The 105,642-nt window shown below is 69.1% G+C and carries 88 protein-coding genes and 2 pseudogenes (1 of these 90 running past the window's edge); 68 read left to right on the forward strand and 22 right to left on the reverse strand.

From position 1 onward, the window contains the following. From dapA to miaB, 10 genes are all read left to right on the forward strand, one after another. Positions 1–284 carry the final stretch of a 4-hydroxy-tetrahydrodipicolinate synthase gene (dapA, locus tag ABD893_RS16175; RefSeq protein ID WP_345082716.1) on the forward strand. 625 nt of this gene lie to the left of the window's left edge, so 284 of the gene's 909 nt are visible here — the last part of the coding sequence; its start codon lies off the left edge, out of view; its stop codon occupies positions 282–284. Between the two features lie 50 nt (positions 285–334). After that, positions 335–2,029: a ribonuclease J gene (locus ABD893_RS16180; protein ID WP_345082719.1), complete on the forward strand. Its 1,695-nt coding sequence runs from the start codon at positions 335–337 to the stop codon at positions 2,027–2,029. 257 nt (positions 2,030–2,286) lie between these two features. Further along, entirely contained in the window at positions 2,287–5,214 is a 2,928-nt protein-coding gene (locus ABD893_RS16185) for an FtsK/SpoIIIE family DNA translocase (protein WP_425548391.1), read from the forward strand. Between the two features lie 126 nt (positions 5,215–5,340). Further along, positions 5,341–5,931, forward strand: a complete 591-nt coding sequence (gene pgsA, locus ABD893_RS16190) for a CDP-diacylglycerol--glycerol-3-phosphate 3-phosphatidyltransferase (RefSeq protein ID WP_345082722.1) — start codon at positions 5,341–5,343, stop codon at positions 5,929–5,931. Beyond that, entirely contained in the window at positions 5,928–6,458 is a 531-nt protein-coding gene (locus tag ABD893_RS16195; protein ID WP_345082725.1) for a CinA family protein, read from the forward strand. Before pgsA ends, ABD893_RS16195 begins: the two co-directional genes overlap by 4 nt. A 180-nt stretch (positions 6,459–6,638) precedes the next feature. Further along, the gene (locus ABD893_RS16200) at positions 6,639–6,944 is read left to right on the forward strand and encodes a helix-turn-helix domain-containing protein (RefSeq protein WP_345082728.1); all 306 of its coding nucleotides are present in this window, start codon (positions 6,639–6,641) and stop codon (positions 6,942–6,944) included. Position 6,945: 1 nt separating this feature from the next. Further along, positions 6,946–7,170 carry a DUF3046 domain-containing protein gene (locus ABD893_RS16205; RefSeq protein ID WP_345082730.1) on the forward strand — a complete coding sequence of 75 codons (225 nt, stop codon included), beginning with the start codon at positions 6,946–6,948 and terminating at the stop codon, positions 7,168–7,170. A gap of 253 nt (positions 7,171–7,423) precedes the next feature. After that, on the forward strand, positions 7,424–8,545 hold the full coding sequence (gene recA, locus ABD893_RS16210) for a recombinase RecA (RefSeq protein WP_345082733.1): 1,122 nt from the start codon (positions 7,424–7,426) through the stop codon (positions 8,543–8,545). A 3-nt stretch (positions 8,546–8,548) separates the two neighbouring features. After that, positions 8,549–9,247, forward strand: coding sequence for a regulatory protein RecX (locus ABD893_RS16215; protein ID WP_345082737.1), 699 nt, complete (start codon positions 8,549–8,551; stop codon positions 9,245–9,247). Between the two features lie 188 nt (positions 9,248–9,435). Next, positions 9,436–11,082 (forward strand): tRNA (N6-isopentenyl adenosine(37)-C2)-methylthiotransferase MiaB, encoded by a 1,647-nt coding sequence (gene miaB, locus ABD893_RS16220; protein ID WP_425548392.1) that lies wholly within the window; start codon positions 9,436–9,438, stop codon positions 11,080–11,082. 112 nt (positions 11,083–11,194) lie between these two features. On the opposite strand, the gene ABD893_RS16225 is transcribed toward miaB, so the two are convergent. Next, on the reverse strand, positions 11,195–11,650 hold the full coding sequence (locus ABD893_RS16225; protein ID WP_345082740.1) for a YbjN domain-containing protein: 456 nt from the start codon (positions 11,648–11,650) through the stop codon (positions 11,195–11,197). 204 nt (positions 11,651–11,854) lie between these two features. Between ABD893_RS16225 and miaA the strand changes: the two genes are divergently transcribed. Together miaA and dapF are read left to right on the forward strand one after the other, a co-directional pair. Then, positions 11,855–12,835 carry a tRNA (adenosine(37)-N6)-dimethylallyltransferase MiaA gene (gene miaA / locus ABD893_RS16230; RefSeq protein WP_345082743.1) on the forward strand — a complete coding sequence of 327 codons (981 nt, stop codon included), beginning with the start codon at positions 11,855–11,857 and terminating at the stop codon, positions 12,833–12,835. 9 nt (positions 12,836–12,844) lie between these two features. Continuing rightward, positions 12,845–13,693 carry a diaminopimelate epimerase gene (dapF, locus tag ABD893_RS16235; protein ID WP_345082746.1) on the forward strand — a complete coding sequence of 283 codons (849 nt, stop codon included), beginning with the start codon at positions 12,845–12,847 and terminating at the stop codon, positions 13,691–13,693. Between the two features lie 73 nt (positions 13,694–13,766). Here the strand turns inward: dapF and ABD893_RS16240 are convergent, their stop codons facing one another. After that, positions 13,767–14,384 (reverse strand): class I SAM-dependent methyltransferase, encoded by a 618-nt coding sequence (locus tag ABD893_RS16240; RefSeq protein WP_345082749.1) that lies wholly within the window; start codon positions 14,382–14,384, stop codon positions 13,767–13,769. Between the two features lie 176 nt (positions 14,385–14,560). On the opposite strand from ABD893_RS16240, the gene hflX reads away from it, so the two are divergent. Beyond that, positions 14,561–16,144, forward strand: coding sequence for a GTPase HflX (gene hflX, locus ABD893_RS16245; RefSeq protein WP_345082752.1), 1,584 nt, complete (start codon positions 14,561–14,563; stop codon positions 16,142–16,144). 35 nt (positions 16,145–16,179) lie between these two features. Then, positions 16,180–18,201 (forward strand): ATP-dependent DNA helicase, encoded by a 2,022-nt coding sequence (locus ABD893_RS16250; RefSeq protein ID WP_345082755.1) that lies wholly within the window; start codon positions 16,180–16,182, stop codon positions 18,199–18,201. Positions 18,202–18,223: 22 nt separating this feature from the next. Here the strand turns inward: ABD893_RS16250 and lexA are convergent, their stop codons facing one another. Beyond that, entirely contained in the window at positions 18,224–18,919 is a 696-nt protein-coding gene (lexA, locus tag ABD893_RS16255) for a transcriptional repressor LexA (RefSeq protein WP_345082758.1), read from the reverse strand. A gap of 188 nt (positions 18,920–19,107) precedes the next feature. On the opposite strand from lexA, the gene ABD893_RS16260 reads away from it, so the two are divergent. Next, entirely contained in the window at positions 19,108–19,485 is a 378-nt protein-coding gene (locus tag ABD893_RS16260) for a peptidoglycan-binding protein LysM (protein ID WP_345082760.1), read from the forward strand. A 28-nt stretch (positions 19,486–19,513) separates the two neighbouring features. After that, the gene (nrdR, locus tag ABD893_RS16265; RefSeq protein ID WP_345082763.1) at positions 19,514–19,993 is read left to right on the forward strand and encodes a transcriptional regulator NrdR; all 480 of its coding nucleotides are present in this window, start codon (positions 19,514–19,516) and stop codon (positions 19,991–19,993) included. A gap of 211 nt (positions 19,994–20,204) precedes the next feature. Here the strand turns inward: nrdR and ABD893_RS16270 are convergent, their stop codons facing one another. Further along, positions 20,205–22,448 (reverse strand): HelD family protein, encoded by a 2,244-nt coding sequence (locus ABD893_RS16270; protein ID WP_345082766.1) that lies wholly within the window; start codon positions 22,446–22,448, stop codon positions 20,205–20,207. Between the two features lie 153 nt (positions 22,449–22,601). Here ABD893_RS16270 and ABD893_RS16275 point away from each other — a divergent pair, with 153 nt between their 5' ends. Together ABD893_RS16275 and ABD893_RS16280 are read left to right on the forward strand one after the other, a co-directional pair. Next, entirely contained in the window at positions 22,602–23,576 is a 975-nt protein-coding gene (locus tag ABD893_RS16275) for a proteasome assembly chaperone family protein (protein WP_345082769.1), read from the forward strand. A 419-nt stretch (positions 23,577–23,995) separates the two neighbouring features. Then, positions 23,996–24,199 carry a cold-shock protein gene (locus ABD893_RS16280; RefSeq protein WP_193104230.1) on the forward strand — a complete coding sequence of 68 codons (204 nt, stop codon included), beginning with the start codon at positions 23,996–23,998 and terminating at the stop codon, positions 24,197–24,199. Between the two features lie 139 nt (positions 24,200–24,338). Here the strand turns inward: ABD893_RS16280 and ABD893_RS16285 are convergent, their stop codons facing one another. Beyond that, on the reverse strand, positions 24,339–25,205 hold the full coding sequence (locus ABD893_RS16285) for a spermidine synthase (protein WP_345082774.1): 867 nt from the start codon (positions 25,203–25,205) through the stop codon (positions 24,339–24,341). Positions 25,206–25,359: 154 nt separating this feature from the next. Between ABD893_RS16285 and ABD893_RS16290 the strand changes: the two genes are divergently transcribed. The 22 genes from ABD893_RS16290 (at position 25,360) to ABD893_RS16395 (ending at position 48,816) form a co-directional block, all read left to right on the forward strand. Continuing rightward, on the forward strand, positions 25,360–25,845 hold the full coding sequence (locus tag ABD893_RS16290) for an SAV_6107 family HEPN domain-containing protein (RefSeq protein ID WP_345082777.1): 486 nt from the start codon (positions 25,360–25,362) through the stop codon (positions 25,843–25,845). A gap of 54 nt (positions 25,846–25,899) precedes the next feature. Further along, positions 25,900–27,189, forward strand: a complete 1,290-nt coding sequence (gene dinB / locus ABD893_RS16295; RefSeq protein WP_345082780.1) for a DNA polymerase IV — start codon at positions 25,900–25,902, stop codon at positions 27,187–27,189. A 134-nt stretch (positions 27,190–27,323) separates the two neighbouring features. Continuing rightward, positions 27,324–27,722, forward strand: coding sequence for a DUF3040 domain-containing protein (locus ABD893_RS16300; RefSeq protein ID WP_345082783.1), 399 nt, complete (start codon positions 27,324–27,326; stop codon positions 27,720–27,722). Positions 27,723–28,198: 476 nt separating this feature from the next. Next, positions 28,199–28,630, forward strand: coding sequence for a division/cell wall cluster transcriptional repressor MraZ (gene mraZ / locus ABD893_RS16305; RefSeq protein ID WP_345082786.1), 432 nt, complete (start codon positions 28,199–28,201; stop codon positions 28,628–28,630). 216 nt (positions 28,631–28,846) lie between these two features. Further along, positions 28,847–29,842 (forward strand): 16S rRNA (cytosine(1402)-N(4))-methyltransferase RsmH, encoded by a 996-nt coding sequence (rsmH, locus tag ABD893_RS16310; protein WP_345082789.1) that lies wholly within the window; start codon positions 28,847–28,849, stop codon positions 29,840–29,842. A gap of 1 nt (position 29,843) precedes the next feature. After that, positions 29,844–30,362 (forward strand): cell division protein FtsL, encoded by a 519-nt coding sequence (gene ftsL, locus ABD893_RS16315; RefSeq protein ID WP_345082792.1) that lies wholly within the window; start codon positions 29,844–29,846, stop codon positions 30,360–30,362. A 2-nt stretch (positions 30,363–30,364) separates the two neighbouring features. Next, positions 30,365–32,194 carry a peptidoglycan D,D-transpeptidase FtsI family protein gene (locus ABD893_RS16320; RefSeq protein ID WP_345082795.1) on the forward strand — a complete coding sequence of 610 codons (1,830 nt, stop codon included), beginning with the start codon at positions 30,365–30,367 and terminating at the stop codon, positions 32,192–32,194. Continuing rightward, a complete protein-coding gene (locus ABD893_RS16325; RefSeq protein WP_345082798.1) occupies positions 32,191–33,777 on the forward strand; it encodes a UDP-N-acetylmuramoyl-L-alanyl-D-glutamate--2,6-diaminopimelate ligase in 1,587 nt (528 codons plus the stop codon). The genes ABD893_RS16320 and ABD893_RS16325 overlap by 4 nt, the downstream gene beginning before the upstream one ends. 2 nt (positions 33,778–33,779) lie before the next feature. Then, positions 33,780–35,258, forward strand: coding sequence for a UDP-N-acetylmuramoyl-tripeptide--D-alanyl-D-alanine ligase (locus tag ABD893_RS16330; protein ID WP_345082801.1), 1,479 nt, complete (start codon positions 33,780–33,782; stop codon positions 35,256–35,258). After that, positions 35,255–36,355 (forward strand): phospho-N-acetylmuramoyl-pentapeptide-transferase, encoded by a 1,101-nt coding sequence (gene mraY, locus ABD893_RS16335; protein WP_345082804.1) that lies wholly within the window; start codon positions 35,255–35,257, stop codon positions 36,353–36,355. The genes ABD893_RS16330 and mraY overlap by 4 nt, the downstream gene beginning before the upstream one ends. Beyond that, entirely contained in the window at positions 36,352–37,857 is a 1,506-nt protein-coding gene (gene murD, locus ABD893_RS16340) for a UDP-N-acetylmuramoyl-L-alanine--D-glutamate ligase (RefSeq protein ID WP_345082807.1), read from the forward strand. Before mraY ends, murD begins: the two co-directional genes overlap by 4 nt. Next, entirely contained in the window at positions 37,854–39,440 is a 1,587-nt protein-coding gene (ftsW, locus tag ABD893_RS16345) for a putative lipid II flippase FtsW (RefSeq protein WP_345082810.1), read from the forward strand. Before murD ends, ftsW begins: the two co-directional genes overlap by 4 nt. Further along, entirely contained in the window at positions 39,440–40,528 is a 1,089-nt protein-coding gene (locus tag ABD893_RS16350; protein ID WP_345082813.1) for a UDP-N-acetylglucosamine--N-acetylmuramyl-(pentapeptide) pyrophosphoryl-undecaprenol N-acetylglucosamine transferase, read from the forward strand. The genes ftsW and ABD893_RS16350 overlap by 1 nt, the downstream gene beginning before the upstream one ends. Before the next feature lie 35 nt (positions 40,529–40,563). After that, the gene (murC, locus tag ABD893_RS16355; RefSeq protein WP_345082816.1) at positions 40,564–42,084 is read left to right on the forward strand and encodes a UDP-N-acetylmuramate--L-alanine ligase; all 1,521 of its coding nucleotides are present in this window, start codon (positions 40,564–40,566) and stop codon (positions 42,082–42,084) included. A gap of 377 nt (positions 42,085–42,461) precedes the next feature. Further along, a complete protein-coding gene (locus ABD893_RS16360; protein WP_345082818.1) occupies positions 42,462–43,199 on the forward strand; it encodes a cell division protein FtsQ/DivIB in 738 nt (245 codons plus the stop codon). A 214-nt stretch (positions 43,200–43,413) separates the two neighbouring features. Next, a complete protein-coding gene (gene ftsZ / locus ABD893_RS16365; RefSeq protein WP_345082821.1) occupies positions 43,414–44,736 on the forward strand; it encodes a cell division protein FtsZ in 1,323 nt (440 codons plus the stop codon). Then, on the forward strand, positions 44,733–45,467 hold the full coding sequence (gene pgeF, locus ABD893_RS16370; protein ID WP_345082824.1) for a peptidoglycan editing factor PgeF: 735 nt from the start codon (positions 44,733–44,735) through the stop codon (positions 45,465–45,467). The genes ftsZ and pgeF overlap by 4 nt, the downstream gene beginning before the upstream one ends. Before the next feature lie 235 nt (positions 45,468–45,702). Further along, positions 45,703–46,191 carry a cell division protein SepF gene (locus ABD893_RS16375; RefSeq protein WP_345082827.1) on the forward strand — a complete coding sequence of 163 codons (489 nt, stop codon included), beginning with the start codon at positions 45,703–45,705 and terminating at the stop codon, positions 46,189–46,191. A gap of 9 nt (positions 46,192–46,200) precedes the next feature. Further along, the gene (locus ABD893_RS16380) at positions 46,201–46,491 is read left to right on the forward strand and encodes a YggT family protein (RefSeq protein ID WP_345082829.1); all 291 of its coding nucleotides are present in this window, start codon (positions 46,201–46,203) and stop codon (positions 46,489–46,491) included. Positions 46,492–46,586: 95 nt separating this feature from the next. Continuing rightward, positions 46,587–47,288, forward strand: a complete 702-nt coding sequence (locus ABD893_RS16385) for a DivIVA domain-containing protein (RefSeq protein WP_345082831.1) — start codon at positions 46,587–46,589, stop codon at positions 47,286–47,288. After that, a complete protein-coding gene (lspA, locus tag ABD893_RS16390) occupies positions 47,285–47,893 on the forward strand; it encodes a signal peptidase II (protein ID WP_345082834.1) in 609 nt (202 codons plus the stop codon). The genes ABD893_RS16385 and lspA overlap by 4 nt, the downstream gene beginning before the upstream one ends. Then, positions 47,890–48,816 carry an RluA family pseudouridine synthase gene (locus ABD893_RS16395; protein WP_345082836.1) on the forward strand — a complete coding sequence of 309 codons (927 nt, stop codon included), beginning with the start codon at positions 47,890–47,892 and terminating at the stop codon, positions 48,814–48,816. Before lspA ends, ABD893_RS16395 begins: the two co-directional genes overlap by 4 nt. Here ABD893_RS16395 and ABD893_RS16400 read toward each other — a convergent pair. Then, the gene (locus ABD893_RS16400) at positions 48,752–49,330 is read right to left on the reverse strand and encodes a GNAT family N-acetyltransferase (protein WP_345082839.1); all 579 of its coding nucleotides are present in this window, start codon (positions 49,328–49,330) and stop codon (positions 48,752–48,754) included. The genes ABD893_RS16395 and ABD893_RS16400 overlap by 65 nt on opposite strands. Positions 49,331–49,362: 32 nt before the next feature. On the opposite strand from ABD893_RS16400, the gene ABD893_RS16405 reads away from it, so the two are divergent. The 7 genes from ABD893_RS16405 to ABD893_RS16435 all read left to right on the forward strand — a co-directional run bounded on the left by ABD893_RS16405 (position 49,363) and on the right by ABD893_RS16435 (position 64,540). After that, positions 49,363–50,100, forward strand: a complete 738-nt coding sequence (locus ABD893_RS16405; protein WP_345082842.1) for a hypothetical protein — start codon at positions 49,363–49,365, stop codon at positions 50,098–50,100. 40 nt (positions 50,101–50,140) lie between these two features. Next, the gene (locus ABD893_RS16410) at positions 50,141–51,190 is read left to right on the forward strand and encodes a uroporphyrinogen decarboxylase/cobalamine-independent methonine synthase family protein (protein ID WP_345082845.1); all 1,050 of its coding nucleotides are present in this window, start codon (positions 50,141–50,143) and stop codon (positions 51,188–51,190) included. A 393-nt stretch (positions 51,191–51,583) separates the two neighbouring features. Further along, positions 51,584–55,156: a DNA polymerase III subunit alpha gene (gene dnaE, locus ABD893_RS16415; protein WP_345082849.1), complete on the forward strand. Its 3,573-nt coding sequence runs from the start codon at positions 51,584–51,586 to the stop codon at positions 55,154–55,156. Positions 55,157–55,176: 20 nt separating this feature from the next. Continuing rightward, positions 55,177–55,980, forward strand: coding sequence for an endonuclease/exonuclease/phosphatase family protein (locus ABD893_RS16420; protein WP_345082852.1), 804 nt, complete (start codon positions 55,177–55,179; stop codon positions 55,978–55,980). Positions 55,981–56,166: 186 nt separating this feature from the next. After that, positions 56,167–62,319: an Ig-like domain-containing protein gene (locus ABD893_RS16425; RefSeq protein ID WP_345082855.1), complete on the forward strand. Its 6,153-nt coding sequence runs from the start codon at positions 56,167–56,169 to the stop codon at positions 62,317–62,319. A gap of 41 nt (positions 62,320–62,360) precedes the next feature. Beyond that, positions 62,361–63,602 carry an acyl-CoA dehydrogenase family protein gene (locus ABD893_RS16430; protein WP_345082858.1) on the forward strand — a complete coding sequence of 414 codons (1,242 nt, stop codon included), beginning with the start codon at positions 62,361–62,363 and terminating at the stop codon, positions 63,600–63,602. 8 nt (positions 63,603–63,610) lie between these two features. After that, complete coding sequence (locus ABD893_RS16435) at positions 63,611–64,540, forward strand: epimerase (RefSeq protein ID WP_345082861.1); 930 nt, start codon at positions 63,611–63,613, stop codon at positions 64,538–64,540. On the opposite strand, the gene ABD893_RS16440 is transcribed toward ABD893_RS16435, so the two are convergent. The 5 genes from ABD893_RS16440 to ABD893_RS16460 all read right to left on the reverse strand — a co-directional run bounded on the left by ABD893_RS16440 (position 64,537) and on the right by ABD893_RS16460 (position 70,664). Continuing rightward, a complete protein-coding gene (locus tag ABD893_RS16440) occupies positions 64,537–65,565 on the reverse strand; it encodes an ATP-dependent 6-phosphofructokinase (protein ID WP_345082864.1) in 1,029 nt (342 codons plus the stop codon). The genes ABD893_RS16435 and ABD893_RS16440 overlap by 4 nt on opposite strands. Before the next feature lie 261 nt (positions 65,566–65,826). Further along, entirely contained in the window at positions 65,827–67,419 is a 1,593-nt protein-coding gene (locus ABD893_RS16445; RefSeq protein WP_345082868.1) for a flotillin family protein, read from the reverse strand. A gap of 113 nt (positions 67,420–67,532) precedes the next feature. After that, on the reverse strand, positions 67,533–68,396 hold the full coding sequence (locus ABD893_RS16450; RefSeq protein ID WP_345082870.1) for a carbohydrate ABC transporter permease: 864 nt from the start codon (positions 68,394–68,396) through the stop codon (positions 67,533–67,535). A 7-nt stretch (positions 68,397–68,403) separates the two neighbouring features. Next, positions 68,404–69,324 (reverse strand): carbohydrate ABC transporter permease, encoded by a 921-nt coding sequence (locus ABD893_RS16455; RefSeq protein WP_345082873.1) that lies wholly within the window; start codon positions 69,322–69,324, stop codon positions 68,404–68,406. Further along, positions 69,324–70,664, reverse strand: coding sequence for an ABC transporter substrate-binding protein (locus tag ABD893_RS16460; RefSeq protein WP_345082876.1), 1,341 nt, complete (start codon positions 70,662–70,664; stop codon positions 69,324–69,326). Before ABD893_RS16460 ends, ABD893_RS16455 begins: the two co-directional genes overlap by 1 nt. Before the next feature lie 293 nt (positions 70,665–70,957). Here ABD893_RS16460 and ABD893_RS16465 point away from each other — a divergent pair, with 293 nt between their 5' ends. After that, the gene (locus ABD893_RS16465; RefSeq protein ID WP_425548393.1) at positions 70,958–72,400 is read left to right on the forward strand and encodes an MFS transporter; all 1,443 of its coding nucleotides are present in this window, start codon (positions 70,958–70,960) and stop codon (positions 72,398–72,400) included. On the opposite strand, the gene ABD893_RS16470 is transcribed toward ABD893_RS16465, so the two are convergent. Together ABD893_RS16470 and pgi are read right to left on the reverse strand one after the other, a co-directional pair. Next, positions 72,388–73,188 carry a GH25 family lysozyme gene (locus ABD893_RS16470; RefSeq protein WP_345082879.1) on the reverse strand — a complete coding sequence of 267 codons (801 nt, stop codon included), beginning with the start codon at positions 73,186–73,188 and terminating at the stop codon, positions 72,388–72,390. The genes ABD893_RS16465 and ABD893_RS16470 overlap by 13 nt on opposite strands. Before the next feature lie 10 nt (positions 73,189–73,198). Continuing rightward, positions 73,199–74,896, reverse strand: a complete 1,698-nt coding sequence (gene pgi, locus ABD893_RS16475) for a glucose-6-phosphate isomerase (protein WP_345082882.1) — start codon at positions 74,894–74,896, stop codon at positions 73,199–73,201. Between the two features lie 198 nt (positions 74,897–75,094). On the opposite strand from pgi, the pseudogene ABD893_RS17100 reads away from it, so the two are divergent. From ABD893_RS17100 to ABD893_RS16520, 8 genes and pseudogenes are all read left to right on the forward strand, one after another. After that, positions 75,095–76,763, forward strand: a pseudogene (locus ABD893_RS17100) (peptide ABC transporter substrate-binding protein). A gap of 107 nt (positions 76,764–76,870) precedes the next feature. Then, positions 76,871–77,800: an ABC transporter permease gene (locus ABD893_RS16490; RefSeq protein ID WP_345082887.1), complete on the forward strand. Its 930-nt coding sequence runs from the start codon at positions 76,871–76,873 to the stop codon at positions 77,798–77,800. Next, on the forward strand, positions 77,790–78,743 hold the full coding sequence (locus ABD893_RS16495) for an ABC transporter permease (protein WP_345082890.1): 954 nt from the start codon (positions 77,790–77,792) through the stop codon (positions 78,741–78,743). The genes ABD893_RS16490 and ABD893_RS16495 overlap by 11 nt, the downstream gene beginning before the upstream one ends. Next, positions 78,740–80,641, forward strand: a complete 1,902-nt coding sequence (locus tag ABD893_RS16500) for a dipeptide ABC transporter ATP-binding protein (protein WP_345082893.1) — start codon at positions 78,740–78,742, stop codon at positions 80,639–80,641. Before ABD893_RS16495 ends, ABD893_RS16500 begins: the two co-directional genes overlap by 4 nt. A gap of 105 nt (positions 80,642–80,746) precedes the next feature. Next, entirely contained in the window at positions 80,747–81,721 is a 975-nt protein-coding gene (locus ABD893_RS16505; RefSeq protein ID WP_345082895.1) for a hypothetical protein, read from the forward strand. Positions 81,722–81,815: 94 nt separating this feature from the next. Next, the gene (gene typA / locus ABD893_RS16510) at positions 81,816–83,738 is read left to right on the forward strand and encodes a translational GTPase TypA (protein WP_345082898.1); all 1,923 of its coding nucleotides are present in this window, start codon (positions 81,816–81,818) and stop codon (positions 83,736–83,738) included. A gap of 4 nt (positions 83,739–83,742) precedes the next feature. Then, complete coding sequence (locus ABD893_RS16515) at positions 83,743–84,183, forward strand: hypothetical protein (protein ID WP_345082900.1); 441 nt, start codon at positions 83,743–83,745, stop codon at positions 84,181–84,183. Positions 84,184–84,187: 4 nt separating this feature from the next. Continuing rightward, a complete protein-coding gene (locus ABD893_RS16520; RefSeq protein WP_345082903.1) occupies positions 84,188–84,775 on the forward strand; it encodes a CDP-alcohol phosphatidyltransferase family protein in 588 nt (195 codons plus the stop codon). On the opposite strand, the gene ABD893_RS16525 is transcribed toward ABD893_RS16520, so the two are convergent. Next, positions 84,714–84,986, reverse strand: coding sequence for a putative acetyltransferase (locus ABD893_RS16525; RefSeq protein ID WP_345082906.1), 273 nt, complete (start codon positions 84,984–84,986; stop codon positions 84,714–84,716). The genes ABD893_RS16520 and ABD893_RS16525 overlap by 62 nt on opposite strands. Before the next feature lie 154 nt (positions 84,987–85,140). On the opposite strand from ABD893_RS16525, the gene fdxA reads away from it, so the two are divergent. The 6 genes and pseudogenes from fdxA to pflA all read left to right on the forward strand — a co-directional run bounded on the left by fdxA (position 85,141) and on the right by pflA (position 91,560). Beyond that, the gene (fdxA, locus tag ABD893_RS16530; protein ID WP_345082909.1) at positions 85,141–85,470 is read left to right on the forward strand and encodes a ferredoxin; all 330 of its coding nucleotides are present in this window, start codon (positions 85,141–85,143) and stop codon (positions 85,468–85,470) included. A gap of 3 nt (positions 85,471–85,473) precedes the next feature. Beyond that, on the forward strand, positions 85,474–86,658 hold the full coding sequence (gene dapC / locus ABD893_RS16535) for a succinyldiaminopimelate transaminase (protein WP_345082912.1): 1,185 nt from the start codon (positions 85,474–85,476) through the stop codon (positions 86,656–86,658). A 55-nt stretch (positions 86,659–86,713) separates the two neighbouring features. Then, positions 86,714–88,066 carry a citrate synthase gene (locus tag ABD893_RS16540; protein WP_345082915.1) on the forward strand — a complete coding sequence of 451 codons (1,353 nt, stop codon included), beginning with the start codon at positions 86,714–86,716 and terminating at the stop codon, positions 88,064–88,066. 218 nt (positions 88,067–88,284) lie between these two features. After that, positions 88,285–90,399 carry a pyruvate formate lyase family protein gene (locus tag ABD893_RS16545; RefSeq protein ID WP_345082918.1) on the forward strand — a complete coding sequence of 705 codons (2,115 nt, stop codon included), beginning with the start codon at positions 88,285–88,287 and terminating at the stop codon, positions 90,397–90,399. 122 nt (positions 90,400–90,521) lie between these two features. After that, positions 90,522–90,704: pseudogene (locus ABD893_RS16550) on the forward strand (glycine radical domain-containing protein); the annotation flags it as partial. Positions 90,705–90,708: 4 nt separating this feature from the next. Beyond that, entirely contained in the window at positions 90,709–91,560 is an 852-nt protein-coding gene (gene pflA / locus ABD893_RS16555; protein ID WP_345082923.1) for a pyruvate formate-lyase-activating protein, read from the forward strand. A gap of 26 nt (positions 91,561–91,586) precedes the next feature. Here the strand turns inward: pflA and ABD893_RS16560 are convergent, their stop codons facing one another. The 3 genes from ABD893_RS16560 to ABD893_RS16570 form a co-directional block, all read right to left on the reverse strand. Further along, a complete protein-coding gene (locus tag ABD893_RS16560) occupies positions 91,587–92,537 on the reverse strand; it encodes a hypothetical protein (protein WP_425548396.1) in 951 nt (316 codons plus the stop codon). A 21-nt stretch (positions 92,538–92,558) separates the two neighbouring features. Further along, on the reverse strand, positions 92,559–93,542 hold the full coding sequence (gene dapD / locus ABD893_RS16565; protein WP_345082927.1) for a 2,3,4,5-tetrahydropyridine-2,6-dicarboxylate N-succinyltransferase: 984 nt from the start codon (positions 93,540–93,542) through the stop codon (positions 92,559–92,561). Positions 93,543–93,879: 337 nt separating this feature from the next. Continuing rightward, positions 93,880–94,788 (reverse strand): hypothetical protein, encoded by a 909-nt coding sequence (locus ABD893_RS16570; protein WP_345082930.1) that lies wholly within the window; start codon positions 94,786–94,788, stop codon positions 93,880–93,882. A gap of 90 nt (positions 94,789–94,878) precedes the next feature. On the opposite strand from ABD893_RS16570, the gene ABD893_RS16575 reads away from it, so the two are divergent. The 4 genes from ABD893_RS16575 to ABD893_RS16590 all read left to right on the forward strand — a co-directional run bounded on the left by ABD893_RS16575 (position 94,879) and on the right by ABD893_RS16590 (position 98,989). After that, on the forward strand, positions 94,879–96,654 hold the full coding sequence (locus tag ABD893_RS16575) for an FAD/NAD(P)-binding protein (RefSeq protein ID WP_345082933.1): 1,776 nt from the start codon (positions 94,879–94,881) through the stop codon (positions 96,652–96,654). A 5-nt stretch (positions 96,655–96,659) separates the two neighbouring features. Further along, on the forward strand, positions 96,660–97,763 hold the full coding sequence (gene dapE, locus ABD893_RS16580; RefSeq protein ID WP_345082936.1) for a succinyl-diaminopimelate desuccinylase: 1,104 nt from the start codon (positions 96,660–96,662) through the stop codon (positions 97,761–97,763). Between the two features lie 16 nt (positions 97,764–97,779). Beyond that, positions 97,780–98,532, forward strand: coding sequence for an LOG family protein (locus tag ABD893_RS16585; protein WP_345082939.1), 753 nt, complete (start codon positions 97,780–97,782; stop codon positions 98,530–98,532). A 289-nt stretch (positions 98,533–98,821) separates the two neighbouring features. Then, positions 98,822–98,989: a DUF3117 domain-containing protein gene (locus ABD893_RS16590; RefSeq protein WP_010551467.1), complete on the forward strand. Its 168-nt coding sequence runs from the start codon at positions 98,822–98,824 to the stop codon at positions 98,987–98,989. Positions 98,990–99,058: 69 nt separating this feature from the next. On the opposite strand, the gene ABD893_RS16595 is transcribed toward ABD893_RS16590, so the two are convergent. Beyond that, positions 99,059–99,712, reverse strand: coding sequence for an O-methyltransferase (locus ABD893_RS16595; RefSeq protein ID WP_345082945.1), 654 nt, complete (start codon positions 99,710–99,712; stop codon positions 99,059–99,061). 129 nt (positions 99,713–99,841) lie between these two features. Between ABD893_RS16595 and ABD893_RS16600 the strand changes: the two genes are divergently transcribed. Continuing rightward, positions 99,842–100,255, forward strand: coding sequence for a twin-arginine translocase TatA/TatE family subunit (locus tag ABD893_RS16600; protein ID WP_345082948.1), 414 nt, complete (start codon positions 99,842–99,844; stop codon positions 100,253–100,255). Positions 100,256–100,276: 21 nt separating this feature from the next. On the opposite strand, the gene ABD893_RS16605 is transcribed toward ABD893_RS16600, so the two are convergent. The 4 genes from ABD893_RS16605 to ABD893_RS16620 form a co-directional block, all read right to left on the reverse strand. Then, the gene (locus ABD893_RS16605; protein WP_345082998.1) at positions 100,277–101,380 is read right to left on the reverse strand and encodes a P-loop NTPase; all 1,104 of its coding nucleotides are present in this window, start codon (positions 101,378–101,380) and stop codon (positions 100,277–100,279) included. A 131-nt stretch (positions 101,381–101,511) separates the two neighbouring features. Then, the gene (locus ABD893_RS16610; RefSeq protein ID WP_345082951.1) at positions 101,512–102,114 is read right to left on the reverse strand and encodes a DUF1003 domain-containing protein; all 603 of its coding nucleotides are present in this window, start codon (positions 102,112–102,114) and stop codon (positions 101,512–101,514) included. Positions 102,115–102,116: 2 nt separating this feature from the next. After that, the gene (locus ABD893_RS16615) at positions 102,117–103,466 is read right to left on the reverse strand and encodes a magnesium transporter MgtE N-terminal domain-containing protein (protein WP_345082954.1); all 1,350 of its coding nucleotides are present in this window, start codon (positions 103,464–103,466) and stop codon (positions 102,117–102,119) included. Continuing rightward, complete coding sequence (locus ABD893_RS16620) at positions 103,463–104,953, reverse strand: aminopeptidase P family protein (RefSeq protein WP_345083001.1); 1,491 nt, start codon at positions 104,951–104,953, stop codon at positions 103,463–103,465. The genes ABD893_RS16615 and ABD893_RS16620 overlap by 4 nt, the downstream gene beginning before the upstream one ends. 97 nt (positions 104,954–105,050) lie before the next feature. Between ABD893_RS16620 and ABD893_RS16625 the strand changes: the two genes are divergently transcribed. Continuing rightward, positions 105,051–105,620 (forward strand): PHP domain-containing protein, encoded by a 570-nt coding sequence (locus ABD893_RS16625; RefSeq protein ID WP_345082957.1) that lies wholly within the window; start codon positions 105,051–105,053, stop codon positions 105,618–105,620. Positions 105,621–105,642: the final 22 nt, after the last annotated feature.

Genomic DNA, 105,642 nt, shown 5'->3' on the forward strand with positions numbered 1-105,642 from the left:
CCGGAATGGTGTCGGTCGTCGGCCAGGTCGCCGGCGACCTCGAGCGGGAGATGGTCGAGGCCGTAGACCGGGACGACCTGCCCGCCGCACGCGAGGCGCACCGTGCGCTGGTCCCGGTGGTCGAGGCGATCATGAATCACATGCCAGGGGCAGTGGCCGCCAAGGCAGCACTCCATCTGCAGGGGGTGCTGCCGCACGCCGTGATGCGCGGACCGCATGTCTCGGCCGATACCGACCAGCTGCGCATGCTCTCGGATGCTCTGGACGTCGCCGGACTGCTCTGAGCAGTCACGCCTCATACTGACCCACTCCTTCGACCCGCGCGGAGCTGCCGATGTCCACTGCCTTCTCCGAGCGGCTCGAGCTGCCGCCAGCGCTCGAGCCGGGGACGCTGCGGATCATCCCGCTCGGCGGACTCGGTGACGTGGGCCGGAATATGACCGTCCTGGAGTTCGACGGCCGCCTGCTGATCGTCGATTGCGGGGTGCTCTTCCCCGAGGACTCCCAGCCCGGCGTCGACCTGATCCTCCCGGACTTCGATCTGATCGCTGATCGCCTCGAGGACGTCGAGGCGATCATCCTCACCCACGGCCACGAGGACCACATCGGCGCCGTGCCCTACCTGCTGCGACTCCGGCCAGATATCCCCCTGGTGGGAAGCCGGCTCACGCTCGCCTTCCTCGAGGCGAAGCTCAAGGAGCACAGGATCCGTCCCGTCACCACCGTGGTGGCGGAAGGGCAGCAGCTGGAGCTCGGCCCCTTCGACTGCGGGTTCATCGCGGTGAACCACTCCATCCCGGATGCCCTCGCGGTGCATGTGAGCACCCCGGCGGGGACGGTGCTGCACACCGGAGACTTCAAGATGGACCAGCTGCCGCTGGACGGCAGGATCACCGATATGCGCGCCTTCGCCCGGCTGGGCGAAGCCGGCGTGGATCTGTTCATGACCGACTCCACCAACGCAGAGGTCCCCGGATTCACGGTCGGCGAGCAGGAGATCGGCCCCGTCCTCGAGGCGATCTTCGCCCGGGCCCGGCAGAAGATCGTGGTCGCCTCCTTCTCCAGCCATGTCCACCGGGTCCAGCAGGTGCTCAACGCCGCCGTGAACAACGGACGCAAGGTCGCCTTCGTCGGCCGTTCCATGGTGCGGAACATGGGCATCGCCACCGAGCTGGGCTACCTGCAGGTCCCGCCGGACACCGTCATCGATGCGAAACAGATCGGCAGCCTCCCCGACGAGCAGGTGGTGCTGATGTGCACCGGCAGCCAAGGGGAGCCGAGGGCGGCGCTGGGACGGATCGCGAAGGGCGAGCATCAGGTGAGCGTGGGCACCGGGGACATCGTCATCCTCGCCTCGTCCCTCATCCCCGGCAACGAGAATTCCGTGTACCGCGTGGTCAACGGGCTGATGGCGCTCGGCGCCGAGGTGGTCCACAAGGGCTCCGCCACGGTCCATACCTCAGGGCATGCAAGCGCCGGCGAGCTGCTGTACTGCTACAACATCGTGCGGCCCAAGAACGTGATGCCGATCCACGGCGAGGTGCGCCACCTGATCGCGAACGGGAAGATCGCCGAGTCCACCGGAGTCCCGCGCGAGCGGATCGTGCTCGCCCAGGACGGCCACGTCATCGACCTGGTGGATGGGATCGCCACCACTGTCGGCGCGATGCCGAACGGGTATACCTATGTGGACGGAGGGAGCGTCGGCGGGATCTCCGAGGACGATCTCGAAGACCGCCGCACCCTCGGGGGCGAGGGCTTCATCTCCCTGTTCGCCGTGGTGAGCGCCGAGACCGGTGCCTTGATCGTGGGGCCCGAGATCCATATCCGCGGAATGGCCGAGGACCACGGCGTGTTCGAGGAGATCCGCCCGGAGCTCGTCGCGGCGCTCGAGAAGGCAGTCGCCGAGCAGGCCGAGCACAGGGACACCTACCGGCTGCAGCAGGTGATGCGCCGCGTGGTGGGCCGCTATCTCTCCCGACGGCTGCGGCGCCGTCCGATGATCCTCCCGGTGGTCATCGAGTCCTGATCGACGTGCTGTGAGGGACGAACGGCAGGAGATAGGACAGAAGGGCGCGAGTCCTGATCGACGTGCTGTGAGGGACGAACGGCAGGAGATAGGACAGAAGGGCGCGAGTCCTGATCGACGTGCTGTGAGGGACGAACGGCAGGAGATCGGACAATGTGGCGAGAGTACTGATCCTGTCAGGGCCGACACTGCCGGTGTGACGAGGCCGGGCGCCCGCCTCCCGGGCACGGGGCGACGAGGAATGTAGCATCGGACCCATGGCGACACGTACGTCTTCCCCCGCACGTGCGTCGAAAGGCTCCTCTCGGACCGCTGCTGCCGGAACCTCGCGCACCACCGGATCCGGGGCGAACGATCCCTCGACGCTCCCTCTGCCGGCACGCGCAGTGCGCTCCGGCTATCTCGCGATCGCTCGCATGGTCGGCGGAATGATCCGCTCGATCGGCGTGCAGCGATGGGAGGTCGCCCCAGAGCAGCGACGGGACGGCTACGCGCTGTTCCTTCTGCTCATCGCGGTCCTGGTCGCCGTCGTCGAATGGTGGCAGTCGGCGGGTCCGGTGCTCGGCGCCGTGCACACCGTGGTGGCAGGCACCTTCGGGATCTCCTCGATGGTGATCCCGCTGCTGGCGGCCGGCTGGTCGGTGCGCATGTTCCGCCGCCCGGATCAGGTGCGTGCCAACACCCGCATCGTGCTCGGCATCGCGATCCTGCTCACCGCGATCTCGGCGATCGCCTCGGTCTCGGCGCGGCTGCCCGCTCCAGCCGACGGCATCGATGCGCTGGCCCGCGGGGGTGGGGTCCTCGGCTTCCTGGCTGCAGCCCCGCTTGAGGCACTGTTGCCGCCGATCGCGGTGGTGGTCTTCCACTCGATCCTGATCGCCTTCGGGATCCTGGTGCTCACCGCCACTCCGGTCGAATCGATCCCCTCGCGCGTGCGTGACGTCTACGACGTCGCCGTGGGTCGCAGCGAGGAGGAGGATGAGGAGCGAGTCGCCTTCGGGCTGCGTCCCCGTCGCGTGGATCCTGCGCTGCGTGAGCAGGCGACCGAAGCTCAGGCCACAGGCCGGCCCCGCCGCCGCAGCCGCCGGGAGAAGGCGGAAGCGGCCGCACGCGATCATGAGAGCTTCGGCTATGACGGCGACGAGGCCTTCGAACAAGGAGTCGACGAGGACGCCGCGACCGCGGCGACCACGAAGAAGAAGAGCCGTCGCACGGCTCCGCGCCGCGGAGCCCCCGCGGAGGCGGCGGATGTCTACGACGTCATCGAGGACGAGAACCACCGCGCCAAGACCTTCCCGGGCAAGGGTGCCTCCGGCACCGATGCCACGACTCCGCTCCCCGCTGCTGCGGCCGCCGCAGGCGCCTCCCAGCCCGCGCCGACCAAGGCCATGCCGACCAAGTCCGCGCCCGCCAAGGCCGCGCCGGAGGAGAAGGCGGAGCTGGTTCCGCCACCGATGGGGGACCTGCCCCGTGCCGGCGAGCAGCTGGAGCTCGCGGGAGACATCGTCTACACGCTCCCGGATTCCTCCTTCCTGCTGGAGGGGCCGCCGCACAAGACCCGCTCCGAGGCGAATGATGCGGTCGTCGCCGCGCTCGGAGAGGTCTTCGAGCAGTTCAACGTCAATGCAGAGGTGGTCGGCTTCTCGCGGGGCCCCACAGTCACCCGCTACGAGGTCGAACTGGCACCGGGCACCAAGGTCGAGAAGGTCACGGCCCTGGACAAGAACATCTCCTACGCCGTGGCCAGCGCCGACGTGCGCATCCTCTCGCCGATCCCCGGCAAGAAGGCCATCGGCATCGAGATCCCCAACACCGACCGCGAGACGGTCGCACTGGGTGACGTGCTGCGCAGCTCGGTGGCGCGCCGCAACGAGCATCCGCTGGTGATGGGAGTGGGCAAGGACGTCGAGGGCGGCTATGTGGTCGCGAACCTCGCCAAGATGCCCCACCTGCTCGTCGCCGGGGCCACCGGTGCCGGCAAGTCCAGCTTCGTGAACTCCATGATCACGTCGATACTGATGCGCTCCACGCCGGAGGAGGTGCGGATGGTGCTGGTGGACCCCAAGCGTGTCGAGCTCACCATCTACGAGGGCATCCCGCACCTGATCACCCCGATCATCACCAATCCCAAGAAGGCCGCCGAGGCCCTCGAATGGGTCGTCAAGGAGATGGACGCCCGCTACGACGACCTCGCAGCCTTCGGCTACAAGCACCTCGACGACTTCAACAAGGCCGTCCGGGCCGGAGAGGTGAAGCTGCCCGCCGGCAGCGAGCGCCGCCTCGCCCCGTACCCCTACCTGCTGGTGGTGGTGGACGAGCTCGCGGACCTGATGATGGTCGCTCCGCGTGATGTCGAGGCCTCGATCCAGCGCATCACGCAGCTCGCGCGTGCCGCCGGGATCCACCTGATCCTGGCCACACAGCGCCCTTCGGTCGATGTCGTCACCGGCATCATCAAGGCCAATGTGCCCAGCCGCCTGGCGTTCGCGACCTCCTCGCTGCAGGATTCCCGGGTCATCCTGGACTCCGTCGGCGCTGAGAAGCTGATCGGTCAGGGCGACGCCCTGTTCCACCCGATGGGCAAGGCCAAGCCGATGCGTGTGCAGGGCGCCTGGGTCAACGAGTCCGAGATCCACAAGGTCGTCGACCACGTCAAGACCCAGATGAAGCCCAACTATCGCGAGGATGTCCAGGTCGTCGTGGCCAAGAAGCAGGTCGACGACGACATCGGTGACGATCTCGACGTGCTGCTGCAGGCGACGGAGCTCGTGGTCACCACCCAGTTCGGCTCCACCTCGATGCTGCAGCGCAAGCTGCGGGTGGGCTTCGCGAAGGCGGGGCGGCTGATGGACCTGCTCGAGTCCCGCGAGATCGTGGGCCCCTCCGAGGGATCCAAGGCCCGCGACGTGCTGATCCACCCCGACGAGCTCGGCACCGCCATCGCCCGCATCCGCGGTGAGGACGTCCCCGCCGGAGGCGAGGATGAGCCCTATGGCGCCGATCAGGCCGTCGACCTCGAGCAAGGGGAGTCGGAGCCGGTCTCCGCCGATTCCGCGAGCGAGGGCGGGGAGGATCGCTATGCGAGCGACCCGCTGGCCGATGATGGCTCCGAACCGGCGATCGACTACTACGACGACGGAGACGAGGAGCAGAGCGAGGACGTATGGAGCCTCACCGGCCGGTGAGACCGGCGATCGCCTCCCCGCACCGTCCCACTGTCTGCTCGTGCCTCTCGCCTCACCCGCCCGTGCCCAGCCCACTGCCCCGCCGGTATCGATGATCCGGAACCCGCCCCACAGCCAGGAGCCCAGATGACCACCCCTCGCACCGAAGAGGTCCCGCTCTGGAATATCGCCAACATCCTCACCATGGTGAGGTGCGCGATGGTCCCGCTGCTGGTGGTGCTCGCGATCCTGTACGCGGAGTCAGTGCCCGGCAGGCTGCTGGTCGCCGGCGTGTTCGTGATCGCGATGATCACGGACTTCGCGGACGGCTATCTCGCCCGCAGCCGGAACCTGATCACCGACTTCGGCAAGATCATGGACCCGATCGCCGACAAGGCGATGACCGGGGCCGCGCTGATCATGCTCTCGATATGGGAGTACGTGCCGTGGTGGATGACGATCCTGATCCTGGTGCGCGAGTTCGGCATCACGATCATGCGCTTCACGATCCTCAAGTACGGGGCGCTGCCGGCGAACATGGCCGGCAAGGCCAAGACGATGGTCCAGACCATCGCCATCACCTTCTGCCTGATCCCCTTCGAGCTGTGGTGGACTCCGGCACGCTGGATCGGCCTCGCGCTGGTGCTCCTGGCCGTGGTGCTGACCGTCTGGTCCGGCCTGGTCAACCTCAAAGATGGTCTGCGGCTGCGTCGTGAGGCCCTGGCCGGGAACGTATGAGCACCCTGCACGACGCAGCGCTCCCGGTCGACCCGGCCGCCCTCATCGCTCGCGCCTCCGCACGGGGTTGGTGGATCGCGACTGCCGAATCCCTGACCGCTGGAGCGTTGGTGGCGCGGCTGGTGGACGTTCCCGGCGCGAGTGCGACGATCGCTGGGGGAGCGGCCTGCTACTCCTATGAGGCCAAGACCCGCGTGCTCGGGGTCGACGCCGAGCTGCTCGCCACGACCGGTGCGGTGACCGCAGACGTCGCCACCGCGATGGCGGAGGGGGCGCTCAGCCTGTACGGCGCCGACCTCGCGATCTCCACGACCGGGGTCGCCGGCCCCGGCCCCGACGCGAGAGGGGTTGCGGAGGGCACCGTGTTCCTCGGCCTCGCCCGCCGCGGCAGGAGGACATCGACCCGTGAACTCCGTCTCAGCGGTGGGAGGGCCCAGATCCGCGCCCGCACCGTGGATGCCGCGCTTCAGCTGCTGGATGAGGCGCTCGCTGAGCAGCAGCCGCCCAGCTCAGCCCCTGGGCGCTGAGCGATCCTCCCCACCGTCTCGCCGTGCACACCCTCCAGCGAACGTTCGGGCGTGTCCCACTACACTCTGGGGAACAGTTTCTCGGGTGTCGGCGTTGTGCCTTCTGTGATGACATCGACGTATCGAATTCCTGAAGTGCACCACCAGTTCACCCACAGCCAGAGGAAAGGAGGCAGGTCCATGATTCTGTTCCGCCAGGAGCTTGGTGACGTGCTGCGCGACGCGCGCCGTACCCAGGGCCGCACGCTCCGGCAGGTGTCCTCCGACGCACGCGTGTCGCTGGGCTACCTCAGCGAGATCGAGCGCGGTCAGAAGGAGGCCTCCAGCGAGCTGCTGGTCTCTGTGACCGACGCGCTGGGTCTCCCGTTGTCCTACGTGCTGCACGAGGTGTCCGAGAGGATCGCGGTCGTCGAGCGGGTCACGATCCCCGATACCGTCCCCGAAGGCCTTGTCGACGGCACCAAGCCGTTGGTCGGCGCTCGCTGAGGTGCGCCGCAGCGAGTTCACGGAGCTGGCCGACCATGTGTTCGGGTCGGCGCTCGCGCGCATCTACACCCAGGACCTCGTGCTCGAGGAGATCGGCGGCCTGACCGCCGAGCAGGCCCTCGAGCACGGGGTCTCCGTGCGTTCCGTGTGGACTGCGCTGTGCGACGCCATGGACGTCCCCGACTCCGAGCGCTGGGAGATCCCCCTCGTGCAGCGGCGCCGCTGAGCCCGCGGGCGTTCACTCGTGTTCCTCGCGCGACACGTCGTACGACACGCCACGATCTGGTTCGCGTTCGAACGTCTGTTCGGTAGTGTGTGCCTCGACGGTCCTCCCAGCACCGCTCCGCACTGACCTCTCCTCCCCAGAGCCCCTCCATCCACAGGGTTCAGGGCCGGCGGTCATCTGTCGGGGTCGGCGCCTAGTGTGGCCGCACTGGTCACCGCGTCGGTACTCCCGGCCCTCAGGAAGGAACAAGCACATGGCTGCACCGAAGTCAGCATCCAAGCCCCAGGTCACGAGGTCGTCCGCGAAGGATCGCAGCTCCTCGCTCGACAGCGCGCTCGCCCAGATCGATCGCCAGTTCGGCAAGGGCTCGATCATGCGCCTGGGTGACGACACCCGCCCGCCGGTCGAGGTCATCCCCACCGGTTCGGTGGCGCTGGACGCAGCACTGGGCATCGGCGGTCTGCCCCGCGGGCGCATCGTGGAGATCTACGGCCCGGAATCCTCCGGCAAGACCACGCTCGCCCTCCACGCCGTGGCCAATGCGCAGCGCAACGGCGGCATCGCCGCCTTCATCGATGCCGAGCATGCGATGGATCCGGAGTACGCGAAGAAGCTCGGCGTCGATACCGACGCACTGCTGGTCTCCCAGCCCGACACCGGCGAGCAGGCGCTTGAGATCACCGACATGCTGATCCGCTCCGGCGCACTGGACGTCGTGGTCATCGACTCGGTCGCCGCACTGGTGCCCAAGGCTGAGATCGAAGGCGAGATGGGTGACTCCCACGTCGGCCTGCAGGCCCGCCTGATGTCGCAGGCGCTGCGCAAGCTCACCGGCGCGCTCTCCGCCTCAGGCACCACGGCGATCTTCATCAACCAGCTGCGCGAGAAGATCGGCGTGTTCTTCGGAAGCCCGGAGACCACCACCGGTGGTAAGGCGCTCAAGTTCTACGCCTCGGTGCGCATGGACATCCGCCGTATCGAAACTCTGAAGACGGGTACCGACGCCGTGGGCAACCGCACCCGCGTCAAGGTCGTCAAGAACAAGATGGCGCCGCCCTTCAAGCAGGCCGAGTTCGACATCCTCTACGGCGAAGGGATCTCCCGCGAGGGTGGCCTGATCGACCTCGGTGTCGAGCACGGCTTGGTCCGCAAGTCCGGCGCCTGGTTCACCTATGAAGGCGATCAGCTGGGACAGGGCAAGGAGAACTCCCGCCAGTTCCTCAAGGACAATCCGGATCTGGCCGCGGAGATCGAGGAGAAGATCCTCCGGACCCTCGGAGTGGGCAAGTACGCCGCGGAGCCCGAGGCAGTGGTGAGCGAGGAGCCCCTCGGCGAGGATGAGTTCCTCGACGAGGACGTCCCCGCCACGATCTGATCGATGGCACCTCAGCATGCAGGCGGCGGCGCCGATGACCACCTGGTCGTCGGCGCCGCCGCTGTCGACCCGGAAAGCTCACGGCCGAGGCCGTCCCCGGAGGCACGGACCCGCGTCCGGCTGACCGAGCGCACCCAGGAGATCCTGGACCGCCCCCGCCCGGCGGCGGATCCAGAGCGCGCTGAGCGGGAAAAAGCGGTGGTCCACGAATGCCGTTACCTGATGAGGTTGCTGTCCACGCGCCGGCGCTCGGCAGGCGAGATGCGGGAGCGCCTCACCCAGCGGGAGGTCCCGGGAGCGATCGCGCATGAGGCGATGGCCCGCATCGACCGTGCAGGCCTGATCGATGACGCCGCCTTCGCTCATGAATGGATCCGGCAGCGGAGGGAGCTGCGGAATCTCGGCGACGAGGCACTGCGCCGCGAGCTGGAGAAGAAGCGGGTGGACCCGGAGCTCATCGGCGCGGCCCTGAGCTTCGGTCAGGATGCCAGCGACGAAGAGCTGCGCTGTCGGGATCTGGTGCGGTCCAGGATCGGATCCCGGGATCGGGAGCAGCTGCGCACCGAACGCGATGGTGCCCACCGCCGCCGACTGTCACGACGACTGGATGCCCTGCTCACCCGGAAGGGGTACCCGGGCAGCCTCGCGATCCACGTGATTTCCGGGGAGCTCCGCGCCGCCGCACAGGGACAGTCGGACTGAACCGGACAGCCCGGCCAGAACAGGATCGTCGACTGCATTCCCTTCCCGGCGGTGCCACCACCCTTCAACTGGGTGCCGCCACGGCATTGTGAGCTTCCTCCATCTGTGGTGAGCCCGCAGGTCACCGCCGATATCGCGGCACGGCGCTGATGCCGTGCGGCGAGCGGGCGACGTACCCTGGCACCACTATGTCCCTCAGCTCCCACACCCCGACCCTCGATCTGCACTCCGCCGGACCCGCTGGCCACGCAGGACCCGCTGGCCTCGCCGGGCGTGCCGGAACCGCGGCCGGCCGCGGCACCTACCAGGTACGCACCTTCGGCTGTCAGATGAACGTCCACGATTCCGAGCGCCTCACCGGAATGCTCGAGGACTCCGGATACATCGCAGCCCCGGAGGGCGCCGACGCGCGCCGCGGCGAGGTCGATGTGATCGTCTTCAACACCTGCGCTGTGCGCGAGAACGCGGACAAGAAGCTCTACGGCACCCTGGGCTCGCTGCGCCCGGGCAAGGACGCCAACCCCGGCATGCAGATCGCCGTCGGCGGCTGCCTCGCCCAGAAGGACCGCGAGGCGATCGTCGAGCGTGCTCCCTGGGTCGATGTCGTCTTCGGCACCCACAACATCGGCTCGCTCCCGGTGCTGCTGGACCGGTCCCGGCACAATGCCGAGGCGCAGGTGGAGATCCTCGAGTCGCTCGAGGTGTTCCCCTCTACCCTGCCCACTCGGCGCGAATCCGCCTACGCCGCCTGGGTCTCGATCTCCGTGGGCTGCAACAACACCTGCACCTTCTGCATCGTGCCCTCGCTGCGTGGCAAGGAGAAGGATCGCCGGCCGGGAGAGATCCTCGCCGAGATGCGCGACGTGGTCGACACCGGCGCCCTCGAGGTCACCCTGCTGGGACAGAACGTGAACTCCTACGGCGTCGAGATCGGAGACCGCGGTGCCTTCGCCAAGCTGCTGCGCGCCTGCGGAGAGATCGAGGGGCTGGAGCGGGTGCGCTTCACCTCCCCGCACCCGGCGATGTTCACCGACGACGTGATCGAAGCGATGGCGGAGACCCCCAACGTGATGCCGCAGCTGCATATGCCGCTGCAGTCCGGCAGCGATGACGTGCTGCGCCGGATGAAACGGTCGTATCGCAGCAGGAAGTTCCTCGGCATCCTGGAGAAGGTCAGAGACCGCATCCCGGAGGCGGCGATCACCACGGACATCATCGTCGGCTTCCCCGGCGAGACCGAGGACGACTTCCAGCGCACGCTCGAGGTCGTGGAGGCCTCCCGCTTCTCGAATGCGTACACCTTCCAGTACTCCATCCGCCCCGGTACCCCGGCGGCCACCATGGACGACCAGATCCCGAAGGAGGTCGTCCAGGAACGATTCGAGCGGCTGACCGCGCTCCAGGACCGGATCGCCCACAGGGAGAACCAGAAGCTCCAGGGGAGCACCGTCGAGATCCTGGTGGCCGAGGGGGAGGGCGGCCGCGATGCACAGACCCAGCGGCTCTCCGGCCGGGCCCGCGACCACCGACTGGTCCACTTCTCGCTGCCCGAGGAGATCACGGACGCGGAGCGTCCCCGTCCGGGGGATCTGGTCACGGCGGCGGTGACCCATGCTGCTCCGTACTACCTCATCGCAGACAGCGCGCTGGCTCTCGGAGTCTCGGACGGCGGTGCCCCGGCATCGGAGCACTTCTCCGTGCGGCGCACCCGCTCGGGAGATGCCTGGGAGGCGGGCGTGCAGGGCCACGATGCTGGCAGCTCGTGCGGGACTGGCGGCGGCGCGACGGCGAGCGGTCCTGTCACGCTCGGAATGCCGGGACTTCGGCGCGGGTGAGCGCCGCGGCCTGAGCACAGCGATCGGGGCGGGCCGCGCGGCCAGATGACGATGGCCGGCACCCAGGGGTGCCGGCCATCGTCATCGGTGCCGGCAGCGAATCGACGACGCGTCAGCTGTCGAGGTCGTCGAGCTCGGGGCCGAGACGCTCCTCGAGGCTATGGAAGAACGCGATCACGGTGCTCAGTCCGCACTTGATCGCGTTATCGATCTGGGCATCCAGGGCCCCGACACGAAAATCGGCGGCGAGCTCGCCGTAGACCCCGAGCAGGCCCTCCGACTCGCGGCGCACATAGACCTTGGGCCAGATCCGGTTCATGTTCCACTCGTTGCAGAGCTTGATCATCTCGACCTTGCGGGAGACATCCACGGAGTGGCTCCACCGGCCGCGGGTCTGCAGCACGCCGTGCTCGTCACCGGAGATCATGAACTGGAATCTGTAGTCGTCGAAACGGGCCCGCACGATGTCGGGATGTTCATCATCTTCGACATAGGCATAGCCATAGCGGGTGAGGCTGTCCTCGACCCGTGACAGGGACAGGGGCGCCATACCTTCGGCAGAGTCCATGTCCGTATGAACAGGGGACTCGTTCGGTGCAGTCACTTCCAACCTCGAGCGTTCGACGTAGGGATCAGGGTGATCCGTGGTCCCGGATCGCGGATCACCCTACTCCCTCCCCATGGGAAGAGCTCGACTGGCGGTGGTGATCCCGCTGACCCTCATCGCGGGGCGTTGAGGGGGTCAGTGCTGCACGCCGATAGTGTGCCCCCCATGGATGCCCTCGCCGCTCAGCACGGGACCGCTGCGGCGGCTTCGCGCGCCCCCCTGATCGCCGTCGTCGGCGCCACCGCCACCGGCAAGTCCGATCTCGCGATCGCTCTCGCAGAGCGGCTGGACGGGGAGATCATCAACGCCGACGCGCTGCAGCTCTATCGTGGGATGGATATCGGCACCGCGAAGGTCACCGCGCAGGAGCGGCGCGGGATCCCGCACCACCTCCTGGATGTTCTGGAGGTGACCCAGGAGGCGAGCGTGTCCACCTACCAGCGCGAGGCGCGTGCGGCCATCGCGGCGATCCGCGGTCGCGGGAGGGTACCGATCCTGGTGGGAGGCTCAGGACTGTATGTGCGCGCAACCCTGGACGACATCGACTTCCCACCGACCGATCCAGAGGTCCGCGGCCGGCTCGAGGAGCGCGCCGCCCTGGTGGGGCCGGAGGCTCTGCATCGTGAGCTCGCGGGAACCGACCCGGATGCGGCCCGGACGATCGGACCTCACGACACCCGCCGGATCGTGAGGGCGCTCGAGGTCGGGGAGCTCACCGGGCGTCCCTTCGCCGCATTCCTGCCGCGTGCTCGCTACGTCGATCCCAGCACGATCCAGCTCGGTCTGCACAGGGAGCGCTCCCTGCTGCACGAGCGGATCGCCGCCCGGGTGGAGCGGATGATCGAGCTCGGGCTCCTGGAGGAGATCCGCGGCCTGCGCGAGCTGGGCCTGGAGCAGGGTCTGACCGCTCGCCGGGCCATCGGCTACGCCCAGGGGCTCGCCGTGCTGGAGGAGACCATGCGCTGCCCGGAGGCGATCGAGGCAACGATCGCTGGCACCCGGCGACTGGTGCGCAAGCAGGACACGTGGTTCCGACGCGACCAGCGAGTGCACTGGCTCGATGCCGAGCTCGGAACAGACCTGGTCGAGCATGCCCTGCGGCAGATCGAGTCTGCCGTTGCAGCAACGTCGGATCCCCGGTCGTAGGCTCGGGGCATGAACGAACGCATCAGCTTCACCAAGGGGCACGGGACCGAGAACGACTTCGTTGTGCTGGATGATCCCGAGGGTGCGCTGGAGCTCGATGGCGCCGCTGTCGCGGCGCTCGCCGACCGTCGGGCCGGCCTCGGCGGCGACGGCGTGATCCGCGCCGTCCGCTCCCGCAGCGCCGGTATCGAGGTCCCCGCCGACGCTCCTGAATGGTTCATGGACTATCGCAATGCGGACGGCTCGATCGCCGAGATGTGCGGCAACGGAGTTCGGGTACTGGCCGCCCATCTCCAGCGTGCCGGGCATATCCGCGAAGACCGCTTCGCGATCCTGACCCGCGCCGGGGCGCGCACGGTGGAGATCCTCCACCGTCCCGCCACCCCGGGTGCGCCGTGGAGCGTCCGAGTGGGCATGGGAACCTCGCGGATCGCTGACGGGAACCGCATCGTCGAGATCGCGGGGCAACGCCTCGAGGTGACGGATGTCGATATGGGCAATCCGCACGCCGTCGCCTTCCTCCCCGCCGAGGTAGCGCTCGAGCAGCTGGACCTCAGCCACCGGCCCGTGCTGGACCCCGAGCCAGCAGCCGGTGCCAACATCGAACTGGTCAGCGAGCGTGGCTCACGCCACGTCGTGATGCGGGTCCACGAACGCGGAGTGGGGGAGACGCGCTCCTGCGGGACCGGTGTCGCTGCGGTCGCCGTCGCCGCAGCCCACCGCGCTGGCGATGAGTCAGGCGAACCCTGGACCGTGGACGTCCCCGGCGGGCGCCTGCAGGTGGGCTGGACCGCGGACGGCGAAGTCACCCTCACCGGCCCTGCCCAGCTGGTGGCTGACGGGACCACGCTGATCTGACGGGCTGAGTCACCCGCACTCGAGCACCGTGCGCGATCCCGAGCATCTCGTTCCGGGAGCCCGGTGGCCGACCTCAGTCCGTCGTCGGCCCGATCTCGAGGATTCTGAAGCCCTTCGCGCTCGCGACTTTGGCGACAGCACGGTCCGGCAGCTGCTCTCCGAGCCAGCGCGCCAGCGGGTCAGCGCCCAGGTTCTTGCCGACCACGAGCGCGGCCGTGCCCTGGGGGCGCAGCCGCCCCGTCCACTCCAGCAGCAGCGTCCGCAGCGCCGGTTTGCCGATGCGGATCGGCGGGTTCGACCAGATCACATCCACGGCGAGATCCTCCGGGATCTCGTCCGGAGAGATCACCCGCACGTTGTCCAGCCCGGCGCGACGTGCGTTCTCGATGGTCAGCTCGCGAGCGCGCTCGCTGACGTCGACTGCCCACACCTGCGCGTCAGGGTGTCGAAGCGCGGCTGTCAGCGCGATCGGTCCCCATCCGCAGCCGAGGTCCAGGATCGTGGCACCAGAGGGGGGCTGTGTGACCTCATCGAGCCGGCCCAGCAGCACCGCAGTGGCCTTGTCCAGGCCGTGGCCGCTGAAGACCGCACTGCTCGAGACCAGGTCCAGCTCACGACCGGCCAGGCGCACAGGCAGCGGGAAGCGACGATCTGGGGCCGCAGGGGAAGGGGTGAAGTAGTGCTCGTCCACCCCTGCAGGATACGGAGCAGAAGGGGAAGAGCCGAGCAGAAGCCCGCAGATGCGTCATGAGCCACGGTCGTGCCTGCTCCGCCCTGCGCAAAATCACTCGACCGCGGAGTGCGGACGTGGGACTCTGGGGGCAACGCAGTTCCCCGACGTCCCCGACATCAAGGAGTACCCCGACCGTGCCCATCGCCTTCCATCCCGAACCCGACTCCGACACCGACGTCGACGGGACCAGCACGGGGAGGGCCGGGACCGCAGAGCACTCGGACAGTGCGGAGGGCCCCGCAGAGACCGCCGCGGAGGCGTCGACCCGTGCCCGTGACGCCCTCACCGAACGAATCCTCTCGCGCTCGAACAGCTCTGCCTCCTCCGTCACCTACAGCTCGGACGTCGATGGCGAGCAGTACGACCTCGCAGACCGTCAGGCGCTGCGACGCGTCGCAGGTCTCTCCACCGAGCTGGAGGACGTCACCGAGGTCGAGTATCGACAGCTGCGCCTGGAGCGGGTGGTCCTCGCCGGGCTCTACACCTCAGGCAACACCGAAGAGGCGGAGGTCAGCCTGCTGGAGCTGGCAGCGCTCGCCGAGACCGCCGGTTCCGAGGTGCTCGACGGCGTCCTGCAGCGCCGTGCGCATCCCGACCCGGCGACCTTCCTGGGCAAGGGCAAGGCCGCGGAGCTGGCAGAACTGGTCGCCACCCACGGTGCCGACACCGTGATCACCGACGGTGAGCTCGGGCCCGGCCAGCGCCGTGCGCTCGAGGACATCGTCAAGGTGAAGGTCATCGACCGCACCGCACTGATCCTGGACATCTTCGCCCAGCATGCCAAGTCCCGCGAGGGCAAGGCGCAGGTCGAGCTGGCGCAGCTGGAATACCTGCTGCCGCGTCTGCGCGGCTGGGGCGAATCGATGTCTCGGCAGGCTGGTGGCCAGGTGGGTGGCGCAGGCGCCGGCATGGGCTCGCGCGGCCCGGGTGAGACGAAGATCGAGCTGGACCGACGCCGCATCCGCGACCGCATGGCGAAGCTGCGCCGCGAGATCAAGGCGATGGCACCGGGGCGCGCCGCCCAGCGGGCCGATCGCGCACGCCACCGGGTGCCGGCGGTCGCCATCGCCGGCTACACGAACGCCGGCAAGTCCTCTCTGCTGAACCGCCTCACCGGAGCGGGGGCGCTGGTCGAGAACGCACTGTTCGCGACCCTGGACCCGACGGTGCGGCGCGCGAGCACCCCGGACGGTCGTGAGTTCACCTACGCCGACACGGTCGGTTTCGTCCGGCACCTGCCCACGCAGCTGATCGAGGCCTTCCGCTCCACTCTCGAGGAGGTCGGAGGTTCGGACCTGCTGCTCCATGTGGTCGATGCCTCGCATCCGGATCCTGAGGGGCAGATCACGGCGGTGCGCACCGTGCTCGGAGAGATCGAGGGCTTCGACGTCCCCGAGATCGTGGTGCTGAACAAGGCCGATGTCGCGGAACCGGAGACCATCGCGCGATTGCGCAGCCAGGTGGGGGCGAGCATCGTCGTCTCCGCCCGTACCGGGATGGGCATGGAAGAGCTGCGTGAGCTGATCGCGGAGCGACTGCCCCGTCCCGCGGTCGAGGTCGATCTGGTGGTGCCCTATTCCCGTGGTGATCTCCTCTCCCGAGTCCACTCCACCGGTGAGGTCCTGGCCGAGGAGCATCTGATGGAGGGCACCCGCCTCCACGCCCGCATGGACGAGGCGCTCGCCGCAGAACTCCGGGGTGTGTCGGGCGGAGCCTGAGACGGCTGGAGCCAGGACGCGGATACGCTGGGCTGATGACCGCCGCCACCGACCATCCCGCGTCCCCCGCGGCTGGTGAGATCCCCCTGTCCACGTTGATGGACGCCGCTGTGACAGCGATCGGCGGAGCACCTCGTCCCGGCCAGCAGGCGATGGCGGAGTCGGTGGATCTGGCGATGTCCGGTGGCCGCCATCTGCTGGTGCAGGCGGGCACAGGCACCGGCAAGTCGCTCGCCTATCTGGTGCCTGCTCTGCGCCATGCGCTGGTCAGCGGTCGTCCGGTCGTGATCTCCACCGCGACGATCGCTCTGCAGACCCAGATCGTGCGCAAGGACCTCCCACGCCTGGTCGAGGCGGTGGCACCGCACCTGCCGCGCACGCCCACCTACGCGCTGCTCAAAGGCAGGGCGAACTACCTGTGCAAGCACAAGATCGCCGGTGGCTACCCGGTCGACGTGGAGCCCGGGGCGCTGTTCGCCGAAGCCTCCACGGATCCTGCCCGCACCGGAGGCGAGCGCCTCGGTGAGCAGGTGCGGCGCCTGCGGGAGTGGTCCGAGGAGACGGACAGCGGAGACCGGGACTCGCTCGAGGATGCCGTTTCCGACCGTGCCTGGCGCCAGGTCTCGGTGACCGGCAACCAGTGCATCGGCAGCAGCTGCCCGATGTTCGAGGACTGCTTCGCCGAGCGCAGCCGCGAGCTCGCGCGGGAGGTCGACATCGTGGTGACCAACCACGCGCTGCTCGCGATCGACGCTTTCGACAACCACGGCATCATCCCGGATCACGACGTGGTCGTCTTCGACGAGGCGCACGACCTCTCCGCCCGGGTGACCAGCGCAGTCACCGATGTGCTCACCCCTGGCATGCTGCGCGGCACAGTGCGGGACCTGCGCGGCCTGGGCGTGGCCGGTACTGCCCTGGACGACGCCTCCGAAGAGCTGCGTGAGGCTCTCGAGCTCTCTCCCGATGGACGCGTGATCGGCGACCTCCCGGCCCGGCTCGCCGACGCGGTCACCCAGCTCCGCGTCGAGGCCCGCACCGCCCACTCGGATGCGAAGGATGCCGGGGACGAGACCTCCGCCGGTGCCCGCAAGACAGTGCGCGCGAACCTGCAGGAGATCATCGACGTCTGCGAACGGGTCGCCGCCCCCGATGAGGACGACGTGGTCTCGATCGCGCACTCCCAGGCGACCGGCCGCTCAAGCATCCAGGTGGCTCCGCTGAGCGTCGCAGGAGCGATGCGCGGGGCGATCCTCGAAGACCGCACCGCAGTGCTCACCTCCGCCACCCTGGCCCTCGGGGGCCGCTTCGAGTCCGCTGCCGGGGAGGTCGGACTGGCCCGAGCAGCCCGCATGGAGCCGACGGAGCTCCCGCCGAGAGAGGACGCGAGCGCCTGGGCCGCGCTCGATGTGGGCAGTCCGTTCGAGTACCGCCGCCAGGGAATCCTCTACACCGCTCGTCACCTCCCGCAGCCGGGACGGGAGGGTCCTGCCCCTGCGATGCTGGACCACCTCACGGAGCTGGTCGAGGCCTCCCAGGGCGGTGCGCTGTGCCTGTTCTCCTCGCGACGGGGTGCTGAGCTCGCCGCCGAGCACGTGCGCGCCCGGTTGGACCTGACCATTGCGGTGCAGGGGGAGGACTCGATGGCGAATCTGGTGCGCACCTTCCGTGAGGAGGAGAACGCGAGCCTGTTCGGAACCCTCACCCTGTGGCAGGGCGTCGACGTGTCCGGCCGTTCGCTGCGGCTGGTCACCATCGACCGGATCCCCTTCCCGCGGCCTGATGATCCGCTCACTGCTGCACGCCAGGAGCGGATCGGGCAACGCGGCGGGAACGGCTTCATGGCGGTCTCTGCCCAGCATGCAGCCCTGCTGCTGGCCCAGGGATCGGGACGGCTGATCCGCTCCACAGCGGACCGCGGGATGGTCGCCGTGCTGGACCCACGGCTCTCCACCGCTCGTTACGGCGGCTATCTGCGGGAATCGATGCCCCCGCTATGGCCCACCTCGGACCCCGAAGTCGCACTCAGCGCTCTGCGCCGACTCTCCGAGAGCTGACGCACAGCTCGCCCGCGCGGTCTCAGATCGCGCGCAGCACCGCCACGATCTTCCCCAGGATCTCGGCATGATCGCCGAGGATCGGCGCGAAGGCCGGATTGTGAGGCATCAGCCAGACGTGATCGTCGCGCTGCACGAACGTCTTGACCGTGGCCTCGCCGTCGATCATCGCCGCGACGATCTCGCCCTTCTCCGCGGTGTTCTGTGAGCGCACCACCACCCAGTCCCCATCACAGATGGCGGCGTCGATCATCGAGTCCCCGATCACCTGGAGCAGGAAGAGATCGCCGTCGCCCACCAGGCGCTGGGGGAGGGTGAAGACATCCTCGATCTGCTCCTCGGCGGTGATCGGCACACCGGCGGCGATCCGCCCGACCAGAGGCACTGTCACCGAATTCGGGCTGAGCTCGGGCGCAGACAGGGGGGCAGGCGCATCGTCGGCCTCCGGCATCACGACCTCCATCGCCCGCGGACGCTTGGGGTCGCGACGCAGGAAGCCCTTGCGCTCGAGGGACTGCAGCTGATGCGCCACCGACGAGGACGAGGTCAGCCCCACCGCGTCACCGATCTCGCGCATGGTGGGCGGATAGCCGTGAGAGGCGACCGCTGCGTTGATCGTCTCCAGGATCAGCCGCTGCCGCCGAGAGAGCCCCTCGGTGCGCTCGTCGGCGGGGGCCTCGCCGCGGGACCGGATCGGCTTGGGGGTGCTCGGCGTCATCGTGAGGCCTCCTGGCGTCGTCTGTCGGACCCTCGCGGTTCCGTATGTGGTGTGACCCAGCGTAGGGCGGCACGAGGCAGAAGCCAAACATGTGTTCGATGTTTCTCTTGCGTGTCGCCGGGATGCCGGGTTAGAGTCGCACATACATTCGATCGAACAGGAGTTCGGATATGCATACTGGAACCGTCATGGTCCTCCCTCTTCCGCCGCAGCACGAGCAGCGCGCCGAAGGTGCAGCTCGAGCACGCGTTCGACTCGTGCCCACCCGGCGGGGACGAGTGCTCCTCACCGGTCTCGCGTTCCTGTTGGGGCTGCTCGTGGCCGCCGCCGTGCTCTTGACGGTGGATCTGCCTGCGGCACTGGCCGGAACCGAGTCCCAGCGGCCCGTGACCATCACCGTCGAGGCGGGGGACACCCTCTGGGGCTATGCGGACGAGTTCGCTCCGGAGAGCATGGATGAGCAGGAGTTCGTCGCTGAGGTGCGCACCCTCAACCATCTGCCCACCGGCCGTGTGACTGCAGGCCAGCAGATCGAGCTGCCGGATTCGGGAGATACGAGCCGCTGAGCGGATCCGATGCCGGTATCCTGGGTGGATGCATTGCCCGTTCTGTCGTCACTCCGATTCACGCGTCGTGGACTCGCGCACGTCCGATGACGGTGCGACGATCCGTCGGCGCCGCCAGTGTCCCAACTGCTCCAGGCGTTTCTCCACCTCGGAGACCGCGTCGCTGTCGGTGCTCAAGCGCTCTGGGGTCAGTGAGCCGTTCAGCCGGGTGAAGGTGATCTCGGGGGTGCGAAAGGCGTGCCAGGGGCGCCCGGTCAGCGATGACCAGCTGGCCATGCTCGCCCAGCGCGTCGAGGAGAACATCCGTTCGAGCGGGCTCGCAGAGATCGATGCTCATCAGGTGGGCCTGTCGATCCTGCAGCCGCTTCAGGAGCTCGACGTCGTCGCCTATCTCCGCTTTGCGAGCGTGTACCAGGCATTCGACTCGCTGGAGGACTTCGAAGCCGCCATTGCACGTCTCCGTGCGGAAGGACTGCATGGCGCGGGCATCGAGGAGACCTCAGCCTGAGCTGCCCCCGGTGGGGTCTCTGAGCTCCCGCGGCCCTCAGATAGTGCGGGAATCGTAGATTTTGTGGATCTGGTGCGTGAGCATCGGATCCTGTGCTTAAGATATCCCTCGTGCGCTCTTGCAGTGCACACCTGATCGGCGGTCGTGGAGGGGAAGCCACGGCCGCCGATCCTTTTCGTGTGAGGGCCTGCGGGGTGCGGGTGAGTGGTGCTCAGCCGGCCATGCCGGCAGGGAGCTCGCGGGCATGGACCACGCCGAGATGCTGGGTGGATCGGCTCATCGCGACGTAGAGGTCCCCGGCGCCATGTGCGTCGATCAGCTCAGCGGGCTCCACCAGCACAACAGCATCGAACTCGAGTCCCTTGGCGTCCTGTGCCGACATCACGGCGATCTCATCATCCACGCCTGCGGATCCCACGCCCACCTTGGGCATGCCGCTGCGGGAACGCAGCTCGGTCGCGATCGCAGAGATGCGCTCGGCGGCGACGATCACCGCGAGGCGTCCCAGTCGCTCCTCATAGACGGCTGCCACCGCATCGCCGGTCCGAGCGGTCAATGCAGATTCCTCGGTGCGCTCGATCCGGGGAGCGCGGTCTCCCTCGCGCACGGAGCTCACCTCGGTCACCGGCAGGTCGTGCGCACGGGCCATCGCCACCGCTCGATCCATGATCAGGCTCGGGGTGCGGTAGTTGACCGTGAGGTGCTCGATCTGCAGGCGGTCCTGGATGTAGGGCGAGAGCGCGGCCGACCAGGAGTCGGTGCCGCCGGCGGAGGAGGTCTGTGCGACGTCCCCGACCACCGTGAACGACTTCGTGGGTGCGCGCCTCATGAGCGCACGCCAGCTCATGGGGGAGTGCTCCTGGGCTTCGTCGACCACGACATGCCCATAGGTCCAGCTGCGCTCCGAGGAGGCCCGCTCGGCGAGCGTCCGCCCATCTCTCACCTGGCTGACCTGGTCTGCCAGGTCCTCAGCTCGGACGATCCCGGAGGAGTCGAAGCTCTCGATGACCTTGCGGGCGTAGTCGACATCGGCCTTGCGGCGTTCGGCGTCATCGCGAGCCCGCGCCTCGGCCGGTGCGGAGTCCTCTCCGAGCAGCTCCGCGACCTCGTCGAGCAGTGGGACGTCCTCGACGGTCCAGGGCGCGTCCTTGGGGCGCACCAGAAGCTCCACCTGATCTGCCAGGCTGCGTGGTGCGACCTCCCGCAGGCGTTCTGGGCGGGAGAACAGGATCCGCAGGAATCCCTGCGGCGTGTAGGGGAGCCAGGCGAGGTTCAGCTGGCGCTTGATCTCGGGGTCGTTGCGGAGATCTGCGAGCAGGTCCGCACGGTCCTCGGGCACCACCGTGTGCCCCTGGCTGCGCAGCGACTTCTCGTACTTGTCCACGAGCCGGTCCATCGCCGCGCGCACGAAGACGGCGCGCGCGGAGTTATGCGGTTTGTGACTGGCTCGAGCCTCCCGGCGGGCGGCGCGGATCACTTCTCGGGTCAGGGTGAGGGGGGTGCCGTCGATCCGCAGCCGGACGTCCGCCTGCGGAACCACCTGACGCTGCTTGACCGCCCGGGAGAGCAGCTCTGCCATCGCGATATCGCCCTTGAGCCGCGCGACCTCGTCTCCGTCATGCAGGAAGGTCTCCACGCCGGGGAACAGCTCACCGGGGGTGAGCATCACGACCCCGGACTCGCCCAGGCTCGGCAGCACGCGCTCGATATAGCGCAGGAACCCGGGAGTCGGCGCCATGATCAGCACGCCCGTGTGCTCGAGGCGGCGACGGTGGGTGTACAGCAGATAGGCGGCGCGGTGCAGTGCGACCGCTGTCTTGCCGGTGCCAGGTCCACCCTGGACCACCATCACGCCGCGATTCTCGGAGCGGATGATCCGGTCCTGCTCGCCCTGGATGGTCGCGACGATGTCACCCATGCGTCCGGTGCGCTTCCCGGAGACTGCAGCCAGCAGCGCGCCCTCACCCTGGAGCACCACATCGTGGTGAGGGGCATCGAGGACGGACTGGTCCAGGACGTCATCCTCGAGGCCGATCACGGAGCGACCGCGATTGATCAGGTGCCGGCGCAGCCGCACCTCGAGTCGCTCCGCGCTGGTAGCCCGGTAGAAGGCGGACGCAGCCGGTGCGCGCCAGTCCACCAGCAGCTGTTCCCGCTCCGGGGTGAACAGTCCGATGCGGCCGATGTAGTGGCGGGCGGCGTCGTCCATGTCCAGTCGCCCGAAGACCACGCTGCGCGCGACCGAGCGCAGCAGCGCGAGACGGTCTTCGTAGAGCGCCATGAACGAGTCCCGTTCGGACCGGTTCTGGTGGGTCGAGGCGTGCTGCGACCCCTGGATCTGATTCAGGTTCCGCTCGACCTGGACCATCAGCTCGTCGAGCCGTGCGTAGAGCCGGTCCGCGTACGCCTGCTCCCGCGCGATCTCCCGTGCGATCTGTTCCTCAGCGTCGTCCACAGCACTGCCTTTCCGCCATTGCGTCCGGATGCCGCGCCATCCCCGGGCGGACCCCGGGTCGGCAAAGCACGGTGGTCCATTATGGTGGACGGGCCTGGGTGCGCGTGCCATCAGGTCACCGACATCCAGACGGCCGCGAAGGAGGAGTCTGCGATGCGCGACCCCCGTGATCTCTACCGCTTCGAAGCCACTGAAGTGCTGGAGGCCGTTCCGCGATCGGGCCTCACCCTGGTCCACGCACTCCCGGGGATGGTGGATGCAGGCAACGCCTGCCGCATCGCGGCGACCTACCTGCGTGACGAGCTGCGCCACCTGCGGCTGGTGTCCTTCGATACGGACGAGCTGCTGGACTATCGAGGTGCTCGTCCGCGCGCGACCTTCGACGGCACCTCCTACGTGGATGTCGAGCTCCCCGAGCTGACCCTGTCGCTGATGTATGACGAGCGTGATCGGCCGTTCCTCTTCCTCGACGGCCCGGAGCCGGATCTGCAGTGGCGTCGGCTGTCCGAGGCGCTGATCGACCTCGTCGAGTTCTTCGATGTGGAGCGGGTCGTGGGCATGCAAGCGGTGCCGATGGCGGTCCCGCACACTCGGCCCATCGGGCTGTTCGCCCATGCGAATGACCCCGCACTGCTGGGCAGGCCGAACACGCGTCCCACCCCCGCGCCCGGCACCGCTCCGGAGAGCGGGGACGAGGAGCCCGGCGAGCTGATCCTGCCGGCCGCGTTCAGCGCTCTGCTGGAGCACCGATTGGGTCGGGCAGGTCATCCCGCGATGGGCTACGCCGCTCAGGTCCCGCACTACCTCACGCGTACCGACTTCCCCGCTGGTGCGCTGGCGCTGCTGCGCCGGGTCAGCGAGGCGGCGGAGCTCGAACTGCCGCTGGTGCATCTCGGCGACCTCACCGATGCAGCGACCGTCGCCCTGCAGGGGACACTCGCCCAGAACACCGAGGTGCGTCAGATCGTCGGCGCGCTCGAAGAGCAGTACGACGCGATGAGCGAGAGTGACCAGTCGCCGCTCGCGACGACGATGGATCTCCCGACGGCTGAGGAGATCGGTGAGCATTTCGAGCGTTTCCTCGCCGACCATGACGGGAACTCCCCGGACGAGCCCTTCTCCGGCTGAGTCCTTCTCCGGCTGAGCCTCGCTCCGACTGAGCTCTTCTCGGACTGGGCTCTTCTCCGGCTGAGCCTCGCTCCGCCTGAATCCCCCGCCGACGGAGCGTTTCTGCGCCTGATTCCCCTCCGACTGCGCGTTTCTGCGCCGGGAGATCAGCCGCGGCGCCTGGCGATACGCCGCCAGCCGCCCCAGTTCGTTATGTCTTCGTGATCACCTCTTTGCTCAGCCCGTGTGAACCGGGCCACGGTCATGACAGAATGGCGACGTTGCGGTGATGCAGGTCCAGCAGGACAGTCCGACGACGGTGCTTCGGCACAGCAGTACGGCATGCACCAATGCGCCACCCGCTCCGGCGGGGGACGGCGTCACGTGGCACTGCGGTCGCGTCGTGCGATCGTTGAAGGACGACACAGAAGGTGACAGGTATGGCACAGGGCTCGGTCAAGTGGTTCAACGCCGAAAAGGGCTTCGGATTCATCGAGATCGACGGAGGCGGCGCTGACGTCTTCGTTCATCACAGCAAGATCGACATGGACGGCTACCGCGCGCTCGACGAAGGTCAGCGCGTCGAGTTCGAGGTCACCCAGGGAGATAAGGGCCCGCAGGCCGAGCAGGTCCGCCCGGTCTGACCGACGGCGTCCCCGCTAATCTCACGAACCGGGCAGGAGCTTCACGCTCCTGCCCGGTTCGTCGTCGTGCGGGGTATTCGTGTGGGGGTATTCGTGCGAGGTTCCGGCTCGCGAGCACGAGCCGGTGCCCTTGTGCGTGTCAGGCCGCGCCGAGCACCCGTCCCGCCCGAGCAAGAGCCTCGACCTGCGCCGTGCGCGCCAGGCGCACCGAGACCGCATCGGAGCGCAGATCCCGGTCTATGGCATCCGGCAGCGGTCGACGTGAGGCGAGCAGCACGCAGTTCCCGCGCCGCTTGCCCGAGAGGTGCGCCGGCTCGGCGATGACGCCGACATACGGGAACACGGCGGACAGAGTGGCGACCTCATCGGCCATCAGCCCCGTTCCGGGCGGGGCGGCGCAGTTGGCCAGATAGATGCCGCCATCGCGCAGCACCCGATCCGCATGCTCGGCGGCCTGGACGGTGACGAGCTCCGGTGGCGTGAGCGAGCCGGCGAACACATCTCGCACCAGCACGTCGAAGCGGTCCTCCCGCCAGGAGGCCAGAGCGCTGAGAGCATCTTCGGTCCGCACCCGCAGCTGCGGCGAGCGGGGGAGATCGAACCAGATCCGGACCTGCTGCGCGAGCAGCTCATCGATCTCCGCCACGATCTGGCGCGAGCGCGGATGGCGCGCGGCGATCGCCCGCGGGAGAGAGCAGCCGCCGCCTCCGAGGTGCGCGAGCTGGATCGCCGGCCCGGCCCCGGCAGCGCCGCTGTTCTCGAGGCCCCCGCTCGCAAAGCCCTCGAGATGACGGTCGATCACCAGCAGCATCCACCGCATGTACTCGAAGACCAGATGCTCCGGATCCGGGTGGAGGTGCGAGGAAGGGACCCCGTTGACGTCCAGCAGCACCGACCCGTCGTTCTCCAGAGTCAGCCGGGCGGAGCCGGTGGAGATGGGGATCAGGGTATCGAGCGGACCGAGCTGCTCGAAGGCAGCACGGCGCGGTCGGTCACGGCGGGACATCCTCCCACTCTAGGAGATCCCCGATCCTTCCTCCCCAGGACCGGGTGATCCACAGCGATGCCGGTGCGGCGTCATTCGTCACACCCCACCTCTAGCGTTCTCGGTATCAGGGCGACCCAGGAACCGCCCACCCCGCACCAGGAGGAGGAGCCCGATGACACCGACGACATCCCGCCGCCGAGGAGCCGCCGTCCTCTCCGTCAGCGCCCCCTCCTTCCGGCTCCGTCTGGCTCGGCTCGACCAGGACCAGGCGGATCTCGAACGCGCACGCGATCTGCTGGAGCAGGCCCGAGCGGCGGTGCAGGAAGATCCGCGGGAAGCGTTCGAGCTCGCCCATCGCGCCGCCCTGCGTGGTGCGGGGGTGCTGGTGGCGCGAGCCAACCGGGAACGCCGGCGCCCGCTGCCGCTGAACGTGTGGACCGCGCTCGAGAGGCTCGGCAAGGAGGATGCCGAACGCGCGGAGAGTCTGGCCCCCCTGGTGTCGGAGCGGAAGCGGCTGGACCGGAACCCTTCTGCGCTGCCGGACCCCGACCTGTTGGAGCTTCACCTCGAGGGCACCGCCGCCCACCTGGCGCAGATCTCCCAGCGGCTGCTCGATGACTTTCCGGCGCACATCACCGATCTCACCGCCGCAGGCTGAGGAGCGTGGCAGAGGCCTCCGCCCCGGTACAGTGCGAGCACGAGGGAGGTGCTGATGAACCTGCGCGCCGCGGTGGGTCCCGATCGGGAGATCCCGGGGATCCTGCACCTGGACATGGATGCCTTCTTCGCCTCTGTCGAGGTGCGGGACGATCCGAGCCTGAGGGGGCTTCCCGTAGTCGTCGGTGGGGCGGGAGCCCGAGGCGTGGTGGCCGCCGCGAGCTATCCCGCGCGTACCCGGGGGATCCGCTCGGCGATGCCGATGGCCTCTGCACGGCGCCTCGCTCCCGACCTCGTCATCGTTCCACCCCGGATCGACCTCTACCGCGAGATCTCCACCCAGGTGATGGACCTGCTGGGCACCGTCGTCGCGGATATCGAGCAGATCAGCGTCGACGAAGCGTTCCTCGATGTGCGCGGAGCACGTCGCCTCTTCGGCGAGCCGGAACAGATCGCGGAGCTGCTGCGAGGAAAGATCCGGGACGAGCTCGGACTGCCCAGCTCGGTGGGTGGCTCCGTCTCCCGGGCGGTCGCGAAGATCGCCTCGGCCCAGGCGAAGCCCGATGGGATGCTCATCGTCCCCGCCAGCCGTACCGCGGCCTTCCTCTCTCCGCTGCCGGTGTCGGTGATCTCGGGGATCGGGCCCAAGGCGCAGGCCGCGCTCGAGCGCATCGGGGTGCGAACCGTAGGGCAGCTCAGAGATATTCCATCCAGCACCCTCACCCGGGCGCTCGGACCACGGGCACGAGAAGTGGCCGCCCTGGCTGACGGCAGCGACCGCACGGGACTCGGCCACCGCACCCGGGACCGGTCACTGGGCACCGAGCGCACCTGGGACACGGACCTCACCGACGCCCAGGAGGTGCGCAAGCGCATCACACAGATGGCGGACGATGTCGCGCGGCAAGTCCGGCGCGGAGGGTTCGTCGCCCGCACGGTGGTGCTCAAGCTCCGCGCCCCCGATGGCACCACCATCACGCGCTCCTCGACCTTCGACCTGCCCACCGCCAGCGGGGAACGGCTGCGGGAGCAGGTGGTCACCCTGTGGGAGCGCGAGCGCGACGCCCTGCCGCGGATCCGGCTGGCAGGGGTGCGAGCCACCCACCTCGAGCCGGCCGCCGGTGTCCCGATGCAGGCGGAGCTGTCCGCGCGGCCTGCCGGATGGCACGATCTCGAGGCGGCGATGGACCAGGCGGTAGAGCGTTTCGGCGCGCACAGCCTCAGCCGCGGCTCGACTCTCGGGCCCTCGGCACATGGGGCGCAGCGTGCGGCACCGGGAGCCGATGCTGCGCAGGACATGCCCGCTCCGCGCAGTCCGGAAGAGACCTCTGGGAGCCTGTTCTGAGACCTTCGGCAGGGAATGTTCCCATAACCCAGGAACACGCTCTAAACTGGGGAGACCGCCGATGAGGGCAATGCCTTCTCACACGGTGAACGGTGCGCCGACCGGCGCGAGAGGACGGGACAAGGAGCGGGATCATGCCGCTGTCTGAACACGAGCAGAAGATGCTCGACGAGATGGAGCGTCAGCTTTTCGCTGACGATCCGCGTCTCGCGCGAGCTTTCGCGCCGAAATCGCCGCCGCGCCGCAGCGGGCGTCGGATTCTTATCGGCCTGGGGGCAGTCGTCGTCGGCCTGGGAGTGCTGGTGCTCGCCGTCAGCCTGCCGGCTGTCTGGCTGGGCGTGATCGCCTTCATCGGCATGCTGACCGGGGCGGTCTATGCAGTCACCGCTCCCGGTGGCTCGTCCGAAGGTGACAGCTCGCCGGGCAATGGAGGCGGGGGCGCTGGCCCGGCCACCTCCGGCGGCGATGGGACCTTCATGCGCAAGATGGAGGAGCGCTGGGAGAAGCGCGCGGGGGACGACCCCCGCCTCTGACCTCTCTCCGCCACAGCACGGCAGCGCCGTGCTCGCAGCATCCGATGCCCCGGCTCTCAGGAGCCGGGGCATCGTCGTCTGCAGAGACAGGCCTCGACACCCCGGACCTGTCGGTCGGGCAGCCACTGGCGATGCTCTCCGCCCCATTCCCCACACCGCTCCACCTTCGCCCTCCCCTTCCCTCCACCTGACCCCACGGCCACGCCCTAGAACGGGTCGGGGCGCTTTGACCTGCCCTTTTGCTGCGGCAGGCGCTCGGGGCCCCAGCGGGCGCGCTGCCAGGGGCCTGCCCAGGACGCGCCGGACGGGAAATTCCCCCCACCTCACTCCACGCCCCTGACCTGCAGTCTTTGCGCTCCAGATAGGGAGACCTCCCGCATATGTGGCATCTGGTGGGGGGTAGTGGGGTAAAGTGGAGCGTGTGGGAAGGAGATGGGTTCTGGATCGTGAGGCTCGGTGAGTGAAGGAGGGCGCTGATGTTCCTCGGCACCTTCACGCCCAAGCTGGACGAGAAAGGGCGCCTGATCTTTCCTGCGAAGTTCCGGGACGAGCTCGCTTCGGGGCTGGTCATGACTCGTGGACAGGAGCACTGCATCGCCGTGTACCCGCTCATGGAGTTCCGCCAGAAGCTGGAGGAGGCCCGTCGGGTCCCCACCACCGATCAGCGCACCCGCGACTACCTGCGCGTGCTGCTGTCCGGCGCAGAGGACGTCATCCCGGACAAGCAGGGCCGCATCACCATTCCGGGCCACCTCCGCACCTACGCGGATCTGGACCGGGAATGCGCCGTCATCGGCGCGCTCGACCGACTTGAGATCTGGTCGCTCCCGGCCTGGGACGCCTATCTCGCGCAGAAGGAGCAGGGCTTCGCGGAGACCTCCGAAGAGGTGATCCCCGGCCTGTTCTGAGTTCGACCCGAAAGATCTCCGTCCTGTGAGACCTCTCGTCGTTCCCGCCCCGACGCAACTTCCCCGGTGGCGGGTCGGGAACGACGAGGAATCTGGCAGGACGGCACCGCGAACAGGACGCGGGGACGACCGGCTCGAACGCCACGGAGGATCCGCAGGGATCCCACCAGCACGAACAGCACGAACAGCACGAACACGACCCAGGGGAGAGGTGACATGGACGAGACGCAGCACGACCTGCCGGCAGAAGAACGGCACGTCCCCGTCCTGCTCGCCACCTCGGTCGAGCTCCTCACCCCGGCGCTCCAGGAGCCCGGCTCGGTGTACGTCGATGCCACGCTCGGCATGGCAGGCCATGCCACCGCCGTCCTCCAGGCCGCTCCGCACGCCCGCCTCGTCGGCATCGATCGCGATACCCAGGCGCTTGAGCTCGCACGGCGCCGGCTGGATCGCGAAGGAGTCGGAGACCGAGCCACGCTCGTCCACGCCACCTACGACGAGATCCCCGCGGTGCTCGAGGAGCTGGGACTGCCCGGCGCACATGGCGTGATGATGGACCTGGGCCTGTCGAGCTTCCAGATCGACACCACCGACCGCGGCTTCTCCTACTCGGTCGACGCCCCGCTGGACATGCGGATGGACACCGACTCGGACGGGCCGACGGCCGCAGACCTGCTGCGCGACCTGCCCGAGGCCGAGATCGCCCGCATCCTCCACGACCTCGGCGACGAACGCTTCGCCAAGCGGATCGCCCGGCGCATCGTCGAGCAGCGACAGACCGCTCCGCTGACCCGCAGCGGCGAACTCGTCGAGCTGCTGGACCGAGCGATCCCCGGTGCCTCCAAGGCCAGCGGCGGCCATCCCGCCAAGCGCACCTTCCAGGCGCTGCGCATCGCGGTCAACGAGGAGCTCGAGATCCTCGCCTCCGCGATCGAATCGGCGCTGGACTGCCTCCATGTCGGTGGCCGCATCGTCGTGGAGTCCTATCACTCCGGTGAGGACCGTCTGGTCAAGACCGCCTTCGCGCGTCGTACCCGATCCTCGGCTCCTCCCGGACTGCCGGTGGAGCTCGAGGAGCACAAGCCCTCTTTCACTCCGATCGTGCGCGGTGCCCTGCAAGCAGATGACGCCGAGCGCGGCAGCAATTCCCGCGCCGCCTCCGTCCGCCTCCGCGCCCTGACCCGTACCCGACCTGCTAAGAGAGCACACTGAGATGGCAAGCACCACAGCCGTTCATGCGCCCGCGATCCGTCCGGTCCGCGGAGCGAAGCAGGCCGCCGCCCCACGGCCTCGTCTCACGGTCGTCGCGGCGCCCAAGGCCGCCGGCAGCTCGATGCCGTTCACGATGCTGTGCACGCTGATCGTCGCTGCGACGCTCGCGGCGCTGCTCTACCTCAACATTCAGATGTCGGACGCGAGCTACGAGATCAACCGGCTCCAGGGCCAGTCGCAGCGGCTGAGCGAGGAGAGCCAGTCCCTCGCCGAGTCCAACGAACGCCTGGGCACACCCCAGGAGCTCGAGCGCCAGGCGCGCGAGATCGGCATGGTCCCGGTGTCGGATCCGGCATATATCGACCTCGACACGGGCCAGATCATCGGTGAGACGTCCCCGACAGCGCAGACTGAGGCCAACCCTGAGCTCGCAGTGGTGCCCGCCAAGGTCGCCGTGCCGCCTGCTCAGATCTACGACCAGCCCGACGCCTATCACGGCATGGGCAACGAAGGGGCCTGAGGATGACGTCACCGCGCAGGAACGGCAGGAAGAACACCCCCCGCTCCGCGGCGGGCCCCCGTCGTCCCCGATCCGGTGGCACCCTGCGGGTTCGGCTCCCGGAGGCCCGGCTCGGTGAGCCCTCCACCCGTCATCGCCTGCTGGTGTGCCTGATCATGGTCGCGGTGCTCGCGCTGTCCGGACGGCTGGTGTGGGTGCAGGGCCTCGATGCGAGCGCCCGCGCCGAAGAGGCGGTCGCCCAGCGCACCGTCACCCGCACCATCCCCGCCCTGCGCGGAGAGATCACCGATCGCAACGGCACTGTCCTGGCCAGTTCGGTGCAGCGCTATGACCTGTGGGTCAACCAGATGCAGGTCGACGAGTACCTCGCCACGTCCAAGACCGCCGAGGTGACCGGGATCGACGCCGCCGCCGCGGCGCTCGCCCCGGTGCTCGGCTGGACCGTGGAGGAGACCGAGGAGGCGCTCACCGGCGACGCCGGCTTCTCCTACCTGCAGAAGAATGTCGAGCCCGAGGTGCGGGACGCGGCCATGTCCCTGCGGATCCCGGGGATCGGGGCAGACCCGGTCGCTGATCGGATCTATCCGGCCGGTTCCGTCGGCGGCAACGTCCTGGGCTGGGTCGGCGCGGACGGCACCGCATTGGGCGGCACCGAACTCTCCTTCGATGAGGAGCTGCGGGGCACCGACGGCAAGACCACCTACGAACGGGGAGCCCAGGGGCAGATCATCCCCACCGGGAAGCAGGAGACCACCCCTGCCGTCGACGGCAGCGACGTGGTGCTCACGATCGACCGGGACCTGCAGTGGAAAGCCCAGCAGATCGTGGCAGGTGCTGTCGAGCAGTGGGGCGGCACCGGCGGCAGCGCTGTGGTCTACAACGCGAAGACCGGCGAGGTGCTCTCACTCGCCGAGTACCCCAGCTACGACCCGAACTCGACCCGTGAGGACGACTTCCTCGGCAACCGCTCGATCTCCAACGTCTTCGAACCGGGCTCCACGGGCAAGCTGTTCACGCTCGCGGCCGCCATCGAAGAAGGGACCGTCACGCCTGAGACGCAGTACGAGATCCCCTACGAGCAGTGGTTCGACGGCCACCGGGTCAAGGACTCGCACCAGCACCCTGATCAGCAGCTGACCCTCGCTGGCGTGCTCAAGAACAGTTCCAACGTCGGCACCGTGCAGATCTCCGAGACCCTCACCCCCGAGGTCCGCTACGACTACCTCAAGGCCTTCGGTCTGGGGGAGAAGACGGGCGTCGAGCTGCCCGGCGAGTCGGCGGGCCTCGTCCATCCCGCATCGGAGTGGACCGGCCGCACCCGGTACACGACCGCCTTCGGGCAGGGGTACAGCGTCAACGCCCTGCAGATGGTGTCCGCCGTGGGCACTTTCGCCAATGACGGGGTGCGCGTCCAGCCCTCGCTGATCGCCGGTACCAAGCAGGCTGACGGTACGGTGCGCCCGCTCGGTGAGCCGGAGAGCACCCGGGTCGTCTCCAGCGAGACCGCCGACACCATGCAGCAGCTGATGGACAACTCCGTCGACGATGAGAACTCGAGCGCTGCGGTGCCCGGCTACGCCGTCGCAGGAAAGACCGGCACCGCTCAGGTCGGCGACAGCACCTACACCGCCTCCTTCATCGGCTTCGCCCCCGCGGATGACCCGGAGATCGTGGTCGGCGTGTTCGTCTTCGGCCTGAACACCTTCATCTCCGGCAACAAGGCCGCCGCCCCCGCCTTCTCGGAGCTGACCACCTTCGCCCTCCAGAACCAGGGCATCGCCCCGACCGGAGTCGCCGGCCGCGAGCTCGAGAACGAGTGGGGAGAGCAGTGATCCCACCGGCAGAGACCGTCCCCGAGCCCGCCCGTCCGCGCCATCCCCTCGGCGTGAGCGCGGCAGACCTGGCCCATGCGCTCCACGCCCCGGTGCCCGAGCGCGACCTGACACTGCACGGGGTGACCCTCGACTCGCGTGCCGTCGAGGCAGGGGACCTCTGGTGCGCCCTGCCCGGTGCCAACGCCCACGGCGCCGAATTCGCTCCTCAGGCCGCGCGCTCGGGAGCTGCGATGGCGCTCACCGATGCTGCCGGTCGGGACCGCTGCGAGGCCGCGGGACTGCCGGCCCTGGTGGTCGAGGATCCCCGTGCCGCCACCGCCATCGCTGCCGCACTGGTCCAGGGGCGTCCCGCGGCGAAGCTCGCCACCGTCGGCGTGACCGGGACCAACGGGAAGACATCGATCACGACGGCGATCACCCGCACGCTGCTCGCACTCGGGGTACCGGCCGGTGCGATCGGCACCAGTGGCACCAGCTACCGCGATGGACAGGGCGCGGACCACGAGATCGCGACCGTCCGCACGACGCCCGAGGCGCCGGAGCTGCACGGTCTGCTGGCGCGCATGGTCGAGGACGAGGTCGCGGTGGTCTCGATGGAGGTCTCCAGCCATGCCCTGGTGCTGCACCGCGCCGACGAGGTGATCTATGACGTCGCCTGCTTCACCAATCTCACGCAGGACCATCTCGACTTCCACGGCACCATGGAGCACTACTACGAGGCCAAGCGCACCCTGTTCACCCCGGCCCACGCTCGTCACGGGATCGTCTGCGTGGACGATGCCTGGGGCCAGCGGCTCGCCCGGGAATCCGAGATCCCGGTGATCACGTACACGACCCGACCGGAGATCGACGCGGACCACCGCGCGAGGGACATCCGCTCCGACGGCTATGGCTCCACCTTCATCGTCGACGGGCCCGATGGTGCCCGGCAGCTGCATGCCGCGCTGCCGGGGCGCCACTATGTCGCCAACACCCTGGCGACCGATCTCCTGCTGACGGCACTGGGGCACACCGGCACTGACGTCGCGCGGGCGCTCGGCGAAGCCGGCACAGTCCCCGGCCGGATGGAGTCCGTGAGCGGCGACGGTCCCGTCCGCGGAGTCGTGGACTACTCCCACACCCCGGATGCACTGCAGCAGGCACTCGACACGCTGCGGGGGATCCCCGGCACCGGGCGGCTGCTGGTCGTGATGGGAGCCGGAGGCGACCGTGATCGGACCAAGCGTCCCCAGATGGGCGAGATCGCCGCCCACCTCGCGGACGTGGTGATCGTCACGGATGACAATCCCCGTACCGAGGATCCGGCCGCGATCCGCCGCGAGGTGCTCCAGGGCATCCCCGTGACCACGAACGCGCAGGTCCACGAGGTGGATGGGCGCGGAGAGGCAATTGCTCTGGCAGCTTCGCTCGCGGACGTGTCCGACACCATCCTCGTCGCCGGCAAGGGAGCCGAGACTGGACAGCAGATCGGCGGTATCGTCCAGCCGTTCGATGATCGCCTCCGACTGCGGGATGCACTGCGAAGTGCAGAGACACTGCGCGGAGGCGCCGACGCCGACCACATGGATGAAGGACGCTGAGCATGCTCCAGATCACGGCACGGGACCTCGCCGCACTGACAGACGGCACCCTCGTGGGAGGCGCCACGGGTGATGAGCTGATCACCGGCACCGCACAGATCGACTCTCGGCAGGTGGCGGCCGGAGATCTCTTCACCGCCTTCCGCGGCGAGCATGTGGACGGTCACGACTATCTCGACGCCGCTCAGCGCGCCGGCGCAGCGCTCGCGCTCGTGACCGAGGACCGCGGGCTGCCCGCAGTGCTGGTGCATGACGTGCAGTCCGCACTCACCGTGCTCGCCCACGCTCAGCTCGAGCGGGCCCGCGAGGAGAATCCGGAACTGGTGGTCCTCGCGGTCACCGGCAGCGCAGGCAAGACCGGGACCAAGGATCTGCTGGGCACGATCCTCTCTGCGCACGGACCCACCGTGGCGCCCGCCGGCAGCTTCAACAACGAGCTCGGGCTGCCGCTGACCGTGCTCCGGGTGACCTCTGAGACCCGCTACCTGGTGCTCGAGATGGGTGCACGCGGGATCGGTCATATCGCTGAGCTCACTGCGATCGCGCGCCCCGACATCGCACTGGTCCTCAACGTCGGCTCCGCACATATCGGCGAGTTCGGCAGCGTCAACGCGATCGCCCAGGCCAAGGGTGAGCTGGTCGAAGCGCTCGCCCCGAACGGTCGCGCCATCCTCAACGCCGAGGACCGACTGGTCCTCGCCATGGCCGAGCGCTCTGCTGCACCGGTGGTCAGCTGGGGATTCACCACCGGAGACGTGCGCGGCGCGGACCTCACCCTGGATCAGCGAGCCCGCGTGCGCTTCGACCTGGTGGTTCCCGACGGGCTGACCACGCTGCATGGGGAGCCCGTCGCCGCTGGTCGTTATGGAGTGCACCCGGACCTGCTCGGCGAGCACCAGGGCGCGAATGTGCTCGCGGCGCTCACCGCCGCGCTGTCCGCCGGGGTCGACCCCGCCACGGCCGCAGCGGCTCTCGAAGGCGCCACCCTCGCCTCCGGCCAGCGGATGCAGGTGCTCGAAGCCGCCGGCGTCCTGGTCATCGACGACGCCTACAACGCCAACCCCGACTCCATGCGACAGGCGCTCAAGACCCTTGCCCATCTCGGCCGCAGCCACCGCACCATCGCTGTGCTCGGCGAGATGCTCGAGCTGGGCGGGGACAGCGTGCGACTGCACGACGAGATCGGCCGGCTCGTCGTGCGCCTGAACATCGGGCAGCTGTACGCGATCGGCGATGGCGCGGCACCGATCCACCACGGCGCGAGCCTCGAGGGCAGCTTCGGCGGCGAGTCCGAATTCCTCGACACCGTCGATGAGGCGGTCGCTGTGCTAGAACGTACGGTGCAGCCGGGCGACGTCGTGCTGCTGAAGTCCTCGCGTGATGCGGGACTGCGAAAGATCGCCGCGCCCCTCATCGAGTGCCTCTCCCGGCGCGGCGACCACCTCGAGGTCGGCCCGACGCAGAACGGAGACGACCAGTGATCGCGATCATCATCTCCGGTGCCATCGCCGGAGCCCTCTCCATCTTCGGCACTCCGCTGTTCATCAAGGTGCTCCAGCGCCGCGGATATGGCCAGTTCGTCCGCGACGACGGCCCCACCTCCCACGCCACCAAGCGCGGCACCCCCACCATGGGCGGGGTCGCGATCATCCTGGCGGTGCTGGTCGCCTACTTCCTCACCCACCTGGTGCTCTGGACCGCACCCAGCGTCTCGGTGCTGCTGGTGCTCTTCCTCGCCGTGGGCCTCGGGGTGGTCGGCTTCCTCGACGACTACCTGAAGATCTCCCAGCAGGACAGCACCGGCCTGCGGCCGCGCTACAAGCTGCTCGGGCAGTTCGTGGTCGCCACCGCGTTCGCAGTGATGGCACTGCTGTTCCCGGACGAGAACGGAGCCACCCCGGCCTCGTCCCATATCTCCTTCGTGCGCGACATCCCCTGGCTGGACCTCGCGTTCATGGGCAGCGTGGTCGGCTTCCTGCTCTTCGCCATCTGGGCGAACTTCCTGGTCGCCGCCTGGTCCAACGGCGTGAACCTCACCGATGGGCTCGATGGCTTGGCCAGCGGCGCAACGATCATCTTCACCGGTGCCTACCTGATCATCAGCTTCTGGCAGTGGCGTCAGGTCTGCAACGTCGACCTCGACGCCGGGGGAGTGGTCCACTGCTACGAGGCCCGTGACCCGTTGGACACCGCAGTGCTCTGCGCAGCGATCATCGGCGCCTGCGTCGGCTTCCTGTGGTGGAACACCTCGCCCGCCAAGATCTTCATGGGCGACACCGGATCCCTCGCCCTCGGCGGCGCGATCGCGGGCCTCACGATCGTCTCCCGCACCGAGGTCCTCGGCGCGATCATCGGCGGCCTGTTCGTGATCATCTCGCTGTCGGTCATCATCCAGGTCACCAGCTTCAAACTCACCGGCAAGCGAGTGTTCCGGATGGCCCCGCTGCAGCATCACTTCGAGCTCAAGGGCTGGAACGAGGTCACCATCGTGGTGCGCTTCTGGATCGTGGCCGGGATCCTCGCGGGACTGGGCCTGGGCATCTTCTACCTCGACGCCCTACCCAGGCTCACCTCATGACCAGCGGCGCCAGCATCCCGTTGCTGGAACGGTCCTGGCCGGGCCTGGACGTCAGCGGGCTGCGGATCCTGGTGACCGGATTCGGCGTCTCCGGCTATGCGATCGCCGATCAGACCATGCAGCGCGGCGCCCACGTGCTCGTGGTCGACGGCACCGACACCCCGGAGCTGCGCGAACGCGCGCAGATCCTCGAGGTGCTCGGGGTGCAGTTCCGCCTGGGCCAGGAGCACACGCTCGAGCTGCCCCAGGGCGCCAAGATCGATCTGGTCGTCACCTCCCCGGGCTGGCGCCCGGAGCAGCCGCTGCTGGCCGCGGCACAGGCTGCCGGGATCCCGGTGTGGAGTGAGATCGAGCTGGCCCGCCGCATGCAGGCCGCCGACGGCCCCGCCTGGCTCGGCATCACCGGCACCAACGGCAAGACCACCACCGTCACGATGCTCGAATCGATCCTCCAGCATGCCGGTCTGCGCGCCGTCGCCTGCGGCAATGTCGGGCTGCCGGTGATCGAGGCGGCGCTGGACCCCGAGGGGTTCGACGTGCTCGCCCTCGAGCTCTCCAGCTTCCAGCTCCACTGGACCGAGCACCTGGACTGCGAAGCCGCGGTGGTGCTGAACATCAGCCCTGATCACCTCGACTGGCACGGCGGCGCTGATGCCTACGCCGCAGCCAAGGGACGGATCTTCGAGGGCGTGCGCACCGCATGCGTGTACAACACCGCAGATTCGGCCACCCTGCATCTTGTCGAGGAAGCGGATGTTCTCGACGGCGCACGCGCCGTGGGCCTCACGCTCGGGCCCCCCGCCGTCTCCGAACTGGGCGTGATCGATGGCGTGCTGGTGGACCGTGCCTTCCTCGCCGAACGCCGCCACTCCGCGATAGAGCTCGCCACCCTCGCCGATCTCGCTCATCTGGGCCCGCAGGGCGCAGGACCCCATCTCGTGCTCGACGCCCTGGCCGCCGCGGCTCTCGCGCGCGCACACGGGGTCGAACCCCTCGCAGTGCGAGACGGTCTGCGCGCCTTCCGCATGGGCAGCCACCGCGCCCAGCATCTCGTCACCATCGACGGGATCAGCTTCGTCGACGACACCAAGGCGACCAACCCGGCGGCGGCCGCCGCGTCTCTGCGCTCCGCCGAGCGCGTGGTCTGGCTCGCCGGGGGTGACACCAAGGGCGCTGATCTGGACGCACTGATCGCCGGCGCGCGCGACCGCCTGGTCGGTGTGGTGCTGCTCGGCGCCGATGACGCACCGTTCACCGCCGCCCTGTCGCGACACGCTCCCGAGATCCCCGTCCGACGCATCGATCCGGGCGACACTGGCGATGTCGCCGGGCGCTCCCGGATGATGGACGACGCGGTGCAGGCTGCTCGCGCCCTCGCCTCGGCGGGGGACGTGGTGCTGCTGGCTCCTGCGGCCGCCTCCATCGACCAGTTCCGTGACTACGCGGAGCGGGGGGATCTGTTCGCGGCGGCTGTGACCCGACTGCCAGGAGAGCGCGCATGACCATGGAGGAGACCCGACGGGAATCCCGCGGGGATGCCCGCCGCTCCGTTGGCGTGGTGCGGCCCGATGAGGACCACCCGCTGGGGAACATCAGTGGCCGTGTCCGTGATGGGGTCGGCACCTGGCTGAAGTCACCGGCGCTGGACTTCTACGGACTCATCGTGGTCGGCGCGCTGCTGATCAGCGTGGGCCTGGTGATGGTGCTGTCCTCCAGCTCGGTCGGAAACATCTCCCGCGGCGACTCGGGCTTCGCCGGGCTGCTGCGCCAGGGCACCTTCGCCGGGATGGGCCTGGTGGGCCTGATCATCGCGGCGCTGCTGCCACCGGGCTTCTATCGCAAGGCCGCCTGGATCCTGTTCGCGCTCGGGCTCCTGCTGCAGTGCCTGGTGCACGTCCCCGGCCTCGGCGTCGAGGTGTACGGCAACCGCAACTGGATCCAGATCGGCTCCCAACGGCTCCAGCCCTCGGAGTTCCTCAAGCTCGCGCTCGCTGTCTGGATCGGCGCTGTGCTGGCGATGAAGCGGCCGCTGCTGCACAAGCCCTTCCACCTGTTCATCCCGCTCGCACCGGGTGTCGCTGCAGCGCTCGGGCTGGTGGTGCTCGGGCACGACCTCGGCACCACCTTGGTGATGGCCATGCTGGTCGCCGGCGCCGTCTGGGTCGCCGGAGTCCCGCGACGCTGGTTCCTGGCCGCCGGGGTCGCCGGGCTGATCGGGGTCGTCGCGCTCACGATCACCAGCGGCAACCGCATGGCGCGCATCAACAACTGGATCCATGGCACCTGCCCGGGCGACTCCTGCCTCCAATCGGATCAGGGCCTGATGGGGCTGGCCGAGGGTGGATGGTGGGGCGTCGGCCTCGGGCAGTCCCGCCAGAAGTGGGGACGGCTGCCAGCTGCCGAGGACGACTACATCTTCGCGATCCTTGGCGAGGAGCTCGGCCTGATCGGCACCCTCGGCGTGGTGCTGCTGTTCACCGTCCTCGCCCTGCTGATGTTCCGCATGATCACTCGCCTGGATGACCACTTCATGCAGATCACCGTGGCCGGCATCAGCGCCTGGCTGCTCGGACAGGCCTTCGTGAACATGATGGTCGTCACCGGGCTGCTGCCCGTGATCGGGGTCCCGCTGCCGTTCATCTCCTCGGGTGGCTCCGCCCTGCTCGCCTCCATGATCGCTCTGGGGATGCTGATCTCCTTCGCCCGGCGCGAGCCCGGCGCCGAGGAGGCGATCGGGGCCCGGCTCAGCTCGGTGCGCCGATCGATCAGCGTGCTGCCCGCGCCACGCGAGCGCGCTGTGGCAGGTGCCCCCACCCCGGCACGCAGCTCCTCCCGGTCGCCGCGGAAGGCTGCCCAGCGCGGCGCGTCAGGGAAGAGTGCGAGCTCCGCCAGGTCGGCCACGACCTCCACCTCCGCCAAGCCCGCCCAGCGCGCCGGCGCCGCGACGAGCCCGAAGCCCGCGACGAGCCCGAAGTCCACGAAGAGCCCGACGGCCTCGAAGCGCTCGTCCACCGCGCAGCGCTCGTCCACCTCCCGCTCGCGGCGCTCGGGCCGCGGTTCCGCCCCCTCCTCCCGGAAGTCCTGATGCCCACCTCCACGCCCCGCATCCTGCTGGCCGGGGGTGGCAGCGCCGGGCACGTGTCCCCGCTGCTGGCCACCGCCGCGCAGATCACCCACAGCTGCCCGGAGGCCGAGGTGATCGTGCTCGGCACCCAGGAGGGGCTCGAGGCCGATCTGGTGCCCGCGGCCGGCTATGAGCTGGTCACCATCGACAAGGTGCCCTTCCCGCGCCGCCCGAACGGGGATGCGCTGCGTTTTCCGGGCCGATTCGGCGCGACCCTGCGCAGTGTCCGCACCCTGCTGCGCGAGCGGGAGATCGACGTGGTGGCAGGATTCGGCGGCTATGTCTGCCCGCCCGCCTATCTCGCCGCCGCCTCGCTGCGTCGCCCGCTGGTGGTCCATGAGGCGAACCGTCGGCCCGGCCTGGCCAATCGGCTCGGAGCCCGTCGCGCCGCTGCCGTGCTCACCGCCTTCGAGGGCTCGAGCCTGCCCGGCGCCCGGCGCATCGGAATGCCGATGCGGGAGGGCATCGCCCATCTCGACCGCGCCGCTCGCCGTGAGCAGGCCGTGCGCGGCTTCGGGCTGGACCCCGCCCGCCCCGTGCTGCTGGCCACCGGCGGCTCCCTCGGGGCTCTGCGCCTGAACACGGCGGTGGCCGAGGCCGCCGCCGCCTTCATCGAGAACGGGGCGCAGATCCTGCACGTCACCGGTCGAGGCAAGGCCGGGGGCATGCCCGAGCTGGAGGGCTACGAGGTGGTCGAGTACGTCGGTGCGATGGAGGACGCCTACGCCGCCGCGGATCTCGCCCTGACCCGTTCCGGAGCCGGGACGGTCTGCGAGCTCACCGCCGTCGGCCTGCCCGCAGTGCTGGTGCCGCTGCCCATCGGCAATGGCGAGCAGGCGCTGAACGGCGAGCAGGTGGTCGCCGCGGGCGGCGCCCTGATGATCGCCGACGGAGAGCTCGATGCGGCCTCTCTGCGCGAGCAGGTGCTGCCGCTGCTGCGCGATCAGGACCGGCTGTCGGCGATGGCTGAGGCCTCCCGCGCCTTCGGCATCACCGACGCCGCCGAGGTGATGGCCGACGTGGTGACCGGGGTCGCACGCCGAGCCTGACCCAGGCAGCCCGGCGAGCGGATTACGGTGGCCCCATGACTTCAGGCCTCGAGCACGCCCCTTCCCCGCAGGTGATGCCCCGCACGATTCTGCGTGCCGGGGAGGTCATCACCCAGTCGGACTGGCCCACCGATCTCGAGGTGCGCTCGGTGCATGTGGTGCGCATCGGTGGGGCGGGCATGAGCGCTGTCGCCCGCCTCGCGCTCGAGACCGGGCTCGAGGTCAGCGGCTCCGACTCCCAGGACGGCCAGTTCATCGCCCCGTTGCGGGAGGCCGGCGCCCGCATCGGCATCGGCTTCGACGCCTCCCTGCTCGCCGCGAGCCTCGACCTGGTGATCGTCTCCACCGCAGTGCGGGCCGACAACCCCGAGGTGCTGGCAGCCCGGGAGCGCGGGATCCCCGTCATCCACCGCGCCGCCGCCCTGGCCGGACTGCTCCGGGACCGTGACCTGGTCGCCGTCGCCGGCACCCACGGCAAGACGACCACCACCGGAATGGCGGTGTCTGCGCTGCGCGGCGCGGGAGTCGACCCGGCCTGGGCGCTCGGGGCGGCCGTTCCGGATCTCGGCCGCAACGCTGGTCTCGGCGCATCGCCGTCGGCACCCTCCCCGAGCACGGGCCTCGCGGTCGTCGAGGCGGATGAGTCCGACGGCTCCTTCCTCGCCTTCGCCCCGCGCTCCCTGGTGGTCACCAACCTCGAGCCCGACCATCTCGACTTCCACGGCGACGCCGCCACCCTCACCGCGGCCTTCGACGCCCTCACCGCGCAGCTCGTCCCCGGTGGCACGCTCGTGGTGTGCGCCGATGATCCGGGCGCCCTTGCGCTCGGCGAGCGGGCCCGGGCCCGTGGCGTCGCCGTCGTGCATTACGGCACCGCTGCGGAGGCTGAGTGGGCGCTGCGGGAGGAGCGCAGCGGGCCCCGCGGGGCCGAGGTCGAGATCGACACTCCCCACGGTCCGCTGACCATCCAGCTGGCGGTGACCGGCCACCACAACGTCCTTAACGCCCTCGGGGCCCTCGCCGCCACCGCAGCGGCCGCGCCCGATGCCGCCGTGGACGCACTCGCCGCGGGACTCGCGACCTTCACCGGGGCCTCGCGCCGCTTCGATGTGGCCGGGACCGCCGGGGGAGTGACCGTCGTCGACGACTACGCGCATCATCCCCGCGAGGTCGCCGCGACCATCGCCGCCGCTCGCGGCATCGTCGCCTCGCAGTCGGGTCCCGGCCGTGTGCTCGTCGTGTTCCAGCCCCACCTGTTCTCGCGCACCCGTGATTTCGCGATCGACTTCGCCGCCGCGCTCTCGGCCGCCGACCACGCCTGGGTGCTGCCCGTCTTCGCCGCTCGCGAGGATCCTGACCCCACGGTCGATGCGCGGACCATCACCGATCTCGCCGCCGCGTCCGTCATGGCGATCTCCGCCGGAACGGAGCTCACCGACCAGGTGGTCGCCGAGGCGCAGCCCGGTGACCTGCTGCTCATGCTCGGAGCCGGTGACATCGTGGAGATCACGCCCGCACTGATGACCGCTCTGCGCGACCGCGAGAACCGCAGCTGATGGCCCGCCGCCCTCACGCCCCGAAGCCGCGGCAGGACGCTCGGCGCCCCCGCCCCACCCCGACGCCGACGCCGCGACAGGGCGCGTCCGCCCCGTCGTCCACGACCCCGTCGGCGCCGCCTGCGCGTTCGGCACGGCCTGATCGCTCGGCACCGCCCGCTCGCTCAGCACGCCCCGCTCGTTCCGCACCGCCTGAACCCTCTGCCCCGTCTGCGCGCTCCGCGCCGTCCGCTCCTCAGGCGCACTCCGGCCCGTCGCCGTCGCCGGCTCCCCGTGGCCGCACCGTCGGCCGCTCCCAGCCCTCCGCGCTGCGCTCCGCGGAATCCTCCGCACCGGCTGCGGGCTCGCCCACGGCAGGGGCGGAGAGCGGCGGGCGGGTGGTGCAGGCCTCCGAACGCTTCCGAGAGCTGGTGGCCGGCAGGCCCTGGCGGCGGCGCCGTCGCGCGATCCTCGCCGGTGTGCTGATCACCGTGCTGGTGCTGGTCGCCGCCGGAGTCACGGCGATCTTCCTGCCCGCGCTGCAGGTGCAGAGCATCACGGTCGAGGGCGCCGGCTACGTGGCCGAGCAGGAGGTCCGCGAGGCAACCTCCGCGCGCGCCGACGGCAGCATGCTGCTGCTGGCCACCGGGGCGATCGCCGAGGACGTCTCCGCGATACCCGGTGTCGAGTCGGCCGAGGTCGAGCGGATCTGGCCGGATGGCGTGCGGGTGCGGATCACCGAGGCCGCCCCGGTCGGACTGCTCACGAAGGCCGACGGCACCACGGCTGTGGTCGATGCCGGCGGTCAGGAGCTGCCGCCCGCCGCGGGCGAGGGAGCCTCGCTGGTCCCGCTCGTCGTCGCCGGAGGGTCGGCGGATCCCGAGGGCGCGGCCGCGGCGATGACCGATGTCATGGCGGGGATGCCCGAGCCTCTGCGCGGAGCCGTGCAGGAGGTCACCGCGTCCAGCCAGAGCGACGTGACGGTGGTGCTCTCCCTCGAGGACGGCGGCACCAAGACCGTCGTCTGGGGAGATGCCCGCGACGCGGAGCTCAAGGCCGAGGTGGTCCAGGCGCTGCTCGGCCAGCCGGGCACCGTCATCGATGTCTCCTCGCCGGTGGCTCCGGTCACCCGGTGACGGAATTCGAGGCTGTGGCGGTGATCTCGCCCGCCCTCGAGGGACGACACGCGCACGTGGTGTTTGCGCGCAGGTGATTGCGTCCCTAGCGTCAGAGGAAAGGAGAAGCGCCCCGAAGTCCTAACCTCAACTCGAGGTCTAGGGTTTTGGAAGTCCACGACCAGGTGCGACGCAGGCCCCCTCCTCGGATGAACGACAAGAGCAAGGACCAATTGTGGCCGGAACCCAGATCTCACTCGCAGTCATCAAGGTCGTCGGCGTCGGCGGCGGAGGTGTCAACGCCGTCAACCGCATGATCGAGTCCGGCCTCAAGGGCGTCGAATTCATCGCGATCAACACCGACGCCCAGGCACTTCTGATGTCCGATGCGGATGTCAAGCTCGACGTCGGCAAGGAGATCACCCGCGGCCTCGGCGCCGGCGCCGATCCCGAGGTGGGCAAGCGTGCCGCCGAGGACCACGCGGAGGAGATCGAAGAGGTCCTCCGCGGGGCCGACATGGTCTTCGTGACCGCCGGCGAAGGCGGCGGCACCGGCACCGGCGGCGCGCCCGTCGTGGCGAAGATCGCCCGCAGCCTCGGCGCCCTCACCATCGGTGTGGTCACCCGCCCGTTCACCTTCGAGGGCCGTCGCCGCTCGACCCAGGCCGAGTCCGGCATCGCCGCACTGCAGGCCGAGGTCGACACCCTCATCGTGATCCCCAACGACCGCCTGCTGTCCATCGCGGACAAGCAGGTCTCGATGCTCGACGCCTTCAAGAGCGCGGACACGGTCCTTCTGAACGGTGTCCAGGGCATCACCGACCTGATCACCACCCCGGGTCTGATCAACCTGGACTTCGCCGACGTCAAGTCCGTCATGCAGGGCGCCGGCAGCGCCCTGATGGGCATCGGTTCGGCACGCGGTGAGGACCGCGCCCTGCAGGCCGCCGAGCTCGCAGTCTCCAGCCCGCTGCTCGAAGCCTCGATCGACGGCGCCTACGGCGTGCTGCTCTCCATCCAGGGTGGCAGCGACCTCGGCCTCTACGAGGTCTCGGAAGCCGCACGCCTGGTCCAGGAGGCCGCTCACCCCGACGCCAACATCATCTTCGGCTCCGTCATCGACGATGCCCTGGGCGACGAGGTCCGCGTGACCGTGATCGCGGCCGGCTTCGAGGGCGGCGGTCCGGCGCAGCGTCAGGACGTCACCCCGCAGCAGCGCCCCGCCCCCCGTGCCGAGCAGCCGCGCGCCGAGCAGCCCCGCGCCGCGGCGCAGCGTCCTCCCCTCCAGGAGCAGCGTGCTGCTGCCGGAGCGGCCGGCTCCGGCGCTCCCGGTGCCTGGGGTCTGCCGCAGCAGGCCTTCTCCCCGTCGCGGCAGAGTGCGACCGAGCCCGAGACCGAGGTCCTCGACGCCGCTGACACCGAGGACGGGCAGTATGCGCAGCAGGAGCGGACCGCTCCCCAGCCCGCGCCCCGGGCTCCCGAGCAGGCGCGCCCCCCGCACATCGAGGAGCCGCCGGCGGACGACGACGATCTCGATCTGCCGTCCTTCCTCAAGTGACCTCAGCACTTCCTGCACGGGCCTCGCGACTTCGCGGGGCCCGTGCCCTGTTCACGGGGCGTGAAGGCGGGGTCAGCACGGGGGAGCACGCCGGGCTGAACCTCGCCCGCCATGTCGGGGACGAGGAGCACGCCGTCACCCGCAATCGGGAGCTGCTCGAGGCAGAGCTCGGAGTGCCGCTGGTCTTCGTGAACCAGGTGCATTCCGCAGAGGTCCATGCGCTGCCCCCGACGGGGATGGCGCCGGTGGTCACCGCTGACGCCCTGGTCACCGATCGCCGGGACGTGGCGCTCGCGATCATGGTCGCCGACTGCCTGCCGGTGCTGCTGAGCGATCCCGTCTCCGGCACGATCGCGGCCGCCCATGCCGGGCGTGCGGGCCTGCTGGGCGGGGTGCTGCAGCGCACCCTCGAGGTGATGGCGGAGTTCGGGGCACGACCTGCGGATCTCACGGCCAGCATCGGACCCGCGATCTGCGGAGCCTGCTACGAGGTGCCCGCGGCGATGCGGGAGGAAGCGGCGCAGCAGCTCCCCGCCACCCGGGCATCCACCTCCTGGGGAACACCGTCCCTGGACCTGCGAGCCGGTGCGGTCGCGGTGCTCTCCGCGGCGGGCATCCCGCGCGACGCCATCGACACGGACCACCCCTGCACCCTCGAAGAGGAACGCTTCTACTCCTATCGCCGCCAGGCCCGCACCGGGCGCTTCGCCGGCGTCCTGCGCCACGTGTGAGGTACAGCCCGGTGGGTGGGAGCCGAGTCGGTCCGGTCAGGGGGGGGGAGCGCGCGAGGCCTGTGAGGGAGTGATGTGTGGAACTCCCGCACGGCCAGACATGCGCACGACACGCCGGGCGCCTCCCTGCGTCGAGGAAATCGCTGCGGTAGTTTCAACGGGTAAGGGCTCCCGCGCACTCCCCGTGCTTCCCTGGGGCCCAGGTCAGCGTGAACAACAGACTGGGAGATCTGCGATGGGAACCTGGCGCAACGCCATGGTCGCACTCGGCCTCGCCAACGAGGTCGATGACGAGTACTACGAGGACGAACGGCTCCGCCATGACGAGGTCGCCGCACCGTCCCGCCGCACCGAGCGTGGCCCCGAGGCCGCACCAGAACGGGAGGCCCAGGTGACCCCGATCCGTCAGCATTCGAACATGGTGGCCATGGCCCCGGCAGTGGAGGAGTCGATGCACCGCATCACCACGATCCATCCGCGGTCCTACAACGACGCCAAGGCGATCGGCGAGTCGTTCCGTGACGGTGTCCCCGTCATCATGAACCTCTCCGATATGCCCGACGGCGACGCCAAGCGCATGGTCGACTTCTCGGCCGGTCTGGTCTTCGGCCTGCGCGGCACCATCGAGCGCGTGACCTCCAAGGTGTTCCTGCTCTCCCCGGAGTTCGTCCAGGTCGACGGGGACGCCTCGGCCGACGAGGGCAGCTTCTACAACCAGAGCTGAGCGGTTTCCATGCAGATCGTTGCAGGAGTGCTGTACCTCGCAGTGCTGGTCTATCTGCTCCTGCTGATCACCCGTCTGGTGCTCGAGTGGATCCAGTCCTATGCGAGGGAGTATCGGCCTTCGGGGCTGGTTCTTGTTCTGTTCGAGATCGTCTACACGCTGACCGATCCTCCCGTGCTGGGGCTGCGGCGCCTGATCCCGCCTCTGCGGATCGGTGCGGTGGCTCTCGACCTCAGCCTGATGATCCTCCTGGTCCTCGGATGGATCCTGCTGCGGGTGCTCGGCGGATTGGCGATGTGAGGAGACTCCGGTCCAGGAACCTCGGCACTATCCGCTAGGCTTGAGCGCGTCGCGCCCACCGCGCATCTGATTTCCGCACTAAGAAAAGGTGACCCATGGCTCTGATGCCCGAAGACCTACAGAATCAGCGGTTCACGCCGGTCCGGTTCTCGGAGGGCTACGACATGGACGAGGTCGACAACTTCCTCGACAACGACGTGGAACCCCGCCTCAAGGAGCTCCTGGCTGAGAATGATCGCCTGAAGAAGGAGCTCGAAGAGGCTCACAACCGCATTGCTGAGCTCGAGTCCGGCGCAGGTGCGGCGGCTCCCGTCGCTGATGTGTCCGCGACCGGCGAGACCGACGCGATCATCGACACCACGCCCGTCAGCGCTGCGGACGACGCAGAGCTCGATGCCACCGCGTCGCAGCCCGTCGTCGAGGATGAGCCCGTCGTCGAGCAGCCTGCCCCCGTGGCGGCGCCCGCACCGGAGTCGCCCGATCAGTCCGCCGCCGGCATCATCGCCCTGGCGAACCGTCTGCACGACGAGTACGTCAAGAACGGCGAGGACGAGCGCGATCGTCTGATCGGCGAGGCCAACGACGAGCACATGCGCATCGTCGGCGACGCCGAGGAGAAGTCCCGCACCACGCTCGCCGAGCTCGAGACCAAGAAGGCCGAGCTCGACAAGACCATCGAGGGTCTGCGCAACTTCGAGCGCGACTACCGCAACCGTCTGCGCAACTACCTCGAGAACCAGCTCAGCGATCTCGACAGCAGTGAGACGCAGGACAAGCAGGCGAACTTCGGTCTGTGAACGCCCCTGCTTCCACGCCGACGAGCGCCGGGCCCACGGGGTCCGGCGCTCGTCGCCGTCTGAGCCGAGGAACTGTCCTCGGCACCATCGCCGTGATTGCCGCGGTCCTGGCCGTGATCGACCAGATCACGAAGAACTGGGCGGTGGAGAATCTGCCGCTGCTGGATCCTCAGCCGTTCCTCGGTGAGGTCCTCCAGCTGACCCTGCTGTACAACAGCGGGGCAGCCTGGGGGATGGGAGCGGAGATCACTCCGGTGGTCACCTGCCTGCAGATCGCGATCGTGATCGGCGTGATCGTCTTCGCGCTCAAGGCGGTCCGCTCGCCCTGGTACACCGCGGCTCTCGGCCTCATCATGGGCGGTGCGCTGGGCAACATCCATGATCGGCTGCTGCGCGATCCGGGCCCTTTCCACGGCGCTGTCGTCGACTTCCTCGAACTGCCCAACTGGCCCGTGTTCAACGTGGCCGATATGGCCGTGGTGGGCGGCGCGATCCTGATCGTGGCGCTGGGCCTGTTCGGGGTCGACTCGGATCCGGCGCACGCTGACGCCGCTGATGCGGCCGCCGAGGCTGCTGCCGACGACACTGCGCCGGAGAAGCCATGAGTGCCTCCCGCACGCTGATGGTGCCCGAAGGGCTCGCCGGGGAACGGATCGACGTCGGCATCTCCCGGATGCTGGGCCTCTCCCGCACCCGCGCCGCGGAACTGGTCAGCAACGGCGGTGTCCTGGTCGACGGGCAGGTCCCGGCCCGCTCCACCCGGCTCGAGCCCGGCACGATGGTCTACGTCGAGCTGCCGGACGAGAAGCCCGCCGTGGAGGTCCGGCCCCAGATCGCCGAGGGCATGAGCCTGATCCACCAGGATGACGACATCGTGGTGATCGACAAGCCTGTCGGCGTCGCCGCGCACCCGAGCGCCGGTTGGTCCGGTCCCACGGTGCTGGGTCATCTGGCCGCCGCAGGCGTGGGCATCCGCACCACCGGTGACGCGGAGCGGCAGGGCATCGTGAGCCGCCTGGACGTGGGCACCAGCGGGCTGATGGTGGTCGCCCGCACCGAGCGCGCCTACACCACGCTGAAGGACGCCTTCCGTGCCCGCGAGGTCGGGAAGATCTATCACGCGGTCTGCCAGGGCACTCCGGAGCAGCCGTCGGGCACCATCGAGGCCGCCATCGGGCGCTCCCCGCAGCACGACTATAAGTTCGCGGTGCGCAGCGACGGCAAGCACTCGGTGACCCATTACGAGACGCTCGAAGCCCTGCAGGGCGCGACTCTGCTGAAGGTGGGCCTGGAGACGGGGCGCACCCATCAGATCCGGGTGCACATGGCAGCGCTGCATCATCCGCTGGTGGGTGACCCGATGTACGGCGCGGATCCTCGGCTCGCGGAGCAGGTGGGCCTGATCCGCCAATGGCTGCACGCGATGGAGCTGACCTTCGTCCACCCCGCCACCGGCGAGGAGGTCACCTTCGCCTCGCAGTACCCGGCAGATCTGCAGGCGGCGCTGGAGGCACTGCGGGGGCACTGAGCAGGGCATGCTCCGGGCGGGTGATCCGGAACTGCTCGTAGCTCCCGGTCACCCCGCGGAACACCTCCTGCTCCCCGCTGCCGGTGCTCCGCATCCCGATCCGTTGCAGGATCCGCAGCGATGCCGCATTCGCGGGCAAAGCCTCCGCCCACACCGACTCCAGGCCCAGCATCTCGAACGCGTGGGTGAGGGCCGCCTCTGCGACCGCGGTGCCGAGCCCCTGCCCCCAGCAGGAACTGGGACCGATCGCATAGCCGAGCTCGCGCTGCTCCGATCCTTCGCCGTGCAGATCGACATAGCCGATCAGCACCCGGTCCCGTTCGGCGCCCAGGCGCAGCAGCCCGGGCGGCGGGGAGCTGACCAAGCTGCGCCAGAAGCTGCGCAGCTCGGAATCGGGGAGGCCGGGCGTCCATCCGGCGTGCTCGACGAAGCGAGGGTCCTGCCCCCAGGAGGCGACGGTCGGGACATCATCCTCGCGCAGCGGGCGCAGGCGGATCACAGCGGTGGCGGGCACGCGCACAGTCTGGCAGGCGGTAGCGTCGAAGCATGAACGATGAGCAGACCTCCCGTGCGCTGACGCCCTCCCGAGAGGCGGCGCTGGACCGTGCCGACTTCCCCTTCCTGCGGGTCGCCCGCCGGCTGGGCATCAATCCCGCTGGCGCCGAGGCCATCTTGCGCGATGGCGATCAGGCCCGCGCGGCAGTGGCCGAGGCGGTGCGCACCTATCTCGCGGCGGACGACGACCGCCGTGCAGGTAAGGCTCCGTCGACGCCGATCGCGCTGGATCCGGACTTCCCGACCGGGGTGGGGATGGCGCTGGTCGGCGCCGCGGTGCTGTGGGAAGCCCGCGATCTGGTCCCGCAGGTGGCCCTCCGGGTCGCCAAGGACCAGTACGAGGACGGAGCCGACGAACTGGCGGCGAGCTACATCGCCCTGGTGCAGGAATCCGTGGACCCGGGGGAGGATTCCCACGATGACGCCGTGGCCTGGGCGGCGCAGTCGCTGCTGGTCTCTGTGCTGCAGCGCTCGGGCAGCCCGGCCCAGGCCGAGGAGGTCGCCCGTGACCTCGTCGCCCATGCGATCCCGATCGAGCTGTGGCGTGATGATGACCCGACGCTGCCGGATGATTCGATGGCCTGGCACGGTGGTGCTTTCGTCGGTGGCATCCCGCCGCGCCGCGATGAGCGCTCGCTCAGCTTCGAGGACGTCCACGACTACCTGGACTCCCTGCTCCAGGACACCAGGCGGGAGCAGCAGGCGGAGGGTGAAGGCGCCGGGAGCTGAGTGGTCGGCGCAGATGCATCCCGCTCCGTAGGCTGTCCCCATGACCGAACCTCAGGGCGCCCTCCTCACGGGCAGCGTGAACTTCGATGATGCCGAGAAGACGATGCGCACGGTGGCAGAGATCCTCGGCCGCCACGTGCGCCGGATCCCCGACGGGGAGGTCGGGACACGATTCCACTGGATCATGTTCCAGCCAGACGTTCTCGGCCAGGCCGAAGGCATCGAACGCGTCGGAGAGCAGCCGATCCCCTTCGGGGCCGGCATCGATGCGCGGCCGCTGCGCCTTGCCGACGGCGTAGAGCCCGCCAGGATCGCGCTGCCGCCGCTCGGCTATGCCGCCGCAGCGAGAGAGTCCTACCCGATCTTCGCCCGGCTGCGCGAACAGGGAGTGATCGCGCCAGGGACCCGCTTCCAGGTCTCCCTGCCCACCCCGATCGCGGTGATCTCCTCCTTCTTCACCGGTGCGGACAGGGCCGCGATCGAACCGGTCTACACCGCCGCGCTGCTTCACGAGCTCGAGGAGATCCTCGAGGCGATCCCGCACGAGGACCTCGCGATCCAGTGGGACGTGGCCAGCGAGCTCGGCATCCTCGAGGGCGCCTCCGGCTATGGCAGCCCCATGGAGGGCTGGTGGAGCGGTGACCTGCTGGCCGGCATCGTGACCCGCCTCGCGGCACTGGTGGATGCGGTGCCGCTGGACATCGAGGTCGGGGTGCATCTCTGCTACGGCGACGCGGGGGAGCGGCACTTCGCCGAGCCGCGCGATGCCGCCACCCTGGTCCAGCTCGCCGACGCCCTGGTGGACAGCGCCGCCCGGCAGCTGACCTGGCTGCATCTGCCGGTCCCCATCGAGCGGGACGACGCGGCATACTTCGCCCCGCTCGCTCAGCTGCCACGACTCGATGAGCTGTACCTCGGGCTGGTGCACCGCGAGGATGGCGCCGAGGGAGCGCAGCGGCGCATCGCTGCAGCCTCCACCGCGCTGACACAGCCCTTCGGGGTGGCCACCGAGTGCGGGATCGGCCGTGCCCCGGAGGGCACCACCGAGGGGATCCTGCGCACCCACGCGGAGGTCGCCGCTCCCTGGTGAGTCCGCGGGGAGAACTCGCGAAGAGAGCAGCCGCTGCGGATGCTGCTGGACCGGTTGCCCGTCGGCAGAATGTCGTAGGGCGTTCGTAGCGTCAAGGCATGATCACCTCGAGCGAGACCCACGGCGATGAGCCGGGGTCGAGCGATTGCGCCGAGGCTGCGCAGGGGACTTTCTCGACGATCTGTTCCACTGTCTGGAAGATTTCGTCGAGGAACTCGTCGACGGGCGCTCCCACTGCGGTACATGCGCCGCCACCGCCCGCAGGCCCGTGACTGCGTGCGCTCGGCCAGCCCGCCCAGGTGCCAGATCGGGAGACACGCCGTACGCGCCGGGTGACCTCTCCGACCTCCTCCTGGCCCCCTCGCTCGTGGGCTCCACGGCTACTCTGGGGGTATGGCTTCCGCGGACTCTGATGACTTCGTGCACCTGCATGTGCACACCGATTACTCCCTGCTGGACGGCGCTGCGAAGATCGACAAACTCGTCGCCGAGACGAAGCGTCAAGGGCAGAGCGCGGTGGCGATCACCGATCACGGCTACCTGTTCGGCGCCTACGAGTTCTACAAGGCCGCGACCGATGCCGGTGTGAAGCCGATCATCGGCGTCGAGGCGTATGTGACCCCGGGGACCAGCCGTCACGACCGCACCCGCCAGCAGTGGGGCACCAAGGAGCAGCAGGCCGCCGGCGATGATGTCTCGGCCCGCGGTGCCTACACCCACATGACCCTGCTGTCGAAGTCGACGCCGGGCATGCACAACCTCTTCCGGCTCGCCTCCGAGGCGTCGCTGGATGGCCAGATGGGCAAGTGGCCACGCATGGACCGCGAGATACTCTCGAAGTACTCCGAGGGCCTGATCGCGACCACCGGCTGCCCCTCCGGCGAGGTCCAGACCCGCCTGCGCCTGGGCCAGTTCGACGAGGCGGTCAAGGCCGCCGGCGAGTTCCAGGACATGTTCGGGAAGGACAGCTACTTCATCGAGCTGATGGACCACGGGCTGGACATCGAGAAGCGGGTCACCAAGGACCTGCTGGAGGTGGGCAAGGCGATCGGCGCCCCGCTGGTGGCCACCAACGACCTCCACTACGTCACCGAGGACGATGCGCAGATCCAGGATGTGCTCCTGTGCATCAACTCCGGATCGCGGCTGAACGACCCCAACCGCTTCAAGTTCGGCGGCTCCGGCTACTTCCTGAAGTCCGCGCGGCAGATGCGCGAGCTGTTCCGCGAGTTCCCCGAGGCGTGCGACAACACCCTCACCATCGCCGAGATGTGCGAGGTCGAGTTCCGCACCACCGACGAGGGCGCGAACTACATGCCGCACTTCCCCACCCCTCCCGGGGAGGACGAGGAGTCCTGGTTCGTCAAGGAGATCCAGCGGGGCCTGGAGTACCGCTATCCCTCCGGCATCCCCGACGAGGTCCAGCAGCGCGCCGACTACGAGGTCTCCGTCATCCTGCAGATGGGCTTCCCCGGCTACTTCCTGGTGGTCTCGGACTACATCAAGTGGGCCAAGGAACAGGGCATCCGCGTGGGCCCGGGCCGAGGCTCCGGCGCCGGCTCGATGGTCGCCTACGCGATGCGCATCACCGACCTCGACCCGCTCGAGCACGGACTGCTCTTCGAGCGGTTCCTGAACCCCGACCGCGTGTCGATGCCTGACTTCGACGTCGACTTCGATGATCGCCGCCGCGGCGAGGTCATCGAGTACGTCGAGCGGAAGTACGGCGATGACCGCATCGCCCAGGTCATCACCTACGGCGTGATGAAGACGAAGAACTCGCTCAAGGACGCCGCCCGCGTGCTCGACTATCCCTTCGCGATGGGCGACAAGCTCACCAAGTCCCTGCCGCCCACGGTGATGGGCAAGGACATCTCGGTCAACGGGATCTTCAACCCGGAGGACAAGCGCTACGCCGAGGCCGGGGAGTTCCGTCGCATGCACGACGAGGACCCCGACGTCCAGAAGGTCGTCGAGGTCGCCAGGGGCGTCGAGGGCCTGACGCGCGGCTGGGGCGTGCACGCCTGCGCCGTGATCATGTCCAGCCACCCGCTGAAGGACATCGTCCCCATGATGCGCCGCCCCTCGGACGGCCAGATCATCACCCAGTTCGAGTACCCCACGCTCGAGACCCTCGGCCTTCTGAAGATGGACTTCCTGGGGCTGCGGAACCTCACCGTGCTCTCCGACGCCGTCGCGAACATGGAGCGCAACGGCAAGGTCCCGCCGGATCTGGAGACTCTGCCCTTCGACGATCAGAAGACCTACGAGCTGCTGCAGAAGGGAGACACGCTCGGCGTGTTCCAGCTGGACGGCTCCGGCATGCGCACTCTGCTGCGCCAGATGAAGCCTGACCAGTTCGGGGACATCACCGCCGTCTCGGCGCTCTACCGCCCGGGCCCGATGGGCATGAACTCCCATACCAACTACGCGCTGCGCAAGAACGGGCTGCAGGAGATCACCCCGATCCACCCGGAGCTCGAGGAGCCGCTCTCAGAGATCCTCGGCGAGACCTACGGCGTGCTGGTCTACCAGGAGCAGGTCATGCAGACGGCGCAGAAGGTCGCCGGCTACTCGCTCGGTCAGGCCGACATCCTCCGCCGCGCCATGGGCAAGAAGAAGAAGTCGGAGCTGGACAAGCAGTTCGCCTCCTTCGAAGCCGGCATGCAGGACAACGGGTACTCCAAGGCCGCGGTGACGGCACTGTGGGAGACCCTCATGCCCTTCGCCGACTATGCCTTCAACAAGTCGCACTCCGCCGCCTACGGCGTGGTCTCCTACTGGACCGGCTACCTCAAGGCGAACCACCCCACCGAGTACATGGCCGCGCTGCTCACCTCCACCCAGGAGAACCGCGACCGGCTGGGCCTGTACCTGGGCGACTGCCGCCAGCGCGGCATCACCGTGCTCCCGCCCGATGTGAACGCCTCCGATCTGTACTTCTCCGCCGTCGGGGAGGACATCCGCTTCGGACTCTCGGCGATCCGCAACGTCGGCGCGCATGTGGTCGAGGAGATCATCAAGACCCGCCAGGAGAAGGGCGCCTTCACCTCCTTCACCGACTTCCTGGACAAGGTGCCGCTGTCGGTGTGCAACAAGCGCACCATCGAGTCGCTCATCAAGGGCGGCGCCTTCGACGAGCTCGGTGCGAACCGTCGCTCCCTGGTGCTGATCCACGAGGACGCCGTGGACTCCGTGGTCGATGTGAAGCGCAAGGAAGCCCAGGGCCAGTACGACCTGTTCGCCGACGTGTTCGGCGGCGGCGGAGGGGACGACGCCGATATGGCCACCGGCTCCGCCGCGACCATCACGATCCCGGACCTGCCGGAGTGGGACCGCAAGGAGAAGCTCGCCTTCGAACGGAACATGCTGGGCCTGTACGTCTCAGACCACCCGCTGTACGGGCTCGAGCACGTCATCGCCCAGAACTCCTCAACCTCGATCAGTGCGCTCGCCGATGACGGCGCGGTCGAGGACGGCGCCATGGTCACCATCGCGGGGCTCATCACGACCCTGCAGCGCAAGACCACCAAGAAGGGCGACATGTGGGCGATCGCCACCGTCGAGGACCTCGAGGGCTCGATCGACTGCCTGATGTTCCCCTCCACCTATATGACCGTCGCCGGGGAGCTCGCCGAGGACCTCATCGTCTCGATGAAGGGACGGGTGGACACCTCCAAGGGGATGCCGGAGCTGCGGGTGATGGAGATGTCCATCCCTGAGACCGGGGGAGGGGCCGACGGACCCGTGGTCATCGCCCTGCCGGCCACCCGCGCCACCGAGCGTGTGGTCAGCGAGCTGCGCGGGGTGCTGGAGGACAATCCCGGCGCCAGCGAGGTGCGGCTGCGCCTGCAGGAGCCCGGCCGGACCACCCTGATGCAGCTGGACAAGCGGCTCTCGGTGAACCCCTCCGCCGCGCTGTACGCCTCGCTGAAGACGCTGCTGGGACCCAGCTGCCTGCAGTGAGGCGAGGGGCAGGTGACGCGGTGAGCACGTGGCGGGTGGCGACCTACAACATCCGCCACGGGCTCGGCGACGACGGCCGAGTGGATCTTGCACGCACCGCCCGGGAGATCGCGGCGCTCGACGCGGACGTGATCGGCCTGCAGGAGGTGGACCAGCGATTCGGTCCCCGCTCCGGGCATGAGGACCAGGCGGCACGCCTCGGCGAGCTGCTGGGAATGCAGGTCTGCTTCGGTGCCGCCCTCGAACTCCCGCCCGCCACCGTGGGGACGCCGCACCGTCGCTACGGGCTCGCGCTCCTGACCCGCTACCAGATCCTCTCCCACGCCGTGCACCTGCTGGCCGCCCACCCGGGCTGCGAGCCACCGATGGAGACCCGCGGCGTGCTCCACGCGCGGGTCCGCGGGCCGGGGAACCAGGAGCTCGACGTCCTGGTGACCCACCTCGACAACGCCAGCCGCGCGCACCGCACCGCTCAGGTGCAGGGCATAGTGCGCCTCGCCGAGGATCTCGACGGGCCAGCGCTGCTGATGGGGGACATGAACGCCGACCCTTCCGCGTCTGAGCTGGCCGCGCTCGCCGCCACCGGCTGGAGAGACGTGGCCGTCCAGCAGAAGAGCTGGCGCTCGCCGGTGCGCGCGCGGCTCGATGCCGTCATGACGCGGCTGCGCAGGATGAGGCTCGCGACCCATCCTGCGCGTCTCCCCGTGCGGCGCATCGACTCGCTCTGGGCACGTGGCGAGATCGAGGCTGGCGCCGTCATCGTGGAGGCCCGAGGGTCCTCGGACCATCGGGCCGTGGTCGCGACGGTGAGCTTGCCCCGCTGAGTGGTGGGGGAGACCCGACGGGCAGCGAGGCGCGGTGCTGAGGAGCCGGCGCAGGTGCGTCGACGCCGAGCATGACGGTCAGCGCTGCTCCACCGGCACGAGCGGGCGATAGGATGTGACGGCCGCAGGCAGGCGTCCGGACGGGGGGCCGCCGGGGATGACCTGCGGCGGGGGAGGAATACCGCAGTGAGCGCCAGGGCCGCAGCCGCACGTCGACGCCGCATCACTGCTGCCTCGAGCGCGGTGATCACCCTGCTCGCCCTCGTGCTCACAGCCTTCGCGCTGCGCTATCCCGGACTGCAGTCCTCCGACATCGACGTCTCCAACGGCGGAGTCTGGATCACCAACAGCTCCGAGGGGGCCGTCGGCCGCTTGAACGTCGATGCCGAGGAGCTGGACGCCCGCCTCTCGCTGACCGGGGACGACCTTGACATCGTGCAGTCGGGATACGTCGTCCTCGCCGCCGGGGGCCGTGGTTACAGCGTCCTGAACACCGCCTCCGTGCTGCGGGGTGGCGTGGTCGAGCTGCCGCCGGATTCCGCCCTCGCACTCGGCGGGGACCGGGTCGCGATCGCCGCGGCAGACGGCAGGGTCTGGATCCTGACCCCGGAGCAGGCCGCCGCCTTCACCCCGAGCGGGGTCGAGCCCGTGCACGAGGCCGGGGGCTCCGCCATCCAGGTCACCGTCACCACCTCCGGCACCGTGTTCGTGCTCGATGGCGACCAGCTGCTCACCTTCCCGCGCAGTGTGGACACCGCGAAGCCCGAGACGCGGGATCCGGTCACCCTCAGCGGCATCTCCACGAAGGAGGGCTCGGTCGCCCTCACCGCGGTCGGAGAGCAGCCGGTGGTGCTGGACCGGGAGCAGAGGCTGCTGCACCTCGGCACCCCGGCGCGCACCGTCGACCTCACTTCCAGCGGAGTCACCGACGCGAGCGGCGTCGCCCTCCAGCAACCCGGCGAGGACTCCGACCAGGTGCTGCTCGCGACCACGGACTCGCTGCTCCAGGTCCCGCTGGACGGCGGCACGCCCGTCGCGCATCCTGCGGGCGGGACCGGCACCCCGGCCGCTCCCGCACAGGTCGGCGGCTGCGCTTACGGCGCCTGGAACGGCTCGCTGCGCTATCTCCGCCTCTGCGAGGGGGCGGAGCCGGTCTCGGAGGTGGTGCCGGAGGCGACGGCCTCCGCCGAGCTGGTGCTGCGGGTCAACCGCGACCTGGTGGTCCTCAACGATCACATCGGCGGTCTCTCCTGGATGATCCGGGATGACATGACCATGGTCGATGACTGGGTGATCACGCAGGACATCCAGCAGAACGACGAAGAGAAGGAGATCGAGACCGTCACCTCCACCATCACCGACGTCGAAGCGGACCGCGACCAGGAGAACCGCCCTCCGACCGCCAATGACGACGACTACGGGGTGCGCCCCGGGGCGAACGTGGTGCTGCCGGTGACCCGCAACGACACCGACCCCGATGGCGACGTGCTGCTCGCTGAGCTCAGCGGCGAACAGCCCGGCATCGGTGCCGTCACCCCCATCCGCGGTGGCACGCAGCTCCAGATCGCGGTCGACGACTCCGCGAGCGGTACCTCCAGCTTCACCTACCAGGTGGAGGACGGCCGCGGCGGCACGGACACTGCGACCGTCACCCTCACGGTGCACACGCCGTCGCAGAACACCGCCCCGGTTCCCGCCGATCAGGTCATCCCCCGAGTGCAGGTGCTCTCGGGCAGCACCGTCACGTTGAACGTGCTGCCGTACTGGGAGGATCAGGAGGGCGATGCCTTCTATCTCGCCGATGCCAGCATCGCCCCGGAGGATCTTGTCAGCTTCCGCGCCGACGGCACCGTCACGATCGACGATGCCGGACTGGTGGTCGGAGCCAAGCAGGTCACCCTCACCTTCCGTGATGAGCACGGCATGACCTCTGAGGACGTCCTCGAGGTGGAGGCGGTGACCGATCCGGAGCTCGCACCGATCACCACCACGGATCATGTGCAGGTCGTCGCCGGCCGGTCGGCGACCTTCGCGCCCTTGGCCAATGACATCAATCCCGCCGGCGGCTCGCTCGAGCTCACCCACGTCGACGAGGTCGAGGGGCTCGAGACCGATGCGGATCTTGTCACCGGTTCCGTGAGCGTCAGCGGGGCCGAGGGGACCTACTACGCCGGCTACACGGTCTCCGCTCCAGCGGCCAGCTCGCGTGGTCTGATCCGGATCGACGTGGTCCCCCCGGGCCGCGATGCGATGCTGCCGATCGCCGTGGATGACATGGGGCTGGTCACCACCGGTGGCGACTCTCTGCTGGATCCGCTGGAGAACGACGTGGACCCGACCGGCGGGGTGCTCGTGCTGGGCTCGGTGACAGTTCCCGAAGGCAGCGGGCTGAAGGCGACCGTGGTGGGCCACCACCTGGTACGGGTCGAGGCATCCCCCGGGGCGGAGGTTACCGAGGAGCCGGTGCCGCTGACCTACGAGGTCGCCAATTCGACCGGCAGCTCCACCGGCACCCTCCGCGTGATGCTCGCCCGCACCGACACCCAGTTCGCCAACCCCGTCGGCGCCCCGGACGAGGCCGTGGTGCGTGCCGGCGACATGGTCCTGGTCGACGTGCTCGACAACGACCTCTCTCCCACGAACTCGGACCTGCACCTCGGCGATCTCACCGGGACTGAGGGTTCCGAGAGTCTCGGCCATGCCGAGCCCCACGACCAGCAGATCCGATTCTCCGCGGCCCCCGACGCGAGCGGCGAGGCGACCCTCACCTATGAGGTGGTGGACGATACCGGGCGCAGTGGTGCGGCCCGGCTGACCGTGCGGATCGTCCCCGCCGATGCCTCCAATGCTCCGCCCCGCCCGAAGAACCTGGTCGCCCGAGCCGTGGCGGGTGCCCCGGTGCGGATCCTGGTCTCCACCACCGACATCGACCCCGACGGCGACTCGGTGATGCTGATGGGCGTCTCGGCGCCCGCCCCCGAGCTCGGCGAGGTCACCAGCGCCACCGGCCAATGGATCGAATATGTGCCCTTCGAGGGATCGGTGGGCACCGACCGCTTCCGCTACCAGGTCATGGACCGCTTCGGTGCCGTGGGCACCGCCGAGGTGCTCGTCGGCATCGCCGCCCCGTCGGCGCAGAACCAGCCGCCGTACGCGGTGGATGATGTGATCGATGTCCGGCCCGAGCGCGAGGTCCAGGTCCCCGTGCTCGAGAACGACTCCGATCCCGAGGGGGACACCCTGGCGCTGGTGCATGAGGCTGTCATCTCCACCACCGGCCTCGAGGTGGTCCCACCGGCTGAGGGGGAGCGCATTGACCAGCTCACGGTGGTGACGCCTGCCGAGGCAGGGACCCACCCGGTGCTCTACGAGATCTCTGATGGGCAGCTCAGCAGCGCCGCCGCCCTCACCGTGAAGGTGGATCCGAATGCGCCGCTGCGGGCACCGGTCGCGACCGATGATTTCGTGGACCCCGGAGACGTCCTGGACCCGGCGATGAGCGAGATCAAGGTCGACCTGCTGGCGAACGACCGCGATCCGGACGGCAGCGTCAACGACCTCGAGGTCGAGCTGGTCGGCGGCGACGGCAGCGAGGGTGGCCAGGACGCTGTGGTGAACGAGTCAGGAGTCCTGACCCTGGTGCCCACCGCGGAGCAGCAGCGGCTGCGCTACACCATCACCGACGTCGACGGGCAGTCCTCCACCGGCTATGTCTGGGTGCCCGGCACCGCGATGATCGCCCCGGTGTGGGCCGGCGGCACCCTCGAGGTGGTCGCGGGCAGCGAGCTCAGCATCGATCTGAGCGACCCCCTGCTGGTGAGGGTGCGCCCCGGTGCAGCCGGCGCACAGATCCTCGACCCGGCCACGGTCAGCGCAGAGCACACCGATGGAAGCCAGCTCGTCGCGGACCAGAGCACCCTGCTCTACCGGCCCGCCGCGGACTACGCTGGTCGAGATTCGATCTCCCTCGAAGTCTCCGACGGGCAGGCCGGCGACGCCACCGCCGCGACCGGCCAGCTGGTGATCCCCATCGACGTGCTGCCGGGGGACACGAACCTCCCACCCACCTTCCGCGGCGCATCGCTCGAGCTCGAGCAGGGCGGGTCCGCGACCACCTTCGACCTGACCACCGCCGCTGAGGACCCGGACGGGGACGACCTCCAGTTCGCGCTCGGCGAGGCAGAGCTTCCCACCGGGGTGAGCGTCGATGTCGACGGGAGCACCCTCACCGCCAGCGCCTCAGCAGAGGCGGTGCGCGGAGACATCGCCGAGTTTTCGGTCACGGTGACCGATGGCAGCACCGACCCGGTGCCTGCTGTCTTCCAGGTCCTCGTCGGCGGGAGCAAGCGGCCGCTGCCCGCCGCCGTGCTCGACAACGCAGAGATCGACGCCGGCAGCACAGCCTCCCTGCCGGTGCTGGCCAATGACTCCAATCCCTTCCCCAGTGATCCGCTCAGCCTGGTCTCGGCGCAGCTGATCAACGGAGAGGGGGCGGTCGACGTCAGCGGCGAGGAGGTGGTGATCACCCCGGACGCAGACTTCTCCGGAGTGCTCAGTGCGTCCTACACCGTGGAGGACACGACCGGGGACCCGGAGCGTCGGGTCAGCGGTGAGATCCTCGCGACCGTGCGCGGCAAGCCTGCCGCACCGTCGGTCCCACGGATCGGCCAGGTCGGGGACGGGAGCGTCGAACTGGTGTTCACCGCTGGGGATGACAACGGCGCCCCGATCACCGGGTACACCGTCACCTCGGCTACCGGCCCGGCGGTGACCCAGGAGTGCCCCTCGACCTCCTGCACCCTGACCGGCCTTGCCAACGGCAGCGAATACACCTTCCAGGTCACCGCGCACAACGAGGTCGGGGACTCACCGATCTCGGCGCCCTCGGCCCCGGCCACCCCGGACGTGCGGCCGGAGACGCCCGCAGCGCCCGCCGTCACCCGCGGCGATGGTGCGCTCACGGTGGACTGGCGTGCACCGGAGAACAAGGGCTCCGCCCTCCAGGAGTACACGCTCCAGAAGCAGGTCAGCAAGAGCGGGGAGCTCAAGGAACGCACCGTGGAGGCTGCGACTACGCAGGTGCTCTGGGAGCCTCTGCGCAACGGAGAGGTCCACCGCTTCCGGGTGCGTGCCAGCAACCTCTCCGAGGAGCCCTCGGACTGGTCCGCCTGGTCATCCCCGGAGCACCCGGCGGGTGTGCCCAAGCAGCTGCCGGGGAAGGTCACCGCCGAACGGATCAACGATCCGCTGGGCGGAGGGATCAAGGTCAGCTGGCCCGCGGCGGATGACGACACCGCCAACGGCGAGGATGTCACCTCCTATATCGTCACCGGCTCGGACGGGACCAGCGAGAACGCGGACGCAGATGCCACCTCGCACACCTTCCGCGGCCTGGATCCCAACAGCGGCTTCAGCTTCACCGTGACCGCCGTGAACTCGGTGGGCCGCGGTGCGGTCTCCGCCTCCTCGAACGAGGTGGTGCCCTTCGCGGTGCCCGAGGCCCCCACCCAGGTCACCGCGACCCTGCCCAGCGAGGGGGAGGGGGAGGGGCCGAACGGCACCGCCGCGGTGTCCTGGAAATACGCCGAGGACAACGGGACCCCGATCAAGGAGTACGTGATCCGCTGGGACGGTGGCTCGAAGACGGTCGACGGTGGGATCGAGGCGGTGCTGATCAGTGGTCTGGACAACGGCACCGCATATCGCTTCACCGTGCAGGCCCGCAACCGCTTCACGGGCGGGGAGAGCGCACCTTCCGCCCCGTCGGCTTCCGTCACCCCGTACACCAGGCCCGGCGCGCCGGTCATCAGATCCGACGACTCCGGATTCATCTGCCATTCGCCGGGGAACTGCCGGATCGCGGTCTACTTCACCAGACCGGTGGATTCCGGAGGCGTCCCGTTCAAGCACGTCGTCGTCGAGCCGAAGAACCTGTCCTGCAATCGGACAGTGGTGAGCTCATCGAACATGAACACCACCTGCGAACCCGCCGAAGCGACCACCTACACCGTCACGGCCTATTCGGTGAACGAGAAGGGCCTGAGGAGCGAGAGCAGCTCCCACACCTTCACCACCCCCGCCTGGGGCGATGTCCCGTACGAACCGATCAGCATCGGGATCGAGAAAGGCGCCCCCTTCCAGACCGGGGACAGGATCACGCCTCAGCCCACGGACTTCGGGGCAGTCGACTACGAATGGCGCAGCACCGAGAAGTACGCCTGGACCTCGACCGGAGGCACCGGTGCCTTCACGCTGCCCTACGATCCCACGGGTGAGGTGCAGTTCTTCATCCGGGGAGTGGACGCGGAGGGGAAGTACAGCGCGCTCGCCGTCGTCTGACGGGGCAGACGCACTCAGCGCGGGTGCTCTAGCGTGGGGTCATGAACGCCTCCGAGATCCCCGACGCCGCAGACCCCGCTCTCGCCTCCGACACCTTCCTGCCGGACGCGCTGCTGGGCACCTTGCGCGAACGCGCGGTGACCCATGACCGGGAGAACACCTTCCCCGAGGACGACCTCGCGGATCTACGGGCCCGGGGCTACCTTCGCCTGCTGGTGCCCACCGAGCTCGGCGGGCTCGGTGCCTCCCTGCTGCAGGCCTCACGGATCCAGCGCCGCCTGGCCCAGGCGGCACCGGCCACGGCCCTGTCGATGAACATGCATCTCGTGGTCACCGGTGCGGCGCTGCATGCTCATCAGCTCGGCGTGGAGTCCGTGCGCACCATCCTCGAGGACGCTGCTGCGGAGAAGCTGTTCGCCTTCGGGATCTCCGAGCCCGGCAACGACGCGATGCTCTTCGACTCCTCCACCTTCGCCGAGCAGCAGCCGGGCGGCGGCTTCCACCTCACCGGCACCAAGATCTTCACCTCCCTCGCCCCGGTCTGGGAACGGCTGGTGGTGCATGGCCGCATCGCCGAGGCCCCCGAAGCAGATCCGCAGCTCGTCTTCGGAGTGATCGAGCGCAGCGAGGCGGTCCAGGTGCTCGATGACTGGGACACCCACGGCATGCGCGCTTCCCAGTCCCGCACCACCGAGCTCCATGCGGTACCGCTTGCGCCGGACCGGGTGCTGACCACCACCCCCGTCGGCCCGAACCCGGACCCCTTCGTGAGGGGGATCTTCGGTGCCTTCGAGCTGCTGATCGCCTCGGTGTACACCGGCATCGCCGAACGCGCGATCACCGTGGGCGCCCAGATCGCGACCACCCGCCGCAACGCCACCAAGGGCATCGTCCACGCCGATGACCCCGACATCCGCTGGCGCCTGGCCGACGCTGCGATCGGCGTGGACGGCGTGATCCTGCAGATCGAGAAGGTGATGGCAGATCTCGATGCCCTGGGAACGGGGCAGCAGGGCCCGGGACTCACCGACCACGGCCCGCGCTGGTTCCTGCATTTCTCTGGCGTGAAATCCCGCGCCACCGAGACGGCGATCCGGGCAGTGGACCAGGTGCTGAGGGCCAGCGGCGGGGCGCAGTACTTCCGCCGCAACGAGCTCGAGCGCCTCTCCCGTGACGTGCGGGCCGGCATGTACCACCCCTCCGACGAGGAATCCGTGCACGCCTCCTACGCGAAATCCCTGCTGGGCGAGATCGGCGCTGACCGCTCGTCCCAGCAGAACTGAGCGGCACGATGCGCATCGTCATCGCCGGCGGTTCCGGCACTCTGGGCCGCGCGCTGAGCACGACGCTCGTGAAGCGTGGCCACGACGTGGTGATCCTGACCCGTTCGCCGCGCCCAGGTCCACCTGATCAGCATCGCGGGGTGCGTGATGTGCTCTGGGACGCACGGACCGTGGGCCCGTGGAAGAGCGAGCTGGATGCGCCGGGAACCGCGGTGGTCAATCTGGCGGGCAGGCTCGTGGACGCCCGGCCCACGCCGGAGAACATCGCCGACCTCACCCGCTCCCGGGTCGAGGCGACCATCGCGCTGGTCGAGGCCTCCCGTCAGCTCGAACACCCACTGGAGCACTGGGTCCAGGCCTCCACGACAGCGATCTGGTCCGATGCCGGCGAGCAGCGACTGGACGAGACGAGCACTGTGCCTGTCGGCCTGCCGCAGATGACCGGAGTCGCGGAGCGGTGGGAGCACGCTCTGGACGGCGCGCGCTGCGATCACCAGGTGGTGCTGCGCACCGGCATCGTGCTGGAGGCAGGGACCCCGGCTCTCGATCGACTGCTGCTGCTGGCCCGCTGGGGCCTCGGCGGGGCGGTGGGTACCGGACGGCAATGGGTGAGCTGGATCCACGTCGAGGACTGGGTGCGGATCGTGCTCGCGTCACTCGGACTCGAACAGCCGGGGCTGCCCGCCGGGATCGTCATCGCCTCTGCCCCGCACCCGGTGCAGAACGCCGAGCTGATGCGCACCCTGCGCCGAGCCGTCGGCCGGCCGTTCGGCCTCCCCACCCCGGCGCCGCTGCTGCGGCTGGGCGCGGCGCTGCTGCGCACCGACCCCGCACTGGGGCTCACCGGACGCCACGCCACGTCGCGCGTGCTGGACGACGTCGGCTTCCAGTTCCGGTACCCCCACCTCGAGGATGCTGTGGCGGCGCTCCTGCGCTAGCCGAACAGCACCTCGGCTTCGCGCCAGCGGGGCTCCGGCACCCGCTTGACGCTGTCGATCGCCTCGGTGAGCGGGACGTTCACGATCTCGGTGCCGCGCAGCGCGACCATCCGACCGAAGCCGCCCTCGTGGACCAGATCCACGGCAGCGGTGCCGAGCCGGGTGGCGAGCACCCGGTCATAGCCGGTCGGCTCGCCGCCGCGCTGGATATGGCCCAGCACTGTGGCTCGGGACTCGATGCCGAGCCGCTCTTCGATCAGCGGGGCCAGCACCTCGGCCACCCCGCCGAAGCGCGGCCGCCCGAACTCGTCGAGGTCGTATTTCATGAAGTCCTCAGGGGCATCCCGGGGGACGAATCCCTCCGCGACCACCACCAGCGGGGCTCGGCCACGGTCGAAGGCTGACTTCACATGCGCGCAGATCTCGTCGAGGGACAGGGGGAACTCCGGCAGGCAGATCACGTGCGCTCCCGCGGCCATCCCCGAGTGCAGGGCGATCCAGCCCACGCTGCGCCCCATCACCTCGGCGACCATGCAGCGATGGTGGGAGTCCCCGGTCACGCGCAGCCGGTCCAACGACTCGGTGGCGATCTCCACCGCCGTGTTGAAGCCGAAGGTGTAGTCGGTCGCGTCGAGGTCGTTGTCGACGGTCTTCGGCACCCCGACCACCGGGATGCCTGCCTCGAAGAGCCGGTTCGCGGTGAACAGGGTGCCATCGCCGCCGATCGCGATGATCGCGTCCATGTCATTCTCGTCCAGATGGCGGCGCACGAGCTCGGCGCCGTCCTCGCCGTCGGCGAAGGGGTTGGAACGCGAGGTCCCCAGGATGGTCCCGCCGATGCGCCCGATGCCGCGCACCCGCCGGCGGGGGAGCGTCATCCACTCGTTCTCGATCACGCCCCGCCAGCCGTCCTTGAACCCGATGAACTCGTCCTCGAAGTACTTGTCGCCCTTGATCACCGCGCCGCGGATGACGGCGTTCAGGCCGGGGCAGTCGCCGCCGGAGGTCAGGATTCCGATTTTCATGGGGGAGGGCCTCTTCTTGACTCGCGTGGGGCGGCGAACGGTGCGTACCGTCTCGCCAGATGGCTCCACCCTAGAGCTCCTCGAGGCGGCAGAGGAAGGACTACCGGCCTGCTGAGACCCCGGGAAACCTGCTGGTGAACAGCAGGTTGCGGAGCAGGGAGCTTCCCGGACAGCTAAGCGCCCGGAGCTGCCCGGACAGCAGAGCGCCCCGACCCCTCCGCGTGGAGGGACCGGGGCGCTCAGGAGAATCGCTCCGACGAATCAGGCCTTGCTGTCGGAGCCGGCGTCGGCGTCAGAGCCGGAGCCGGACTCAGCGTCGGTGCCAGCAGCGGCCGACGGGACGGTGCGCGAGGCGCCCTCCGTGTGCTCAGCCTGCTCACGCACCACGCGACCGCCGTCGGCGGCGCGCTTGAGGGTGTCCTGGAAGTCGACCCCGGTGGTGGACTTGACCATGTCGAGCACCTGGGCGAGGCCCACCGAGATGTTCTGTCCGATCTTCGCCTCGCCGTCGGTGGAGAACACCGACAGGTTGGAGATGTTCGAGTACGGGGCTGCCAGCTCGTTCGCGACGGCAGGCAGGACCTCGAGCACCTGGTTGAGCACCGCGGCGTCGTTGAACTGCTTGTAGGCCTCGGCGCGAGCACGAGTGGTCTCCGCCTCGGCGTCGCCCTTGGCGCGGATTGCCGCACCCTCGGCCTCGCCCTTGGCACGCAGGGCGTCGGCCTCTGCCTGGCCTTCGAGCCGAACAGCCTCGGCGTCCTTGGAGCGACGCTGCAGCTCGACCTCGGCCTCGGCGCGGCCGCGGGCCTCGATGGCGTGGGCTTCGGCGTCCGCGGTGACCTTGCGGGACTCGGCGCGGTTGCGCTCGTCGGTCAGCTGGGCCTCCGACTCGGCGATGCGCGTGTACTTCTTGGAGTCCGCATCCTGCTGCTCGGCGTAGCGCTTGGCCTCGGCCGGCTTGTGAACCTCGGCGACCAGCTGCTTCTCGCGCAGGTCGTTGTTGCGGACCGCGATCATCTCTTCCTGCTCGATGATCCGCTGCTGCTGGGCAGCACGGGCGAGCGGACCGGACGCATCGGCGACGGCCTGCCGAGCGTCGGTCTCCTCCTTGATCTCCGCATTGCGGAGGTCGAAGGCCTGCTTGGACTCGGCCTCCTGCTGGAGGTTGAGGTTGCTGGCCTGGGTCGACTCGCGGTTCGCGTCCGATTCGGCGATCGCGGCACGCTTGGCGACCAGTGCTGCCTCCGGGCGTCCCCAGTCCCGCAGGTAGGAGCCGTCATCCTCGATGGCGGAGATCTGGAAGGTGTCGATGACCAGACCCTGGTTGTTCATCGAATGCTCGGACTCGGCCTGCACCTGGGAGGCGAAGGACGCACGGTCACGGATGATCTGCTCGACGCTCAGGGTGCCGACCACAGCGCGCAGGGTGCCGGAGAGGATCTCCTGGGTGTAGTGGTCGATCTGCTGCTGCTGGTCGAGGAAGCGCTGCGAAGCCTTGCGGACGTCGTCGATGTTGCCACCGACCTTGACCTGCGCCACCCCGCGCAGGCGCAGGAAGATGCCGTTCATCGAGTAGCCGTCGACCTCGACCGGGATCTGGCGCGAGCTCAGGCTCAGCACGAAGGCACGGTCGAAGATCGGGCGCACGATCGCGCGGCCGCCGATGATCACCCGAGCACTGCCGGATTCGAGATCGATGTCGCCGGTGGGGCTGGTCTTCGCGTTGCGGCCGGTGATGATCAGCGCCTCGTTGGGCGCCGCGATCCGGTAGCTGCGTATCAGGATGATCAGTGCGATCAGCAGGACGACCGCCACGACGACGATGACGCCGACGACGGGTACGAACAGTTCCATGAGTCCCCCTCAGGTAAGTACAGGCTTGCCGCGAGCATTCTTCCATTGAAACCGTGTTCCCGCAGGCACGTCTCGGGAGCGGAGATGCTCTCGTGATCTCCGCACCCGGGAGGTCATTTCATGCCGGAGGCGGCGATCCCCTGGACGATCTGCTTCTGGAAGACTAGGAAGCAGATCAGCACGGGAATCATCGAGACCACCGAGATTGCGAGCACCAGGTTGAAGGGCACGACCTCCTGACTGGCGAATCGTTGCAGCGCCACCGGCAGGGTGCGGGTGGCCTCATTGGTGACCACCAGGGGCCACAGGAAGTCGTTCCACCGCCACAGCACCGAGAAGATCGCCAGTACCGCGAGGGCCGGCTTGCACAGCGGCAGCACCACCCGCCAGAAGATCCCGAACTCGCGTGCTCCGTCCACCCTGGCAGAGTCGATGAGCTCGTCGGGGATCGTGAGCATGTACTGGCGCAGCAGGAACACTCCGGTGGGGGTGGCGATGGCTGGCAGGATCACGCCCCACAGCGAGTTCGTCAGTCCCAGAGACGCGGTCACCTGGTAGACGGGGATGAGGATGACCTGCAGGGGCACCATGATCGTCGCGAGCGTGACCAGGAACAGCAGGTCCCGGCCTCGGAAGTTGTATCGCGAGAGCGCGTAGGCGGCCATCGAGTTGACCGCGAGGGTCAGGATGGTCGTGACGACCACCACGATCACGCTGTTGGTGAGATACCGCAGCATGTCGAAGCCGGTGAGCGCCTCGACGTAGTTCTCCGGATGCCACTGCTGTGGCAGCAGCGTGGGCGGGCGCTGGGCGAGCTCCGAGGGGCTCTTGAAGGAGCCGAGCACCGTCCACAGCAGCGGGATCAGCACCAGCAGCGCGAGCGCGGTGAGATTGACGGTGCGCACCACGTCTCGGGGACGCACCCGGGTACGGGAGGTCGAGGTCCAGGTGGTGGGTTTGGCAGAGGTTGTGTTCATGATCGGATCACACCGCTTCCGCGCGTCGGCCCAGCAACCAGTTGAGCACCGTGAAGCCCATGACCACCGCGAACAGCACCACGGAGCCGGCTGCCGCCATCCCGTACTGCATCTGGGGGCCGAAGGCGTTGTCGTAGACGTACTGCACCAGCAGGGTCGTGGCGCCCACCGGCCCGCCGCCGGTGAGGTTGTAGATGACGTCGAAGGCCTGGAAGCCGTGGATCGTGGACAGGATCAGCACCACCATCGTGGTCGGGGCCAGCATCGGCCAGGTGATGTGCTGGAACTGGCGTGTCGGGCTGGCGCCGTCCAGGCTCGCGGCCTCGTAGAGGTTGGGGTCGATCGACTGCAGACCCGCCAGCAGAATCATCGTGTAGAAGCCGACGTTGACCCACAGGCTCACGGCGACCACGCTCAGCAGCGCGAGGTTCGGATCGACCAGCCATGGGACCTGCCCGATGCCGATCGCCTCGAGGGCGGCGTTGACCAGGCCGCCGTTCCGCTCCAGCAGCCATCGCCAGACGATGCCCACCACCACCGGGCTCAGCAGCACTGGCAGGAAGAACACCGAACGGAAGAAGGACTTGCCGATCTTCTGAGCGTTGAGCTGCACCGAGAGCAGCACGGAGATGATCACCGAGAGCCCCACGAAGGCGATCACGAAGAGGATCGTGTTGAACATCGCCTGGAAGAAGTCGTCGTCCGCGAAGATCCGCTCGTAGTTGCCCAGGCCCGCCCATTCGAAAGTGCGGCCGTTGCGGGAGCTGTACAGCGAGATGTTCAGACCGCTGAAGGCGGGATAGATCGTGAACAGGCCGAAGATGACCATGTTCGGCAGCAGGAACAGATAGGGAGCCGCCCGCAGCGACCACGGCACCCGCCGGCGCCGGGGGCTCCGGACGGGCGCGGGTGCCGTGGTCACGGACATCAGGCCTGCTCCACGATCGAGTCGATCGAGGTGCGCAGATCCTCCATCGCGGTGGCGAGATCCTTGTTCCCAGCGATGACCTCGGCGAACTCAGAGATGAACTCCTGCGCCGCGGCATCGAAGTTCGGGTCATAGCAGGCGGCGTAGGCCTCGGCCGGGGTCTCGCCGAGGTCGGTGACGAACACTCCCATCTCCTCGTTGCGCACCGGATACTCGACCCCGGACTCGGTGAGATCGGCGCGGGTGGGCATGAACGCCGAGGCGGTGATGAACGCTTCCTGCGACTCAGTCGAGTTCATGAACTGCAGGAACGTCGCAGCCAGCTGGTTCTCCGGGCCGGCGGTGAAACCGACCATGAATTTTCCTCCGGGGAACCCGCCGCCGGCGACCTGGGTGGGGTTGGGCATAGTCGCCCAGCCGAACTCCGCATTCGCGTCGAACTGGGCGACCTGCCAGTTGCCCGAGAGGTAGACCGGGGTCTGCTGGGCCAGGAACACCTCGTTGGCGCCCTGGTACTTGGCCCCCGAGTCGAGCCAGAAGTCGGCGGGGGAGGTCCCGGCCTCGATCATGTCCACCAGCGGCTGCAGAGCGGTGGCCGCCGCAGCCGGGTCCAGCGAGCTGGTGCCGTCCTGGACCAGGTAGGTGCCGCCCTGGGACAGGAGCGTGGACAGCCGGTGTCCGGACTTGTCCATCGCGAAGGCGAACTCGGTGCCGGTGGCCTCCTGCACCTGGGTGGCAAGGTCGACCATCTCCTCCCAGGTCCAGGCCTCCGGCAGGGCGACGCCGGCCTGCTCGAACAGGTCCGTGTTCACGAAGGGGCCGTTCTGGGTGAGGTCCGAGGCGATGGCCTGGATCTTGCCATCGGCGTCGGTCATCCCCACCTGGACCCCCTCGGTGAACTCCGAGAGGTAGTCCGCGCCGAGGTAGTCGTCCAGCAGCAGCAGATCGCCGGCGAAGGGTGCTGTGGCGGCGACGCGGGCGACATCCGGGGCCTGATCGCCGGAGAGGCGGGCCTGCAGGGTGGTGGTGATGTCGGAGAAGGGCACGATCTCGAGCTCGACGGTGACGTCGTACTCCGTCTCGAACTGTGCAATCAGGTCACGGGTCGCCTGCTCGTCGGGCCCGTCGGTGAAGTAGAGATAGCTGAGAGTCTTGCCGGCGAACTCGGCGGTGTCCTGCTCCGCGACCGGAGCGGCGTCCTCGGCTCCGCCGCCACTGCCGCCGGAGCCGCCGGGATTGCAGGCGGCCAAGGCAGTTGCGGCGAGCGCGGCAGTGCCGCCGAGCGCGACGGTTCGACGGGTGGGGGTGAAGTTCGTACGGGAGACAGAGTGGCGTGACATGCGCGGTCCTCCTTGACAGCGACGACATTCCCTCCCACATCGGAGGGGCGGCCGCAGCAGCAGCCGACGCCCACATGGTCGATGTGTTTCCGCAGGATGTACGAAGGTTGCCGTCGGTTGCCGGGTGCGTTGCCGGACCGTGATGAGACCGCGTTCAGGAAAGCGCTGCACGTCGTTCCGGGATGACCTCCTGGTGGCCGGTCGGTGAATTCCGGACCTCGCACGGTTCACCACGCGCCGCGCCCCGCGCCATCGTCCGTCTCAAAGTGTGGCAACAAGGTCCGAATAGCGGAATGCGAGGTCTAGGGTCGCTCGTCGTGAATACTGCTCTGCCCTCGTCTCCCCCCGCTGCTCCGGCACCCGGCTCGGCACCGGCCGGCGCCCCGGCGAACACCCGCGGGCGCGTCATCACCGCCTCCATGGTCGGCACGACGATCGAGTTCTTCGACTTCTACGCCTACGCGACCGCGGCATCCCTGGTGTTCCCGGCCCTGTTCTTCCCCACGCAGAGCCCCGCGAACCAGCTGCTGAGCTCCTTCGCCGTCTTCGGCGTCGCCTTCGTGGCCCGTCCGCTCGGCTCCCTGATCTTCGGGCACTTCGGAGACCGAGTCGGCCGGAAGACCACCCTCGTGGCCAGCCTTCTCGTGATGGGGATCGCGACTTTCCTCATCGGAGTCCTGCCCACCGCCTCGACCCCGGGCTTCACCGTGCTCGCCCCGGCGCTCCTGGTGCTGCTGCGCTTCTGCCAGGGCATCGGCCTGGGCGGGGAGTGGTCCGGCGCGGCGCTGCTCGCGACCGAGAACGCCCCGCCCGGCAAGCGCGCCCTCTACGGCACCTTCCCGCAGCTCGGTGCCCCCATCGGATTCATCCTCTCGAACCTGCTGTTCGTGGCCCTCAGCCTGCAGCTGACCGAGGCGCAGTTCATGAGTTGGGGATGGCGGCTGCCGTTCCTGCTCTCCGCAGCCCTCGTCATCGTGGGCCTCTGGGTGCGGCTGAAGCTCATGGAGAGCCCCGCCTTCCAGAAGGTCATCGACGAGCAGCGGGTCGCCGCCGTGCCGATCGCCCGCGTGTTCCGCACCGCCTGGAAGCCGCTCGTCCTCGCCACCATCGCCATGGTCGCCACCTATGTGCTCTTCTACCTGATGACCGCGTTCCTCATGGTCGTCGGCACCACGGCGGCCGATGAGGAGACCGCTCGCGCCGCTGCGGAGGTCGCCGGCAAGCCCTTCGACGCGGCGAGCTTCGCGCCCGGTCTCGGCTATGACCGCCCGGAGTTCCTCACCATGCTGATCATCGGGGTCGTGTTCTTCGGCATCTTCACCCTGGTCTCCGGCCCGCTCGCGGACCGCCTCGGACGCCGGAAGCTGCTGCTGGCGGTCACCGCCGGGATCGGCATCTTCGGATTCCTCATCGAGCCGATGGTGCAGGCCGGGACGGTGGGCGTGATGGCCACCCTGATCCTCGGCTTCACCCTGATGGGCCTGACCTTTGGCCCGATGGCGGCGTTCCTGCCGGAGATGTTCGCGGCGGACGTCCGCTACACCGGCAGCGCCGTCAGCTACAACATGGCCTCGGTGATCGGAGCGGCCCCCGCGCCCTACGCGATGATCGCGCTATGGCAGCTGCTGGACGGGCCGCTGTGGCTGGTGGGCGGCTACCTGACCCTCGCCGCGATCATCACGGCCGTCGCGCTGCTGATCGGCAAGGAGACCCGCGAGGTCGACTACCTGGCCTGAGTCTGATCCGTCGGCTCCACCGAGGCGAGTGCGGCGAGCTCGGCACGAGAGCCGGTGAAGACATTCATGTCGACGTAGCGCTCCTCGCCGTCGTAGCCATCACGATGGTCCCGGTGGGAGTACTGCCAGAAGGTCCAGCCGCGGCCGTCGTTCAGATCGGGCGGCAGCACCACGGAGCGGATCCAGATCGGGGAGTCCGGGTAGGCGCCTGCGATGTAGAGGTCGTAGGCGTCGGCCGTGGTGTAGATGACCGGCGGGACGCCGTAGTGCTCGGTGAGCTCCTCGAGCAGCGGAGCAAGAATGGTGTCCACCGCCTCCCGTGAGGGCGGATCCTCGAAATAGTCACCATAGAACTCGATGTCCACCGCGATCGGCAGAGTGCCGTCGCCGCCCACGGTGTCGATCACGTGCTGGGCCTGCGAGCGCCCGGAGCTCTCGAAGCTCACGAAGTGGTAGGCGCCCACGAAGAGGCCGGTATCGCGGGCGTGCTCCCAGTTCTGTGTGAACTGCTCGTCCACGTACGAGGAGCCCTCCGTCGCCTTGATGTAGGCGAAGTCCAGGTCGTCGCCCGCGAAGGTCGGCCAGTCGATCTCCCCCTGGTAGGAGGAGACATCGGCGCCCCGGACCTCATAGCCGTGCGCGAAGATCCGGCCCGGCCAGACCACGCCGGTCGCCACCAGCACCGCGAGCGCCGACGCCACGGCGGCAAGAGGGAGGAGGACGCTGCGCAGCAGCGCGGAGCGGGAGAGGCGTCGTGCTCTCCCGCTCCGCGCAGATCCGGTCGTCATGTGTCCTCGATCAGCCCTGCTGGCGCTGCTCGCGGTAGTAGCGGATCAGTCCGGCGGTCGAGGCGTCCTCGGCGGAGATCGCCTGCTCGTCTCCGGCGACGGCCGGAGCGAGGCCCTGGGCGAGCTGCTTGCCGAGCTCCACACCCCACTGGTCGAAGGAGTTGAGGCCCCAGACCACGCCCTGCACGAAGGTGATGTGCTCGTACAGTGCGATCAGCTGGCCCAGCACGGACGGCGTGAGCTTCGGGGCCATGATCGATGTGGTCGGGCGGTCGCCGGAGAACTCGCGGGCCGCGACCAGCGGGCCCTCGGTGCCCTCGGCGCGCACCTCTTCGGCGCTCTTGCCGAAGGCCAGCGCCTTGGTCTGCGCGAAGAAGTTCGCCAGGAACAGCTCGTGCACATCCTGCTCGCCATCGACCAGCGCATGGTTCGGGGTCGCGAAGGCGATGAAGTCCGCCGGGATCAGCCGGGTGCCCTGATGGATCAGCTGGTAGAAGGCGTGCTGGCCGTTAGTGCCGGGCTCGCCCCAGAAGACCTCGCCGGTCTCGGTGGTGGCGAGCGAGCCGTCCCAGCGCACGGACTTGCCGTTGGACTCCATGGTCAGCTGCTGGAGGTAGGCGGGGAAGCGGTGCAGGTACTGGGAGTAGGGGAGCACCGCGTGAGTCTCGGCCTCCAGGAAGTTCACATTCCACACGTTCACCAGGCCCATCAGCAGCGGCACGTTCTGCTCCGCCGGGGCGGCGGCGAAGTGCTCGTCCATCGCGTGGAAGCCGGCCAGCAGCTCCTCGAAGGTATCCGGACCCAGCACCGTCGCGAGCACCGTGCCGATCGCGGAGTCCACCGAGTAGCGCCCGCCCACCCAGTCCCAGAACCCGAAGGCGTTCTCGGGATCGATGCCGAAGGCCTCGACCTTGTCCAGCGCGGTGGAGACGGCGACGAAGTGCTTGGCGACAGCCTCCTGCTCCTGCTCGGCGGTGAGCCCTGCGTTCTCCCGCAGGCCGCCCAGCAGCCACTGCCGCACCAGGCGCGCATTGGTGAGGGTCTCCTGGGTGGTGAAGGTCTTCGAGGCGACGATGACCAGGGTGGTCTCGGGATCGAGGTCCTGAGTGCTGGCGAAGGCGTCGGTGGGGTCGATGTTCGAGATGAACCGGGCCTCCAGACCCTCCTGGGCGAGCGGCTTCAGCGCTTCGTAGACCATCACCGGGCCGAGGTCGCTGCCGCCGATCCCGATGTTGACGACGGTCTCGATGCGCTTGCCGGTCACACCGGTCCATTCCCCGGAGCGCACCTTGTCCGCGAAGTCGTAGACCCGGTGCAGGGTGCCGCGCACGTCCTCGTCGATGTTCTGCCCGTCCACCTGGAGGGAGGGGGAGGAGCCGGCCGGGCGGCGCAGGGCAGTGTGCAGCACGGCGCGGTCCTCGGTGGTGTTGATGTGGGCGCCGGCGAACATCGCATCGCGGCGCTCCTCGACGCCGACCTCGCGCGCGAGCTGCAGCAGCAGGTCCATGGTCGTGGAGGTGAGGAGGTTCTTGGAGAGGTCGACGTGAAGCTCGGCCGCGTCGTGCGTGAAGCGCTCGGCGCGCCGGGGATCGGTGTCGAACCATTCGCGCAGCGAGCCCTCGAGCTCGAGGTTGTGCGCCTCGAGCTCGGCCCAGGCGTCGGTGGAGGTGGGGTCGATGGGGGCAGCAGGTGAGGTAGGAGCAGTCATACAGCCATTGAACACTGCCAACGGTGTTCCTGCAGAGCACCTGCCGGGTGTTCCCATAGGCATGGACAGATGATTGAAACATCTCCGAGACCGAAGTGTTACCAGCACATGGAATGCAGTTGACATTCGCTGGTGCACACTTGTTAGGGCCGCACATGGATGTGCGGTCCACGCTCTAGAGCCTTCACAGGAGTTTTCATGGCCATCTCGCGCCGATCAATGATGCTGGGCACCGCTGCGAGCGGTGCCGCCGCCCTGACCCTCGCCGCCTGCGGGAGCGACGAAGCTGGCAGCGGTGGAAGCGATGGGGGGAGCGGCGCCGGCGGTGGTACCGGCGAGCCGATCTACGCCAACACCACGGAGCCCGAGAACCCGTTGATCCCGACCAACACCGGCGAGGTCGGTGGCGGTCGCATCATCGTGATGCTCTTCGCCGGGCTCGTCTACTACACGGCCGACGGCACCGCCGAGAACGATCTCGCGGAGTCCATCGAGACCGAGGACAATCAGAACTGGACGATTAAGATCCGAGAGGGCCTGACCTACTCGGACGGCTCCACCCCGGTCACCGCGCAGGACTTCGTGAACGCCTGGAACTACGGCGCTAACGCCGCCAACGCGCAGCTCGGCCAGTACTTCTTCGAACCGATCGAGGGCTACGCCGACCTCTCCGCCGAAGGCGTGGCCGCTGACGCCACGCTGTCCGGCCTCGAGGTCGTCGATGAGCAGACCTTCACCGTCCGTCTGGTCTCAGCGCAGTCGGACTTCTCGACCCGCCTGGGCTACTCCGCGTACATGCCGCTGCCGCCCACCGCCTTCGACGATATCGAGGCATATGGCGAGGCGCCTCTGGCCAACGGTCCCTACAAGCTCGATTCCTGGACCCACGACCAGGAGCTGGTGCTGGTGCCCAACGAGTCCTACGACGGGCCCCGAGCCGCGAAGAACTCGGGTCTGAACTTCACGGTCTACCAGGATCCCGAGACGATGTACCTCGACCTCCAGTCGGACAACGTCGACGTGGTCGACCAGCTGCCGGGCTCGGCGCTGGCGACCTTCGAGACTGACCTCGGCGAGCGTGCGGTCAATGCTCCCGGCGCCGTCTTCCAGTCGATCACCCTGCCGGGCTACGACCCGAACTTCGAGGGCGAGGCCGGACCGCTGCGCCGTCAGGCACTCTCGCGGGCGATCGATCGCCAGTCGATCTGCGACAACCTGTTCTTCGGCACCCGCACCCCGCACCCCGGCCACCGACTTCGTCTCCCCGGTGATCCCCGGCGGCGGCGCGACCGACCTCCCCGGTGCGGAGGTCCTCCAGTTCGACGAGGCCGAGGCCACGCGGCTCTGGGCCGAAGCCGAGGCGATCACGCCCTTCAAGGGCCCGCTGACCCTCGCCTACAACGCGGACGGCCCGCACGCCGACTGGGTCGAGGCCGTCTGCAACTCGCTGGCGAACGTGCTGGGGATCGAGGCGAAGCCGACCCCCTTCCCCGCCTTCGGCGAGATGCGTGAGCAGATCCGTGCCCGTGACCTCATGGGCACCTGGCGCTCCGGGTGGCAGGCCGACTACCCCTCGGCCTACAACTTCCTCGGTCCGCTCTACAGCACCGCGGCTGCCGACGGAAAGGGCTCCAACGACGGCGACTACAAGAACCCCGAGTTCGATCAGCTGCTCTCCGACGGTCTCGCCGCGGCGAGCGAGGACGAGGCGATCGCCCTGTGGAAGGAGGCCGAGGCGCTGCTGATCCGCGACCTGCCGGTCCTTCCGCTCTGGTACCAGAACACCATCGGCGGCTACTCCACCCTGGTCTCCAATGTGGAGTTCGGTTGGGACACCGTGCCGCTGTACCACGAGATCACCAAGTGATCCGCTGATCCACCGCGCAGCAGCGGGAACCGGCCTGGTCCGGTTCCCGCTGTTGCGCGCCCGGCATCGCCGGGCCACCTCGTCCCGACTGACGAAAGAGAACCTCTGTGCTCTGGTACATCGCGCGGCGGCTGCTGCAGATGATCCCCGTCTTCCTCGGCGCCACCCTGATCGTCTACCTGATGGCGTTCTACACCTCGGGTGACCCGATCCTCGCCCTGGCCGGGGACAAGCCCATCTCCCCGGCGGTCGAGCAGCAGCTGCGCGAGCAGTACAACCTGGACAAGCACGTCCTGGTCCAGTGGCTGATCTATCTCGGCAACGTGCTGACCTTCGACCTCGGCGTCGGCTTCAACGGTCGCCCGTTGTTCGACCAGATCGTCGCGGCCTTCCCGACCACTTTCCGGCTCGCGATCATCGCCGTGATCGTCGAGACGGTCTTCGGCGTCGTCGCCGGCGTGATCTCGGGCCTGCGCAAGGGCAAGCTGATCGACACCACGCTGCTGATGGTCTCCCTGCTGCTCATCGCGACGCCGACCTTCGTGCTCGGCTTCCTGGCGCAGTTCGTCTTCGGGCTGCAGCTGGGGATCTCTCCGATCAACGTCGGCCGGGACCCGTCCTGGGTGAACCTCCTGCTGCCCGGCTTTGTGCTGGGCGGTGTCTCCTTCGCCTACGTGCTGCGGCTGACCCGCACCTCGATCGCGGAGGCCGCGGGCGCCGACCACGTGCGCACCGCGACGGCGAAGGGTCTCTCCCGCGGCGGCGTGGTCTCCAAGCACATCCTGCGCAACTCGCTGATCCCCGTGGTCACCTTCATCGGTGCGGACCTGGGCGCGCTCATGGGCGGCGCGATCGTCACTGAGCGCGTGTTCAACGTCCCCGGCATCGGAACGCTGCTGTTCAGCTCGATCAATGCCGGCGAGGCCCCGATGATCGTCACGCTCGTGACGCTGCTGGTGATCATCTTCCTGCTGTCCAATCTCGTCGTGGACCTGCTCTACGGCGTGCTCGACCCGAGGATCCGTTATGCCAAGTGACGCCGCCCCCACCCGCCCCCGGTCGGAGCACTGGGTCGCACCGCTGGACGAGACTCCGCTGCAGGAAGTCGATGCGGCCGACACCACCGGCACGCCGCGCTCCCTGTGGAGCGAGGCGCTCCACAGCCTGATCCGCAACCCCGTGTTCGTGATCTCCGCGCTGCTGATCCTGTTCGTGCTGTTCGTCGCGGCCTTCCCCCAGGTGTTCACCAGCCAGGACCCGCGCTTCGGAGACCTGAGCCGCGCGAACCAGGCGCCTGGCGGGGAGCATCCCTTCGGCACCTCGCGCCAGGGCTACGACATCATGGCGCGCACCTTCTGGGGCGCTCGCACCTCGGTGATCATCGGGTTCTTCGCGATGATCGGCTCGACCCTCATCGGCGGGACGATCGGCGCGCTCGCCGGGTATATCGGCGGCTGGTTCGACGAAGTGATCTCCCGTATCACCGACATCTTCTTCGCGGTCCCCTTGATCCTCGGTGCCATCGTGGTCGCCACCCGACTGGGGGAGATGAACCTCTGGACGGTGATCGCCGTGCTCAGCGTCTTCGGCTGGACCAATATCGCCCGCATCATGCGCGGTGCGGTGATCTCGACCAAGAGCCAGGACTTCGTCACCTCCTCCGTGGCACTCGGAGCCTCGAGCCCGACCGTTCTGCTCAAGCACGTGATCCCCAACGCGATCGCTCCCGTGATCGTCACCGCGACCGTGAACCTCGGCGTCTTCATCGTCGCCGAGGCGACGCTGTCGTTCCTCGGAGTGGGCCTGCCCACCAGCGCGGTCTCCTGGGGTGGCGACATCTCCGATGCCCGCGACGCGCTGCGCACGCAGCCGTCGATGCTGTTCTACCCTTCCGTGGCACTCGCGATCACGGTGCTGAGCTTCATCATGCTCGGCGACGCCGTGCGCGATGCCCTGGACCCGAAGGCGAGGAAGCGATGACCACGACCTCCATGACCCCCTCCGCGGCGGGGGCTCCCGCCCGCCGTGACCAGCCGCTGCTGGAGATCCGTGATCTCGAGATCACCTTCTCCACCTCCAACGGCCCGGTGAAGGGCGTGCGCAGCGCAAGCCTCGAGGTGTATCCGGGGGAGACGGTCGCGATCGTCGGCGAGTCCGGGTCAGGCAAGTCCACGACCGCCATGGCGATCGCACACCTGCTGGCCGAGAACGGCACGATCACCGGCGGGCAGATCCTCTTCGAGGGGCGCGACATCACGCACATCTCCGAGAAGGAGATCCGTGTGCTGCGCGGCGACCAGGTGGGCCTGGTCCCACAGGACCCGATGAGCAACCTCAACCCGATGTGGAAGGTGGGTTCCCAGATCCGGGAGACCCTCGTCGCCAACGGGATCGCCAAGGGAGCCGACGCCAAGAAGCGCACGGTCGAGCTGCTCGAGGAGGCGGGGCTCTCCGATGCCGCCCGTCGCGCCGAGCAGTACCCGCATGAATTCTCCGGTGGTATGAAGCAGCGCGCTCTGATCGCGATGGGCCTTGCGGCACGGCCGAAGCTCCTGGTGGCCGATGAGCCCACCAGCGCGCTGGACGTCACCGTGCAGCAGCAGATCCTCGATCACCTCGACTCCCTCACCGCGGAGCTGGGTGTGGCCGTGCTGCTGATCACCCACGACCTGGGCCTCGCCGCGGAGCGTGCTCAGCATCTGGTGGTCATGTACAAGGGCCGGGTCGTCGAGACCGGGCCCGCGCTCGAGCTGCTGCAGAACCCTCAGCATCCCTACACCAAGCGGCTCATCGGCGCGGCACCCTCCCTCGCCTCCCGGCGGCTGGTCTCCGGAGCGGAGCGCGCTGAGATCCGCGAGCGAGCGCAGGAGCATGCCCAGACCGTCGCCGCGCCGTCAGTGCAGGCCAAGGCTCCGGTCACGCCCGTAGAAGCCCAGGGTCCGGAGTTCGGCTACGGGGAGGTCGACTCGGATGCCGTGATCCAGGTCCAGAAGCTCACCAAGTCGTTCCCCATCCGTGGCAGCGTGCCGTGGCGCTTCACGCCGTTCCTCGCGGTGGATGACGTCTCCTTCCAGATCGAGCGCGGCACCACCACCGCGATCGTCGGGGAGTCGGGCTCCGGCAAGTCCACCGTCGCGCAGATGGTGCTCAAGCTGCTCGAGCCCACGTCGGGGCGGGTCCTCTTCGAGGGCAAGGACGTCACCACCTACCGGGGTCGGGAGCTGAAGTCGTTGCGCCGCCGGGTGCAGCCGATCTTCCAGAATCCCTACGGCACCCTGGACCCGGTGTACTCGATCTTCCGCACCATCGAGGAACCCCTGCGCCTGCACGGCATCGGGGATGCGAAGAGCAGGGAGGCGAAGGTGCGGGATCTGCTGGACAAGGTCGCACTGCCCTCGGCGATGATGCGCCGCTATCCCAACGAGCTCTCGGGCGGCCAGCGTCAGCGCGTCGCGATCGCCCGCGCTCTCGCCCTGGATCCGGAGGTCGTGATCTGCGACGAGGCGGTCTCCGCACTCGACGTGCTGGTCCAGGCCCAGGTGCTCGAACTGCTCAACGATCTGCAGGCCGAACTCGGCCTGTCCTACCTCTTCATCACCCACGACCTCGCCGTGGTGCGGCAGATCGCGGACAACACGCTGGTCATGGAGAAGGGCAAGGTCGTCGAGCAGGGCACTACGGACGAGGTGTTCCACTCTCCGCAGCAGGACTACACCAAGCGCCTGCTCGCGGCGATCCCGGGCCGCTCCATCCCGCTCGCGGGCTCGGAGACGATCGACGTGGAAGTGGCTGAGGTTGAGGCCGATGACGAGCAGGCCGACGGACCCCGGATCGACGAGGGCCCGATCGACCCCTTCGCGAGCGCCGGGCACGTCTGAGCAGAGCGGGCGGGCCGCGGACGACGGCGAGCCGGTATAACTGTCAGAACACACGCTGACGGGGAGGGGAGCCGAGCGACGTGGCCGGTGGTTCGAAGGTGACGGATGGGGGATGACAAGGGATCGCTCGACCCCGATCGCTCGACCGGGGACACGGCGGACGGCCACGCCGACGACACCGATGAGGCGATCGCCCGCGAGGCCGAGCGGGCGCGCGCCAGTCGCGCCGCCGGCGGCGGGGCGAAGGAAGGGAACCCGCCCCTGACCCGCTCGGAGGAGCGCGACGCACGGACGCGGCGGGCCGGGCTCGGGGCCTGGTCATATACGCCCAGCTACAAGACCTCTCACCACATGCCCGGAGGGTTCCTGGGCAGTCTCGTCCTTGATCTCGGGTTCCATCTGCTCTGGCCCGTGCTGGTGCGGTGGATGAGCTTCCGGCGGGCGGCCGGGATCGTGGCCGGGGCTGGAGTCGGAATGCTGTGCGGAGCCCTAGTGCTCCCGCGCCTCGCCTTCCCCGAGAGCCGGACGACGGACGGCGACCTGGTCGGTGCGCTGCTCAAGGGAGAGGTCGTCGCGATCACGCTGGCCGTCCTGGTGCTCGGATTCGGCGGGATGTTCATCGGCCTGTTCGCCTCGCAGGCTCGCGCGCAGCGGGCAGAGGCGACGCTGGCTGCGGAACGGCGAGAGCAGGACACCGAGTCTCGGACCGAGCTGCCGCAGGAGGATCGGCCGACCATGGCGCCAGCGAAGGTGACGGCGCCCCGCCGCGCCAGCGGGCCGCGCAGGGTGCGGAGCCGCCAGCACCTGCTCGGCCGTGCCCTCCTGATCGCGGATCCGGTCGCCGTGGCGATCACCTGGTTCTTCCTCGCCACCCTGCTCACCGGACAGTTCTTCTACTCACCGGGAATCACGGTCAGGTCGTATGTCGCGGGGGAGACTCCGTCGTCGTACTTCTCTGAGCCCCTGGTCGGATTCCTGGCGATCGGGGTGGTGTTGGTGATCCCGCTGGCCCTGGCTCTGGGTGCGATGGCGTCGAACGTCTCATCCCCAACCCCTGGCGGGCGGGCTGCGGGCGGATAGACTCGCCTGGGCCCTGGAGCGGGTCGCACCTGGGGTGCGGCCGGGCGCTGCTCGGTCTTCGACCCACCGCGCAACCCGAAACGAGCTTCCGCGTATGACTCTCCAGCACCGTACCGACCTGCGAAACGTCGCCATCGTCGCCCACGTCGACCACGGCAAGACCACCCTGGTCGACGCCATGCTCACCCAGGGTGGCGCGTTCAGCGACCATGACAAGCACGGCGAACGGGCGATGGACTCGGGCGAGCTCGAGCGCGAGAAGGGCATCACCATCCTCGCCAAGAACACGGCGATCCGGTACACCGGGCCGTCCGCTGCGGAGATCGGCGAGCATGATGGCATCACCATCAACGTCATCGACACCCCCGGCCACGCCGACTTCGGCGGCGAGGTGGAGCGCGGCCTGTCCATGGTCGACGGCGTCGTGCTCCTGGTGGACTCCTCCGAGGGCCCCCTCCCGCAGACTCGCTTCGTGCTGCGCAAGGCGCTCGCCGCGAAGCTCCCCGTGATCCTCGTGGTCAACAAGGTGGACCGCCCCGACGCTCGCATCGACGAGGTCGTCGGCGAAGCCACCGACCTGCTGCTGGGGCTGGCCTCCGACCTCTCCGAGGAGATGGACGACATTGATCTCGATGCCGTCCTCGACGTGCCCGTCGTCTACGCCTCGGGCAAGTCCGGCCGCGCCTCGCTCACCAAGCCCGCCGACGGCACCCTCCCCGAGGAGGAGGACGTCGAGGCGCTGTTCAAGACCATCCTCGAGCAGATCCCGGCGCCGGCCTATGACGACGAGGTGCCGCTGCAGGCGCACGTCACCAACCTCGACGCCTCCCCGTTCCTGGGCCGGCTCGCGCTGCTGCGCATCAAGAACGGTGAGCTCGCCAAGGGCCAGCAGGTCACCTGGTGCGTCCAGGACGGCACCACCAAGCAGGTCAAGATCACCGAGCTGCTGGAGACCAAGGGCCTCACCCGCGTGCCGATGACCCGCACCGCCCGCCCCGGTGACATCGTCGCCGTCGCCGGCATCCCCGAGATCATGATCGGTGAGACCCTCGCCGATCTGAACGATCCCCGCCCGCTGCCGCTGATCACCATCGATGACCCGGCGATCTCGATGACCATCGGCATCAACACCTCCCCGCTGGCGGGCAAGAACGGCAAGGGCCACAAGCTCACCGCCCGCCAGGTCAAGGACCGTCTGGACGCCGAGCTGGTCGGCAACGTGTCCCTCAAGGTGCTGCCCACCGAGCGCCCGGACGCCTGGGAGGTGCAGGGCCGCGGAGAGCTCGCGCTGTCGATCCTGGTCGAGCAGATGCGCCGTGAGGGCTTCGAGCTCACCGTCGGTAAGCCGAAGGTGCTCACCCGCGAGATCGACGGCAAGGTCCATGAGCCGGTCGAGCGGATGACCATCGACGTGCCCGACGAGTACCTCGGCACCGTCACCCAGCTGATGGCGTCCCGCAAGGGCCGCATGGAGACCATGAGCAACCACGGCTCCGGCTGGGTGCGCATGGAGTTCGTGGTGCCCTCGCGCGGCCTCATCGGCTTCCGCACCCGGTTCATGACCGAGACCCGCGGCAACGGCATCGCCGCCTCCTACAACGACGGCTATGAGCCGTGGATGGGGAACATCGAGTTCCGCTCGACCGGTTCCCTGGTCGCGGATCGTCCCGGCTCCGTCACGCCGTTCGCGATGATCAACCTCCAGGAGCGCGGCTCGTTCTTCGTCGAGCCCACCTCCGAGGTGTACACCGGCCAGATCGTCGGCGAGAACTCTCGCAACGAGGACATGGACGTGAACATCACGAAGGAGAAGAAGCTGACGAACATGCGTGCTGCGTCGTCGGACTCCTTCGAGAACCTGGTGCCGCCGCGCCGCCTCACCCTCGAGGAGTCCCTCGAGTTCTCCGCAGATGACGAGTGCGTCGAGGTCACCCCTGAGGTCGTCCGCATCCGCAAGGTCATCCTCGATCCGAACGAGCGTCGTCGTGCGACCTCGAAGGCCAAGTCGGGAAAGTGACCTGGTGACGATCGAGCAGCAGCCGGTGCGGCGAGTGGACACCACCTCGCTCGCCGCCCGGCTCGCCCAGGCCGCGATGGCTGTGGTGCTCACGATCGTCTCGGTGTTGCTGATGATCACCACCCACCGGGTGGAGCTCTCGGTGCTCGGGCTCGACCTGCCTGCCGGTCTGGTGTTCGGCGCGGCGTTCCAGGTGGTCGCCTGCGTCTTCCTGTGGGCGTCGACCGGGTCCCGGCTCCCGCTGCTGGTGCTCGGCTGCCTGTGGGGCGTGCTGGCGATGCCGTTCCTGGGGGAGGGCGTGGGCGGTGGCATCCTGATGCCGGCGATGCTGGGCACGGAGCCCCAGTACTCCGGCTGGGTCGTCCAGGGCCTCGGTCTGCTGATCCCGTTCCTGATCGCGGGCCTGATCACCCTGGTGCGCAGGTCCCGTTCCAGGGCACGGTGAGCCGATGACTGCTCCGACGCGTTCTCGCCCGGACTGGGCGACGATCCCCAACCTCGTCACCCTGGTGCGCTTCGTGCTGCTGGCGCCGGTGTGCCTGCTGCTGCTGGACGGGCCCGACACCCTCGCGGTGGTGCTGCTGCTGGTGTGGGCCTCGACCGACTGGATCGATGGGATGCTGGCGCGCGCGCTGGATCAGACCAGCCGCACCGGCGCGATCATCGACCCGATCGCCGACCGGCTGGGGCTGGTGGGGATCGTCCTCAGCCTCGCGGTCGCCGACCTCCTGCCCTGGGCCGCGCTGGCCATCATCCTGGTCGTCGACGTGGCGATGGTCGTGCTCGCCACGGGGGCGGCCCTGGGCGGCCGGATCTCCGTCTCCTGGCTCGGCAAGATCCGCACCTTCGCGCTGATGGGCTCGGTGTTCCTGCTGGTCGCGGCGGCCGCCTGGGCGCCGTCGCTGGTGCCTGCCGCGCAGGTGCTGTTCTGGATCGGGGTCGCGCTGCACACGGCCTCCGGAATCGACTACATCCTCAGGGCGCGGCGGGCCCCCGCCGTCGCACCGGAGGTGGTGGAACCTCCTTCGCCGCGATGATCAGCGCCCGCGGCACCGTCATCTCGCCACGCTTGGTCATCACCTGCACCGACTGCTCGTCGGCGGAGAGGATCGTCCCCAGCGCATCGCTCATCGACTCTCCGTGCGGGGAGGCTTCCCGGTCGATCACATAGCGCAGCACCACCCGGCGCCCGTCCTGGAGGAAGGGCGCCCACCCGGCGCGGACCCGCTCGCCCTCATGCTCAGTCATCGTTCGAGGCTATCCGCTTCCGCGGCCTGGGGCAGGGCGGGCTCCGACGCCGGATGTGCATCCCGTCACCTCCGCGACCCGGCGCCCTCTGGCAGGGCCTGCAGCGGGGACGGGATGACAGAATGAGGACGTCTCCGACGGAAGGAAGCCGCTCATGACGTACGTCATCGCTCTGCCCTGTGTCGACGTCAAGGATCGTGCCTGCGTCGATGAGTGCCCCGTGGACTGCATCTATGAAGGCAACCGGATGCTGTACATCCAGCCCGACGAGTGCGTGGACTGCGGAGCCTGCGAGCCCGTCTGCCCCGTCGAGGCGATCTACTACGAGGACGACACCCCGGACCAGTGGGCCGAGTACTACAAGGCGAACGTCGACTTCTTCGACGATCTCGGCGCTCCCGGCGGTGCGGCGAAGATGGGCGTGATCGACAAGGATCACCCGATCATCGAAGCCCTCCCGCTGCAGCCGAACCCCCTGGCCTGAGCCGTGACGGCTCCCTCTGCCACCCCTGGGCCCTCCGCGGCTTCCGCTCGACGCGGTCTCGCCGCGCGCCTGCCCGAGTTCCCCTGGGATGCGCTCATCCCGGCGAAGCAGCGCGCCGCCTCCCACCCGGAGGGCATCGTCGACCTCTCTGTCGGCACCCCCGTCGATCCGACGCCCTCCTCGGTGCAGCAGGCTCTCGCGGCCGCTACGGACAGTCCCGGCTATCCGACCACGATCGGCACCCCCGTCCTGCGGGAGGCGATCGTGGAGTTCGTGCACCGGCATCGTGGGGCCCCCGCCTCGCTCGGCGTCGACGGCGTGCTGCCCACCGTCGGCTCCAAGGAGCTGGTGGCGCACCTGCCCTTCCAGCTCGGCATCGGCCCCGGGGAGGTGGTGGCGTTCCCGCGCATCGCCTATCCCACCTACGACATGGGCGCTCGGTTCGTCGGCGCTGAGTCGCTGCCGTTGGACCTGGCCGCCCTCGCGGCCCACGGTGATGCGGCGCTGCCGGAGCCGGACGCCGCCGCACGGATCCGCCTGCTGTGGCTGAACTCGCCCTCGAACCCCACCGGTGAAGTGCTGGACGTCGCCCAGCTGGCGTCGATCGTCACCTGGGCGCGGGAGCGCGGGATCGTGATCGCCTCCGACGAGTGCTATGCGCTGCTGCCCTGGACCGTGGACGAGGTGCCCTCGGTGCTGGACCCGCGAGTGAACGGCGGTTCGCTGGACGGGCTGCTGTGCGTGTATTCGCTGTCCAAGCAGTCCAACCTCGCCGGCTACCGGGCAGCCTTCGTGGCGGGAGACCCAGACCTGGTGGGCGAGCTGGTCGCGGTACGGAAGCAGGCCGGGATGATGCTTCCCGGCCCGCTCCAGACCGCGATGGTCACCGCCCTCGGCGACGACCAGGCCCCGGCAGCCCAGCGTGAGATCTATCGCGCCCGGCGCGCGCTGCTGGAGCCCGCGCTGGTGGCCGCCGGGGGCACGATCCACGGTTCCCAGGCAGGCCTGTACCTCTGGACCACCTTCGGTGAGGACTCGATGACCAGTGTCGAGCGCCTCGCAGACAGCGGTGTGCTGGTGGCCCCCGGGATGTTCTATGGTGATGGTGGCGGGACTTTCGTCCGGGTCGCCCTCACCGCGACCGACGAGCGGATCGCTGCCGCCGCCCGGCGCCTCGAGCGCCTCTGACACCTCTGGCGCCTTCGCGCGCCATACCGATCCGACCACGCACAACGGAGAGCCCATGGATCACACGACGACGTCCGCTCAGCTCAGCCTGGGGGAGAAGACCCTCGACCTCCCGCTCGTCCCCGCAGTGGAGGGGAACTCCGGCATCGCGATCGGCCCCCTGCGCAAGGAGACCGGCGAGGTCACTTACGCCCCCGGCTTCATGAACACCGCCAACGCCAAGTCCTCGATCACCTACATCGACGGCGACGAGGGGATCCTGCGGTACCGCGGCTACCCGATCGAGCAGCTCGCGGAGAAGTCCAGCTACCTCGAGGTCTCCTACCTGCTGATCAACGGCGAGCTGCCCACCAAGGGCCAGCTCGACAACTTCGAGGCGCAGGTCGAGCACCGCACCCTGCTCGACGAGCGCTTCAAGCGCATGTTCGACAACTTCCCGCGCGACGCCCACCCGATGGCCGTGCTCCAGGCGGGGACCTCGGCGCTGTCGACCTTCTACCAGGACTCCCTGGATCCCTTCGACGAGGAGCAGGTGCGGATCTCCGCCGTGCGGCTGCTCGCGAAGATGCCCACGATGGCTGCCTATGCGCACCGCATCGCTCAGGGACACGCGTTGCTCTACCCCGACAACCGCCTCTCGCTGATCGAGAACTTCCTGCGCCTGACCTTCGGGTTCCCGGTGGAGGACTACATCGCGGATCCCGTCGTGGTGCGCGCGATGGAGCAGCTGCTGATCCTGCATGCCGACCATGAGCAGAACTGCTCGACCTCCGCGGTGCGCCTCGTCGGCTCCGCCCAGGCGAACCTGTTCACTTCGGTCTCCGCCGGGATCGGCGCGCTCTCGGGCCCCGCTCACGGCGGCGCGAACGCCGCGGTGATGGACATGCTCGACCAGATCCAGGCCGAGAACATGGATCCGCGCGACTTCATGGAGAAGGTGAAGCGCAAGGAGGACGGCATCCGCCTGATGGGCTTCGGCCACCGGGTGTACAAGAACTACGATCCCCGCGCCCGCCTCGTCAAGAAGATCGCGGACAACGTCCTCGAGCGCCTCGGCGTCCACGACTCGCGCCTCGAGCTCGCGATGCAGCTCGAGGAGATCGCGCTGAAGGACGACTACTTCGTCGAGCGCAAGCTCTACCCGAACGTCGACTTCTACACGGGCCTGATCTACAAGGCGATCGGCTTCCCGACGGAGATGTTCACCGTCCTGTTCGCCATCGGCCGCCTGCCGGGCTGGATCGCCCAGTGGGAGGAGATGGTCCACGACCCGGAGACCAAGATCGGTCGCCCGCGACAGATCTACACCGGCCATCCCGAGCGGAACTACACGGTGATGGAGGATCGGACCGGCACCAGCGAGCTGCGCCTGGCCGCCCTCCGGTCCGACATCGAGAAGCGCAGCTGATCCCCCACCTCAGCGGCCCCCGACGGAGAGCCCCCCGCTTCTGAGCCACACGCACCTGAGCGCCCTGACCGCGCGCGCCTCCCTGTGAGGAGCGTCGCTGGTCAGGGCGTTCTCGTCGGGACCTTCCGCCCGCTCACGCTGCGTTCCTCGCCCTAGCCTGAGGACATCAGCGAAGGGCCCGCAGCGTCGACGTCCTTCCGCCCAGCGAGGAGGACCCGATGACCACTGCCACCACCGATCGCCCCGGCACCGAGGCTGCAGGCCGGGACGCCTGGGACGGCTTCGCGCCCGGTCCCTGGCAGGAACAGATCGAGGTGCGCGACTTCATCCAGCGCAACTACACGCCCTACGGCGGGGACGCCTCGTTCCTGGCCGGCCCCACCGAGAAGACGCTGAGGGTCTGGGATCATCTCGAGACCCACTATCTCTCCGAGGAGCGCCGCCGCCGCGTCTTCGATGTCGACACGCACACCCCCGCGGATGTCGACGCCTTCCCGGCCGGCTACATCAGCGAGGACGACGACGTCATCGTCGGCCTGCAGACCGATGTGCCGCTCAAGCGCGCGATGATGCCCAGCGGCGGCTGGCGGATGGTGGAGACCGCCATCAAGGAGGCGGGCAAGGAGGTCGACGAGGACGTCAAGAAGATCTTCACCCAGTACCGCAAGACCCACAACGATGCCGTCTTCGACATCTACACCCCGCGGATCCGCGCGGCTCGCTCGAGCCACATCATCACCGGGCTGCCGGACTCCTACGGCCGCGGCCGCATCATCGGCGACTACCGCCGTCTGGCACTGTACGGCGCCGACTTCCTGATCGCCGACAAGAAGCGCGCCAAGGATGCGGTCGCCGATCAGCCCTTCTCCGAGCACTGGGCCCGCTACCGCGAGGAGCACTCCGAGCAGATCAAGGCGCTGGCGAAGCTGGTCCGGCTGGGTGACTCCTACGGCCTGGACCTCCGCCGCCCCGCCGCGACCGCGCAGGAAGCCGTGCAGTGGACCTATATGGCCTATCTCGCCGCGGTGAAGAGCCAGGACGGCGCGGCGATGTCCATCGGCCGCCTCTCGGCCTTCCTCGACGTGTACATCGAGCGCGACCTCGCCGCCGGCAGGATCACCGAATCCCAGGCTCAGGAGTACATCGATGCGCTCGTGAGCAAGCTGCGCATCGTCCGCTTCCTGCGCACCATCGACTACGACCAGATCTTCTCGGGAGATCCCTACTGGGCGACCTGGTCCGATGCCGGATTCTCCGCCGACGGCCGCGCCCAGGTCACCAAGACCTCGTTCCGGCTGCTGCAGACCCTGCGGAACCTCGGCGCCGCGCCCGAACCGAACATCACCATCTTCTGGGACCCCGAGCTGCCGACCGGCTACAAGGAGTTCTGCTCGGCGATCTCGATCGAGACCTCCTCGATCCAGTACGAGTCCGATGAGCAGATCCGTGAGCGCTGGGGTGATGATGCGGCGATCGCCTGCTGCGTCTCGCCGATGGAGGTCGGCAAGCAGATGCAGTTCTTCGGCGCCCGGGTCAACGCCGGCAAGGCCCTGCTCTACGCCATCAACGGCGGCCGCGACGAGGTCTCCGGACAGCAGATCACCACCGAGGGCGAGTTCGCACCGATCATCGGGGACGGACCGCTGGACTTCGACGAGGTCTGGAACCGGTACGAGCAGATGCTCGACTGGGTGGTCGGCACCTACGTCGAGGCGCTGAACATCATCCATTACAGCCATGACCGGTACGCCTACGAGGCGATGGAGATGGCGCTGCACGACAGCGAGATCGTGCGCACCATGGGATGCGGCATCGCCGGGCTCTCGATCGTCGCGGATTCCCTCTCGGCGATCAAGCACGCGACGGTCACCCCGCTGCGCGACGAGACCGGGCTGGTGGTCGACTATGTCACCGAGGGCGACTTCCCCCGCTACGGCAACGACGACGATCGCGCCGACGACATCGCCGCCACGATCGTGCACACGGTGATGCAGAAGATCACCGCGATCCCCATGTACCGCGACGCGATCCCCACCCAGTCGGTGCTGACCATCACCTCGAACGTCGTCTACGGCAAGGCGACGGGGTCGTTCCCCTCCGGCCACCGGGCCGGCACCCCCTTCTCGCCCGGAGCCAACCCCGAGAACGGGGCCGATACCCACGGGATGGTCGCCTCGATGCTGAGCGTCGGCAAGCTCGACTACCACGATGCCCTCGATGGGATCTCGCTGACCAGCACCATCACCCCGCAGGGCCTTGGTCGCACCAAGGACGAGCAGGTCACGAACCTGGTCGGAATCCTCGACGCGGGCTTCGTGATGGACGAGCAGTGACCAGCCGAGCCGACCGGACCGCCGCACCCCACCAGGAGACAGACATGACCGCCCGCCCCGTCACGACCTATGCCGAACGTCTGGCATCGATGAAGGCCAACCGTTCGCAGAACCGCATGGAATCCGGCCTGTTCCACGCGAACATCAACGTGCTCAACAAGGACACCCTGATCGAGGCGATGGAGAGGCCGGAGGACTTTCCGAACCTCACGGTGAGGGTCTCCGGCTATGCGGTCAACTTCGTCAAGCTCACGCGCGAGCAGCAGCTGGACGTCCTGGACCGCACCTTCCACCAGGACGCCTGAGGCGATGGAGCAGAGCGCCGACCTGCTGGGCGCACCCGCCCGGAACCGGCGCAGCGGCGCGGGGATCGAGGGCATGGCCGAGGTCGAGCTCGGACGCTCCGAGCGGCTGGCCGCGGTCCGGGAGGGGAGAGTCGCCTCGCTCCACTCCTGGGAGCTGGTCACCGCGGTGGACGGTCCGGGCACCCGGCTGACCCTCTTCTTCGCCGGCTGCCCGCTGCGCTGCGTGTACTGCCACAACCCCGACACGATGGAGATGCGCCGCGGGCAGGATGTGGGGATCGAGGAGATCGTGCGCCGCGTCCGCCGCTACCGTCGCGTGTTCGCCGCCTCCGGGGGAGGGATCACCCTCTCCGGGGGAGAGGTGCTGATGCAGCCCGCCTTCGCCGGCAAGGTGCTGCGCGCGGCGCAGGAGATGGGCGTCCACACCGCGATCGACACCTCCGGCTACCTGGGCGCGGTCGCATCTGATGCCTTCCTGGACGATGTCGACCTGGTGCTGCTGGACGTGAAGTCCGGCAGCGAGGAGTCCTACCAGGCGCTCACCGGCCGCGCCCTGCAGCCGACCATCGACTTCGGCGACCGGCTCGCCCGCCGCGGCATCCCGATCTGGCTCCGCTTCGTGGTGGTGCCCGGCTGGACCGACGACGAGGAGAACGTCGAGCGGGTCGCGGACATCGTGGAGCGCTGGAAGCACGTGGTCGAGCGGGTCGAGGTGCTGCCCTTCCACAACATGGGCCAGGACAAGTGGGACACGCTGGGGATGGAGTACAAGCTGCGCGACGCCCTGCCACCCTCGAAGGAGGTCATGCAGCGGGTGCGGGACCAGTTCCGCGACCGCGGCCTCGTGGTGCACTGAGCTGATCCGAGGCCTGCGTCTTCCCGTCAGCGTCCGCTGACCAGCACCACCACGCGGTCGGTCGCGCCGCCGTCGATTGTGCCCCAGCTCGCCGCCTCGTCGCCGCGCAGCGAGCGATCCCAGACGCGACCCTGGTAGGACACCTGGACCACGCCGTCGTCGGCCGCACGGGCGACGGCCCAGTTCGCGAGCGCCCAGCCGAGCGCCCCGTCGCCTCCCGGATCGATCACCAGCGCGGTCGCTCCGGCGTCCTCCGACAGCTGCGGCGCAGTGCTCGCGGCGGAGTCGAGCGTCGCGGTGAGTCGCCCGGACTCGGTGGCGCGGGGGAACTGGCGCTCGAGCTCCTCGCGGACCTGCTCGGGGGAGACGGTGGAGCCGACGGAGTCGAGCGTGCACACGAGGTTCGCGCCGCTCTGCCCCGTCAGCGCCGAGGCGTAGAGCCGGCCCTCGGTCTCGTGGTCGCGATACGCCTCGGGATGGCCCGAGCGCTGGACCCGCTGGGCGACGTCGTTGATATCGGCGCCCTGATAGTCCGGGATCGTCTCCAGCACGTCATAGAAGGCATTGGTGGAGTAGATCGGATCCATGATCTCCGCCTCGCTGCCCCAGCCCTGCGAGGGCCGCTGCTGGAACAGTCCCAGCGAGTCACGGTCCCCGTAGTCGATATTCCGCAGCTGCGACTCCTGAAAGGCGGTCGCCAGTGCGATCGACGCCGCCCGCGGCGGCAGTTGCCGGTCCACAGCGGTGGCGCTGATCAGCGCCGCGTTCGCGGCCCGCTCGGTGCTGTAGCGGTGGCTGGTGCCGAGGCCCGCGGCCACGCAGGTGCCCTCATGGGCGGGGGAGCCGTAGCGCTGCAGCGCCACATAGCTTCCGCCCGCGATCCCTGCGAAGACCAGCACCATCACCAGCGGGATCGCGAGATGGCGGGCGAAGGAGCGGCTGCGTCCCGGTGCTCGCCGCCCGTCACGTGTCGCCATCATGAGTGCCCCTGCCCGGTGTCAGTTCGAGTGCAGAACGGCGTTGAGCTCGACGGTCTGGCCCTTCCGGGCCACCGCCTGCACCGCGCCGGTCAGCGAGTTCCGACGGAAGAGCAGATTCGGCACGCCGGAGAGGTCCCGGGCCTTGACCACATGCGCCCCCTCGGATGCAGCGCCCGCCTCGCCGATGAGTTCCACCTTGGTGCCGGAGGTGATGTACAGCCCCGCCTCGACCACGCAGTCATCACCGAGCGCGATGCCCACCCCGGCCTCGGCACCGACGAGGGAGCGACGGCCGATGCTCACGCGTTCGGTGCCACCACCGGAGAGAGTGCCCATGGTGGAGGCGCCGCCGCCCACGTCGGAGCCATCTCCCACGACGACCCCCTGGGAGATGCGGCCCTCGATCATCGAGGTGCCGAGCGTGCCGGCGTTGAAGTTCACGAAGCCCTCGTGCATCACGGTGGTGCCCTCGGCCAGATGCGCACCCAGCCGCACCCGGTCCGCGTCAGCGATGCGGACGCCGGTGGGCAGCACGTAGTCGACCATGCGCGGGAACTTGTCGACGCTGAACACGGTGGGGGTGCGGCCTGCAGAGATCAGGCGCAGGCGCGTCTCCTCGAAGCCGGGCATGGCGCAGGGCCCCTCGGAGGTCCATGCCACGTTGGTGAGCGTGCCGAAGAGCCCGTCGAGGTTCTGGGCGTTGGGCCGGACCAGGCGGTGGGAGAGCAGGTGCAGGCGCAGGTAGGCGTCGGCGGCGTCAGCCGGGGCGGCGGCGAGCTCGATCGCGCGCACCACGACCTGCTGGGTGGTGCCGCGCACCTCGTCGGTGCGCGCTGCGGAGCTCAGCTGGGCGTGCAGCGGATCGCTCACGGGATCCTCGGGTGCCTCACCCAGCTGCGGGGCCGGGTACCAGACATCCAGCGTCGAGCCGTCGGTGGCGAGGGTGGCGAGGCCGAGGCCCCAGGCGTGGGTGGCGGGGGAGGGCGTCGGCGGCGTAGTCACGGGGAGAGTTTATGGCCGTCTCCGGCAGGGAGCTGGGAGCCCTCGGCGTGTGGACGCTCACCTACCATCGTGAACAGCTCCCGGACATCCTGGGCGCTGCCCTCGGAGTCGGGATCTGCGGGACGATCCGCCCCGCTCTGGTCGCGGTTCAGCGCGTTGTAGTCCCGAGTCCCGTCCTGAGCTTCTCCTCCGGCGGGCGCTGAGAGGGTGGAGACGGCGTGGCCCGAGGGGGAGGGGTGGCGAGCCGGTCCGTGAAGCTCCTGCTCGCGAGGCGGAGCTGGCCGCGCACCTCTTCCGTACCGGGCTCCAACACCTCCGCTGAGGGGCGCCTCGCTGTTCAGAGTGCTGGCGGCTCCTCCACCAGCGGTGCCGTCCCTACCCACTCCGCTGCCCGCGCGCGGCGGGCCACCTTCAGCAGTCGGCGGTGACGCAGGTAGATCGTGAACACCGCTGCGACCAACGAGACCACGCCGCCACCGAGCACCCAGGGCGCATAGTCGCCCAGTCCCTGCTCGTCACCGAGCATGAGGGTGATCAGCAGGATCGCTGCCCCGGCGACGATCGCCAGGACGCCGGCGCCGACCAGGAGAGCCGGCCCCAGGGCCTGCACGAGTGCGGGTCCGGCGGACTCTCCCTGCAGCGGGCGGCGCAGCGGCAGCCCACGACCGAGCTGACCGGGCCGGGAGACCGCCCAGTCCAGCAGGATCCGATCGCGCCGCCAGGTCGCGATCTTCCCGACGATCGCGGCGAGCAGCGCGGCGACCACGAGCGTCACCAGCAGTGGCAGCGCCTGCTCCGGGATGCGACCCGAGACCCCAGGCCCCTCTGCGCGGATGCTCAGCACCACCGTGGTCACGAAGCACCCCAGCACCACCAGCAGCAGCACCCCTTCCACCAGTCGCAGCGGCAGCTGCCGCGCATCCTGCTCGGCCTGAGCCGCGGAGTCGAGCTCATCAGTGACCGGATCTGCGCCCTCCTCGAGCACCACCCGGCGCTCATCGGCCAGATGCTGGACGAACTCCTCGGTGTGGTGGCCGGCGCGCAGGGACGGCGCGTACTGCGCCCGCTGCGCCGCGGTGAGCCAGGCCGTCATCACCAGCGCATCAGCCGAGGCGCGCTCCTCGGGCAGCAGGTCGGCGTTGACGACCGCCCGGAGCCTCGCGGCCTGACGCCCACCGAACAGACCGCTGGGTGCGGCCGCCTCGGAACGCGGCAGGTGTCTCGGCGGCGGTGCGGGAGTAGACATGGCGACATGGTCCCAGATCCGCGTCCCCGCAGGGGCCGCGTCGGCGGGAAGTCGTCAAGAAGCAAGGGCTGATCGCGCCATACTGGAGCGATGACCGCAGCCACCGATCCCGTCCGCACCGTCGCTGTCATCGGTGCGGGGCCTCGGGGCACGGCGATCATCGAACGCCTGGTCGCGGCCTCCACCAGCTCTGACTGGCAGGGGCCGCTCACGGTGCATCTGATCGACCCGCAGGTGGGGCGCGGCGGGGCCGTCTGGCGACTTGACCAGTCCGAGGTGCTGCTGATGAACACCACCACCTGCCAGACCACGATGTACCCCGACGAGTCCTGCCACGCGGTGCTCCCCACCTCCCGCCACGAGACCCTCGCCGATCACCTGGCCGGCGAGGGCCTCGCGCCCACCGACTTCGCCTCCCGCGCAGCCCACGGTCGTTACCTGGCACATGTGCTCGAGACGGCGAGAGTCGATGCCGATCCCGCCCGGCTGCGGATCGTCGAGCACGCCGCTGAGGCGGTCGATGTCACGGGGGAGGGAGACGGGCCCCAGCGGGTGCGGCTGTCCGACGGGCGCGTGCTGCGCGCCGATGCGGTCGCCCTCGCGCTCGGGCATCTGCCCACCGCGCTCGGCCCCCGCTCGCAGCAGCTGGCCGACGCCGCTGAGCGTCACGGCCTGGTCCATCTCGGCCCCGCGAACCCGCTCGAGGTGGACTACACCTCCCTGCTGGGACGCGAGACCGTTGCCGTCCAGGGCATGGGTCTGAACTTCTATGACGCGATCGGGATGCTCACCGCAGCCGCTGGTGGCCGTTTCGAGCCGGATACCTCCGCGCCGTCGGGCCTGCGCTACCTGCCCGGCGGCGGCGAGCCGCGGCTGGTGGTCGGCTCGCGCTCCGGCATGGTCTACCGGCCAAAGCCCGATCTCGGGGACCAGATGCCGGAGCCCTATCTTCCCGAGGTGCTCACGGGGGAGCGGGTGCTCGAGCTCGCAGTGCGCGCGGCGGGAGTGGACCACGAGCGTGAGGTGATGCCGCTGATGTTCGCCGAGCTGCGCCGAGCACTGCGCCGCGGCGGGTTCCCTGAGCTCGCTCATGACGAGGTGCTGCTCCCGCTGCTGTTCCCCTTCGGCCGACGCGGCGGAGAGAGCCCGCATCCCCCGCGCAGCACTCGGGAGGTGCTGGAGGAGGCGCTGCGCGCTGCGGCCGAGCCCGACCCCGCCTGGGTGCTGATCTACCGGGTGCTGATCTCCCTGCGGATCCAGGTCAACCGCCTCACCGACCTCGGCGCCTACACCACCGAGTCCGTGCGGCAGGACATCGACGGCCATCTGCGCAACGCCTTCGCCTCGTGGGCCTCGGGCCCGCCGGTGCTGAGGGCCCGGCAGGTGCTCGCCCTGGCAGAGGCCGGACTGCTGGAGTTCACCGGTCCGCGCATGCACCTGGACATCGACGACGAGGCGGGCCGCTTCGCCGTGCACGGCACCGAGGACGAGGGCGAGGCCATACTGTGCGATGGGGTGCTCGAGGCGCACCTGCCGCCGGTGGACCTGCCCGCTTACCGCAGCGCCCTGCTGGGCGCCTGGCGGGAGCGAGGAGAGGCGCAGAAGGACTCCTGGGCCTCCCGCGGCACTCGGCGCCGGATGCTCACCGGTTCGATCGCCGTGGACGGCCTGTACGCGCCGATCGGGGTGGACGGCACCGTCTACGAGCGCAGGCTCCTGGTGGGCGTCCCCGTGAGCACGGCGCAGCCGGGCTCTTCGATCTCCGCCGAGCCCGGTACCGGTGCCCAGCTGCTGCGCCACGCCGAGGCGATCGCGCTGCGGCTGGCCCGGGCCGGAGGAGCGCTCGCCGACGACATGGCACGATGACCGCTATGAACAACCAGGCCGCACCTGCCCTCGATCCCCGAGCCGACATCGCCCGCCTCACGACCGCGATCGTCGACATCGAATCCGTCTCCGGGAACGAGCAGGCGCTCGCCGATGCCGTCGAGCAGGCGCTGCGCGTGCACGCCCCGCACCTCGAGGTGCTGCGCGATGGGGACACCGTCATCGCCCGCACCCACCGGGGCCTGCCCCAGCGGGTGCTGCTGGCCGGCCACCTCGACACCGTCCCCCTCGCAGACAACCTCCCCTCGACCCGCCGGGTCCGTGAGGGCCGCGAGGAGCTGGTGGGGCGCGGAACCTGCGATATGAAGGGCGGGGTCGCGGTGTTCCTCAAGCTCGCCGTCGAGGCCGCCACCGCCCCCGTGGATCTCACCTGGATCTTCTACGACCACGAAGAGGTCGCCGCAGCGGACAACTCCCTCACCAGGATCGCCGCCGAGCATCCCGATTACCTCGAGGCGGACTTCGCGATCCTCGGCGAACCGACCTCGGCCGGGGTCGAGGGCGGCTGCAAGGGCACCATGAAGCTCGAGGTGACTGCCCGCGGCATCGCCGCCCACTCCGCCCGGGACTGGGTGGGCGAGAACGCCATCCACCATCTCGCCCCCGTGCTCGAACGCCTCGCCGCCTACGAGGCACGACGCGCCGTGATCGATGGCCTCGAATACCGCGAATGCCTCAACGCCGTCTCGATCAGCGGCGGCATCGCGGGCAACGTGATCCCGGATCGGGCCAGCGCCGTGCTGAACTACCGCTTCGCCCCGGACACGTCCGTCGAGCAGGCCGAGGCGCATGTGCGCGAGGTCCTCGCTGGCCTGGAACTGGAGATCGTGGTGGTCGATGCGGCAGGGGGTGCGCTGCCCGGACTGGACAACGATGCGGCGCGGGGATTTCTCGCGGCCCTCGGAGAAGGCGTGTCGCTCGCGGCGAAGCAGGGCTGGACCGACGTCGCCCGCTTCTCCGCTCTCGGCACCCCGGCGGTGAACTTCGGCCCCGGTGACCCGCTGCTCGCCCACACCGATGACGAGCACGTGCCGCTGCAGGATCTCGAGGCGGCACTGGTGGGCCTGCGCCGGTTCCTCGCAGCGTGAGCGCTACGCTCGCTTCATGACGCCTGAGGAACGAGAGCAACACCGCAAGGGCCCCATCACGCTGCGCGGCTCCCAACGACCGGAACGGACCACCGACCAGCGACTGCTCGAGGAGGGTGGCAACGGCCAATGGGTCCACTCCGACCCCTGGCGGGTCATGCGGATCCAGTCCGAGTTCGTCGAGGGCTTCGGGGCGCTGGCCGAGCTCGGCCCCGCCATCTCCATCTTCGGCTCCGCCCGGCTCGGCGAGGACAGCCCCTACTACCAGTGCGCGGTCGAGGTCGCGAAGGGCATCGTCGAGCTGGGCTATGCGGTGATCACGGGCGGCGGCCCCGGAATCATGGAAGCGGGGAACAGGGGCGCGAAGGAAGCCGGAGGCGTCTCCGTGGGGCTCGGCATCGAGCTGCCCTTCGAGACCGGCCTGAACGAATATGTGGATCTCGGGGTCGACTTCCGGTACTTCTTCGCCCGCAAGACGATGTTCGTGAAGTACTCCAGCGGCTTCGTGGTGATGCCGGGAGGGTTCGGCACCTTCGATGAGCTGTTCGAGGCGCTGTGCCTCATGCAGACCCACAAGGTCGACCTGTTCCCCGTGGTCCTGGTGGGCCGCTCCTACTGGCAGGGCCTGCTGGACTGGCTGCGCACGGCCGTGGCGGAGGGCGGGATGATCAATGCCGCCGACATCGACCTGATGCGTGTGGTGGACACTCCCGAGGAAGCGCTCGAGGTGCTGCGCGAGGCGGCCGAGAAGGCCCCCATCACGTCATGAGCACCCCCGGTCGACGTGCTGCGAGGGACGAGCGGGAGGAGATCGACTCATGAGTGCTGTGAGCCCGATCGTGCTGCTCCTGCTGCTCGTCGCGGTGCTGGTGGGAGTGCTCATGGTGGGGGTCGCGACGGGCCGGATCGGGGACGGAATCGACCTCCCTGCGAGGCCTCGGCGGACCCGGCGTGCGAAGAGGTCCCGAGACCTGAGATAATAGCCACCGTACGCGCATTGCCCGAGGCCCCGTCCGGGGGAGCCATGCAAGGGCAGTGACACACCAAGGAGGCACGCGATGGCTGCTATGAAGCCGCGCACCGGGGACGGTCCGCTCGAAGTCGTGGAAGAGGGACGCAGCATCATCATGCGGGTCCCGCTCGAGGGGGGCGGCCGGTTGGTCGTCGAGATCGCCGCGTCGGAAGCCGTGGAGCTGCGGGACGCGCTCGAGGGCGTCATCAAGTAGAACTGGCCATCCCAGGCGACAGCCCCGCACCATTCGGTGCGGGGCTGTCGTCGTCTTCGGGGCTGGGTCTCAGTCGCGCAGCACGGCAGCGAGCACTCCGTCGCCGCTGCCGGTGAGCACGGCCACCAGATCCTCGGACTCGGTGACCGCCTTCAGCAGGGCACGCACTGCCTGGGTGGTCGTATCCCTCGCCGCGGGATCGGCGATCCGATCGTGGAAGAGCGCATGCGGGATCACCAGCACGCCGCCTGGACGCAGCAACCGGCGCGCGTGCTCGAACAGGTCCAGAGCATGCGGCGCATGGGCGGGGAAGCTCACCAGGTCGTAGGCGTGGTCGGTGAGGCGGCCGACGACGTCACGGGGACGGCCGGCGATGGTCCGCACGCGGGGGGAGCGGATCCCGGCCTCGGCGAAGGCCTCGCGCGCGGCACGCTGGTTCTCGACCTCGGGGTCGATCGTGGTCAGGACGCCTTCGGGGTGCATGCCGGAGAGCAGGTAGAGGGAGCCGACGCCGCTGCCGGTGCCGATCTCGACGGCGGAGCGTGCTTGCACCGCCGCGGCGAGCACACGCATGAGCGCGCCGGCACCCGGGAGCACCGGGGTGGCGCCGAGCTCGGCACCGCGATCCCTGGCCCGGGCGAGGACGCCATCGTCGGAGAAGAGGGTCGCCTCATCGACGAACTCCTCCCCATGGGCCCAGCTGGCCACCTTTCCCGACGACATCTGTGCATCCTCTCCGTTCACGCATCTGATCTGGCCGATCCTACGACAGGCGCCGCTCCTGTGAGCCCGGCACGGAGCGCGATGCAATAATGTGAGGCATCAGCGGACCTCGAGACGTACAGGTGGACAATGGGCGGCACGGGCATTCTCGGCCTCGGCGGGTGGGAGATCGTTGTCCTGCTCGTCGTCTTCCTGGTGTTCGTCGGGCCGCAGCGACTTCCTGACGTCACCCGACAGCTGATCCAGTGGGTGCGCCAGGCGCGCCGCTGGGTGGATGACTCCCGCTCGACGGTCGAGGACGAGATGGGCATCGCCATCGAGGACCTCCGGAAGTATGACCCCCGCCAGTACGATCCGCGCCGCATCATCCGCGAGGCCTGGGGCGACACCGACATCGAGGACCTGCTGCCTGGCAAGGAAGCGCTGAGCATCGCAGCCGGAGGCGCCGCTGCAGGCGCCGCCAAGAAGGGCGCGAAGTCCGGCTCGAAGTCAGCGAAGGACAAGACCCCGAAGCGGGCACCCTTCGACGACGAGGCCACCTGAGCCGTAGAACGAGGACACGCGTCAGGTCCGCGTGACCGTCAGCGGCAGCTTCATCCCGCCCAGTCCGCGGGGCTTGCGCACGAGCGCTCGGGCCACGCCCTTGAGCGCCATCGCGGTCGGCGACGCAGGATCAGAGACCACCAGCGGCACGCCCCGATCTGCACCTTCCCGCAGCGCCGGATCCAGTCCCACCCGTCCCAGCACCGGCACGTCATGACCCACAGCACGGGCGAGCGTCGCAGCGACGCGATCACCGCCACCGGTGCCGAAGACGTCCATCACGGAGCCATCGGACAGGGTCAGCCCGGCCATATTCTCGACCACCCCGGCGATCTCCTGCTCGGTCGAGGTCGACAGCGAGCCCACCCGCTCGGCCACGCTCGAGGCGGACTGCTGGGGCGTGGTCACCACGACCATCTGCGCGCTGGGCAGCAGCTGAGCCACCGAGATCGCGACATCTCCGGTGCCGGGCGGCAGATCCAGCAGCAGCACGTCCAGATCGCCCCAGAAGACGTCTGAGGCGAACTGTTCGATGGCTCGGTGCATCTTCGGCCCGCGCCAGACGACCGCCTGGCCCTCGGGCACGAACATGCCGATGCTCATGACCGCCACCCCGTGGGCCTCCGGCGGCATCAGCAGATCGGAGACCTTGGTGGGCTGATCGGTGATGCCGAACATGCCGGGCATCGAGAAGCCGTGGATGTCAGCGTCGATCACCCCCACGCGCAGCCCGTCGGCCGCCATCGCGGCGGCGAGGTTGGCCGTCACCGTGGACTTGCCGACCCCGCCCTTGCCGGAGGAGATCGCGAAGATCTTGGTCAGCGAGCCGGGCTGGTTGAAGGGGATCTGGCGGCGACCCTGGCGCAGCCGCTTGGTGAGCTCGCCGCGCTGCTCCTCGGTCATCGCGCTGGTCGAGACCTCGACCCGCGAGAGCCCGGGCACCGTCGCGGTCGCCTCCGCGGTCTCGCGCTCGATGCGATCGCGCATGGGGCAGCCCTCGATGGTGACCAGGACATGGACCTTCGCGATGCCCTCGGCGTCGACCTCCACGGAGCCGACCATCCCCAGCTCGGTGATGGGACGGTGGATCTCGGGGTCGATCACCCCGGTGAGCGCCTCATGGATCTGGGCGACGCGCGGGTCCTCCGCGCTGTGCGGATCGGTGTCCTGCGCGGGCGCGGTGCCGTCCTGGGTGACCGGGGCGGGCTGTTCGGAGGCGTTCACGGGGTCAGAGGCGTTCACGGAATCAGAGTCATTCACGGGTGGTGCTGCTCCTTCGACGAGATGGCGCCGTCGCCTGCGTCACGGCGGACCAGCGCCGCCTCGACCTCCTCACGGAGGATGGCGCGCAGGGTGTCGGCGTCCGGGGCGGGCGCGGGAGGCGCCTCGAGATCTTCGAGCAGATCGCGCAGCTCGCCGCGCACGAAGTCGCGGGTGGCGACGTCGTTCAGCGCCAGGCGCAGTGAGGCGATCTCTCGGGTGATGAAGTCGGTGGTGGCGTGGTTGCGCTCATTGGACTGGCGATCCTGCTCGAGCTGCACCTTGTCGCGGTCATCCTGCCGGTTCTGCGCGAGCAGCAGCAGGGGCGCGGCATAGGAGGCCTGAAGGGAGAGGATCAGCGTCAGCAGGGTGAAGTTCAGGGCCCGGGGATCGAACTGCGCCGATTCAGGCATCACCGAGTTCCAGGTCAGCCACACCGCGCAGAAGATCGTCATCCCGACCAGGAAGGCCGGGGTGCCCATCATCCGGGCGAAGCCCTCCGCGCCGCGACCGAAGGTGTCGCCGCGGAAGGGGTTGCGCAGCAGCGGCCCGCGCCGGGGCGCCGGATCGTCGAGCGGGCTGGGGTTGCGCTCGGCCATGCTCACTCTCCCTTCGTGCGGTCCGCGGTGGCGGTCTCGGCGTCCCGAGCGGTGGCCCGGGCGATCTCGGACAAATCGATCTGTCCGGTGGCGGGCGGCGGCTCGTCCTGCTCGCGCCAGTCATCGGGCAGCACATGGTCGAGCACGTCGTCGACCGTGACCGCACCCAGCAGGCGGCCATCCTCGTCGATCACCGGGATGGAGACCAGGTTGTAGGTCGCCATCTCGCGGGTGACGGTGGACAGCGGGGCGGAGGGTTCGACCGCGACCCGGTCCGGGTCGATGATCTCGCCCACGGGGCGGTCCGGCCGCTCCCGCAGCAGCTGCTGGAAGTGGACGATACCGAGCAGCTTCCCGGTGGGGGTCTCGAGCGGAGAGCGGCACACGTGCACGGTCGAGGCGAGCGCGGCATGGACCGCTTCACGGCTGATCATCGCCAGGCAGTGCGCCACCGGCGTCTCCGGCGCGACGATCAGCGGCTCGGTGGTCATCATGCCACCGGCGGTGTACTCGTCATAGGCGAGCAGGCGGCGGACGTCCTCCGCCTCTTCGGGCTCCATCAGGCTCAGCAGGTGCGCGGCGACGTGCTCCGGGAGCTCCTGGACGAGGTCCGCGGCGTCATCCGGGTCCATCGCGTCGAGGATGTCCGCGGCGCGGGTGGCGTCCATGCCGGTGACCACTTCCACCTGGGTGTCCTCCGGCAGCTCCTCGAGGACATCGGCGAGGCGCTCATCGGCCAGCTCGCCGGCGAGCTCGATCCGACGCTTGGGCTCGAGCTCCTGGATGATCTCGGCGAGGTCGGCGGGGTTGAGGTCCTGATAGGACGCGGCCAGCAGGTGGGCGGACTGCTCCGCCTGGGTCCCGTAGAGCCCTGAGACCTCGGACAGTTCGACGGTGAGGGTCTGGCCGCGGCTGACCAGCCGGCTCAGCGAGCTGCCCACGCGCCGCCGGCGCAGGTGCAGCCGGGAGACGTCCCAATCGCGGTGACGGTTCTGATCCAGGGCGATGTCCAGCACCGTCGCCTCGCCGGAGCCATCGTTCAGCGTCACTGCCCGATCCAGCAGCTCACCGATCACCAGCAGCTCGCCGGTGCGCTTCTCGAAGCGGCGCACGTTGAGCACTCCGGTGGAGATGACCTGACCGGGGGAGATGGAGGTGACTCGGGTGATCGGGAGGAACACGCGGCGCTTGACGGACACCTCGACCACCAGGCCGACGGCCCGGGCGCTGGTGCGGGACTGCGGCACCACCACCACGTCACGGACCGTCGCCACCGCGTCCCCGATGGGGTCGAAGACCGAGGTGCCGGCGAGTCGGGCCGCGTAGAAGCGCGGCTGAGCGGTGGTGCTCACCGCCGCAGCTCGGCGATCCAGCGCTCGACCTCGTCCGCGCCACGAGGTGCGGCGGCAGAGAGGTTCCGGACGCCGTCGGCGGTCACCAGCACGTCATCCTCGATGCGCACCCCGATGCCGCGCAGCTCCTCGGGGACCAGCAGGTCGTTCTCCTTGAAGTACAGCCCGGGCTCGATCGTGAAGACCATGCCCGGCTCGAGCTCGGCGTCGAGATACATCTCGCGACGGGCCTGAGCGCAGTCGTGCACGTCCATGCCCAGGTGGTGGCTGGTGCCGTGCGGCATCCACCGACGGTGCCACTGGCCTTCGGGGGAGAGGGACTCCTCCGCGGTGCCGGGCAGCAGGCCCCATTCCTCGAGCGTGTGGGCGAGGACCTCCATCGCGGCGGCGTGCAGCTCGCGGAAGCGCAGCCCGGGACGGGCCACCGCGAAGGCGGCGTCCGAGGCGGCCAGCACCGCCTCGTAGATCTTCCGCTGCACCGGGGAGAAGGTGCCGGAGACGGGCAGGGTGCGGGTGATGTCGGCGGTGTACAGGGAATCGACCTCGACTCCGGCGTCGATCAGCACCAGTTCGTCCCCGCGCACCACACCGTGGTTGCGGGTCCAGTGCAGGGTGCAGGCATGGTCTCCGGCAGCGGCGATGGTGTCATAGCCGACCCCGTTGCCGTCGGCCCGTGCGGTGGCGGCGAAGATTCCCTCGATCACGCGCTCGCCGCGCGGATGGCCGACGGCCTCCGGCAGGTGGCGGATGACGTCCTCGAAGCCGCGGAGGGTGGCGTCGACCGCCTTCTGCATCTGGACGATCTCGTACTCGTCCTTGACCAGGCGGAGCTCGCTCGCGGCCTCCTTGACGGCGGCCATCTCGGCCACGGCCTCGTCACCGGTGGGCAGCCCGTTCTGGCCGCGGATCTCCTGGACCATCGACTCCACGGCGGCGTCCACGCTCGGCATCACGCTCAGCGAGAGCTGGGCGCCGACATCCTTGGCGAGGTGATCGCGCAGCTCCTCGATGTGCCGCACCTCGATGCCCAGGCGCTGGGAGGCCTCGACGAGGGTGGGGCGGCGACCCACCCACATCTCGCCGTAGCGGGAATCGGCATAGAACTCGTCGGTGTCGAACCCTGCGCGGGGACGGAAGAAGTAGGTCGCCTGTGCAGTCTCGGGGTCCTCGATGGACGGCTCGACCACGAGCACGCTGTCCGGCTCCTCATCGGTGCCGAGGCCCGAGAAGTAGGCGAACGCGGTATCGGGTCGGAAGGGATAGTCGGTGTCGTTGGAGCGCACCTTGAGCACGCCGGCCGGCAGCACCAGGCGGGTGCCGGGCAGGCGGCGCACCAGCGCGTCGCGCCGCGCCGGAGTGGCGTCCGCCGACTCGAGGCGGGCAGCGTCGGGGACGGTCTCGTCCCAGCCGGAGGAGATGAATTCGCGGAAGGCGTCGTTGTGGGGGCGCTGGGAGCGGGAGTCCCCTCGGGAGGCGAGGTCCTTCATCCGCTCGGCGCTCTCGACGCTCTCGGTGTTCTGGGTGCTCTTGGCGCTCTCGGTGTTCACACCACGATGTTCTCATGTTGCGGTCTACCCTGGTCGTATGAGTGAGAGGTCAGACTCCCCAGACAGCCAGCGCATCGATCTGCACTCCCACAGCTCGTGGTCCGATGGCACCACGGCAGTGGGAGAGCTGTTCGCGCAGGCCCGCACGGCAGGACTGGACGTGCTGGCCCTGACGGACCACGACACGGTGGCAGGCTGGTCCGAGCTGCCCGCGGCAGTCGCTGCCAGCGGGGTGGCTGCCGTTCCCGGGATCGAGGTCTCCAGCGAGCACGAGAGCTCCAGCGTGCACATCCTTGCGCTGCTGGTGGACCCCTCGCCGGATTCCGACCTGTCGGCGGAGATGGCCAGCGCACGGGCCTCCCGGGTCGAGCGTGCCCGGCGGATGGTCGAGCTGATCTCCGAGGACCACCCGATCAGCTGGGCAGACGTCACCGCCCAGGTGGCCGGCGAGACCACCGTGATCGGTCGCCCTCACATCGCCGACGCGCTCGTCGCCGCCGGAGTGGTCTCGGACCGTTCTGCAGCCTTCGTCGAGGTGCTGCGGCCCTCCGGGCCCTATTACGGGCTCTTCAGAGTTGAGTGTGGGCGCGCCGGTGAAACGGGGTAGCTGGGGATAGACGTCGAGGTCC

Source organism: Brachybacterium paraconglomeratum, from assembly GCF_039541415.1.
Taxonomy (GTDB): Bacteria; Actinomycetota; Actinomycetes; order Actinomycetales; family Dermabacteraceae; genus Brachybacterium; species Brachybacterium paraconglomeratum_A.

Bases quoted from the DNA above. Each gene is read 5' to 3' on its own strand.
- ABD893_RS16180 (WP_345082719.1), top strand. From the start codon at position 335: ATGTCCACTGCCTTCTCCGAGCGGCTCGAGCTGCCGCCAGCGCTCGAG.
- ABD893_RS16185 (WP_425548391.1), top strand. From the start codon at position 2,287: ATGGCGACACGTACGTCTTCCCCCGCACGTGCGTCGAAAGGCTCCTCT.
- pgsA (WP_345082722.1), top strand. From the start codon at position 5,341: ATGACCACCCCTCGCACCGAAGAGGTCCCGCTCTGGAATATCGCCAAC.
- ABD893_RS16195 (WP_345082725.1), top strand. From the start codon at position 5,928: ATGAGCACCCTGCACGACGCAGCGCTCCCGGTCGACCCGGCCGCCCTC.
- ABD893_RS16200 (WP_345082728.1), top strand. From the start codon at position 6,639: ATGATTCTGTTCCGCCAGGAGCTTGGTGACGTGCTGCGCGACGCGCGC.
- recA (WP_345082733.1), top strand. From the start codon at position 7,424: ATGGCTGCACCGAAGTCAGCATCCAAGCCCCAGGTCACGAGGTCGTCC.
- ABD893_RS16215 (WP_345082737.1), top strand. From the start codon at position 8,549: ATGGCACCTCAGCATGCAGGCGGCGGCGCCGATGACCACCTGGTCGTC.
- miaB (WP_425548392.1), top strand. From the start codon at position 9,436: ATGTCCCTCAGCTCCCACACCCCGACCCTCGATCTGCACTCCGCCGGA.
- ABD893_RS16225 (WP_345082740.1), bottom strand. From the start codon at position 11,650: ATGGACTCTGCCGAAGGTATGGCGCCCCTGTCCCTGTCACGGGTCGAG.
- miaA (WP_345082743.1), top strand. From the start codon at position 11,855: ATGGATGCCCTCGCCGCTCAGCACGGGACCGCTGCGGCGGCTTCGCGC.
- dapF (WP_345082746.1), top strand. From the start codon at position 12,845: ATGAACGAACGCATCAGCTTCACCAAGGGGCACGGGACCGAGAACGAC.
- ABD893_RS16250 (WP_345082755.1), top strand. From the start codon at position 16,180: ATGACCGCCGCCACCGACCATCCCGCGTCCCCCGCGGCTGGTGAGATC.
- lexA (WP_345082758.1), bottom strand. From the start codon at position 18,919: ATGACGCCGAGCACCCCCAAGCCGATCCGGTCCCGCGGCGAGGCCCCC.
- ABD893_RS16260 (WP_345082760.1), top strand. From the start codon at position 19,108: ATGGTCCTCCCTCTTCCGCCGCAGCACGAGCAGCGCGCCGAAGGTGCA.
- nrdR (WP_345082763.1), top strand. From the start codon at position 19,514: ATGCATTGCCCGTTCTGTCGTCACTCCGATTCACGCGTCGTGGACTCG.
- ABD893_RS16275 (WP_345082769.1), top strand. From the start codon at position 22,602: ATGCGCGACCCCCGTGATCTCTACCGCTTCGAAGCCACTGAAGTGCTG.
- ABD893_RS16280 (WP_193104230.1), top strand. From the start codon at position 23,996: ATGGCACAGGGCTCGGTCAAGTGGTTCAACGCCGAAAAGGGCTTCGGA.
- ABD893_RS16285 (WP_345082774.1), bottom strand. From the start codon at position 25,205: ATGTCCCGCCGTGACCGACCGCGCCGTGCTGCCTTCGAGCAGCTCGGT.
- ABD893_RS16290 (WP_345082777.1), top strand. From the start codon at position 25,360: ATGACACCGACGACATCCCGCCGCCGAGGAGCCGCCGTCCTCTCCGTC.
- dinB (WP_345082780.1), top strand. From the start codon at position 25,900: ATGAACCTGCGCGCCGCGGTGGGTCCCGATCGGGAGATCCCGGGGATC.
- ABD893_RS16300 (WP_345082783.1), top strand. From the start codon at position 27,324: ATGCCGCTGTCTGAACACGAGCAGAAGATGCTCGACGAGATGGAGCGT.
- mraZ (WP_345082786.1), top strand. From the start codon at position 28,199: ATGTTCCTCGGCACCTTCACGCCCAAGCTGGACGAGAAAGGGCGCCTG.
- rsmH (WP_345082789.1), top strand. From the start codon at position 28,847: ATGGACGAGACGCAGCACGACCTGCCGGCAGAAGAACGGCACGTCCCC.
- ftsL (WP_345082792.1), top strand. From the start codon at position 29,844: ATGGCAAGCACCACAGCCGTTCATGCGCCCGCGATCCGTCCGGTCCGC.
- ABD893_RS16320 (WP_345082795.1), top strand. From the start codon at position 30,365: ATGACGTCACCGCGCAGGAACGGCAGGAAGAACACCCCCCGCTCCGCG.
- ABD893_RS16330 (WP_345082801.1), top strand. From the start codon at position 33,780: ATGCTCCAGATCACGGCACGGGACCTCGCCGCACTGACAGACGGCACC.
- murD (WP_345082807.1), top strand. From the start codon at position 36,352: ATGACCAGCGGCGCCAGCATCCCGTTGCTGGAACGGTCCTGGCCGGGC.
- ftsW (WP_345082810.1), top strand. From the start codon at position 37,854: ATGACCATGGAGGAGACCCGACGGGAATCCCGCGGGGATGCCCGCCGC.
- ABD893_RS16350 (WP_345082813.1), top strand. From the start codon at position 39,440: ATGCCCACCTCCACGCCCCGCATCCTGCTGGCCGGGGGTGGCAGCGCC.
- murC (WP_345082816.1), top strand. From the start codon at position 40,564: ATGACTTCAGGCCTCGAGCACGCCCCTTCCCCGCAGGTGATGCCCCGC.
- ABD893_RS16375 (WP_345082827.1), top strand. From the start codon at position 45,703: ATGGGAACCTGGCGCAACGCCATGGTCGCACTCGGCCTCGCCAACGAG.
- ABD893_RS16380 (WP_345082829.1), top strand. From the start codon at position 46,201: ATGCAGATCGTTGCAGGAGTGCTGTACCTCGCAGTGCTGGTCTATCTG.
- ABD893_RS16385 (WP_345082831.1), top strand. From the start codon at position 46,587: ATGGCTCTGATGCCCGAAGACCTACAGAATCAGCGGTTCACGCCGGTC.
- ABD893_RS16395 (WP_345082836.1), top strand. From the start codon at position 47,890: ATGAGTGCCTCCCGCACGCTGATGGTGCCCGAAGGGCTCGCCGGGGAA.
- ABD893_RS16405 (WP_345082842.1), top strand. From the start codon at position 49,363: ATGAACGATGAGCAGACCTCCCGTGCGCTGACGCCCTCCCGAGAGGCG.
- ABD893_RS16410 (WP_345082845.1), top strand. From the start codon at position 50,141: ATGACCGAACCTCAGGGCGCCCTCCTCACGGGCAGCGTGAACTTCGAT.
- dnaE (WP_345082849.1), top strand. From the start codon at position 51,584: ATGGCTTCCGCGGACTCTGATGACTTCGTGCACCTGCATGTGCACACC.
- ABD893_RS16430 (WP_345082858.1), top strand. From the start codon at position 62,361: ATGAACGCCTCCGAGATCCCCGACGCCGCAGACCCCGCTCTCGCCTCC.
- ABD893_RS16435 (WP_345082861.1), top strand. From the start codon at position 63,611: ATGCGCATCGTCATCGCCGGCGGTTCCGGCACTCTGGGCCGCGCGCTG.
- ABD893_RS16440 (WP_345082864.1), bottom strand. From the start codon at position 65,565: ATGAAAATCGGAATCCTGACCTCCGGCGGCGACTGCCCCGGCCTGAAC.
- ABD893_RS16445 (WP_345082868.1), bottom strand. From the start codon at position 67,419: ATGGAACTGTTCGTACCCGTCGTCGGCGTCATCGTCGTCGTGGCGGTC.
- ABD893_RS16450 (WP_345082870.1), bottom strand. From the start codon at position 68,396: ATGAACACAACCTCTGCCAAACCCACCACCTGGACCTCGACCTCCCGT.
- ABD893_RS16455 (WP_345082873.1), bottom strand. From the start codon at position 69,324: ATGTCCGTGACCACGGCACCCGCGCCCGTCCGGAGCCCCCGGCGCCGG.
- ABD893_RS16460 (WP_345082876.1), bottom strand. From the start codon at position 70,664: ATGTCACGCCACTCTGTCTCCCGTACGAACTTCACCCCCACCCGTCGA.
- ABD893_RS16465 (WP_425548393.1), top strand. From the start codon at position 70,958: ATGCGAGGTCTAGGGTCGCTCGTCGTGAATACTGCTCTGCCCTCGTCT.
- ABD893_RS16470 (WP_345082879.1), bottom strand. From the start codon at position 73,188: ATGACGACCGGATCTGCGCGGAGCGGGAGAGCACGACGCCTCTCCCGC.
- pgi (WP_345082882.1), bottom strand. From the start codon at position 74,896: ATGACTGCTCCTACCTCACCTGCTGCCCCCATCGACCCCACCTCCACC.
- ABD893_RS16495 (WP_345082890.1), top strand. From the start codon at position 77,790: ATGCCAAGTGACGCCGCCCCCACCCGCCCCCGGTCGGAGCACTGGGTC.
- ABD893_RS16500 (WP_345082893.1), top strand. From the start codon at position 78,740: ATGACCACGACCTCCATGACCCCCTCCGCGGCGGGGGCTCCCGCCCGC.
- ABD893_RS16505 (WP_345082895.1), top strand. From the start codon at position 80,747: ATGGGGGATGACAAGGGATCGCTCGACCCCGATCGCTCGACCGGGGAC.
- typA (WP_345082898.1), top strand. From the start codon at position 81,816: ATGACTCTCCAGCACCGTACCGACCTGCGAAACGTCGCCATCGTCGCC.
- ABD893_RS16520 (WP_345082903.1), top strand. From the start codon at position 84,188: ATGACTGCTCCGACGCGTTCTCGCCCGGACTGGGCGACGATCCCCAAC.
- ABD893_RS16525 (WP_345082906.1), bottom strand. From the start codon at position 84,986: ATGACTGAGCATGAGGGCGAGCGGGTCCGCGCCGGGTGGGCGCCCTTC.
- fdxA (WP_345082909.1), top strand. From the start codon at position 85,141: ATGACGTACGTCATCGCTCTGCCCTGTGTCGACGTCAAGGATCGTGCC.
- ABD893_RS16540 (WP_345082915.1), top strand. From the start codon at position 86,714: ATGGATCACACGACGACGTCCGCTCAGCTCAGCCTGGGGGAGAAGACC.
- ABD893_RS16545 (WP_345082918.1), top strand. From the start codon at position 88,285: ATGACCACTGCCACCACCGATCGCCCCGGCACCGAGGCTGCAGGCCGG.
- pflA (WP_345082923.1), top strand. From the start codon at position 90,709: ATGGAGCAGAGCGCCGACCTGCTGGGCGCACCCGCCCGGAACCGGCGC.
- ABD893_RS16560 (WP_425548396.1), bottom strand. From the start codon at position 92,537: ATGGCGACACGTGACGGGCGGCGAGCACCGGGACGCAGCCGCTCCTTC.
- ABD893_RS16570 (WP_345082930.1), bottom strand. From the start codon at position 94,788: ATGTCTACTCCCGCACCGCCGCCGAGACACCTGCCGCGTTCCGAGGCG.
- ABD893_RS16575 (WP_345082933.1), top strand. From the start codon at position 94,879: ATGACCGCAGCCACCGATCCCGTCCGCACCGTCGCTGTCATCGGTGCG.
- dapE (WP_345082936.1), top strand. From the start codon at position 96,660: ATGAACAACCAGGCCGCACCTGCCCTCGATCCCCGAGCCGACATCGCC.
- ABD893_RS16585 (WP_345082939.1), top strand. From the start codon at position 97,780: ATGACGCCTGAGGAACGAGAGCAACACCGCAAGGGCCCCATCACGCTG.
- ABD893_RS16590 (WP_010551467.1), top strand. From the start codon at position 98,822: ATGGCTGCTATGAAGCCGCGCACCGGGGACGGTCCGCTCGAAGTCGTG.
- ABD893_RS16595 (WP_345082945.1), bottom strand. From the start codon at position 99,712: ATGTCGTCGGGAAAGGTGGCCAGCTGGGCCCATGGGGAGGAGTTCGTC.
- ABD893_RS16600 (WP_345082948.1), top strand. From the start codon at position 99,842: ATGGGCGGCACGGGCATTCTCGGCCTCGGCGGGTGGGAGATCGTTGTC.
- ABD893_RS16610 (WP_345082951.1), bottom strand. From the start codon at position 102,114: ATGGCCGAGCGCAACCCCAGCCCGCTCGACGATCCGGCGCCCCGGCGC.
- ABD893_RS16620 (WP_345083001.1), bottom strand. From the start codon at position 104,953: ATGAAGGACCTCGCCTCCCGAGGGGACTCCCGCTCCCAGCGCCCCCAC.
- ABD893_RS16625 (WP_345082957.1), top strand. From the start codon at position 105,051: ATGAGTGAGAGGTCAGACTCCCCAGACAGCCAGCGCATCGATCTGCAC.